The following is a 111,857-nucleotide window of genomic DNA, read 5'->3' on the forward strand; positions in this document are numbered from 1 at the left end:
ACCCGTCCGCCGCTCGACGCCTGGAAGCAAGCTTCCATCGTTTCCGCTCGACTTGCATGTGTTAGGCCTGCCGCCAGCGTTCAATCTGAGCCATGATCAAACTCTTCAGTTCAAATCATCGTGATCCTTGCCCTTCCGAAGAAGGAAGCGGATCAATCTTGGCTCAAGGGTCAAACGTCTCGTTGACGAGTCGCTTGCCTTGATGATCAGTGACTGCTCACTGCCTCATCGACAAGCGCCCACATGAATTACCTGATCGATTGTTAAAGAGCGGCTCCGGGCTCTTGTAAAGAGGGGAGCGTCCCGCTGCTGCCGTCGACCGTGCCGTCAGCGCCTAGCGAGGAAGGCGTATTCTACGTGATCGGCGCCGGCTGTCAAGAGCGTTCGCCTCGCTCAGCGGCCCATCCACGTCAGTGACGAACGCCGCGCCATGCCGGCAAAAAACTCCGCCGCATCAAGCGCTTCCGTCACTCTCCACCGCTGGCAACGTGACCCGTCGCCGGCAGCGGATGCGTACTTTACGGGCAACCCGCGCATGACGCAAGAGGTGTGTGTAGAAAAAGTTCAGGAGCTAGGGCCTTCAAGGAGCCGGAGGCATGCGCTTAAGCTTGCGCGTCACCGCCAGCACGGGACCGGAGGTGACATAGGTACCAAACAGTGCCAGCAACATCACCGAAGGCTGCACCGAGATAACCACGAAAGCGAGCACGATCGCCAGCAGGACCACGAACGGCACAGGGCCCTTCAGGTCCAGATCTTTGAAGCTGTAGTAGCGGATGTTGCTGACCATCAGCACGCCAGCCGCACCCACGATGAGCAGCATCAACAGCTTGAAGCCCAGCGCTTCGGCATCGAAGCTGTGGAATGTCCAGACGCAAGCCGCAACCAGCGCTGCAGCCGAGGGACTCGGCAAACCGATGAACCAGCGCTTGTCGACGCTGCCGATCTGCACGTTGAAGCGCGCCAGGCGCAAGGCCGCACAGGCCACGTACAGGAAGGCCACCACCCAACCGGTCTTGCCGATGTCTTGCAATATCCAGGTGAAGGCCACCAGAGCCGGCGCCACCCCGAAGGAGAGCATGTCCGACAGACTGTCGTACTCGGCACCAAAAGCACTCTGGGTGTTGGTCAAGCGCGCCACACGGCCATCCAGGCCATCGAGCACCATGGCGATGAAGATGGCGACGGCAGCGGCGGTAAAGTCGCCGTTGATGCCCGCTACTACGGCAAAGAAGCCGGCAAAAAGCGCCGAGGTGGTGAAGAGGTTGGGCAGCAGATAGATCCCTTTGCGTCGAACTTTGCGCCCATCTTCGATGGATTCTTCGATCACCTCCGTCTCACGCAGGAAGGCGGCCGCCAGATCCTCATCTTCATGTGGCGCCGACTCCCGCGACGCCCCGCCTTCGGGGCGCTGGCTCTCCTGTTCGGTATTGCGGGAATCCTGACTCATACTTGTCGCCCATAGCCGCGAATGAAGAATGTCATTCTTGCACGCTACCGTAGGTGCGAAAAGACATGGCGCCGTCACGGAAAACGCCGAGGGCGCGGAAAACCGCGCCCTCGGCAGCGAGCAGCTCCTGAAGAATCAGTTCTTGCTCTTGTCGACCAGCTGGTTGGCAGCGATCCATGGCATCATGCCGCGCAGCTTGGCACCGACCTGTTCGATCTCGTGCTCGGCGTTGAGGCGGCGGCGCGCTGTCATGGAAGGATAGTTGGTGTTGCCTTCCTGGATGAACATCTTGGCGTATTCGCCGGTCTGTATACGCTTCAGCGCATTGCGCATCGCCTCGCGAGACTGCTCATTGATCACCTCAGGGCCCGTGACGTACTCACCGTACTCCGCATTGTTGGAGATGGAGTAGTTCATGTTGGCAATGCCGCCTTCGTACATCAGGTCGACGATCAGCTTCAGCTCGTGCAGGCACTCGAAGTAGGCCATCTCGGGCGCATAGCCAGCTTCGGTCAGGGTCTCGAACCCAGCCTTGACCAGCTCCACGGCACCACCACAAAGCACGGTCTGTTCGCCGAAGAGATCGGTCTCGGTCTCGTCCTTGAAGGTGGTCTCGATGATACCACTACGCCCGCCACCGATGGCCGCTGCATAAGAGAGCGCAAGCTCCTTCGCCTTTCCGGAAGCGTCCTGCTGGATGGCGATCAGGTCAGGAATGCCACCGCCGCGAACGAACTCGGAGCGTACGGTATGACCCGGTGCCTTGGGAGCGACCATGATCACATCGAGGTCGGCGCGCGGTTCGACCTGGTTGTAGTGGATGTTGAAGCCGTGGGCGAAGGCCAGGGTCGCCCCCTGCTTGAGGTTGGGCTCGACCTGATTCTCGTAGATCGCCTTCTGGTTCTCGTCCGGCGCCAGGATCATCACCACGTCGGCACTCTGGCAGGCGGCTTCGACGGAAGCGACCTTGAGGCCGGCAGCCTCGGCCTTGGCGGCAGAGGAAGAGCCTTCGCGAAGGGCGACGGTAACGTCGACGCCCGATTCCTTGAGGTTGTTGGCATGGGCATGGCCCTGAGAGCCATAACCTACGATGGTGACCTGCTTGCCCTGAATGAGGGAGAGGTCGCAGTCCTTGTCATAGTAGACGCGCATGGGAGTGCTCCTGAAATCGAAGATGGAATATCGTGTCCGCGTTGATGGCCACCCGCACCGTCTATCGCAGTGCTGGGAGTCGGTCATCCGTTGCGAACAACCTTACGCCAGAGCCTCCGTTGCGTAAAACGCGATGTTTGCAACACCACATGTCAGATTATGCAATACTAGACGGCATGGACATGCGCCCCCTCAGGCACTTTCTGGCTCTCGCCGATGCGTTGCACTTCGGCCGTGCCAGCGAAACCTGTCACGTCAGCCCCTCAACGCTCTCTCGTTCGATTCGTCAGCTCGAGACCAGCGTCGGCGTCCCCCTCTTCGAGCGCGACAATCGCCACGTTTCGCTGACCCGCCACGGCGAGGCCTTCCAACGATTCGCCCGAGAGACCCTGGCTCAGTGGGAGGCACTGCGCCTGTCGCTCATGAGCGAGGCGCAACAGCTCGTCGGCGAAATAAGCATCTATTGCTCGGTGACCGCCAGCTATAGCTTCCTCTACGCGTTGCTCAGCGACTTCCGCGGTCGCCACCCGGGCATCGAACTCAAGCTGCACACCGGCGATCCGGCCGAGGCGATGAACCGCGTGCTGGCCGGCGACGAGGACATGGCGATCACGCCGCGCCCACGCCAGGCGCCTGAAGCGCTAGCGTTCAAGTCGCTGACCCGCTCGCCGCTGGTGTTCATCGCCCCTCATGAAGCTCACGACTGGATTCCCGCCACCCCGGAGATGCCACGTATCGAGCAGTGGCGCACGGTACCGATGATCCTCTCCGAGGCGGGGCTGTCGCGCGAGTATGCCGACACCTGGTTCCGCGCGCTAGGCATTGCGCCACGGATCTACGCCCAGGTCGCCGGCCACGAAGCCATCGTCAGCATGGTAGGGCTCGGCTTCGGCATCGGCGTGGTGCCAAAGATCGTGCTGGACAATAGCCCGCTGGTGGAACGGGTGCGGGTGTTGCCGGTCAAGCCCGAGCTGCCCCACTACGACGTCGGCCTGTGCGTGCAGGAGCGGCGCCTGAAAAGCCCACTGATACAGGCGCTGTGGGACGAAGTGGCAGAGCGTTGAGGTGCAAAAAAGCCGCCCCGAAGGGCGGCCTGTCAGGTCATATCAGACGTATCAATCACAGGGACAGCACTTTGTCTCCCCGCGCGATCCCCGACACCCCGGTACGCGCCACCTCGAGAATACCCACCGGCGCCATGGCCTGCAGGAAGGCATCGAGTTTGCCGGCATCCCCGGTGATCTGCACCGTGTAGAGACTCGGCGAGACGTCGACGATCTGCGCGCGGAAGATGTCCACCGTGCGTTTGACCTCGTCGCGGGCCGCCCCCAGGGCCTTGACCTTCACCAGCATCAGCTCTCGCTCGATGTGGTTGCCCTCGGTGAGATCGACCAGCTTGACCACGTCGATCAGCTTGTTGAGGTGCTTGGTGATCTGTTCGATCACCCGGTCGTCCCCCACCGTGGTCACGGTCAGGCGAGACAGGGTCTCGTCCTCGGTGGGCGCGACGTTCAGCGTCTCGATGTTGAAGTTGCGCTGCGAGAAGAGCCCCACCACGCGTGACAGGGCGCCCGGTTCGTTTTCCATCAGAATCGAGATGATATGGCGCATCAGGTCCGCTCCGTCTTGGAAAGCAGCATGTCACGCATGGAGCCCAGGGGCACCTGCATCGGATAGACGTGCTCGCGCGGATCGACGATGACATCCAGAAACACCAGCTCGTCCTTGTCGGCCAGGGTGCGCTCGAGCGCCTCCCCCAGTTGCTCCTTGGTCTCCACCCGCAGTGCCGTGAAACCGTAGGCCTCGATCAACTTGGCGAAATCGGGTAACGATTCCATGTAGGAGTGGGCGTGGCGAGACTTGTAGTTGAGATCCTGCCACTGGCGCACCATACCCAGCGAGGCGTTGTTGAGGTTGATGATCTTCACCCCGCCGCCGAACTGCTTACAGGTCGACAGCTCCTGCATCATCATCTGGAAGCTGCCCTCTCCGGTGATGCAGATCACCTGCTCCTCGGGGAAGTTCTGCTTGATGCCCATGGCCGCCGGGAAGCCGAAACCCATGGTGCCAAGCCCCCCGGAGGTAATGAAGCGGTTGGGCTTGTCGAACTTGTAGTACTGGGCTGCGAACATCTGATGCTGGCCCACGTCAGTGGTCACGTACGCCTCGCCGCGCGTTGCCTCGCACAGCGCCTCGACCACTTCTTGAGGCTTGAGCGCTTCGCCGGCCTTCGAGGGCTCGTAGAGCTTGCCGTGGCGCTCGTCACGCCAGCCGTCGATCGTCTGCCACCACTCGGCGAGCGCTTCGGGATGGGCGATCTCTTGTCCTTGGACCAAGCTGATCATCTCGCTGATCACACTGCCCGCCGGCCCCACGATGGGAACGTCGGCACGCACCGTCTTGGAGACGGAGCTGGGGTCGATGTCCACATGGATGATTTTCGCGGTGGGACAAAACTTGGAGGTATTGTTGGTGACCCGGTCGTCGAAGCGCGCGCCGATGGCCACGATCAGGTCGGCATGGTGCATGGCCATGTTCGACTCGAAGGAGCCGTGCATGCCCAGCCAGCCCAGGCACTGGCGGTCACTCTGCGGATAGGCGCCGATGCCCATCAGGGTGGTGGTAATGGGAAAGCCCAGCCGCTTGACCAGGTCGGTCAGCCCCTCGCTGGCCCGGCCGGTAACCACACCGCCGCCAGTGTAGAACACCGGCCGCTTGGCCTTGAGCATCAGCTCCACGGCCTTCTTGATCTGCCCGGTATGGCCCCGCGCCACCGGATTGTAGGAGCGCATCTTGACCTTTTTCGGGTAGACGTATTCGTAACGCTCGGTAGGAGCGGTCATGTCCTTGGGAATATCCACAACGACCGGGCCCGGACGTCCGGTTGCCGCCAGATAGTAGGCCTTCTTGAGGACATCGGGAATCTCGGACGGGTGGCGGATCGAGAAGCTGTGTTTCACGATGGGCCGGGTCACGCCGATGATGTCGGTTTCCTGGAAGGCGTCGTCACCGATCAGGTGGCTCATCACCTGACCGCACAGCACAACCATGGGAATCGAGTCCATGTAGGCAGTGGCGATGCCGGTGACGGCATTGGTAGCGCCCGGGCCGGACGTCACCAACACGGTGCCAGGCTTGCCTGAGGCACGCGCGTAGCCATCGGCGGCATGGGTGGCGGCCTGCTCGTGGCGTACCAGGATGTGTTTGACCTTGTCCTGGCGAAACAGCGCATCATAGATGTGCAGCGCCGCCCCACCGGGATAGCCATAGATGTATTCGACGCCCTCGTCCTGGAGGAATCGGGCGATCATGTCTGCGCCGGAAAGCAGTTCCACGGATGTTTCTCCCCTGGAGGTCTCGAGTGCGATCCGTGCTCCTTGTACGGAACACGGGGTCAAGTGCGGCGGTACGCCGCTGCCGGCCAAGCCGGCACCTGATGCCAAACCCTGGCTTGATGGGCCCTGTTGGGGCCTGCACTCTCATTCGGGAACGCCGATTCACAGCGACATTAATCGGCAGTTCCCTTTCACGGCGGATCGCCGCGTCGGGGCGTTGGCCGTCGCCGGTGGTTGACCGACGGCGGAAGTCCTTCGGCGGGTAGAGGCCAGCCGGCCTACCCTTCGCGCGGCAAGGGGGGATCGCCCGCTGGTGGCCGCGCCCGCGTATCAGGAAAGGTCAAGATTCCATTAGCGCGGCAAGAGTGTCAACCGTAGTGGGTCGTTCGCTAGACCAACACGCCTGCCACGACAAGGATGCGCCACGAAAAAAACCGCCGGCCGGGAACGGCTGGCGGGCAAGGGGGGTTACAGGACGCAACCTGATGATAAGTCTAGTCCGCATTCGGCGGCACGCCCGGCGATACACGTAACAGCTTGTGAACGACGGTGCGCCTCAGGCAGTCCGGAAGACCAGGCGCCCCTCCTCCGCGTCCACGCGAATGACATCGCCCGGCGAGAACTTGCCGGCCAGCAGATCCTGGGCCAGCGGATTCTCGATGCGACTCTGGATCGCCCGCTTGAGTGGACGGGCGCCGAACACCGGATCGAAGCCGACCACGGCGAGCTGCGCCAGCGCTTCGCTGGATACCTCGAGCGACAGCTCATGCTCGGCGAGCCGTGAGCGCAACCGGTCGAGCTGTATCTCGGCAATGGCCTGAATCTGCTCCTGATCCAGCGCATGGAAGACCACCACTTCGTCGATCCGGTTGATCAGCTCGGGGCGGAAGTGATTGCCCACCACCTCCATCACCGCGCTCTTCATCTGCTCGTAGTCGGCATCATCGCCGCCCAGGCGCTGGATGATGTCCGACCCCATGTTGGAAGTCATCACGATCACGGTGTTGCGGAAATCCACCGTGCGCCCCTGACCATCGGTGAGCCGGCCATCCTCGAGCACCTGCAGCAGAATGTTGAAAACGTCGGCATGGGCCTTCTCCACCTCGTCGAGCAGCAACACCGAATAGGGCTTGCGACGCACCGCCTCGGTCAGGTAGCCGCCCTCTTCGTAACCGACATAGCCGGGAGGCGCACCGATCAGGCGTGCCACGGAGTGCTTCTCCATGAACTCCGACATGTCGATGCGCACCATGGCTTCCTCAGTGTCGAAGAGGAAGTTCGCCAGCGATTTGCACAGTTCCGTCTTGCCCACCCCGGTCGGGCCGAGGAACAGGAAGGAGCCGTTGGGGCGATTGGGGTCGGCCAGCCCGGCCCGCGACCGGCGCACGGCGTTGGCCACCGCGGTCACCGCCTCGTCCTGGCCGATCACCCGCTCATGCAGCGCCTCCTCCATGCGCAACAGCTTGTCACGCTCGCCTTCGAGCATCTTCGCCACCGGGATGCCAGTCCAGCGCGACACCACCTCGGCAATTTCCTCTTCGGTGACGTTGGAGCGCAACAGCTTATGCTGCGACGTGTCCGCTTCGGCGGCACTGCTTTCGGCGATCTTCTTCTCGAGGTCGGGAATCACTCCGTATTGCAGCTCGGACATGCGCCCCAGGTCGCCCTGGCGACGGGCCTGCTCCAGCTCCACGCGAGCGCGGTCGAGCTCGTCCTTGAACTGAGCGGCACCCTGGATGCTTGCTTTCTCGGCTTTCCATATCTCGTCCAGGTCGGCATACTCGCGCTCGAGTTCCTCGATCTGCCCTTCCAGACTCTCGAGACGCTTCTTCGAGGCGTCGTCGGTCTCCTTCCTGAGGTGCTCGCGCTCCATCTTGAGCTGAATCAGCCGGCGATCGAGACGATCCATCGCCTCGGGCTTGGAATCGAGCTCCATGCGAATGCGCGAACACGCCTCATCGACCAGGTCGATAGCCTTGTCGGGCAGTTGGCGGTCGGTGATGTAACGATGGGACAGCTTGGCCGCAGCGATGATGGCACCATCGGTGATGTCGACGCCATGATGCACCTCGTAGCGCTCCTTGAGGCCGCGCAGGATCGCCACGGTGTCCTCCTCGGTGGGTTCGTCCACCAGGACCTTCTGGAAGCGCCGCTCCAGCGCTGCATCCTTCTCGATGTGCTGGCGATACTCGTCGAGGGTGGTGGCACCAACGCAGTGCAGCTCGCCACGAGCCAGTGCCGGTTTGAGCATGTTGCCGGCATCCATGGCGCCCTCGGCCTTACCGGCACCGACCATGGTATGCAGCTCATCGATGAACAGGATCACCCGGCCCTCCTCCTGGGCCAGCTCCTTCAGCACGGCCTTGAGGCGCTCCTCGAATTCACCACGGTACTTGGCGCCGGCCAGCAGCGCGCCCATATCCAGCGACAGCACGCGCTTGTCCTTGAGCCCCTCGGGTACCTCGCCGTCGACGATGCGGCTTGCCAGCCCCTCGACGATGGCGGTCTTGCCCACCCCGGGCTCACCGATCAGCACCGGGTTGTTCTTGGTACGCCGCTGCAACACCTGAATGGTGCGGCGGATCTCGTCGTCACGACCGATGACCGGATCCAGCTTGCCCTGCTCGGCACGCTCGGTGAGATCCAGGGTGTATTTTTCCAGCGCCTCGCGGGACTCCTCGGCGTTGGGATCATCGACCTTCTCGCCACCGCGTACGCTATCGATGGCGCCTTCCAGCGCCTGGCGAGTCACGCCGGCCTGCTTCAGCAGCTTGCTGACGGCATGACTCATTTCCAGCGCGGCGAGCAGCACCAGTTCGCTGGCGATATACTGATCGCCGCGCTTCTGAGCCTCACGGTCTGTGAGGTTGAACAACTTGCCCAGATCGCGGGACGGCTGCACTTCACCGTCGAACTGGCCCACCCGGGGCAGGTCGTCCAGGTGGCTCGCCAAGCCATCTCGCAAATGTGCAGCGTTGCCGCCGGCCTTCTGCACCAGCGCCTTCACACCGGTATCGCTGGCATCGAGTAACGCCAGCAGCAAATGGCCCGGCTCGAGCTGATTATGGCCGCGACCCACGGCCAGCGACTGAGCCTCGGCTATGGCGTTCTGCAGCTTGGCGGTGAACTTGTCGAATCGCATCAATCCTTCCTCCATACGGGGTAACGGCGCGGTCGGACGCGCCGCGTTGCCCTATCAAATCGCATTGCTCATTCAATGGAGTCGGATCGTGCGGCTTTCAAGTCGAAAGCCGGGAGGCGGGGTAGGACACGTTGACGCAGATCAAGGGCTGCGAGCTGCGGGCTGCGGGCTGCGGGCTGCGGGCTGCGGGCTGCGGGCTGCGGGCTGCGGGCAGTAGTTTGGCTAGACGCTCGAAGCCCGGTGCTAGCGCAGCCAGATCACGTTGGCCATGCGCCCGGTCTTGCCGTCGTCGCGGCGATGGGAATAGAAGCGCGACTCGCACGCCGTGCAGAAGTGGCCACCCGCGATGTGCGACACCCCCAGGCGCTCGAGGCGCAGGCGCGCCAACTTGTAAAGGTCGGCCATATAGTGGCCCAGCCGATAAGGGCTGGGGTCGAACGCCGCCGCCGCTTCGGGATGCACGCCGACGAAGGCCTGCTGTACCTCCGGCCCCACCTCGAACTGGGCATTGGAGATCGCCGGCCCCAGCCAGGCGAGCAGCTCCTCGGGCGGGGTGGCCAGCGCTGCTACCGTGGCTTCCATCACGCCACCGGCCAACCCCCGCCAGCCGGCGTGGGCCACCGCCACGCGCGAGCCGTCGCGGTCGCAGAAAAAGACCGGTAGACAATCGGCCGTGAGCACGACGCAGGCATGACCGCGGTCGAAAGCCACCGACGCGTCTGCCTCCGGCACGCCGTCGGTATAGCTCGGCTGCACCCGGGCACCGTGCACCTGCCTAAGCCACAACAGCGGCCGCTCGTCGTCGAGCTCGTTGCCGATCAGCCGCCGGCACAGCGCCACATGGGCCGGATTGTCACCCACCCCATCGGACGGGTTGAAGCAGGCAAACTCGCCCTGACTGGGCCCGGTCTCGCGAGTGGTGACGAAGGCGCCGACGCTGGCCGGTGCCGGCCAATCGGGGGTGATGAGAGTCGGCTCGAGATGGGGCGCATCGCTCATGTCATGGTCTCGGCATCGTCATGGAGAGCATCGATCAGCAGTAGCAGATCATCGGGCAGAGGGGTGCGCAGCGTCATGCGCCTGCCACTCACGGGATGATCGAAGGCCAGCTTCCGGGCATGCAATGCCTGGCGCGGGAATTCGCGAAGCAGGACCTTCAGGCTCTCATCGGCTCCAGCGGGGAGTTTCAGGCGCCCACCATAAACGGGGTCGCCCACGAGCGGAAAACGCTGGTGGGCCATGTGCACACGGATCTGATGAGTACGTCCCGTTTCCAGCCGGCAGCGTACGTGGGTGTGGCCGCGGAAGCGTTCCACCACGCGATAGTGCGTCACTGCCGGCTTGCCGGTGACGTGCACGGCCTGACGCTTGCGGTCACGCGGATGCCGACCGATGGGCGCATCCACGCTGCCTCCGGCCGTCATCACGCCAGTAACCACCGCATCATACTCCCGCGACACGCTGCGCGCCTGAAGCTGCTCGACCAGGGCGGTCTGGGCGGCGAGCGTCTTGGCCACCACCATCAGGCCGGTGGTGTCCTTGTCCAGGCGGTGCACGATACCCGCTCGCGGCACGCTACCCAGCGCCGGACAGTGGTGCAGCAGGGCATTGAGCAGGGTGCCGTCGGGATTGCCGGCAGCAGGATGCACCACCAGTCCCGCGGGCTTGTCGACCACCAACACGGCGTCATCCTCGAAGACCACCGACAGGGGAATCGCCTCCGGCTCGAAGCGGGCATCATCCTCTAGCTCCGCCACCAGTAGCAGCCACTCGCCGCCGGCCAGCTTTTCCTTGGGTTTGGCGAGGCGACCGTCGACGGTCAGCGCACCGCCCTTGATCCAGCCTTTGAGCCGCTCGCGGGAGTGGTCGGCGAACAACTCGGCCGCCGCCTGGTCCAGGCGACTCCCCGCCAGGGCATCGGGCACGCGGTGCTGGGCTTCCAGTGTCTGGGGCATGGCGAACAATCGTTGCAGCACCGAGGACTGCGTTTTCACGCAAGGTGCTTTATAGTGGATGGGTTCCGGTCGATTCTACCATGGCCGACACAGGATGTTTGACACGAGGATCACGATGCGCGCTTTCCCCATCGCCACCCGCCTTGCAGCTCTCCTGATGGCCTCTACTCTGCTGGCCGGCTGCGCCAGCAATGGCTCGTCGGAAGAGCAGAACGACGAGTTTGCCGGTGTTGCCGAACGCGAACTCTACGAAGAAGCCCGTGATGCCCTCGAAGATGGCCGTTACACCACGGCCATCTCTCGCCTCGAGGCCATCGACACGCGCTACCCCTTCGGGGCCCATGCCGAACAGGCACAGCTCGAGCTGATCTATGCCTACTACGAAACCGGCGACTGGGAAGCCACCCGCGCGGCGGCGAATCGCTTCATTCGCCTGCATCCCCGTCATGCACGGGCCGACTATGCCCTCTACCTGCGCGGCCTTGCCGCCTGGCAAGCCGGTCGCTTCAGCCTCGAACGCCTGCGCCTGATCGACATTTCCAAACGCGACCTGGGCGCCTCCCGTGACGCCTACTCCGATTTCCGCGAGCTGGTCAGCCGCTATCCAGACAGCGAATACGCGCCGGACGCCGAACAGCGCATCGTCTACCTGCGTAACGTGCTGGCCCGTCACGAGCTGCACGTCGCCGACTTCTACCTGCGCAAGGGCGCTTTCCTCGCCGCCGTGGAGCGCGGTCGCTGGGTGATCGAGAAATTCCCCGAGGCCGAAGCCACGCGCGATGCCCTGGCGGTGATGGTCGAAGGCTACCTGGGCCTCGACATGCGCGACCGAGCCCGCGAAGTACTCGACGTGTTGATCGACAACGCCCCTCGGCACGAACGGCTGCGCGGCCGCACCTTCGAGCCCAAACACGTCGACGGCGACTCGCTCTCGGCCTGACGCGGGCTGCGGGCTGCGGAAAAGCAGTCTTGGCTCTGGAAAGGCATACGCCACCCTCCTTCGGAGGGTGGCGTTTTCGTGCCCGAGTCACGCGGCTCGTCGCCCGCGGCTGGCGCGCAGCGCCTACTCCCCCGGCTGCCAGCCGTTGACGATGGGGTAGCGACGGTCGCGACCGAAACCGCGCGGAGTAACGCGCACCCCCACTGCCGCCTGACGGCGCTTGTACTCATTGCGATCGACCAGCCGGACCACACGATAGACGTCCTCGCGCTCGAAGCCGGCATCGATGATCGCCTCGGCGCTCATGTCGCCTTCGATATAGCGCACTAGGATGGCATCGAGCACCTCATAGTCGGGCAGCGAGTCGGTGTCTTTCTGATCCGGGGCGAGCTCGGCGGAAGGCGGACGCTCGATGACCCGCTCGGGAATGGCGAGCCCCTGGGTATTGCGCCAGCGCGCCAGCCGATAGACCCAAGTCTTGTAGACGTCCTTGATGGCATTATAACCGCCCACCATATCACCATAGAGGGTGGCATAGCCCACCGCCATCTCGCTCTTGTTGCCGGTGGAGAGCACCATCAATCCCTTCTTGTTGGAGATGGCCATCAGCAGCACCCCACGGCAGCGCGACTGCAGGTTCTCCTCGGTAGTATCGCGCGCGGTCCCGGCAAAAGTATCGGATAGGGTCTCCATGAACGCTTCGACCATCGGTTCGATGGGAAGAACCCGATAGTGCACGCCGAGCAGCTTCGCCTGCTCGGCGGCGTCCTGCCTGGAGATATCGGCGGTATAATGGTACGGCATCATCACCGCCTGAACTCGCTGGGGTCCCAGGGCATCCACGGCGATGGCCAACGACAGCGCCGAGTCGATACCGCCGGAAAGCCCCAGCACCACTCCCTCGAAGCCGCTCTTGTTGACGTAATCGCGCAGCCCGGTGACCAGCGCGCAGTAGAGGCTCTCCTCCGGGTCCACGGAAGGTTCGATCTCGCCTTCGCGGGGCACCCAGCGACCCGCTTCGCGCACGAACTGCACCGGCATCAGACCCGCCTGCCAGTAGGGGGCCAGCACGCGCAACTCGCCGCTGGCGTCTACGCAAGCCGAGCCGCCGTCGAAGACCAGCTCATCCTGACCGCCGATGGTGTTGACGTAGACCACCGGGCGCTCGACCTCAGCGGCTCGCTGCTCGAGCAGGCGCAGCCGCTCGGATGGCTTGTCCTGATGGTAGGGCGAAGCGTTGAGCGTTATCAGAACATCGGCTCCCGCCTCGCAGGCAGCGTGAACCGGCGTTCCGTCCCACAAGTCCTCGCAGATCAACAACCCGAGCTTCACGCCCTTATGCTCGAGTACCAGACTTCGAGCGCCGATGGCAAAATAGCGCCGCTCGTCGAAGACCTGATAGTTGGGCAGCGCCTGCTTGGCGTATTCATCCAGCCACTCGCCGTTGTACAGCGCCCCGGCTAGGTTGTACCCCTGACCTTCCCGGCGCCCCGGATAGCCGATGATGACCAGCACATCGCGCGCTACCTTGGCTGCCATGCGCGCCCGCGCCTCACGCAGGCGCGTCTCCATCGACGGACGCAGCAACAGATCTTCCGGCGGATAGCCGCTCAGGAACAGCTCCGGAAACACCACCACGTCGGCGCCATGCTCGATGCGCGCCTCACGCACCGCCTCGATGGCCCGTTCGGCATTGCCGGGAATGTCCCCCACCAGGGGATCCAGCTGTGCCATTACTAGCGTCAAGTCTTGCATGGGCGTAGAAATCTCTCGAGAATCCAGTGTACCGCCATTGTCCCGCAAGGGCGCCCGGCTGGCAAAGCCGCTCGCCCCTCCTTGGGAGTCGCAAAAGGATGAACCTGTTGCTCATTCGTTTGATCATCTTCGCTGTGCTGTTCCTGGCAGGCCTCAAGCTCTATCGGCTGTATCGCGAATGGAAGCTGGAGCAGGAACAGCACGATGACTTGCCGGAGGGCGGAAAAATGGTGCGCTGTGCCTGGTGCCAGGTGCATGTGCCAGAGGACGAAGCCCTGCGCGACAAACCGACGGCAGCATGGTTCTGCTGTAGCGCTCACCGCGACCGTTTCCTGCAGGAGCACGACCCAGAAGCCTGATTGCCGCCCATGACGGTCATCTCGCAACCTTCATGGCGTCGTTCGCTTACACAAGCCTGACCGAGCTCGACTAGAGTGACAGCCCAGTGACGAGGGACTGCACTCCAGGAGGGCTCGATGCGCCATGCCCCGCCACCCCAGGGCCATACGAGTACACGACGTCTGCCGTGCCACCGCACGGCACTCGGCTTCACGCTCATCGAACTGGTGGTCGCACTCGCCGTGATGGCGATTCTGGCCACCTGGGCAGTGCCCGGCTTCCAGGCCCAGGCAGCCCGTCAAGAGGTCACCTCCGACGTCATGCGCCTCAAGACGGCGCTGGCCATGGCGCGCAATGCGGCCATCACGCGGCGCACGCCTGTCGTGGTCTGCCCGCTGGATGGCAACACCTCCGCCACATGCAGCAACGGCAACGACTGGACCCGCCCCCTGCTGATCAAGCCATGGAACGATGCGGATGCACCCGCGCTGCGGATACTCGCCGATGGCGAGGTAGACTCGATCACCTACCGTGAGGACCGCCCCGTCCGCTTCACGGCACTGGGCCGTGCCAGCGGCTACAACGGCACCTTCCGCATCTGCGGCCGACGCGGCAACGCCGCACGCGTCATCGTCAGCAACTTCGGGCGTGTCCGAGTGGAAAGCGGCGCGGATTGCTGAAAGACTCTCCGGCGACACCCGTCTTCCATCGGAGCGTCTGCATGCAGCAACCCATCGTCGGCTATCACCGCGACGCAGAGAACCACTGGGTCGCCGAACTCGCCTGCGGCCACAACCAGCACGTGCGCCACCAGCCGCCCTGGGTCGAGCGGCCCTGGGTCACCACGCCTGCCGGAAGACGGCGCATGCTCGGTTTCGAACTCGCCTGCAAGAAGTGCGACGAGGGCGCCCCGCCCGACAACCCACCCCCCACCTGAACGCCGTCGCGGCTCGCTTCAGGTGCCTACCGGAAGACCGACGAACGCCACCCTCGCCTGCCTGCCTATCCCTTGGGGCCCAGCAGCAGCCAGACGATCAGCCCGACGACCGGGAAGATCAGCAGAATCAAGATCCACAGCAGCTTGCTGATCGGACCGGCGCCACTCTTGGCCACCTTGACGACGGCCCAGATGACGATGATCAGCCAGATCAGCCCCAGTAGTCCGCCCACTTCGAGTCCCATAGCAGTCATGCTCCTTGCGTGTCGGTCAGGGTACCCAAGCAGCATAGCCGTCTCTCAGGTCAGCGTCATGCCCACCTCGGGCCACCACCAGTCGGGCAGCCGCTCGCGCACGCCAGGCTGAGCGAAGCGGTCGTCCATCAGCACCACCACGCCCTCATCCGCCGGACCGCGAATCACCCGCCCCGCGGCCTGCACCACCTTGAGCAACCCAGGAATACGGTACGCATAATCGTCGCCGCAGCCGAAGCGGGTCGCCAGGCGCGCCTTGAGCGCCTCGTTGAAGGGATCGGCAGGCGGAAGCCCCAGGGTGGCGATGAAGGCGCCCACCAGCCGTTCGCCGGGCAGGTCGATGCCCTCGCCGAAGGCTCCGCCCAGTACGGCGAAGCCGATCCCCTCGCCGCCGAACCGAAAGCGCGACAAAAAGCCCTCGCGATCGCGCTCCGCCATGCCACGCGTCTGCGCCCAGGCAGGGATCGCGGGATGCTCGACGGTGAAGCGCTCATATACCATCGCCAAATAGGCGAAGCTGCTGAAGAAGGCCAGGTAGTTGCCGGGGCGACGTCGAAACTGGCCCACCATCTCGGCGACGATGGGGGCCACGGAGGCAGGCCGGTCGGCGATGCGTGTCGAGATATCGGCGCGAATGCGCACTTCGAGCTGTTCGGCCGTGAACGGTGTAGACACGGCCTGGCATACCGTGCCGTCCGGTAGCCCCAGCAGGTCACGGTGGTAGCCAGGCGGGCTCAACGTCGCGGAAAAAAGCACGCCAGCGTGGGCCGTGGCAAAACGCGGCGCCAGGAAATCGGCCGGCACCAGGTTGCGGATGCCGAGCACGGCGCGGCCACGTCCGTGGCGGGCAAGGTCGCACAGCGAGTGGGCGCCGAAAGTCTCGGCCAGGCGAGAGAAGGCCAGCGCCTCGAAGAGCAGCTCCTGCAGCTCGGCGCTGGCGTCTTCCGGGTGCTCGCCCAGATGGTCGGTGATGGCGGCCGCCATGCCCTGCAAGGCGCCAGCCATTCCCTCGGGAAGACCGTCCAGCACCCGGTAAGCGGCCCCTCCCGGCCCACCGGCGTCGCTCATCCCTGCGTCGCTTACCAGGGTCTGCCACTGCCGTGCCAGGCGCCCGAGTGGGCGTTTCAGAGCCGCCGGTGCGGCAGCTCGCAGGCGGCCGAGGCGTCGCTGATCGAGCTCGGCACTGTACATGCCGCGTCCGCGCGCCACCAGATTGTGCGCCTCGTCCACCAGCAAGCCGACCCGCCAGCCATTCTCGCGCGCCAGACCGTGCAGCAGAGCGCTGGCGTCGAACCAGTGGTTGACGTCGCCGACGACGACATCGCACCAGCGGGCCAGCTCCTGGCCAAGGTAGTAGGGACAGACCCGGTGTTCGAGCGCCACCTCACGCAGGTCGTCGCGGTTTAGCCACCCCCGCGCCACGGCCGCCGACCGCGCCGCCGGCAAACGGTCGTAGAAGCCGGCGGCCAGCGGACAGGCCTCGCCGTGGCAAGCCCTGTCGGGATGTTCGCAGGCCTTGTCGCGTGCAGTCAGCTCCAGCACGCGCAGCGGCACGCTGCGAGAGGCTGGCTGGGCTGCCGGCCCCGCCCCCAGAGTCTCCAGCGCCTCCAGCGCCAGGCGACGGCCCGGCGTCTTCATGGTGAGAAAGGCCAGGCAGTCGAGACTCTGGCGCGGCATCGCAGCGAGCAGAGGGAAGAGCGTGCCCAGCGTCTTGCCGATACCGGTGGGCGCCTGGGCCAGCAGGCAGCGCCCGGTGGCGGCGGCCTTGTAGACGGCCTCGGCGAGATCGCGCTGCCCGGGGCGGAACTCCCCATGGGGAAAGTCCAGCTCGCGCAACGAGGCATCGCGCTCCTGTCGGTGCGCGGCCTCCTGCTCGGCCCAGGCCAGGAAGCGCTCGCACTGGTCCACGAAGAACGCCTGCAGCTCACTCGCCCGGGCCGCCTCGCTGAGCCACGTCTCGCGGCCGCTCGCCACGTCGAGATAGACCAGCACCAGCTCCACCGTATCCAGACCGCGCTCGGCGCATAGCAATGCCCCGTAGACCTTTAGCTGTGCCCAGTGCAGGGCACGCTGATTGTCGGCCATTCGTTCTGGGCTCCCACGGTGCGTCTTGATCTCTTCCAGCCGATTGGCCGTGGCATCGTAGCCGTCGGCGCGACCGCTCACCACCAACCCCCGGTGGCAACCGGCGAGCGGTACTTCGCTCCGGTAACCGGCCCCGCGCCGTGCCGCCACTCGCGCATGCCCCGCGATGCCCTCGCGCGCACTGGGTGCCGGCGTGAAACGATGATCGAGATCGCCCGTGCGGGCCGTGAAAGCGCACAGGGAGCGCACCGCCACGCGATAGAGAGCCTCGCTCACGACGCCTCCCGCCAGCGCACGTGGCAAACGGCTGCCGGGATGCCCTGGGTGCAGAAGAAGCTCAGCCAGCGTCTTTGATTGTCCTGCAGGCGGTCGCCAGGGCCTTTCACTTCGATCAGCCGATAGCGCGGCTCACCCGCCGCTGCCGCGGGATGGAACTGGATCAGGTCGGGAAGACCGGCGCGATTGGCCTTGAGGTCGCCGAGCAGGCGCTCGAAGCAGGCGCGCAGGTGAGCGGCGGGCAGACAGGCCAGGGCGAGGTCGATGAGCGCCTCGTCGAGCGTTTCCCAGTGCACGAAGGGCGAGGCGAGGCCCTGCTTCTCGCGCCAGGTAGCGCGAATCGACGCCGCATGACTGCCGTCGTCGAGCCGCGCCAGGCAGGCCGCGAAGCGCTCGCGGCGTCGAGTCACGAAATCCTCCCGATAGAGATCCGCCGGGGCGACGTGAAAAGGATGGAAGAAGGCTCCGGGCAGGGGCGTGAACAGCGCCTCCCAGCACAGCAGCCCGAACAGGCCGGTGATCAGCGCATTCTCCACGTAATACACCGGGGCAGCGTCGCGATGCAGGTGGGCCGCCGCTGCCCATTCCACGCCCAGCGGTGCCGCCTCGGGGTCGAGCTCCAGCGTGAAGCGCTCGGTCACCGGCTCGGGCGGGCGGGGCGCCACGGGAGCGCCAAGCCGGCGTGCCAGCCGCGGCAACAGTCGGTCGAGGGCCTGGGTTTCCGCTTCTCCGCGTCCCTGTCTGTCCTGCGCCAGCGGCCGAGCCAGCGCCAGCGCCTCGGCATGGCGTCCTTCGCGCTCCAGAAGGCGCAGCCGACGAATGCGCGCCTCGCTGCTCGCCCCCTTCTCCCAGCCGGCCTCTGCATAGAGCGATAGTGCCAGCTCGGCTTCGCCGTCACGCTCGGCCTGACGCCCCAGCGCCAGACGCAAGCGATCGCGACGCGCCGCCAGCCAGGCGTTGTCCGCCGGCACCCCAGGCAGCTCTGCCCTCAGCTCGGCGACGGACTCATCGGCATCGAGCCGTTCGCGCAGACCGTGCAGGGCCAGGTAGGCGTCCACCTCCTGGCGGCAGCGGAAGGCCCGGGAGTCGTCCGTGAACGGCACCGACTCGAAGCGCTGCACGCCCAGCTCGGCCAGCACGAACTCCGCCCAGTCCTGGCGCAGATTGCCGAAGAACATCAGGCGTAGTCGATCACAGGTCGGCCTGACCTTGAGACGCACGATGCCATCCGGCGCTTCAGGCCACCAGTCGGCAAGGCGCCGAGAGTCATCGAGCCGCGGTGCCAGTGCCGCATGCAGTGCCGATTTGGAAGCCCCACGCACCAACCCAGCCGCGGCGATCTCGCCGGCCAGGGCCCGGCGCAGCTCGGGCAGACGCAGTTGGGCGAAGAGGGTGGCAACATCCAGAGCAGGGTCGGCGTCGACGAAGTCGGCCTCGACCAGCGGCGCCAGCGCCGCCTCGGTGTCGCCAAGCTCGGCATAGACGAGCCGCGAGGTCCGAAAGTGCTCGCCTCGGCGCATCACCATGCGCACCAGCAGCGCCTGTGACGCCTCGGGCAGCGCCGCGAAGGCATCGAGAAACGCGCGTTCCGGGACGGCGAGCAGGTCCGAATGGCGCTCGGCCACCCACTCGAGCACGAAGCGGAAGTTCGCCAGGTAGTAGCGCGGGTCATCCAGTGGCGCGGTCACCGCCCTGGCAGAGATACTGGCCATGCATCCATGGTATCAGGCACCAACGGCAGACGGCAGTGGCAATGCCTAGAAGAGACAGCTTCGGCCTCAAGGGGACTCGGCGGGACGCAGCACCATGCGCGAGTTGCGGATCTCGATATCGAAACGGTTCAGGAAGCTCATGCCCATGAGGGCGACGTCGCCCTCCATGCCCGGGCTGATGGAGCCGCGCACGTCATTGGCGGAAAAACCGCCCAGACTCACCTCGTCGAGGGTGGTCAGCTCACCGCGCACTCGCCCGTTGGCGGTGTTGAACCAGGCCGAACCGGACGCCTCCAGTCCCAGCCGCTCGGCCAACTTGGCCGGCACCGCCACATAGGTGGCACCGGTATCGAGCAGAAACTCCACCGGCTCGCCGTTGATCCGCCCGGTCGCCATGAAGTGCCCGGAATGGCTGCGCTCCAGGGTGATCGGCGTATCGTTCCCCTCCACCGCATCGACGAGATGGGCGTTGGGGTTGCGCTGCGCCGCCAGAAAGCCATGAAACCACCAGGAGCCCACGGCGATGAACAGCAGCCAGAACAGCAGCATCATGCCCAACCCGGCGCGACGCACGGATTTCTCGTCATCCATGGAAACCTCCCGGCCATAGCCGCCTGTCGCTTCCGGTCAGTATGGACCAGATCGTCCCGGTTCCGCTGCCCTGTCGCCGTTGCGTGCCTGCCAGTCGCGCGCCGCCTGCTGACCACGCGCCTGATCCACGCAAAGACACACCAGGATGGCGACGATGAACAGCCCGGCGCATAGCAGGATGGACGCCTGCAGCCCCACCAGCGACTGCAGCAACCCCAGCCCGATGATGCCGATCACCCCGGCGAGCTTGTTGGCCAGGCCCCAGAAACCGAAGAATTCGGCAGCCTTGCGGCTCGGCGAGAACAGCCCCACCAGGGCGCGGCTGGCCGACTGGCTGGAACCCAGCGACAACCCCGCCAGGCAACCCACCACCAGAAACAGGTGCTGGGCCTGCCAGTCGAGGCCGAGGCTGGCATTGAGCCAGGCGGTCAGTTCCGGGGTCGCCCAGATGGCCAGGATCGCCACCACCCAGAGCGAGAGTGTGATGAGGTACGTGAACTTGGTGCCGATGCGGTCCTGGATGAAGCCGAAACCCAGGGCGCCGGCCGCTGCGGTGATCTGCACGATGATGAACATGATATTGCGGACCGACTCGTCCCAGCCGATCACCTGGGCGCCATAGATGAAAGCGAAGGCGATGATGATGTAGACCCCGGCCATGGAGAACAGCAGCGAGACCAGGAAGATGCCGAGGTCGCGGAAGCGCCGCAGCTCATGCAGGGTCGTCGCGACGCGTTCCAGGGCGATCTCGCGATAGGGCTTGCCGGGCGGCTGGGGCGTGCCGCGCTCCTTCACCCACAGGAAGGTGGGAATGGCGGTGATCAGAAAGAAGCCCGCCGCGAAGGGGCCCACCCAACGGATGCGCTCGAAGTTATCGGCGGTCGCCTCGCCCAGCACCACCAAGGTGAAGCCTGCGGCGAAGAGCCCGCCAACGTAGCCCAGCGCCCAGCCGAAGCCGGAGATCTTGCCCAGGTCTTCCGGTGGGCCGAGATCCGGCAGGAAGGCGGCGATGAAGGACTCACCCATGGAGTAGGCGTAGTTGGAAACCACGATCAACAGGAGACCCAGCATCACGTAGCCCGGTGCCACGAAGTAGAGCATGGCGGTGGTGGCCACCGTGGCCAGATAGCTGACGAACAGGAAGCGCTTCTTGGCGGCCTGATAATCCATCACCGCCCCGCACAGGGGGCCGGTCACCACCACCAGCAGATAGCTGACCGCCAACGCCAGGCTCCACAGGAAGTTGGCCAAGCGGTAGCCGTCTCCGCGATCGCCGACGATCACCGTGGTGAAGAGCTCACCGAACACCACGGTGATGATCAGCAGGGTATACGCCTGGTTGGCGAAGTCGAACATCGCCCAGCCGAGAATCTCCCTGCGCGAAGCGCGGGGTGTCGTCGGCACGGCAGCGGGGATCGAGTTCATGCGGGACGTCCCTGTGATCGTGACGCCGTCAGACTAGCACCTTCGGCGTACCCGCCACTATCACCGGCCGCTCGAGACGCAAGCCGCCATCTAGCGTTGGCCACCGGGGATGACTTTCCCCATGCCTTCGGCTAGGTTGCTCTCGAGGCCATGTCGCTGACGATAACCGCCATATCCGCAACCCAAGGGGACGCCTTCAGGACGCTCCGCCATAACAATAACGAGATGGACGACAGTGAAGACGAGGGATCTCATGCGCAGAGGACTACTGTGGGTGGCTTGCCTGATGCTGCCCATGACGGCAGCCGCCGAGCTGTCCAGCCTGACGTTCATCACGGAAGAGTACCCTCCCTACAATTATCAGCGCGACGGGCAGCCGGAAGGCATCGCCGTCGAGCTCCTGGAGCGCATCCTCACTCGCACCGATACCCCGCGGGATCGCCACGACATCCAGTTCTACCCATGGGCGCGCGGCTATGATATGGCACTCACCGAGCCCAGCACGGTACTCTTCTCGACGACCCGTACCGAACAGCGCGAACCCCTGTTCCAGTGGGTCGGCCCCATCGCCACCGACCGCGTCTCGTTGATCGCCCGGCGAGATGCCGACATTCAACTCGACGACCTCGAGGCACTGATCGATAGCGACTACCGCGTGGCGGTGATTCGCGAAGACATCGGTGCCCAGCGCCTGCACGAGGCGGGCGTTCCCGATTCGCGCATCCAGGTCGCCATGTCCAATGACAGCGCCCTGCACATGCTCGAACGTGGCCGTGTCGACCTCTGGGCCTATGGCGAGGACGTCGCCTTCTGGATGATGGAGCAAAAAGGGCTGTCCCAGAGCGACTTCGAGGCGATCCTGCCGATCAGCGAATCCGACCTCTACTTCGCGCTGCACCGGGATACCGATCCCTCCCTGGTGGCCACCCTGCAGAACGCCCTGGACCGGCTGCGTGCCGACAGTCGCCCGGCCACGTCCAGTGAGCGTCGGGTGACGTTCAACACCGAAGAGTACCCTCCCTTCAACTTTCTCAATGCGGATGGAGAGATCGACGGCACCGCCACCCGGCTACTGCAAACGGCGCTCGACGAAGCCGGTCTCACGGCCAATTTCCGCCTGCTGCCTTGGGCCCGTGCCTATACCGAAGCGCGCCTGCGTGACAATCACTGCGTCTACGCCACCACGCGCACCCCGAGCCGCGAAGCGCACTTCACCTGGACCGGCCCGCTGGCCATCAACGAGTGGGCCGCCTTCGCCCTGGCCGACAGCGACCTCGAGGCCCGCGAACTCGGGGATCTGGCCGACCGGCGGGTCGGCAGCTTCCGCGAGGATGCCGTTGGCCAGTACGCCGAGGAGCAAGGCATCCCCGTGCTGCTCACTGCAACGGAGCGCGACAACATCGCTCGCCTGCAGGCCGGCGTGATCGACGCCTGGGTCACCGGGTCGCAAACCGCACGACAACTGGCTCGAGAGGCCGGCGTGGAGCTGAAACGACTCTTCTCGTTTCGCCAGGAAGCCCTCTACCTTGCCTGCCACCCCTCCCTGCCGGACGGCTACCTATCCAAGCTGCAAGCCGCACTGGAGCAGTTGACTGAAAGTGGACGCGCCGACGCTTTGCGCCACCGGGTGCTCGAACGGCTGGAGGGCGACACATGAAATCCGCGCCGCCCGTGCCGAGACGTCGCAGTCTCAACGGCAAGCAGGCCATCCTGACGTTGCTCATCGCCGGCTTGCTGAGTCTGGTCGCCGGCAGCATCGAGCTGGCCCGTGACGCCGCCACGATGCGCGACGAAGTGCAGAGCCGGACCGACCACCTGCTGGCACTGATCGACGGCACCGCCGCCGAGGCAGCGTTCCAGCTCAACCCCGACCTGGCCAGGCAGGTGGCCGATGGCCTCTTCGTCGGCGACCGCGTGGCGCAAGTATCGCTGCGTGACGACTTCGGGCGTACCATGGCCAGTCGCCAACGCATTGGCGACGATTCGGCCAACTGGCTGGTCACGCTGCTATTCGATGACATCCTGCACTATCGCCGCACGCTCGTTTACGAACCCGGCCAGGGGGCACCGACAACCCAGGTCGGCGAGATCGAACTCACCCTGGCCCTCGACAGCCTGGGCCGCGACTTCATGAACCGCAGCCTGCTGGTCTTCTCGCTCAGCGTGGTCAAGGCGTTGGCGATTGCTGCGCTGATGGTCGTGGCATTCCATGCGTTCATCACCCGCCCGTTGCTGCGCGTACATGCCGCCATCATCGACACCGACCCGCGTCGTCCCGGCGCCTGGCCCAAGCCGCGCCTGGGGCACCACGCCGACGACGAGCTGGGCCACCTGGTAGTGGGCCTCGACCGGCTGCTCAGGGCCTTCCAGAATGGCCTCGACCAGCGTGATCAACTACACCAGATTTCCACCCTGGATGGCTTGACCGGCATCGCCAACCGTCGACGCTTCGACGAATTCCTGCCGGATGCCTGGCAGCGCGCCCGGCGCTCGCGCCAGCCGCTGTCGCTGATCTTCATCGACATCGACAATTTCAAGCAATTCAACGATCACTACGGGCACGTGATCGGCGACGATACGCTGCGCGCGGTGGCCAGCGCCCTTTCGAATACCGTGACCCGCGCGACCGACCTGGTGGCACGCTACGGCGGCGAAGAGTTCGTCTGCGTGCTCGCCGACACGGATAGGGAAGGCGCGCGTGCCGTGGCCGGCCGTCTACGCGATGCCATTCTCGAGCTGGCCATCCCGCACGCCGGTTCGCCGCATGCCGAACGCGTCACGGCCAGTTTCGGGATCGCCTCGGCACATCCCGGCAAGGAGGACGACGTCGGTTTCGAGGCCCTGCTCGAGCGGGCCGACAGTCAGCTATACCGTGCCAAGCACCAGGGCCGCGACCAGATCGTCTGGGAGCCGTGATGGTCTGTCATACCAGGTCGCGCGGGACCGTCTCGTCCCAGGTCCGCGCGTAGATGCGGGTATCGCCCTCCCAGGCATCCAGGGTGGCCCGGATGCGGAAGTTCTCCGCATCGCTGGTCAGCAGGGTTCGGGTCAGGGTGTGCACCACCCAATCGCCGCGCTGGAAGCTGCGCTGCCACTCGGTCCAGCCGCTGACGCTGTCGTAGCTGCCATAGGCATAACGGTAGCGCTCGGTCACCTTGGCGGCGATGGTCAGGTCAATGTCGTCGATGCAGTAGCTCCCCTCGTCGTGGATCACCTCCAGCAGCGTCTCGTCATGGGCCAGGTCGCGGATCACCCGCCAGGTCTCCTGGGTCGGCTGCAACAGCGTCTTGGCCAACGGCGGCGCACCCTCCGGTTCGGCGAAGGCCGCCAGCCTTGCCTCTTCCTCGGGCCGCGGCGGCCGGCACGGCAGTACCAGGCGGCTTGCCGCCGGCCACAGTGTCAATCGCACCGGATGCGGCGCCGGCCAGGCCAGCGGCCAGTAACTGGTGGAGAGCGACAGGCGAAACGCATGCCCAACGGGAAACTGCTGGGCAATGTGCTTGAGCGGAACCCGCACCCGATAGCGCTTGCCCGGCTCCAGCGGTTCGGGGTGTTCATCGCTATCGCGGTGGGTCAGGTTGAGAAGACCGTAGGACACCCGCGTGGCCTTGTCGTCTGCGCCGATATCGACGAGTCGCAGCGCCACCATGGCCACCGGCTGGTCGGCGGCGAGCTCGAGCTCCACCACCGGTGCTCCGCAAATCTCCAACGGTGCATCGAGCCGCTCGCTCTGGAAGATCAGCGAGCCGCCATCCTCGTCGCGCTGGTCATGGGGCAGGTCCGGCGGGGCATTGTAGGAGCACCACTTGCCGGCATAGAGCCCCACCGAGAGCGGCGAACGAATGTCCAGGGTGGCATCGCCGTCGCCCACCTCGGTTTCGGCATCGCCCGCAGCCTCCGGCAGCAGGTCGTGGCCGGCGGTGAGGCGAAAGGCACGGCTCTCGATGTTCGAAGAAGGCCACTCGGGTTCGGTCACCCAGCGTCCCGGTCGCTCCGCATAGCGGGCCGAGGGCGGCACCGACTCCTGCATCCACAGCCGCAGCATGGGTTCGTCCATGATTCCGGTATCGCTGCCCTTGAGCCACTGGTCCCACCAGCGAAGCGACTCCTGCAGGAAGCCGATGGCCGGCCCCGGCTCGCCCAGGTGGGGGTACTTGTGGGCCCAGGGGCCGACCAGCCCCTTGCGCGGCACCTCGAGCCCCGCCAGCAGGCGGAACACCGCATTGCAGTAGCCGTCGGCCCAGCCGCTGATGGCATAGACCGGGCACTGGATGCGCGAGTAGTCCTCGCACACCGAACCGTGCTGCCAGTAGGCGTCGCGGCGCTGGTGAGCCAACCACTGGGCCAGCCACAGGCCGCTGCCATCGAGGCGCTCCAGCCACATGTCGCGCCAGCGCTCCCCCACCAGCTCGGGATCGGGCGGGCAGGCGTTGCCATCGAACATGGTCGAGGCCCAGGAGAGGTTGTCGGCCAGCAGGCAGCCGCCCATGTGGTGGATGTCGTCGGCATAGCGGTCATCGGTGAAGCACAGGGCGATCACCGCCTTGAGCTGGGGCGGACGCAGCGCGGCGATCTGCAGCCCGTTGAAGCCGCCCCAGGAGATGCCCACCATGCCGACGTCGCCGGTGCACCAGGGCTGGGCCTCCAGCCAGGCGAGAACGGCCAGGCCATCCTCGAGCTCGCTGGGCAGGTATTCGTCGGTGAGCAGGCCGTCGGACTCGCCGGTGCCGCGAATGTCGACCCGAACTCCGGCATAGCCGTGGCCCGCCCAGTAAGGGTGCATCTGTACGTCGCGCTCGGCGGTAAGATCGCGCTTGCGGTAGGGCAGGTACTCGAGGATCGCCGGCACGGGATGTATCTCGGCATCCACCGGGCGCCATATCCGTGCGGCCAGTCGGGTACCGTCGGGCAGGGCAATCCAGGTTTCCTCTTCCATGATGCGACGCGGAAAATCCGTGACGATGCGCATGCTCTCTCCTCATCCCTCGATGTCGGTGAACTCGAACGAGAGCCGCGCCGCCAGGCTCTCGTAGTGGGCGTGCAGTTGCTCCACGTCCTCGGCGCCCAGCCACACATAGGCCAGCGCATAGCTGTAGCTGTCCTGCTCGGGCAGCTCGGAGAGGCGCTGTCCGACCGTCACCTGGACATCGATCATGGTGCGCGGGAACTCCGCCTCCAGCACGGCAATCTCTGATGCCGTGGGCACCCGCGTCACCACCGCATCGCGGAAGAAAACCCGATGGAAGAACTTGGCCGCCAGCAGAAAGTCCCCCTCGCGATGCGGCATGTCGGGCCGCTGGCCGAGCGCCAGGTCGACGGTCACCTGCTGGTGGCTCACGCCGTCCACCTTCTCGAAGAGATCACAGTGCGACTGTGAGATGCGGGTATTGATCTCCAGCAGCCAGATATGGTCCAGCACCTCATCCCAGAAGAACTCGACGTTGAAGGCAGCGTCGTCGTAGCCGATATGCGCCATGATCCGCTCGGTGAGCTCGATCATCTTGGCCTGCACCGCCTCGGGCAGACCCGACGGATAGCGGTAGTGATAGAAGCTCAGCACGCCGGGATAGCGCAGCGAATCGACGATGCCATAGCTGACCACCTCGCCCTCGAAGACGTAGCCCTCGACCGTGCACTGCCAGCCGCCGATGATCGCCTCGGCCATGCAGAAATGGCCGTCCACCTCGGCCACCTCGGGGGGCAGTCGAGCATGCTCGAGCACCGTATTGAAGGGGTCGGCGATCAGACCGATCTCGCCACGCAGCTGCTCGATGGCTCGATAGAAGGTTTCCGGACTGTCGATGAGAAAGCCCAGCCGCGAACCAGAGGACTTGATCGGCTTGACGAAGAACGGGAAGTAGAGCCCCGCTTCACTGATGTGGGTCAATGCCTCGTCATCGAAGGGATCGAAAGCGGTGAAGGCGGGGATATGCCCGGCGATCACCTCGCGCTGCACGCGGCGGCTCCAGTACTTATGCTCGCACTTGAGCAGGCTGTCGAGGCTCGTCGAGCGCGTGCCGAAGCGCTCGCAGAGGATCGGCAGCATGGTCGAGACGGGGAAGTCCATGTAGCCGACGATGGCATCGATATGGCCGTCGAACGCCTCGAGCACCCGACTCGCCTCCGCGAGCATGGCGGCGATATCGAACGCTTCAGTATCGTAGACCGCCTCAGGAGCGATCAAGCCATGGAACCGCCAGTGCTCGGTACCGCGCAACCGTGCCAGCCGCTCGCGATTGAAGTCATCCAGCCCCACCACGAAAACGTTCTTGTACTCGCCCATGACTGCCCCCCTTGCGCTGCGCGCACTGCATCGCGCGCTTTACGCAGCATAGTCCAGGGTCAGCGCAGCGATGGTTCAGCGTGGAGGACGATCATCGTCAGCATCGCCCTCGCGTTCGGCCCGGCCATCGTTACCGCGCTGCAAGCGCTCTATCGCCTCGCCACCCTGATGGGCCAGCCCGGCCAGGCGCTCGATCTGGGCATCCAGCTTGGGCAACGCCTCCTGACGATAGCGCGAGAGGTCGTCGATGGCCCCCATGACGTCGCCGAAGGCCTGCTCCAGCACCTCCAGGTCGAGCTGCGCCGAACCGGCGCGGGTCTGTATCTCCACGCCCTGCTGGCGCAGCGAGCGGGCGGTGCCGGCGATCAGCTCCGAGGTGGTCGAGTTGAGCGACTCGACGCGGTCCAACACCAGCCGCTGGTTGGCCAGGGCCAGGGCCACGGCGACCGCCACGGTGAGCGCCGAGACGGTGACGTGGATGGCGCGGTCGACGCCGCGCATGAGTTCGCGGTTGTTGCGGATGATCACTTCCAGGGCCAGCACGCCCTGCTGGCTCACCGCCTGCTGCTGCTGCAGATCGAGGATGCGCTGCCGCAGCGGGAAGAGCAGTTCCTCTTCGAGGAAGGTACGCTGCGCATCGCCCTCGTCACGGCGCTCGATCACCGCAACCAGGCGCCGGTCGATCAGCCGCCCCAGCGCCACCTGGCGCTCTAGCTGGCCGAGGATATCGCGCAGCGCCTGCTGATCGTCGCCCAGCGTGAGGTTGTCGCGATACAGCATGTCACGCCCCGTTTCCAGGTCGGCGATGATCGCATCCAGTGCCTGCTGGGCGTTCTCGAACTTGCGGAAGTAACGCTGCAGGCGACTGCCGGCACCGGGTAGGCGCTCCAGCACGCGATCGAGGCGCCCTTTCTCGAGGCGATGGTGGCGAGGATCGAGCGACTGCATGCGCCCGCGCAGGTCGATCAACGCTTTGGCCACCGGGCCGCCGTCATCGCCCTGATGCGCGAGTTTGCGCAGCGGCGTCTGCAGCATGGCGCTATGGTGGGCGGCCTGCTGCTGCAGTTCGAGGCCCATTTCGTCAACGGCGCGGCGCTGGCGGGCGAGCGTTTCGGCATCCTGCGTATCGGCCAGCACATCCTCGACGAAGCTGTCAGCCAGTGCCGCCAGCTCCGGGTCTTCGCTCTGCGCCGATTCGTCGTCACCCGGCGTCGGTGCCACATCCTCCAGTTCGCTCTCGATCTCCTCCACCGTCGGCAGTGAGAGTGGCGAGCCATTGTCGGATGGCGATTTCATGATGGGCCCCCCTGTCGTCCCGTCCCTCGGTAACCTTTACTTCAAGGACAAGGCATTTACTGGCTGGTTCGCCCGTAGCGCTCGGCGCGGCCAATGAAGCGGCGCAGCTCCTCCAGCGCCCGGTCGGTGGCGACCGACGCCTGGGGGCGCCCCGTCTCGATGCGTGCCAGCGCTACGGCGGTATCGTCGAGCAGCGTCAACGCCGACTCGTTGCGCGCCGCCAGGTGGCGCAGCCGGCTCTCGGTGCCGTCGATCAGCTCCAGGCGGCGCTTGAGGGCGATGCGTTCCTCCACCGTGAGCGACTTGCGCTCCAGGCGCCGGCGCACGAAATCGGCGTCGAGCCCCACCACGCCGCGTGCCTGGGAGGCCATGGCGGTGAAATTGTCCACGACCCCCAGACACACCTCGCGAACCAACTGCTGGGCACGCTGGTAGGCGAGCTCGCTGCGATCGAAGCGGGCCGCCAGAATATCCAGCACCTGAGCGTAGCGGCTGTAGACACGATCGGCCTGAATCGCCAGGTCGGGACGGCGTACGTCGAGCAGCCCCTGCTTGGCACCGCATAGCGCTTGCACCACCTCGTCCGCCCTGGCCGGCGGATGGGCTGGGTCGAGCACCGCCACGCCACGCTCGCGTGCCTCACGCTCTCCCTCGGCCCGGCGCCGCTCGGCCTCGGCGGCCAGCCGCGTCTCGAGGCGCTGGCGACGCTGGCGCGCGCGCCAGCGTCGCCAGGCGCGCTCCAGCGGCACTTCCACGGCGATCGCCACCAGCCCCGCCAGCCAGCCGCCCAGGCTCGGCCCGAAGCCGCCCCACAGCGAGGTCAGCCACAACAGAAAGCTCAGGAAGGGCGCGAAGAGCGCATAGCGAAAGACCACCTGCAGGCGGCTGGACGACTCGGTGGGCAGCGCAAGCCTGGGGTTCACCAGCCCGACCAGACACCATGGCAGGCAGGTGAGAAAGAGTCCGTAGGCAAATCCCTGCAGGAATCCCAGCATGGGCCTCGTGTCCAGCGACCATGGGCGATGTCCTGAGTGTACGGGTGGCCAGCGTTGGGCGCACGTCTCATTACATCAGCCGCGTCAACACCAGGGCGCTGCCGCTGACCAGCAGAGCAGTGATGACGGCAACGTCTACCGCCCGGTCGAGCCAGCGATCGACCGCGCCAACACCCCGATGGCGCGACGAACGGCGATGCGAGGCACCGCGGCGGGGCGGTGTACGGCGGAAGCCGAGCAGCGACATGACAGACCTCCGTCGTTGTCGTTTCCTTGAGCTTATGACCTGGCCATGAAGCGCGCCACTGCGAAGGGTCGGGATTGCAAGGCGGCAGCATGACCCCGATGATGCAACGAGAAATGCAGCAGGCTAACCAATTACTGGGTACCGACATGCCGCGACTCACCGATACACCTCTCTCCGTTCTCGACCTCGCCCCGATTCGGCAAGGCGGTACTGCCGCCGACAGTTTCCGTGAGAGCGTCGACCTGGCCAAGCTCACCGAACGGCTGGGTTTCACTCGCTACTGGTTGGCCGAACACCACGGCATCGACGGCATCGCCAGCGCTGCCACGGCGGTGCTAATCGGCCACATTGCCGGCGCCACCTCGCGCCTTCGCGTCGGTAGCGGCGGGGTCATGCTGCCCAACCACCCACCGCTGATCGTCGCCGAACAGTTCGGCACCCTGGAGGCGCTCTATCCGGGGCGCATCGACCTGGGGCTCGGTCGTGCCCCAGGGGCGGATGCCGCCACCATGGCGGCGCTGCGCCGCGATCCTTACGCGGGTGCCGAAGACTTTCCGGAACGACTCACCGAACTGCAGGGCTTTCTCGGCGAACCGCAGCCAGGCCAGCGCGTGCGCGCCATTCCCGGCCAGGGCACCGAGGTCCCACTGTGGCTGCTGGGCTCCAGCGGCTACAGTGCCCAGCTTGCAGCCCGTGAAGGACTTCCTTTCGCCTTCGCCGCCCAGTTCGCACCGCGCTATCTGCACGAGGCACTGCGCCTCTACCGAGAAAACTTTCGCCCCTCTGCGATGCTCAAACGCCCCTATGCCATGGTCGGCCTCCCAGTGATCGCCGCCGAAAGCGATGCGCGAGCCGACTATCTTGCCAGCACGACCCGACAAAAGTTTCTCAACCTGATTCGCGGTGCCCCGACTCGCTCGCTGCCGCCGGTGGAAACGCTGGACTGGACCCCGGTGGAGCGCACCCAGGTCGAGCAGTTCCTGGGGGCAGCGGTCATCGGCGGTCCGGAAACCGTGCGCCACGGCCTCGAAACCTTCCTTGAACGCACCGGTGCCGACGAGCTGATGCTGGCAACCGATGTCTTCGCCGAAGCGGATCGACTGGCCAGCTATGCGATCGTGGCCGAGGCATGGCAAGCGTGATGGCATCGGCCTGCTGCACGGCTCGAGCCGGCCGAGATCGGCATTCAGCACCCTGGCGTTCGCGGTAACGGAACCGTCCGGAACGATTCCGCCTCCCCGGCCTCAAAGGGGCAGTCATGTCGCGACCCCCGACCGGGGTGTCGCCCCCATTTGGAGAGAGTGATGCCCGATCCCCACGACCCCCGCCGCAACCCGGCCTGGCATGCCGCCCAACAGTGGCAACGGCGTGCCCAACAGTCGCAGGGCAGCGGCCTGCTCGGCAGCCTGAAGATGCTGCTCGCTTGGCTGCTGTTCGGCACCCTGATGATCGTCGCCATGGTGCTTGGCCTGGTTTTCCTGCTGCTCGGCTGGGCCCTGATGCCGCTGCTGCGCCACCGACTCAAGAAACGCATGGAGCAGATGCACGCCGACCAAGCGCAAGACGTGGGCGGAAGCGTCCACTATCGCGAAACCCGCTATCGGGAAAGCCGCTCTGCATCCGGCACGCGGCGCGATCAACAGGTACTGGAAGGGGATTACGAGGTAAAGGACGACCAGCGGCGCTGACCCGCCACATTCGGGCCACCGGTTCAGGCGCCGCCTTCGTAAGCTGCCTTCAGTCGATAGAACTCGGTGACGACCTCGTCCATGGCAGCCGGGTCGTAATCGCAAAGCCCGCTCACCACCAGCTTCTTGGTTCCGCTACCCACCACCTCACCGGCATCGGTGATGCAGAACTGCAGCCGCACATCGCCCCGCTTGCCGTTCACTTCCAGCGCCGAATCGACGAGCTCCAATGCCGGCTGATCGAGGTCCAGTCGCTCCAGGGAAAAGCCCATGCTGTCGTAGACCACCAAGGGACGGCGGGGATTGAACATCACGCCTTCGGCTTCCATCAGCGGCTTGAGTACATGGGGAAAGTTCTTGCCGGAGAAGGCCACGTAGCGCTTGGTAAAGGCCTCTATCACCCCGGCCTCATGGGTGCACTCGCCACGGCGCGCCACTTCCAGGTAGCGTTTGCCCTCGTCGTCGCTGATCTCGATGTGGGTGTCGTCGGGCGCCTCGAAGTGCAGTGGCACATCGCCTCCCACCATGCTACGAAAGCGAAAATCCATGTGCCGGGAGAGGCCGAAACGGGTCAGCACCAAGGCAAAGAGCAGGTCGCCCGGCACGCAGAAGCGTCGCGCATCGGGATCGTGAATGGGGTTGAAGTCGCCGGCGATCCGCTTGGCGAAGTCGCTGGCCTGCTGTGCGGTGATGCTAACCCGCGACGCCATCCGCGTATGGTAGGGATCGAGAAACATGCCTGGTCGAGCCTGCTCTAAAATGAGGTGATGCCGGCTGTCGGGCGCCGGTGTCGAATCCGATGATGCCACAAGTCGCCGCTGTACGTCGCCATGACCCGAACGGTAAAAGGGGATGTTGCGCTGCAATGCGACTGATATAATTAGGTCGCTTACAATCCCCTCCACTCTCTGACGGAAACCGCGAACCATGGTGACTTGTCCACGCTCCTCGGACCATCGGCGCTCTGCCCGGTGGTCTTTTTGGTTCTGTACCCCGCTTCTCCTCCTGGGGCTCTCCACCCCCCTGCATGCCGCCGCCGGTCCACTGGACCTGACGCCTTCGGCCGTCGGCATGGCCGCTTTGGCACTCTTCGTCCTCGCCTATGCCCTGGTCATGGCCGAGGAGAAGATCCACATGCGCAAGTCCAAACCGGTGCTGGTCGCGGCCGGCATCATCTGGGCAATGATCGGCTGGGTCTACGTCAATGCCGGCCTCTCGGCGGAGTCCGAGCACGCCTTCCGCGAGACCCTGCTCGAGTTCTCCGAGCTGATGCTCTTCTTGCTGGTGGCGATGACCTACATCAACGCCATGGAGGAACGCCGCGTGTTCGACGCCCTGCGCTCCTGGATGATCCGCAAGGGCTTCAGCTACAAGCAGCTGTTCTGGCTGACCGGCGGGCTCGCCTTCGTCATCTCGCCGGTGGCCGACAACCTCACCACCGCCCTGCTGATGTGCGCGGTGGTCACCAAGGTGGCCGAAGGCGACAAGCGTTTCATCAATCTGTGCTGCATCAACATCGTGGTGGCCGCCAATGCCGGCGGTGCCTTCAGCCCCTTCGGCGACATCACCACCCTCATGGTCTGGCAGGCCGGCATGGTCGAGTTCTATGAATTCCTGTCGCTGTTCATTCCTTCGCTGGTCAACTTCCTGATTCCCGCGGTGGTGATGAGCCTGTTCATCAACAACCGCAAGCCGGAAGGCGTCTATGAGGACGTCTGGCTCAAGCGTGGAGCCCGCCGCATCATCGTCCTGTTCCTGCTCACCGTGGCCACCGCGGTGGCCGGCCACACGCTGCTTCACCTGCCGCCAGTGCTGGGCATGATGACCGGCCTGGGCTACCTGCAATTCTTCGGCTACTACCTGCGCCGGACCCTGCCGCGCTCGCTGGAGCGCAAACGCAAGCGCTACACCCGTCGCGGCGACTATCGCAAGCTCGAGCAGTTGGGCAGCGTGGTGCCTTTCGACGTCTTCAACCGCGTGGCCCGCGCCGAGTGGGACACCCTGCTGTTCTTCTACGGCGTGGTGATGTGCGTGGGCGGCCTGGGCTTCATGGGCTACCTCGCCATGGTGTCGGAACTGCTCTACGCCCAGTGGGATGCCACCTGGGCCAACGTCGTTCTGGGGCTGATCTCCGCCGTGGTCGATAACATCCCGGTGATGTTCGCGGTGCTGACCATGGAGCCCGAGATGTCCCACGGCCACTGGCTGCTGGTGACCCTCACCGCAGGCGTCGGTGGCAGCCTGTTGTCGGTGGGCTCGGCCGCCGGCGTGGCGGTGATGGGCCAGTCACGTGGCGCCTATACCTTCATGGGCCACCTGCGCTGGGCACCGGTGATCATGCTCGGCTATATCGCCAGCATCGCCGTCCACCTGTGGCTCAATGCCGAGAGCTTCGCGATCATGCACTGACACGCACCTCGTCAAGGGTCGAGCCACGGCCCTTGATGAAGCCGTCCTGGCCAGCACAGCACCATGATGGCCAGGACGTTGCGGTGCTCACCGCCGGCCAGTTCGCTGCTGCCCGCGGGTGACGGAATGATGCCGCTTGTCGGGTCGACGGCCGCGACCAGCACTTCGCGCAGGCGAGCTACCGCCGGATGCGCCTCGCGACCGGCCAGCAGGAAACTGAGCGCCACCTCGGCCTGGATGTCCTCGGTGGCGCGCTCCCGGATCGTCTCGAGCTCGCGCTCGAAGCGGCCCAGTATCCAGGCGAATTCGTCGGGATCCACGCGTTGCTGGTAATAGCGGCTCGCTGCGATCACGAAATGGGTCATGCCGTAGAGGTAATTGCGATATTCGAGTGCATCGAGCCCGGCGATACTGCTCGGCGGATACTGGGCACGAAAGGCGGAGACCACTGACTCGCGCAAATCGGCAACGCCGAGCTGATACAGGAAGTACGTATAATTGCCCACCTGGGCCGCATAGGTACGCAGGACTTGCGGGTCGGTCACAAAGCGCTTCCAGTCGACCTCGGCGAGGTAGTCTAGGGCTCGCTCGTACCCGTCGATATCCCCCTGCAGGCCGTGGTGCTCGGCTTGGATCAGCCGGGCGAGAAGACGCCGCGCGAAGGGAATCTCTTCCCACTCGGCGAGCATCGCCCGCCGAACTCTCTGCTTCTCGGTGCGCTGCGGATAGGTCGCGACGATCTCACGACTGCGGCTGGCGGCATACCCCGGCGCTTCGAGACCGGCGATATCGGCCTCGAGCTTGGCCACCAGGCGGCGGCCGTAGGCGCGACTGAAGGGCACGTAGCGCTCCTCACCGGTGAGGCGGTAGAGACGCTGGGCATAGTGACGCTGTTTGGCCGGCGGCAGCTCGGACAGCGCCGCGTCGTACACGGCCTGGATAGCCAGACCCGCCTCGCGCTGGCGCTCGCTGATGTCTTCACGCGGCTCGTGGCTGGCACAACCCACGAGCAGCGCCAGCCACGCCAGCAGTAACCACCCGCTCGCTCGTCGCCAGCCGTTACCACGCGCCGGCAAGCTCGTATGACGACCTGTTTCATCCGCGACCATCCTTGCCTCCCCGTCGACGACCGGGACGGATCAACCTGACCCGAGCCTTGGGGCGCACCGGGGTTTCGCCCCCACCGTCCCGTGCGGCCGGACGGATCGTCACCCAGGCGAAAACGGGCAGCGCGAGCCGCCACTGGATCGCCGCCAGGCGCAGGCTCAGCGTCGTCGCCACACCGACCATGATCGGCACCAGTGCCGGTAGTCCCAGCGCCTCAAGCGCCACGAAGACGATGCCGCCGGCGATCGAGGCGGTCGCGTACACCTCCTGACGCAGCACCATGGGCACACGACGCGCCAACACGTCGCGTACCATGCCGCCGGCCACCCCAGTGAGCAGGCCCATCAACACCGCCACGATGCCGGGCGCCTCCAGCAGCAGCGCCTTGTGGGCCCCGATCACCGTGAACAGGGCCAGGCCGAAGGCATCCGCCACCGGCAAAAAGACCCGCGAGAGGCGATGAATGTAGTGGAAACCCAGGATCGACAGCCCCACGGTGGCCAGGATCACCCACAGGTAAGTGGGGTCGCTGACCCAGAACACCGGCCGCACGCCCAGTACCAGGTCGCGCAGGGTACCGCCGCCGATGCCGGTCACCGCCGCCAGTACCAGCATGCCGAAGGGGTCCATACGCGAGCGGCAGGCCAGTATCACCCCCGACAGCGCGAAGACGATCACCCCTGCCATGTCCAGCCAGTAGACCAGTTCCGTCACCTGCTCGCTCCTCGATTCCTTACTGGTAGGTCACCACCAGGAATCCCACCAGCTCGGCATCGCCGACGTTCGCGATGGCGTGTTCGAGGTCGGCATGATAGTGAGCGGAATCGCCGGGGCCCAGCTCGCAGCGATTGTCGCCGGCCTCCACGACCGCCCGCCCTTGGGTAACGGTGAGCAGCTCGCGGGTACCTTCGAAATGGGCAGCGCTGTGCAGCCGAGCGTTCGGGGCGAGGCGCACCTCGTAGAACTCCACGCTCTTCTCCAGGTGCAGCGGCGAGAGCGTGCGGATGCGGCAGTCGCGGTCGTCACGAAACAGCTGGCTGGCGTCGTCGCTGCGCACCACCTCGATGCGCGATGCCGTCCACGGCTGGTCGACCAGCTCGCCGATGTTGAGTCCGAAAGCCTGGGCGATGCGCAGCGTCACCGCCAGGGTGGGGTTGGCCCGCCCGCGCTCGATCTGGCTCAGCATGGAACGGCTGACTCCCGAAGCCGCGGCCAACTGCTCCAGCGTGAGACCACGCTTCTTGCGCAACTCCACGACTCGGCTCGCCAGCCCCTGACTGCCGATATCCCCCGTGGTGGATGACGCTGCCACCGTTGTGTCGTTCACGCCGTCACTCCTCTATACCAATAGCAACAGTCACCGAATCCCGGGCCTGTGCCATAGCGAAAAATCCAAAATACAAGAATTAATTCTTGAATAATGGAATGTTTCTGCAATACTGGAAACCGTTCCTTTATCGTAAACGTTTCGGAGCGCATTGCCAGGACCCAGCGCTCCCGACGTCACACCGATTCCCCATCACAAGGTAGAGTCATGAAAGCACTGGTCAAGAAGGAAGCCGCGCCGGGACTGTGGCTGCAGGAGGTTCCAAAGCCGGAGATCGGCATCAACGACGTGCTGATCCGCGTCAAGCGCACCGCCATCTGCGGCACTGATCTGCACATCTACAAGTGGGACAGCTGGGCGCAGAAGACCATCCCCACGCCCATGGTGGTGGGTCACGAATTCGTCGGCGAGATCGTCGAGGTCGGCTCCAACGTCAATGATTTCCACCCCGGCCAGATCGTCTCCGGCGAGGGCCACGTGGTGTGCGGGCGCTGCCGCAACTGCCTGGCGGGGCGCCGCCACCTGTGCGCCCACACCAGTGGCGTGGGCGTCAATCGCCCGGGCGCCTTCGCCGAGTACGTGGCGCTTCCCATGTCCAACGTCTGGGAGCACAAGCCGGGCATCGACCTCGATGTGGCCGCCCTGTTCGATCCGCTGGGCAACGCCGTGCATACCGCACTGCAGTTCGATCTGCTCGGCGAGGACGTGCTGATCACCGGCGCCGGGCCGATCGGCGCCATGGCCGCGGCGGTGTGCCGACATGCCGGGGCGCGCCACGTGGTGGTCACCGACCTGAACCCGTCACGCCTGGCCCTGGCCGAACGCCTCGGCGCCACCCGCACGGTAGACGTGCGCCATGAAACGCTGGCCGACGTGCAGCGCGACCTGGGGCTGGCCGAAGGCTTCGACGTGGGCCTGGAGATGTCCGGCAGCCCCGCCGCATTCCGGGAGATGCTGGCCAATCTCTGCCACGGCGGCAAGGTGGCGATGCTCGGCATTCCCACCGAGGAGATGGCCATCGACTGGAACACCGTGATCTTCAACATGCTGACGATCAAGGGCATCTACGGTCGCGAGATGTACGAAACCTGGTACAAGATGTCGGTGATGATCGACTCCGGGCTCGACATCTCGCCGGTGATCACCCACCGGCTGCCCTACACCGATTTTCAACAGGGCTTCGAAGCCATGCTGGCTGGCGACGCCAGCAAGATCGTCCTCGACTGGGAGTAATGCCATGTACGGAGCCTTTCGACAGCACCTGCAGCGCGAGCTCGATGCCATCGAATCCGCCGGGCTGACCAAGCACGAACGCCTGCTGGCCACGCCACAGGGTACCCATGTCGGCCTGCCCCCCTCTGCCGGGATGGAAGTAGACCGCGAGGTGCTCAACCTGTGCGCCAACAATTACCTGGGCCTGGCCCAGCACCCCGAGGTCAACGCCGCCGCCAGGGTCGGGCTCGACGAGTGGGGTTACGGCCTGGCCTCGGTGCGCTTCATCTGCGGTACCCAGACCCAGCACAAGGATCTCGAGCAAGCGCTCAGCGACTTTCTCGGCACCGAGGACACCATCCTCTACCCTTCCTGCTTCGACGCCAACGGCGGGCTTTTCGAGACGCTGCTCGGGCCCGAGGACGCGGTGATCTCCGATGCGCTCAATCACGCCAGCATCATCGACGGCATCCGGCTCAGCAAGGCCAAGCGCTACCGCTATCGCAACTGCGACCTGGCCGACCTCGAAGCGCAGCTGCAGGCCGCCGAACGCGATGGCGCGCGCTTCAAGCTAATCTCCACCGACGGCGTCTTCTCCATGGACGGCACCATCGCCCCGCTGGATGCCATCTGCGACCTGGCGGAGCGCTACGGGGCGCTGGTGCACTTCGACGACTGCCACGCCACCGGCTTTCTCGGCAAGGGCGGTCGCGGCACCCACGAGTACCGCGACTGCATGGATCGCATCGACATCACCACCGGCACCCTGGGCAAGGCGCTGGGCGGTGCCAGCGGCGGTTATACCAGCGGCAGAGGCGAGATCGTCGCCCTGCTGCGTCAGCGCTCACGGCCGTATCTGTTCTCCAACACCGTGGCCCCGCCGGTGGTGGCCGGCGCCCTGAAGGCCCTGGAACTGGCCGCCGAGTCCCGCGAGCTGCGCGACCGGCTCGAGGAGAACACCGCTTTCTTCCGCACGGGACTCGAGCGCCTGGGCTTCGAGCTACTGCCCGGCGAGCACCCCATCGTGCCGGTGATGCTGCACGATGCGGCCCTGGCCAGCCGCTTCGCCGACGCCATGCTCGAAGAAGGCATCTACGTGATCGCCTTCTCCTACCCGGTGGTGCCCAAGGGCCAGGCACGCATCCGCACCCAGATGTCCGCCGCCTTCACCCGCGACGACCTGGAGGCAGCGCTGGCCGCCTTCGCCCGGGTCAAGGCGAAGCTCGGGGTGTGACCCTCGCTTCGCCTTGTCCCCGGCGCCTGTGTGCAGTGTTTCCTCAGCCGATGGTGCCGCCGCCGCGCCGGGTAATCGCCACTATGGATGGGCGCGGCGGCATGCCATCCGCGAAGTCAGGCCAGCGAGTCGCCGGATTCTCGAAGGTCGAGGGGGCGTCGCGTCCCGGAAAGGCCTCGGTTCCATCGGCCGCCGGATGCTGCACCGCCACGAACAGAGTGGTGTCATCCGGGGTGAAGCAGGGGCCGCACATCTCAGCACCGACCGGCACGCGAAAGAACATCTTGCCGGTGCCGCGCCGCTCGCCCTCGGTTTCCAGCGCCCAGACCCCATCGGCCGTGCCCGACTTCGCCCAGTTGCTGCCCTGGTCGGTGGTCACCCAGAGTCGCCCCCGCGCATCCACGGCGCAATTGTCGGGAGCCGCGAACCAGCCGTTGTCGCTGGTGGCGGGGTTCCACAGCGCCCCCACCTCGCCCTTGGCGGGATCGCCGCAACGCACCAGCACCTCCCAGTGGTTGCGCTCGGCCGTGTGACGCCCCTCGGTGACGATCTCGAGGATGTGCCCGAAGGTGTTGTCGGCTCGCGGGTTGACCGCATCCACCTGCTCTTCGGTCCGCTGCGTATTGTTGGTGAGCATCACATAGACGTCGCCGGTGGCCGGGTTGGCCTCGACGTCCTCGGGGCGGTCCATGGGCGTGGCGCCCAAGGCGTCGGCGGCCAGCCGAGTATCGATCAGCACGTCGGCCTGGCTGGCGAACCCCTTCTCTTCGGTCAGCGGTCCTTCGCCATGCACCAGCGGCAGCCAGGTCACGCTGCCATCTTCGTCGAAGCGCGCCACGTAGAGGGTACCGTGATCGAGCAGGTCGCGGTTGGCCGCCGGGTCGACACGCTCGACGACGTCGCGACTGACGAACTTGTAGACGTAGTCGAATCGCTGGTCGTCGCCCATGTAGACCACCAGGCGGCCGTCCTCGGCAATCACTGACTCGGCCCCCTCGTGCTTGAAGCGCCCAAGTGCGGTGCGCTTGACCGGCACGCTCTCGGGGTCGCGCGGGTCGATCTCCACCACCCAGCCGAAGCGGTTGGGCTCGTTGGGCTCCTGGGAGACATCGAAGCGGGCGTCGAACCGGCCCCAAGCGTAAGCGTTGCCCGGCACGCCGTAGCGCTGGAGCTTGGCCTTCTCTGGGTGGTCGTCGACATCGCCCAGGAAGTAACCGTGGAAGTTCTCTTCGCAGGTGAGAATGGTACCCCAGGGCGTGGTACCACCGGCGCAGTTGTTGAGAGTGCCGATCACCGTCGTGCCCTCGGAGTCGGCCGTGGTGCGCATCCGCTCGTGGCCAGCCGCGGGGCCGCCAATACGCATCTCGGTGCGGCGCGGAGACAGGCGTCGGTTGTAGCGGCTGTCGCGCCGGTAGCGCCAGCGGCCACCCTCGCGCAGGATCTCGACCACCGAGAGCCCGTGTGCGGCCTTCTCGATCTCCACCATCTCGGCGGTGACGCCGGAGAAGTCGTGCTCATCCTGTGGCCCCGGCAAGCCCGGGAACATCAGCTCCTCGTTGGTGTACTCGTGGTTGACCACCAGCAGGCCATGGTCGAAGCGCCCCTCCAGCGGCACGAAGCCCACGTAGTCGTTGTTGTAGCCGAACTGGCACTCCTGGGCATCGGCGCTCTGGCGGCGCGGATCGAACTCCGGTGCATCGGCGAACAACGGATCGCCCCAGCGGATCAATACCTCGGCATCGTGGCCGGCCGCCACGTGATGGGTCGTATCGACGCCGTGCACGATCTCCTCGAAGGCGAAGCGATCGTGCGCTTCGGCAGCGATGGCGGCGCTCAGCGGGTGCAGTGCCCCGATGGCCGCTACGCCCAGGCCGACACTGCCGGCGCCCTTGAGAAACCCGCGACGCGAGAAACGTCGCTCGATGATCTCACCGATGGGGCGGTGCACGTGGGGGTTGCTCGGTTCGTTCTCGGCTTCCTCGAAATGGGCTCGACGATTGAAAACCATGGCTTCTTCTCCTTACGGGACGCGGTATCGCCGCGACTCAGTCACGGGATTCCTTGATAACGCCGCAAGGTGTCGCTCTGATGACGATGTCATGGCAGTGTGGGGTCATGCATTGCAAGGACGAAGCAGACATCACTTGGGGTATGCTGTGTGCGCCAGACACTGAAGCCTCGCAGGCAGAAATCCAGGGCCGCGCCCAAGAACACAGGAGACACCCCATGGAATGGAGTTCCGCGCTGATCTGGCTGACTCTCGCCCTTTTGCTGGGGCTGGCCGAACTCACCTCCGGCGCTCTGCTGCTGCTGGCACTGGCCATCGCCGCCACTCTCACCGCAGCCGTGGCGACCCTAGAGCCGTCGCTGGCCGTGCAACTGCTGGCCATGGGAGCCTTCTCCGGCGTGCTGGTCCCGCTCGCCGTGTGGAAGATCCGCCCCTGGTTCTCGCCCCGCGGCGTGGCCTATGGCACCACCGGCAGCGGAGTCGAGAAGGGTCGGCGCTACACCACCCTCGAGCGCGAGTTCGACGGCGCCACGGGCATCAAGATCAACGGCGACTTCTACCGCCTGCGGGTGGCCGCCGACGCTGATGAAAAAAGCGGCGAAACCGTGCTGCCGGCGGGCACGTCCGTCATCTTCGAACGCTTCGACGGCACCACCGCCGTCGTGCATCTCGCCCCACACGCTTCACACGACAAGGAACAGTGACCATGAATGCGAACCTTCCCATCAGCCCCGGGCTGATTCTCGCCCTGATCGTCGTCGTCATCGGCATCCTGATCGTCGCCAAGGGCCTGGTGATCGTACGCCAGTCGGAGGTGATGGTGATCGAGCGCCTAGGCTCCTTCCACCGCGTGCTGGAGAGCGGCATCAACATCATCATTCCCTTCATCGAGCAGCCCCGTGCCATCACCATGATCCGCTACAAGAAGCTCGGCGAGGAGTACCAGCCGCTCACCAGCGACGACGTGCGTATCGACCGCCGCGAAACGGTGATGGACTTTCCCGGCCAGCCAGTGGTGACCACCGACAACGTCACGGTGACCATCAACGGTGCGCTCTACTACCAGATCATCGATCCCAAGCGGGCCGTCTACGAGGTGGAGAACATGAGCCAGGCGGTGGAAGTGCTGGCCAAGACCACCTTGCGCTCGGTGGTCGGCAAGATGGAGCTCGACAAGCTGTTCGAGTCGCGGGCCGAGGTCAACAACGAGATCCAGGCCGCCATGGAAGAGCCGGCCTCCAAATGGGGCGTGAAGATCTCGCGGGTCGAGGTGCAAGACATCGCCATGCCCGGCGAGGTGGAAGAAGCCATGCGCCTGCAGATGGCCGCCGAACGCAAGCGCCGCGCGACGGTGACCGAGGCCGAGGGCGAGAAGTCCGCGGCCATCGCCAAGGCTCAGGGGCAGCGCGAATCGGCGATCCTCAACGCCGAGGGTGACAAGGAGTCCGCCATCCTGCGCGCCCAGGGCGAGCAGGAATCGATCAAGCTGGTGCTGGGTGCCATCGGCGAGAACGAAGAGAACAAGCGCACCGTCGTGGGCTACCTGCTCGGCCAGAGCTACATCAAGGCATTGCCGACGATGGCCCAGGAGGGCGAACGGGTATTCGTACCCTACGAATCCTCGGCGCTGCTCGGCTCGATGGGCATGTTCCGCGAGCTGGCCGGCTCGCCGGAGGACGCCGTGGCCAACCACCTGCGTGCCAACGACCGGCAAAGCGGGCTGCGCAGCGGCGTGGTGGGCGGTGCCGCCAGCGGCAGCGCTTGACAGGGCCTAGCCGCCGGAGGATGGCAGGGTCGGGGCTGCCACCCTGCCGTTCCGGCGTGACGTCTCGGCATTTCCGGTCAGCACGGTTATTGCCGAACGCTCACTCCCTGGCCAGCATGCGCAGCGCATCGGCGATCCGTTCCAGGGCTATCTTCAGCGCTCCCCGGCTGCGTGCCGCCGAGAGACTGACGCGTATCGCCGGCATATCCTCCTGCTTGACGGCGAATACCCCGGCAGGCACCACATCGACTCCCCTGTCCCGACAGGCCTTCACCATCGCTTCGGACGAGCCGCTCCCCTGTACCCAGACATGGGGCGACGGATCGCTTACCGCGCCCAGGCCGGCTCCCAGTATCTTCTTGGCCAGCCGCCAGCGCCACGCCACCTCCTCGCGCTGCATCGCCTGGCGCCGCTGGGCGGTCCCATCTTCCATCCATTGGCAGAAGAGGGAAAGGCACAGCGGGGACACCGCCCAGTGGGTCAACTGCATCTCGGGGTCTATCCGCCGCAATCGCTCGCGATCGCCGGCAATGAAACCAATGCGCAACCCCGGCGCGACCGTCTTCGACAGGCTGGTGACCAGCAGCCCCTGCTCGCCCAGCAGCCGCGTCAGCGGCGGCGAGGCCCCCAGGCCGCCATAGACGTCATCCTCGACGACGAGCAGTCCATGATGGTGGACCACCTCGGCGATCCGGGCCTGGCGCTCGGCGCTCATGCTCACCCCGGTGGGATTGTGCAGGGTGGGAGCCAGTACGATCACTCGGGCGTGGGTGGCCCTCGCCATGCGGTCGAGGTCGTCCGGCACGACACCCTGACGATCCAGCGCCACTCCGTGCAGCGGCAGGCGCAGTTGACGGCAGGCAGCCTTGATGCCCGGCGCTGCCAAGGCCTCCACCAGCACCGCGTCACCAGGCTGGCAGAGTGACGACAGGGTGGCAAAGAGGCCTTGCTGCGCGCCGGCACAGAGCATGACACCGTCCGTGTTCAAGTGCAGGCCACGCTGCTGCAGCCAGCCAACGGCATAGCTCTTGCCGAGCATCAGCGCGTCGGCGCTCAGGTAGCACTGGAAGCGTTCGGCGCTGCCCGCCTGCAGCAGTTGCCGCAAGGCCGCCTCGACATCGTGATGGAGCGTCTCCGCCACGGGCACATTGGTGGAAAGATCGAAACGGGTCAGGGCGTCGTCCGGCTGCTTGAGCCGAAACAGGGTCGCCTCCTTGCTGTCGGCGAGTACGTAGGTACCACGCCCCACCTCGCCGGAGACCAGATGTCGTCGCGTCGCTTCGCGATATGCCTGCATCGTGGTGCTGGGATTGAGTCCCAGCCGCCAGGCCAGGCGTCGCTGTGGCGGTAGGCGGTCGCCGGCCTTGAGCTCGCCTCGCTCGATGGCCCGGGCAATGGCCTCCACCAGGGCGAGGTACTTGGGCCGGGCATCGTCTTCGAGTTGGGGTATCCACATGTTTATTGTTGCCCATGCAATATAAGTTTTTACCCACACAATCGCTCGCTTCTATGATCAGGTCAAACCACCGATGGAGACGTTGCCGTGTTCGATCTGGAATCCCTGCGTGATGCCACTCGCCATGTTCATGGCCTGATGTCGCCCACCCCGCAATATGCCTGGCCATGTCTCTCCGGCCGCCTGCACTGCGAGGTGTGGGTCAAGCACGAGAACCATGCCCCCACGGGTGCCTTCAAGGTCAGGGGCGGCATGCTCTACGTCCGGGCGTTGCAGGAGCGCTTTCCCCAGGTATCCGGGCTGGTCACCGCGACGCGGGGCAATCACGGCCAGAGCCTGGCACTCGCCGCGCGCCGCGCCGGCCTCGAGGCCATCATCGTCGTTCCGCGAGGCAATTCGACGGAGAAGAATGCCGCGATGAGGGCCTTGGGGGGCGAGGTAATCGAGTATGGGGCGGACTTCGACCAGGCGCGCCGCGAGGCCGAGCGGCTGGCAGGTGAGCATGGCTTCGTGCTGGTGCCCGCTTTTCACCCTGAGCTGATCCGCGGCGTCGCGACGTATGCCCTCGAGTTCTTCGAGGCGGTCAAGGCGTTGCACAGCGTTTATGTCCCGATCGGCATGGGGTCGGGGATCTGCGGACTGATCCAGACCCGTGATCTGCTTGGACTCGACACCAAGATCATCGGCGTGGTCTCCGACCGGGCCGATGCGTTCGCGCAGAGCTTCGCGCGTGGCAGGATCGTGACGACGGAGACCGCCGATACCTTCGCCGACGGCATTGCCTGCCGCATGCCCGACGCCGAGGCCTTCGCCATCGTGCAGCGCGGTGCGTCACGGGTCGTACGGGTGAGCGACGATGACATCGCCCAGGCGATTCGCATCTTGCACGAAGACACCCACAATACCGCCGAGGGCGCGGGTGCCGCCGCCCTCGCGGCACTGGTCAAGGAGCGCGAGGCTCAGCGCGACCGCCGGGTCGGCGTTATCCTCACCGGCGCGAACATCGATCGGCAGCGCTATGGCGAGCTGCTCGCCGCGCCGCAGCCGACCAGGGGATGAGGCGTTCGCCTGCCAAGCGATCCCTGGTGCCACACCTCATAGCAGGTCGTTGCCGAAGCGCGCCAGCTGCATCTCGCGCAGCCGGCTCAGCGTGCGACGGAACGGAAAGGCCAGGTAGCCATCGCCGTAGAGGTCGTCCATGGCCACCGCGGCTTCCAGGTAGAGCGGCACGCGCCGGTCGTAGCACTCATCGACCAGCGCGATGAAGCGACGCACGCCGTCATCCCGCCGGGACAGCGGTGGCAGCTCCCGCTCCCCAGCCTCGACGCGCGCGACCCCGTCCTCCGTGCCGCGCGCAATGCCGCCAGCGAAGCGCGTGTCGCTCAGGCACGGCACCTCGCTGAGCAGGATGTGGTCGAAACCGTCGACCAGGGCGATGAAATCCAGCGCGGCCAGCGGCTGCTCGCACAGGTCGGCGTAGCGACACCAGACCACCCGCGCGCTGCGACGCTGCACCGCAATGCGGCGATGGCCCAGCTCGATGGGCTGATCCACGGCCGGCTCTCCCCGACTCAAGCACTCGAATGACGCTGCCAACTCGCTTGGCTGACCGGGCGCGGCGACCCAGTAGCGCTGACACTGCTGGCCGGGATGCAACCGGTGATCCCGCCCGCCATCGAGCGCCACCACCTGCATGCTGCGCTCGATGGCGGCGATGGCGGGCAGGAAGCGTTCCCGATTGAAGCCATCGGCATACAGCTGGGTGGGGCCCTGATTGGACGTGCACACCAGCACCAGCCCCTGCGCGAACAGCGCTTGAAACAACCTCCCGAGCAGCATCGCATCGGCGATGTCGCTGACGAACAGCTCGTCGAGGCACAGCACCCGCACGTCCTCGGCGAGCTCACGGGCCAGCGCCGCCAGCGGATCGGCGGTGCCGGTCAGTTGGAACTGGCGCCGGTGCACCCAGCGCATGAAGTGGTGGAAGTGCAGGCGCCGTGACGGCACCGCGAGATGGCGGTGAAAGGCGTCCATCAGCCAGGTCTTGCCGCGCCCCACCGGCCCCCACAGGTAGACGCCGGGAACCGCAACGGCGCCGCCGTGCAGGGCGTGGAAGCAACGCTCGAGGCGCTCGGCCGCCGCGTGCTGGGCCGCGTCCGCCACGAAACCGTGATGCTCGACCGCCTGCCGATAGACCGCCAGGGGTGACGCCGTTGTCATACGCCGTCCAGCCGACGATCCATGATGGTCACCGTCTCGCCACGGTAGGTCCGTGTCTCCCGCTCCCGCCAACCCAGCCGACGATAGAGCGCCTGCTGATCCGGCGTGTAGAGATGGAAAAGCGCGATACCGCTGTCGCGCGCTTCGGCCTCGACCCGCCGCACCAGCGACGAGGCGATGCCCTGGCCGCGCCACTCGGGCAGCACGAATACCGAGGCCAACCAAGGCGACAGATCGGGGCGGTCGCGCATATCGTCGGCCACCAGGCTCGCCGTGCCCACCGCCACGCCATCGCGCATGGCGACGAACACCGAGGGCACGCCCCCCGCGCCGCACTCGCCACGCAAACGCTCGATGGCGTCGTCGAGGGTCATGCCGGGATTGAGGTGCCCCCAGGTGGCATGGGTCCAGCCCGCCAGCGTAGCGACATGCGGCGAACCGGCGCTCAGCCGTTCGATCCTTGCTACTTCCGTCATCTCGGCGCTCCTCAGGCCTTCCATTGCATGAGAGCCTTACGGTAACCACAAAGGCCCCAGCCCGCCAGCAGACGGACCGGGGCCGCATGGTCATGCCGGGGTCAACTCAGCTGATACGGATACACCGAGCCGATCTTCAGGATTCGGGTCAGTTCGTCCAGCGCGGCGAGGCTCTCGGCGGCGAGCTGCGGGTCGGCGAGGTCCGCCGGTGCCAGGCGGTCGCGGTAGTGGCACCGCACCCAGGCGACGAGCTCGGCATGCAGGGCTTCGTCGAGCAGCACGCGGCCGGAAAGCGCAGCGCGTTCCTCGGCGGAAAGCACCACGCGCAAACGCAGACAGGCCGGCCCACCGCCGTTGCGCATGCTCTGCTTGACGTCCTTGACCACGACTTCGGCGATGGGGTTGGCCCCCGCCAGCAGGTGATCCTGAAGGGTGCGCCAGACGCGCTCGTTCTCCTGGCACTCGCCCGGCACCACCAGCGTCATGCTGCCATCGGGATTGGAGAGCAGTTGGGAATTGAAGAGATAGGAACCCACGGCGTCCTCGAGGCTCACCGCCTCGGCGGGCACGCGCAGCGGGATCAGCGGCGTGACCAGCTTGCCGCGCAGCTCGTCGAGCACGGCCTGCTCGTCGAGAAAGGCCATCTCGTGGTAAAGCAGTACCGGGCCGTTGCCCACGCTGATGACATCGTTGTGGAAGACCCCGGCGTCGATGGCATTCGGATGCTGCTGGGCGAAGACCGTCTGCGATTCGCTCAGCCCGTGCTGGCGCGCCACCGCCTGACTGGCTTCGAGTGTCTGGCGAGCCGGGAAACGCTGCGGCGCCGGGCGCTCCTCGGTCCCCCAGCCGAAAGCCTGGCGACCATAGACGTAGAGATGCACCCCGGCCTCGCCGTGCTCGCCGGCAAGACGCGTGTGATTGGCCGCGCCCTCGTCGGAAAACGCCGGCGTGGCGGGCAGTGCCGGATGGTGGGCGAAGTGCGCTGGATCGCTGAAGATCGCCGCCAGCACGCGCCCCGTGGTGCCCGGCTCCAGGAAGCGGTGGAAGCTCGACTGCAGGTTGGCCGGCGTGAAGTGCACGCGGCCGTCCGGGGCGTCGCGGCTCGGCGTCAGCGTGGCGGCGTTGGCCGTCCACATGCTCGAGGCGGAACACACCGCGCGCAGCAGCTGCGGCGCCTCGCCGGCGGCGCGCGCCAGCACTCGCTCGTCGCTACCGGTGAAGCCCAAGGCTCGCAGGGTACCCAGGTCCGGCCGCTGCTGCGGCGGCAGTACGCCCTGGAGGTAGCCCGCCTCCATCAGCGCCTTCATCTTGGCCAGCCCCTGCAACGCCGCCTCCCGTGGATTGGCGACGAGACCGCCGTGGCTCATCGAAGCGACGTTGCCCAGCGCCAGGCCGGCGTAGTTATGGGTGGGGCCGACCAGGCCGTCGAAATTGACCTCGCGATAGTCGCTCTTCACGGTCTCGTTCACAGGCTGACTCCCGGTGGCAACTGGTCGGGCAACGTCAAACTCTCGCTCTCCATGGAGGCTACCGGATAGGCGCAGTAGTCCGCCGCGTAATAGGCACTGGGGCGGTGGTTACCGCTCTCGCCCACCCCGCCGAAGGGGGCGTCGCCGGAAGCGCCGGTGGTCTGGCGATTCCAGTTATTGATCCCGGCGCGGATGCGCAGCAGGAAATCGTCCCAGTCGACACGTTCCCCCCCGATCAGGCCGGCAGAGAGGCCGTAGCGGGTGTCGTTGGCCAACCGAATCGCCTCGTCCCAGTCGCGGTAGCGGTACACCTTGAGCAGCGGGCCGAAGTGTTCCTCGTCGGGCACCGCCAGCCCGGTGACGTCGATCAGCCCCGGCGAGAGCAGGCTGGTGCCCTCTTCGAGGCGCTCCAGGCGCGCCAGCACCGTACCGCCCAGGGCCTCGAGGTCATCCTGAGCGGCGAGCAGACCGTCCGCTGCCGGGCAGCTCACCAGGCCCGCGTAGAAGGGTGCCGGCTCGCTGAACTGCCCGGCCACCCGCAGCCGCGAGATGGCATCCGCCAGGGCATCGAGCAGGTGATCGCCCACCTGACCCTCGGGCACGATCAACCGCCGGGCGCAGGTACAGCGCTGCCCGCCGGAGAGAAACGCCGACTGCAGGATGGTCAGCACGGCGGCGTCCTGGTCCGGCACGTCCTTCACTACCAGCGGATTGTTGCCGCCCAGCTCCAGGGCCAGGATCTTGTCCAGCTGGCCGGCGAACTGGCGGTGGAGAATCCCTCCCACCTTGGCGCTGCCGGTGAACAGCAAGCCGTCGATGCCCGGATCGGCAGCCAGCGCCTGGCCAACCGGAGCGGCACCCTGAACCAGGTTGATCGCCCCGGCGGGCAACCCCGCCTCCTGCCAGCACTGCAAGGTCAAGTCGGCGGTCAGCGGCGTCTGTTCGCTGGGCTTGAACACCACCGTGTTGCCGGCCAGCAGCGCCGGAACGATATGCCCGTTGGGCAGATGGCCGGGGAAATTGTAGGGACCGAACACCGCCATCACGCCATGCGGACGATGACGCAGCACGGCCCGCGCCTCGCCGGCGTCGCGCTCCCGCTCGCCGGTGCGCTCCTGGTAGGCGCGGATGGAGATCGCCACCTTGCCGATCATGGCACCCACCTCGGTACGCGCCTCCCACAGCGGCTTGCCGGTCTCGTGGGCGATGGCACGAGCCAGGTCGTCACGATGGGCTTCCAGCCCCTCACGGAAGCGCTCCACCAGCGCCTGGCGCTCGGCGAAGGAGCGGCGCGCCCAGGCGGCAAAGGCATGGCGGGCTGCCGCCACCGCCGCCCCGACCTCGGCCTCGCCAGCGGCGGCGCCCTGCCACAGCGCCTCCCCGGAAACCGGATCGTGCTTGGTGAAGGTCGCCCCGTCGCCCGGCTGCCAGGCGCCGTCGATGAACAGCTGCTGCATGGCCTTCATGGTGTCTCCTCGGTATCCAGGATGCGCAGGGTATCGCCGGCGCTGACCTCCAGCCGGTACGCCTCTGCTTCGCTCAAGGTAACCACGCCCTCGGCATCGGGGCCACGGCTCACCCAGGCGGCACGAAAGCGCGCCATGTCGGTGGTGGCCGCCAGCCAGCGCGGTCGCTCGGCCGACGTCTCGCCTGCGGCGATCGCCACTCGCGCTCGCCGCGAGGCGCGCACGGCACGCACGTCGTCGACGTAGGCTTCCACGGTGGGGCCGCCGTCGAAGATGTCGATGTAGCCCTCCCAGCGCAGCCCCTCTTTCTTGAGCATGGCCAGCGCCGGACGAGTCTGCTCGTGCACCTGGCCGATGCAGGCCCTCGCTGCCTCGGAAAGGAAAGGCGTGTAGATGGGGAACTTGGGCATCAGCTCGCCGATGAAGCTCTTCTGGCCCAACCCGGTGAGCCGGTCGGCTTCATCGAAGTCCAGCGGAAAGAAGTGACTGCCCAAGCACTCCCAGAACGGACTCTTGCCGCGCTCGTCGAACCGCCCGCGCATCTCGGCAATCACCTTGTCGGGGAAGCGATCGCGGAATTCGGCCATGAACAGCCAGCGGACCTGCGAAAGCAGTACGCCGTTACGCTCGCGGCCGCGGTATTCGGGCCGCAGGAACAGTGAAGCCACCTCGGCATCGCCGGTGTGGTCGGAGCTCAAGAAAAGGGTGTCGATGGTGCGGTGCAGGTCGAGCTGCACCGAAGAGTGGGCGAGCGTGCCCAGGCGGTAGTGGTAGAAGGGCACTTCGCGCCCCACCTGGCCCTCGATGGCGCAGCAGCCGGCCAGCGCTCCGGTATCCTCGTCCTCGAGCACGAAGAAGTAATTGCGCTGGTCCACCGGCCGGCGTTCGGCGAAGGCGGCCTCCGTGGCAGCGATCTTGTCGGCCAGAAAATCGCTGTTGTCGGGCAGCGAGGTGAAGCCCACGCCCGTCTCCCGAGCCAGGGCCTGCAGCTCGGCCAGATCGCCTTCGGCAATCGGTCGGATGCGCATCACAACTCTCCCTCGTCGTAGCCCGGGTCGAACTCGTCGCTGCTCGGCAGCGCCAGCGGTGCGGCGAGCACCGCACGCCCCTCCTCCACGCCGAGCACGTCGGCATGTTCCGGCGACAGGATGAGCTGTCCGGTGGGCGACAGGGCATAGCGGGCCACCACGCAGCGAAAGTCGCCCAGCTGCTGGTTGGCGACCATCGCCGGCTCGGCATCGGGCAGGGCATGGGCAGGACGGATGCGTACCGGGTGCCAGGCAGCGCGGCGGAAGGTCGCCAGCCGCTCGAGCTCTGCCTTGATCACCGGGCCGGCATCGAAGAGGTCGACGTGCCGCGAACGCAGGAACCCCTCGGCGAGCATCTCCGCCAGCGCCGCTTCGTGGTCGGGATGCTCGCGGCCGATGGCAGCACGGGCCTGGGGCGTGAGCAGCGCCAGATAAAGCGGAAACTGCGGCATCACCTCGGCGATGAAGCTCTTCGAGCGCACGCCGGCCAAGTAGTTGATCTCATGGTAGTCGCGCACGAAGAAGTGGCGTCCCACGCTGTTCCAGAACGGCGACTCGCCGTCGGCATCCAAGTACCCGGGGAACGCCATGGCGAGCAGCTCGGCGAAGCGCTCGGGATACTGGGCAATGAACATCAACCGCGCTCGGCGCAGCAGGCTCTCGGCACTGGTGCCCTTGTAGCGGGCATCCAGCGACAGCGCGCACAGCAGGCTGGCCTCGGACACCTCGTGGGAGAGCGCCAGGGTCTGTACCTCGCGACGCACGTTGAGCTGCTGCGAGGCGTGAATCAGCGTTTCCTGACGATAGGTGTAGTAGGCTTCCCGGGCGCCGGCCTGGGCACGCACCGTGGCGGTGCCCACGACCTCGCCGCGCTCACGGTCCTCGAGCACGAAGGTGTAGTGCTCGTCGCCGGGGAAGTCGACCTCACCGGCGAACGCCTGTCGCGAGCGGGCGATGCGCTCCTCCAGGCGGTCACGGTGCGCCGGCAGGTTGGTGAGCCGTGGCGTGGCGCTGCCCGCCAGTCGTTCCAGGGCCGGCAGGTCGGCCGGCCGCACGGGGCGTACCACCAGCATGGCAGGGTCTCCGCTCGTCATGGGCGCGTGCATCATGGCGCGGCGTGCCCTCACTGCCCGGCCACCAGCCGTGCCACGGCGCGCTCCAGACGCACCATGCCCTCGTCGATGTCGGCCTCGGGAATCACCAGCGAAGGCGCCAAGCGCAGCACGTTGGGCCCGGCGATCAGCGCCATCACCCCCTCCTCGATGGCCAGTGGCAGGATGTCCTTGGCCCGACCTTCGAAGGCAGGTGCCATCTCCGCACCGATCAACAGCCCCATGCCACGGATCTCGCGGAACACGCCATGCTTGGCATCGATCGCCTCCAGGTGCTCGCGGAATCGCTCATGGCGACGTTTGACCCCCTCCAGCACCTCGGGGGTGTCGATGTGCTCGACGGCAGCCAGCGCCACCGCGGAAGCCAGCGCATTGCCACCGTAGGTGGACCCGTGGGTACCGAAGGCGAAGGCCGACGCCACGCGGTCGGTGGTGAGCATGGCCCCCACCGGGAAGCCGCCGCCCAACGCCTTGGCACTGGTGAGGATGTCGGGGGTCACCCCGTACTGCTCATGGGCGAACAGCGTGCCGGTTCGCCCCACGCCGGTCTGCACCTCGTCGAAGATCAGCAGGGCATCGAGAGCATCGCACAGCGCCCGCAAGCCCTGGAGGAACTCCGGCGTGGCCGGCACGATGCCGCCCTCGCCCTGCATGGGCTCCACCACCACCGCACAGGTATCGTCGTCGATCAGGTCGCGCACGCTGTCCAGGTCGTTGAACTCGCCGTGGACGATGCCGCCGGGCACCGGTCCGAAGCCCTGGGCGTACTTGGGCTGACCGCCAACGCTGACGGTGAACAGGGTACGGCCGTGGAACGATTGCGAAAAGGAAACGATACGGTGCTTGTGCTCGCTGACGTTGTCGTGGGCCCAGCGCCGCGCCAGCTTGAGGGCTGCCTCGTTGGCTTCGCCGCCGGAACTGCACAGATACACCTTGTCGGCGAAGGTCCGCTCGACCAGACTCCGGGCCAGCTGGAGTGCCGGCTCATTGGTGTAGACGTTGGAAAGATGCCACAGCTTGTTCGCCTGGGCGGTGAGCGCCTCGACCAGCACCGGATGGCAATGACCCAGCGAGTTGACCGCGATCCCCCCGGCGAAGTCGACGTACTCGCGTCCTTCCTGATCCCACAGGCGGCTGCCCTCGCCGCGCACCGGTATGGCCTGCTGGGGCGCATAGTTGGGCACCATGTAGCGGTCGAAATCGGCGCGGGTCGGGGTCTGGCTCATGTCGGTCTCCACTCCATCGGGCAGAATTCAGGGTCGAAACTCGAGTATAGGGAGCTTCCGCCCCGAGGGCTTTCAGCAATGGGACGACGACTTGTAGAAAAGGCTATCGACGCGCTCCGTGTGTGCCAATCAAGGAATCGGCTACGCTGAGAGGTCGCCACCAGGAGAGCTCGCATGTTCAACACCACGGCCTGGAACCGCCTGCGCTACAGTCTCTACGCCCCCGTCTACGACGGCGTGGCCGAGCGCGTTTTCCGTCGCGCTCGCCAGCGCTCACTGGAAGCGGTCGATTTCACGCCCGGCTGCCGAGTGCTGCTGGTGGGCGCCGGCACGGGGCTCGATCTGCCGTTGCTGCCTCGAGAGATGGAGGTTCACGCCACTGACCTCTCGCCCGCCATGGTCCGACGCCTGGCGCGCCGCGCCGACCGGCTGACCAGGGACGTGCAGTGCCACGTCATGGATGCCGAGGCGCTCGACTACCCGCCGGCACACTTCGACGTGGTGGTGATGCACCTGATCCTGGCGGTGATGCCGAACCCCGAGCGCGGGCTTGCCGAGGCCCGTCGCGTGCTGCGCGACGACGGACAGCTATGCGTGATGGACAAGTTCCAGCCAGACGACCGCCCTGCCGCCTGGCCGCGGCGAACGCTCAACGCCCTCACTTCGGCCATCGCCACCGACATCACCCGCCAGGCGCGCCCACTGCTGGAGAGCGCCGGCTTCGTCATCGAACACGACCGGCCCGTGCTCGCCGGCTCGCTGTTCCGCGCCCTGCTCGCCCGCAAGGACATCACTCTAGAACGCGACTGACCGGCCAGCTCACTGCACCGCGAGCCGACGCCGCCATGCCCGTGGCGAGCCCACCTCGAGTCGCTTCCAGGCGCGGCGCAGCTGGCGGTCGTCACCCAGCCCGACCTCCTCGGCAATGCGCGCCAGGCTCCAGGGCGTCTCCTCCATCAACTGGCGCGCCAGCTGCAGGCGCAGCCGCGTCAGGTAATCGCCGGGCGACATGCCCGCCACGACGGCGAAGCGACGACGCAGATGGCGTTCGCTCAGCGCCGTGAGCTCGGCCATCCCCGCCAGAGTCCAGCGCTCCTTGAGTCCGGCACAGAGTGCATCCTGCAAGCGATGGATACGCTCATCGACGTGATTGCGCCCCGCGAGCCAGCCGGCCAGCTGAGGCTCGTGTCCGCTGCGCCGCAGGTAGAGCACCATCTCCCGGGCCACGGATAACGCCAGGCGATGCCCCAGCCGCCGGGTCAGCCAGTGCAGCATGGTGTCGATGCCGGTGGAGATACCAGCGCTGGTCAGGCAGGGCCCGTCCTCGATGAAGATGCAGTCACCCTGCACCCTAGCCTCGGGCGCCAGCCCCTGGAGCCGTTCCAACAGGGTGTGGTGGGTGGTGCAACGCCGCCCATTCAGCAGCCCCGCCTCGGCCATCAGCAGCGACCCCGAGCAGATCCCCATCAGGGTCGAGGCCTGTCCAGCCTGGCGACGCAGCCAATCGACACAGCCCGGCTGCAGTTCGGGGTCGATGCCGCGGCGGTACTGGCCGGGTACCAGCAGCAGATCCAGCGGTTCGAGCGCCTGCGGCAGCGGCTCGATGCCGCCGAGGGTCAGCGGCCCCAGCCAGTCCAGCGACGCGCGGGGGCCGAAGTAGCAGATCGCGATGCCGTCATCTTGCTGCTGGGCGGCATGCAGCACTTGCAGCGGCCCGACCAAGTCCAGCGGCACCTGGCCAGGGAGCATCAGCACCCCGACCGTCAGTCCCGCGCCCTCAGGCGACGGCACCGCACCACTCCTCTCTCAGGGTCGCCACGTCGGCGATGCGTGCGAAGCGCCCCTCCAGCACCAGCTCGGTCCGCGCGCGGATCTCCTCGGCGCTCCAGGTGCGGCCATGGCGCGTCATGGGGAAGGTCAGAGTCGCCTCGGCGACGAAATCCACCGCGAAGCCCAGATCGGACGCGACCCGCGTGGTAATCTCGCAGCACTGCTCGGTGCGGATGCCGCTGATCGCGAGCCGCTGAATGCCGCGCTCGCGCAGCCAGACCTCGAGACCGGTGTCGGTGAAGGCGTTGTGGGCGCGCTTGTGGAAGGTCGCCGCGGCGGCATCCTCGAAGCCGTCGAGCGGACGAATCAGGCCACGCTCGGGATCGAAGGGCGTACCGCTGTCCGGTGCCTCGTGGAAGATGCGCACTACCGGAAGACCGGCTTCACGGGCGAGGTCCAGCAGTTCGCGCTGGCGCTCGCGCCAGGGGTCGGCCAGGGCCTCGTTCCAGTAATCACGAACGGGAAAGGAAGCCTGGACATCGATCAGCAGAAGGGCGGTAGTCATGGGGCGAGTTTCTCATGGGACATGGAGCCCTCACCATAGCGCCGGACGATACGACACGGACGGCCGTCACCGGACGGAGAGCGGACATTTCCGGCCATCATCGACCCGCCGTCGGGAAGCCCTCAGCCCAGCCGCTCTTCCCGGGGCGTGACCCCGAAATGGTTGCGATAGGCGGTGGAAAAGTGGGCCGGCGAGGAGAAGCCGGTTTTCATGGCGATCTCTCCGGCCGGCCAGTCGCTGTCATGCAGCAGGCGGCGCGCCTCCTGCAAGCGCAGATCGAGATAGTAGCGCCCCGGCACCGCCTGAAGGTGTTTCTTGAACAGCCGCTCCAACTGACGGCGCGAAATGCCCAGGTGCGCGGCCAGCTCGTGGGTGGTCAACGGCTCCTCGATGTTGGCTTCCATCAGTTGCACGGCATCGTGCAGCGCCGGCGGAGCGTTGCCCAGCCGCGAGCGCAGGGGCCCCGGTGCCGGTTCATCGGCCATGCGGATGCGCTCGAGCACGAAATGCTGGGAAACGCGCTCGGCCAGCGCGCTGCCATGGTGGGCGGCGATCAGCGTCATCATCATGTCCATGGCCGCCGTGCCGCCACCACAGGTGAGCCGCTCGCCATCGATCTCGAACAGCTGCCGCGACAAGCGTACCCGCGGGAAATCGCGCGCCACGTCGGCGAAGCACTGCCAGGGCAGCGTCGCCCGATAGCCGTCCAGCACGCCGGCGCGGGCCAGCAACTCCCCGCCACCGCTCACCCCCACCAGCGTCACACCGCGCGCGGCCAGGCGTCGCAGGCACGCCGACAGTCGGGCCCATGGCCCCGTCGGCAACGGCGTGGGCGCGCACACAATAAGCAGATCGAGCGTCTCGGGCAGCGACTCTAGCGTGCCGTCCACCGCCAGGCTGAGGGCAGCCTGACTGGCCACCCGGTCACCGCCAGCGCTGAACGCATCGACCCGATAGAGCGGCTGCCCAGCCAGTTGGTTGGCCACCATCAGCGGCTCGATCGCGCCTGCTTGCGCCAGCAGAGAGAACCCCGGCAGTACCAGGGTGCCGACCCGACGGGGCGGCGTGGCAGCATCGGTGGAGGGAATTTCGGGCATTCGGCACGACGCCTGGCACAACGAGCCTGTGATGTTACTCGATCGTCTCGACGCCGCCGAGTGGCCCAGGCGCCATGTCGGCCAACCCGTGCCTCAAGGCCAGACCAGCGTGAACAGCAGGATGGCTCCGGCGAGCAGCGCCGAGATCAGCAGTATCCAGTGCAACCCCTGAGGCGACTGGCGCGCCTCGGGCTGACCCTCGTCCGGCTCGGGATGCTCGAAATCCTCCGGCTGACGCACTTCCTTGAGGTGCTGAAGCTCCTCTTCGGGAGTCTTGCTTTCACGGGTGTCCATTGCCTACCTCCGTTGCCTGCTTCCCCCGGCGACGGAAGGCTTGCTCTCCGGGGTCATACCGTGACGACATCGAAGTCGATCCGTGGGTTCACGTCGGCGTCGTAATCGACGTCGTCCCGCTCGAATCCGAACAGCTTCAGAAAGTCGTGCTTGTACCCAGCATAGTCGGTAATCTCGAAGAGATTCTCGGTGGTCACCCGAGGCCACAGGTCCTTGCACGCCTGCTGCACGTCATCGCGCAGCTCCCAGTCGTCGAGACGCAGGCGACCGGCGTCGTCGGTGGTGAACTCGCCGGCACAGAGGCGTTCGCCGAACAAACGGTTGAGCTGGTCGATGGGCTCCTCGTGCAGCCCCTTCTCCTTCATCACCTTGTAGACCATGGAGATGTAGAGCGGCATCACCGGGATGGCGGCGCTGGCCTGGGTCACCACCGACTTGAGCACTGCCACGTTGGCACCGCCGCCGCTGGCCGCCAGCTTGGCGTCGATTTCACCGGCAGCGCGGTCGAGGTCCTCCTTGGCCTTGCCCAGGGCACCGTGCCAGTAGATCGGCCAGGTGATCTCGGTGCCGATGTAGCTGAAAGCGACGCTGCGCGCCCCGGGTGCCAGCACGCCGGCGCGGTCCAGCGCCTCGATCCACAGCTCCCAGTCCTCGCCGCCCATCACCGCGATGGTGTCCTCGATTTCCCGTTCGGTGGCAGGCTCCACCTCGGCCTCGGTGACGACGTCCTTGTTGGTATCGATGGCTGTGGCGCGGTAGGGCTCGCCGATGGGCTTGAGCGCCGAGCGCTTGACCTCGCCGGAATCGGGCAGCTTGCGCACCGGGGAGGCCAGCGAATAGACCACCAGGTCCACCTGTCCAAGGTCCTCGCGAATCAGTTCGATGGCCTTCTCGCGCACCTCGTGGGAAAAGGCATCGCCGTTGATCGACTTGCTGTAGCGCCCCGCTTGCTTGGCGAACTTGTCGAAAGCGGCGCTGTTGTACCAGCCGGCCGTACCCGGTTTCTTCTCGCTGCCCGGCTTCTCGAAGAACACCCCCAGGGTATCGGCACCGTAGCCGAAGGCCGCCGTGATGCGCGCCGCCATGCCATAGCCGCTGGATGCGCCGATCACCAGCACCTTCTTCGGCCCCTGCGAGGCGTCGAGACCGCGCTGGCGGGTCGCCTCGATCTGCTCGAGCACGTTCTTCTCGCAGCCGACGGGATGGGTGGTAGTGCAGATGAAACCGCGAACCTTGGGTTTGATGATCACGTCATACCTCTACTATCAATGACCGGGAACCTCGTGCGTCGCCCGGGCGGATGAGCTGTCGCACCCTGGCCGAGCCAGGGACGTCGTCGCGAACCGTGGCGACATTCTAGCGGCCGTGCCCGGCGCTGTCCGCCCTTGAGCGCATGGCCCGGCTGGGGCACGATGCCGGTCTCGAGCATAATGCAGGCAGGAGGGAAGGATGGATGCGCAGACGCTGGTCGATGAACGCGGTGACCTGTGGCTGGCGCTGGCACCGCTGTGGCTGGACCGCGAGCCGAGCGAACGCGACTATCGCCACATGGTGGAGGTGATACAGAGCCACGACCTGACCCTCGAAGAGCTGGAGTGGATCTTCCGTCTCGAGCTGGCTCCGGTCCTGTCACGCCACCAGCTCTCGGTGGCGGGTGCCTGGCAGCGCTTCGACGATTACCAGCTGATGAAGCAACTGGTGGCCCACAACCTTCGCCTGAGCGGCTGGCGCCGCCGCGTCTGGGCCTTGTTCTCGGGACTCACCACGCTGATGACGCGCCACCGCTGGACCGAGCTGGTCGAGCGCGTGGCGGTGGCCAGAGGTCAACTGCCCCAGTGACCTCATGCCTCGTCCAGGGCTCTCTCGAGTTCGCGTTCTAGCTCGGGGCCGGACGCGTTGGGCGCGAAGCGCCGGATCACCCGCCCGTCTCGCGCCACCAGGAACTTGGTGAAGTTCCATTTGATCGAAGTGGTACCCAATACGCCCGGTGCCTGACGCTTGAGCTCCACGAACAGCGGATGCGCCCCCGGGCCGTTGACCTTGACCTTCTGCATCAGCGGAAAGGTCACTCCGTATTCACGGCCGCCCAGCGCACAGAAATCCAGCGCCGACTCCGGCGCCTGGCGGGCGAACTGGTTGCAGGGAAAACCCAGCACCGTGAAACCCCGTTCGCGATGGCGACGATAGAGTCGTTCCAGGTCGCGCAGCTGCGGCGTGAAGCCGCAACGGCTCGCCACGTTGACGATCAGCAGCACCTGACCCTGCAGGGCCAGAAGATTGAAGGGTTCACCACTGTGGGTATGACAATCGTGCTCGTGAATGGCCATGGGTCATCTGCCTTGCTGTCATGCTCCACGATGCCATGTCAGTCGTGCCGACACCACCCTGTCGCCGAGTCATTGACCGCCGCCTCGCGGCTGTCCATGCTGCGAGTCAGCCCTTGCCGCCGGAGTTCCCCATGACCGACCGGGCACCACGCACGCAGCTCGCTACCCATCGGGTCACCAACCAACCCGCGCCTCCCGGCAACCGCGACTTCCTCGCCGACGACCCGGCCCTGGGCGAGGCTCTGGCCCGCGAAGCGCCGGCATGGGTGAGCGAGCGCCTGGCGCCCCTGGGACGCGCCGTGGGCAGCGAGCGCATCCAGGCCCTGGGCGAAGCCGCCAATGTCCATCCCCCGACGCTCCGCCTGTTCGACCGACACGGCCGGCGCCTCGACGAAGTCGCCTACCACCCGGCCTACCATGAGCTGATGGCGCTGGCCTGCGAGGGCGGCTGGCATGCCGTGGCCTGGCAGCAGGAAGGCCAGGGCGGACACCAGGCCCACGTGGCCGCCCTCTACCTGCTGACCCAGGCGGAGCCGGGCTTCTGCTGCCCGGTGACCATGACCCACGCCGCCATGCCGGCGCTGCGCCACGCGCCGGCCGTGGCGGCCGAATGGGCGCCGGGATTGCTGGCTCACGCCTATGACGCTCGCCCGCTGCCTTCGACGGACAAGCGCGGCCTGACCTGCGGCATGGCCATGACCGAGAAGCAGGGCGGCAGCGACGTGCGCAGCAACGACACGCGTGCCGAGTGCGACGGCGACGTCTGGCGACTCACCGGCCACAAATGGTTCTGCAGCGCCCCCATGTCGGATGCCTTCCTGACCCTCGCCCAGACCGATGACGGCCTGAGCTGCTTCCTGGTACCGCGCTTCACTGCGGATGGCCAGCGCAACGCCATCGAACTGCAGCGCCTCAAGGACAAGTGCGGCAACCGCGCCAACGCCTCGGCAGAAATCGAATACCGCGACGCCTGGGCCCATCCCGTCGGCGAACCGGGACGCGGCGTGGCGACCATCCTCGACATGGTCCAGCAGACCCGCCTCGATGCCGCCACCGCGCCGGTAGGCATGATGCGCCAGGCACTGCGCGAGGCCTGGTTGCACGTCCGCGAGCGCCATGCCTTCGGCCGGGCGCTCGCCGAGCAACCGCTGATGCGTGCCGTGATCGCCGATCTGACGCTGGAAGTGGAAGCCGGCATCGCACTGGCCCTGCGCACCGCCCGCGCCTTCGATGGCGCAGCCCGCGGAGACGCCCACGAAACGGCGCTGGCACGCCTGCTGCCGGCGCTGGCCAAGTACTGGCACAACAAGCGCGGCCCCGCCTTCCAGGCCGAAGCCATGGAGTGTCTGGGGGGCATCGGCTACGTGGAAGAGTCGCCGCTGGCACGGCTCTACCGCGAAGCCCCGGTGAACTCGATCTGGGAGGGTTCGGGCAACGTGATCTGCCTGGACGTGCTGCGCGTGCTGGCCAGACACCCCGAGGCCTTCACCGCCCTGCAAGCCGAACTGGTCGCCGTCCGTGGCCAGCAGCCCGACTTCGACAGCACGCTGGCCGGCCTGGAGCGGGAACTGACGCAGCCCGCCGAGACCCTCGAGCCACGCGGCCGCTGGCTGACGCAGCGGCTGGCACAGTGTCTGCAGGCCGCTCTGCTGTTGCAACACGCCCCGCCCGAGATCGGCGAAACGTTCTGCCGCACGCGTCTCGGTGCCGATGCCAGCGCCGTCTACGGGGTCATGCCCACCGGCGCACCGCTGGCAGCGATTCTTTCGCGCACCGTGGCCTGAGCCCGCGCCAGCATCGGGATGGCTTCGGCGGGGACCGGTCGCGACAGCCCGAAGCCCTGCACATGGGTACAGCCGAAGCGCTCCAAGGCGGCAACGCTGTCCGCTGCCTCGAGTCCTTCGGCCACCACCCTCAGCCCCAGGCGGCGCCCCAGCAGCGCCACCGCCTCGACGATGGCGGCGTCTTGAGGATCGGCATGCAAATGGCGCACGAAACTGCGATCCACCTTGAGTTCGCTGATCGGCAGCATCTGCAGCCGCGACAGCGACGAGAAGCCCACGCCGAAGTCGTCCACCGAGATCTCCAGACCGTTGAGGTGCAGCCGTGCGGCAATTTCGGAACCCAGCAGTTCGTCGTCCATGGCTGCCGTCTCGGTAACCTCAAACACCAGCAGTGGTGGCTCGCCTGGCCCCCGATGGCGCGTCAACGCCAGCAGGTCGGGGGACATGAGGTCAGCTGCGGTCACGTTCACCGACACCGAAAGGGACAGCCCCTGATACCGCCACCGCTGGGCATCGGCCAGTGTCCGCTCCAGTACGTAGGCGGTCAGGCGTCGGCTCTGTCCGGCGCTGAGCAACGGCAGGAAATTGGCCGGACCGATCAGGCCGATCTCCGGATGGGCCCAGCGCACCAGCGCCTCGACACCGCTCAGCCGCCCGCTGGCCAACTCGAACTGCGGCTGGTAGTGCACCGTCAGCTCGTGACGCGCCAGGGCCGACTCCAGCTCGGTGGCGGAAAAGAACGGCGTATGCGTCGGCACCCCGGGAGGTTGGCTACCCAGACGCACATCGCTGAGCCGTTCGCGCAATTCGGCCAGCCGCATGGACTTGTCCAGCGAACCGAGCATCTGCAGCCCGAGGGTGTGCCCCACGCGCTCGGCGATGCGCGAGATCTTCGGTTCGACCCCACCCAGCAGCAGCACCCAGCCGCGGTACTCCCGCTCGGCAAGCAACCGCAGCAGAGCGATGCCATCAGGGTCGGCGACGCCCAGCCCCATCACCACCAGTTGCGGCCGGCTGGACGCCACCTCATCGAGCATGGCAGCGGCACAGCGGTGGTAGCGACTCTGCATGCCCAGCACATCCAGTTGGTGGGAAAGGATCGCCGCCGCGTCGGGGTCCTCATCCAGCACAACGGCGAGCGCTCGAGCCTCGCTGGTAAAGTCATCCATCGTCAGGGGTTCCGGTTACAGAATCATACTGAGGCTAGCAGCGTCGATTGCCGGTTACCGCCACCGATTCGCGATTGCAGTCAACGCTGGCGCGTCAACCCAGGGGGCCGAGCGCCACGCGCAACGCCAGCCCCAGCAGCATCACGCCGGTCAGGCGGTGTATCCAGTGAGCACGTGCCTGCAGCCAGGGCAGTACCCGCGAATGCGACAGCGACATCGCCACCAGCACGTACCAGCCGCCATCGATGAGCATGGCAGTGGCCACGATGACCGCCTTGCCCGCCAGGCTCGTCTCCGGAGTGACGAACTGACTCAGCAAGGCAACGAAGAAGAGAATCAGCTTGGGGTTGCCCAGCGCCACCAGAAAACCTTCGCTCACGGCCTGAACGCGAGTGGTTTCGGCGGCGGACGCAGCCAGCATGGCGCCGCGTCCCGCCCGTAGCGACTTGATGCCCAGCCAAGCGAGATAGCCGGCCCCCGCCCAAATGATGCCCTGAAAGAGCGTAGGAAAGCGTACGATCAGCGCCCCGAGGCCCCACACCGTCAACAAGGCATAGAACCCCACTCCCAGCGCATGGGAGAGCGCCGCCGCCATGCCCGGCACCCTGCCGCCACCCAAGGTATGGCGCAGCACCAACGCCAGGCTGGGCCCCGGCGACATGGCCCCCATGGCACACACGGCAGCGAGTGACATCCACAGCGATAACGGCATGACGACTTCCTGAGTGGTAGCGAACGGCGCGCTCAGCGGTGAAACTGCCCTTCACGCTCCGGCTGCCACAGGATGGCATCGATTCGCAGTTGCGCTTCGCCGCCACCGGGCAACGGCCAGTCGATGACATCGCCGACGCGCAGCCCGATCAGCGCCGCCCCGATGGGCGCCATCACCGAGATGCCATCCTCCGTGGCGGCCAGCGCATGCGGATAGACGAGGGTGCGAATCATCTGCCGGTCGCGAGTCAGATCGGTGAACTGTACCTGACTGTTCATGCTCACGGTATCCGCAGGGATCTCCTCGGGATCGATCACCTCGCCCCGTGCCAGTTCTTCCTCCAGCAGCTCGGCGACTGCCAGGCTCTCTCCGCTGACCACGTCGATGAGACGCTGCAGCCGTTCGGCATCGAGCCGATTGATGATGATGGGGGGACGGGACGTCATACGCCCTCCTTGATCCGTTCCAATCAACGCTTTGTGGACGCAAAACCGGCCATCCAACGAAAACAGCCCTCCGCCCGCCATGCGGGAGAAGGACTGTATACTCACCACCATACGCCATCCATACCCAAGGCGACAGCCCCCTGAACTCCTGCGCTCAATGACGCTACACTGACGGCACATCCAGCCAGGAAGTGCACAATGACCGTACGCACCTTCGCCATTGCGCTCATGGTTCTCGGCCCCGTGTTGATGATCGTCGGCTGGCAGACGACCAGCCCGGGCGGCTTCGTAGGTATCGTCCTAGTCGTGCTGGGCGCCATTCTGCTGTGGACCCGCCGGACCTCCCGCCATGGGCGCTGAACAGCCCAATGCCGCCGAGATGCCGGAAGAGCGTCTCACCGGACTGGTGAGCCTGATCGACAGGCTCAAGCACGCCGGCCGATACGACGACAGCGTCAGTCTCGAAGCCATTCTGGACTGCGTGGGGCGACGAACCTTCGCCCCCTTCCTGCTGATCGCCGGCCTGATCACCCTCGCCCCGCTGATCGGCGATATCCCTGGCGTTCCCACGCTGATGGCCAGCCTGGTGGCGCTCACGGCCGCTCAGTTGCTGCTGGGCCGCGAACACCTGTGGCTGCCGCGCTGGCTGCTCGCCCGCCGGGCATCGCGCCAACGCTACCGCCAGGCACTGGAGTGGCTGGAGCGGCCGGCCGGCTGGGTCGACCGTTTCCTAAAGCCGCGGCTACGTCGGCTCACGCGTCCCCCTGCCCACCTGGCGGTCGCCCTCACCTGCCTGCTGATCGCCCTGGCCATGCCGCCCATGGAGCTGATCCCCTTCACCGCCAACGGCGCCGGGCTGGCGCTGACGCTGTTCGGCCTGGCGCTGTTTGCCGACGACGGCCTGATGGCGTTGTTGGGATACCTGCTGACGGGAACCACCCTGGCGCTGGTGGTGATGGGACTCAGCTGAGGTGCACTGGGGCGATACCGGAGATCACTACCTGCCACGCTTGCCGGCCACTTGACGCCATCAAGTACGCGCCGAAGATCGGTTGACACAATGTAGACACATTAGAAAAAACCGAAGGAATCAACCGGGGAGAGAAGAGCCAAGAGGTTGATTTGATGGTACCGGCGGTCGGACTCGAACCGACAAGGGCTTGCACCCGGCGGATTTTGAATCCGCTGCGTCTACCAATTCCGCCACGCCGGCAACGCGCGTTGCATTATACGTGGGCACCCGAAGAGGTCAATCGAAGCGACTGACTTCGCAGCCAGGAGCCGGTATCCTTGGCGGCTTGTCCAGACGGTCCAGCCGTCACGGTTCCCTCCACATCCGTGATTTTCGAGCCTCATAACGCATGCAGCGCGCCGATTTCCATTACGAACTCCCCGAAGCACTGATCGCCCGCTACCCCTCCGAACAACGCAGCGACTGCCGGCTGCTGTGCGTCGACGGTGCCAGTGGCGCCCTCGAACACCGTCGTTTTCCCGAGCTCATCGAGCTGCTCGAGCCCGGCGACTTGTTGGTGTTCAACGACACCCGGGTGATTCCCGCCCGTCTGCACGGCCACAAGGCCAGCGGCGGGCGCATCCAGCTGCTGCTCGAGCGCCCGCTCGACGCCAACCGCGGCCTCGCCCACCTGCGTTCGAGCAAATCGCCCAAACCGGGCACCGAGCTCGTCTTCGAGGGTGGTATTCGCGCCGTGGTGGAGGGCCGCGAGGGGGCGCTGTTCGCGGTGCGCTTCCCGGGCGAGACGCCGCTGATCAAACTGCTGGAGCAGCACGGCCACATGCCGCTACCGCCCTACATCGACCGCGAAGACGAGCTCGCCGACCGCGAGCGCTACCAGACCGTCTATGCGCGACGTGACGGTGCCGTGGCCGCCCCCACCGCCGGCCTGCATTTCGACGAGCCGCTGCTCGAGGCGCTGGCGACCAAGGGCGTGGAAAGCGCTTTCGTCACCCTACACGTGGGTGCCGGCACCTTCCAACCGGTGCGCGTCGACGACATCCGTGACCATACGATGCACAGCGAGTGGGTCGAAGTGTCGCCCGGTGTCTGCGAGCAGATACGCGCCGCCCAAGCGCGCGGCAACCGCGTAGTGGCGGTGGGCACTACCAGCGTGCGCTGCCTGGAGAGCGCCTGCGCGGCGAGCCCCGACGGTGCGATTGCCTCGTTGACCGGCGAGACCGATATTTTCATTTACCCGGGGTACGAGTGGCGCTGCGTCGATGCTCTGATCACCAACTTCCACCTGCCGGAATCGACCCTGCTCATGCTGGTATCATCCTTCGCCGGATACGAGACGACCATGGCGGCCTATCGCGAAGCGGTGGCCGAACGCTACGCCTTCTTCAGCTACGGCGATGCCATGTTTCTGACGCGCACGCCAATGCCTGCCTGATTCCAGAGAGCCCCATGCGCAACGACTGTTTCATGACCTTCGAACACCTGGCCAGCGACGGCCGGGCACGCCGTGGCCGCCTGAGCTTCCCGCGCGGCACGGTGGAGACGCCCGCTTTCATGCCGGTGGGCACCTACGGCACCGTCAAGGGCATGACGCCCGCCATGGTCGAGGAGATAGGCGCCGAGATCATCCTCGGCAACACCTTCCACCTGTGGCTGCGCCCCGGCACCGAGGTGATCGAGGCCCATGGCGACCTGCACGACTTCGCCCAGTGGCAGGGGCCCATCCTCACCGATTCCGGTGGCTTCCAGGTCTTCTCGCTGGGCGACATCCGCAAGATCACCGAGCAAGGCGTGCACTTCCGCTCGCCAGTGGACGGCGCCAAGGTCTTCATGGGACCCGAGGAGTCTATGGCCGTGCAACGCGCCCTGGGGTCCGACGTGGTGATGATCTTCGATGAGTGCACCCCCTATCCGGCCGACTTCGAGACGGCCGAGGCCTCCATGGAGCTGTCGCTGCGCTGGGCGAAGCGTTCGCGCGAGGCTCACGGCGACTCGCCCTCGGCCCTGTTCGGCATCATCCAGGGCGGCATGCATCCCGAGCTGCGCGAGCGCTCGCTGAAGGGGCTGCTCGACATCGGCTTCGACGGCCTGGCCATCGGCGGGCTCTCGGTGGGCGAGCCCAAGGAGGAGATGATGCGTGCCCTCGACTACCTGCCGACCTGGATGCCGCCCGAGCATCCGCGCTATCTGATGGGCGTCGGCAAGCCGGAAGATCTGGTGGAAGGGGTGCGTCGCGGCATCGACATGTTCGACTGCGTGATGCCCACCCGCAATGCGCGCAACGGCCACCTGTTCACGGCCGAGGGCACGGTGAAGATCCGCAACGCCAAACACCGCCACGCTACCGGTCCGCTGGAAGCCGACTGCGACTGCTACACCTGCCGGCACTTTTCACGCGCGTATCTTCACCACCTGGACCGCTGCAACGAGATGCTCGGCGCCATGCTCAACACCATCCACAACCTGCGCTACTACCAGCGCCTGATGGCCGGTTTGCGCGGTGCCATCGAAGCGGGTACATTGGCGAACTTCGTGGAAGGCTTCTATGCGCAGCGCGACCTGCCGGTTCCTCCCGCACCGAATTGACCGATCCCCAGCCGGCAGCACCCAAAGGAATGCGGGCGCCGGCTGACGCCATTTTTCACCCGTCTTGTCACACACTCAGGAGACCCATTCATCATGCTGGACTTCTTCATCTCGCCGGCCCTTGCCCAGGATGCCGGCGCCGCCGGCGGCGGCATCGCCCAGATCGTCATGCTGGTCGGCTTCGTACTGATCTTCTACTTCCTGCTGTGGCGCCCCCAGGCCAAGCGCGCCAAGCAGCACAAAGAGCTGGTCGGCGGCCTCTCCAAGGGCGACGAGGTGGTCATCGGCGGTGGTTTGGTAGGACGCATCACCAAGGTCAGCGACGAGTTCATCAGCATGGAAATCGCCGACAACACCGAGGTCAACGTGCAGAAGAGCGCCGTGGCGGCGGTGCTGCCCAAGGGCACCATCAAGTCCATCTGACCCGGAAAACACTGCACACCACACGATGCCCCGCCGTGCCCGCCACCCGGGGCATCGTGCCGTGGCGACACCCTCCGGTCTCCCTTTCTGCAACCTAGGGCAGGGTTCCCATGCTCAATCGTTACCCCCTGTGGAAGTATCTGCTGATACTCGTCGTGCTGCTGCTCGGGCTGATCTACTCGCTGCCCAACCTCTTTCCCGAGGATCCGGCAATCCAAATCAGTACCGAGCGTGGTGACAGCACCGTCGGCGGCAGTCAGCTCGAGCGTATCGAGCAGGAGCTGCGCGACGCCGGCATGGCCATCAAGGCCGTGGAACAGGATGACAGCCGCGTCCTGATCCGCTTCGACGACGCCGACGACCAGCTGCCCGCCCGCGACCTGATCGCCGAACGGCTCGGCGACGACTACGTGGTGGCGCTCAACCTCGCCGAGTCCACCCCCGGGTGGCTGCAGTCGCTGTCCGCTTCGCCCATGACGCTGGGGCTCGATCTGCGTGGTGGCGTTCACTTCCTGCTGGAAGTGGACATGGACGCCGCTCTGGAGCAGCGGCTGGAAGTCAACGCCAGCGCCATCCGCGAACAGCTACGCAGCGAGCGCATCCGCTATCGCGATACCCAGATCGAGGAACGGTCCCTCACCTTCACCTTCGCCAACGAAGAGGATCGCGACACCGCCCGCAGCCTGATCGCCCGCGAGTTTCCGGATTTCGACTATACCAGCGAAGAGGATGGACGAGCCGCGCTGCTGGAGATGACCCTCACCGACCAGGCGGTCACCGAGATCCAGGACTACGCCATCGAGCAGAACCTGACTACGCTGCGCAACCGCGTCGACGAACTCGGCGTGGCCGAGCCCATGGTGCAACGCCAGGGGCCGGATCGCATCGTGGTCGAGCTGCCCGGCGTGCAGGACACCGTGGCCGCCAAGCGCGTGGTGGGTGCTACCGCCAACCTGGAGTTCCGTCTCGAGGCGCGCCCGGACACCCCGGACAACGAAACCCAGAGTTTCGCGTTCCGCAACGACGAGAACCGCAGCGCCGACCTGATGCGTGACGTCATCATCACCGGCGACAGCGTATCGAGCGCCAACCGCAGCTTCGACGAGAATGGCCGCCCCCAGGTCAACATCGACCTGGACGGCACCGGCGGCACACTGATGAACCGCGCCACGCGTACCAACATAGGGCGCAACATGGCGGTACTGTTCATCGAGCACAAGACTCGCGAACGCACGGTGATGGAAGACGGCGAGGAAGTCACCGTGCGCGAGCCCTACACCGAGCGCGGCATCATCAGCCTGGCCACCATCCAGAGCGCCCTGGGCAACAGCTTCCGCATCACCGGACTCGACTCGCCCACCGAAGCAGCGGAGCTCGCGCTGCTGCTGCGTTCCGGCTCGCTGGCCGCGCCGATCTACTTCGTGCAGGAGCGCACCATCGGCCCGAGCCTGGGCGCCGAGAACATCGAGCGCGGCATCATGTCGGTGCAGATCGGCCTGCTGCTGGTGGTGGCCTTCATGCTGGTGCGCTACAAGGTGTTCGGGGTTTTCGCCAACATCGCTCTGGCGCTCAACCTGACCCTGCTGGTAGCCGCCATGTCGCTGCTCGGCGCTACCCTGACGCTGCCCGGCATCGCCGGCATCGTGCTCACTCTGGGCATGGCAGTGGATGCCAACGTGCTGATCTTCGAACGAATACGCGAGGAGCTACGTACCGGCCTGTCGGTACAGCAGGCCATCCACGCCGGTTACGAGCGTGCCTTCAGCTCGATCATCGACGCCAACATCACCACCCTGCTGGTAGCGGTGATCCTGTTCTCGATCGGCACCGGGCCGGTCAAGGGCTTCGCCGTGACCCTGTCGCTGGGGATACTGACTTCGCTGTTCACCGCTCTGCTGGTGACTCGCGCGATGGTCAACCTCACCTACGGCGGCAAGCCGGTCAAGCAGCTCTGGATCTAAGAGGTGACCATGAAGACCCTCATCAACCGACAGTTCGATTTCATGGGCAAGCGGCGGATCGCTTTCGCAGCCTCCGCTGTCATGCTCCTGGTAGCGATCGTCTCGCTGCTGTTCCAGGGGCTCAGCCTGGGACTGGACTTCACCGGTGGCACTCTGGTGGAGGTGCGCTACTCGGCGGCGCCGTCGCTGGATGCCATACGCCAAATCCTCGAGGCTGCCGAGTTCCGCGATGTCTCGGTGCAGACCTTCGGCGCTTCCACCGAAGTGTTGATTCGTCTGCAGCAGGCCTTCGACCCCGACGTGGGCGAGCGCGTGGTGGAGCTGCTGCGCCAGTCGGGCGACAGCGTGGAGCTGGTGCGCGCGGAGTTCGTCGGCGCCCAGGTGGGTGACCAGCTACGTGACCAGAGCGGCATGGGGCTGCTCGTGGCACTGGGCATCGTGATGCTCTACGTGGCCTTCCGCTTCCAATACAAGTTCGCCATCGGCGCCCTGTTGGCCCTGATTCACGACGTGATCATCGTGGTCGGCATTTTCTCGCTGTTCCAGTTCGAGTTCGATCTCACCGTACTGGCCGCCCTGCTGGCAGTGATCGGCTACTCGCTCAACGACACCATCGTGGTCTACGACCGCATCCGCGAGAACATCCGCACCTCGCGCATCGACGACATGCCGACCATCTTCAACGAGGCGCTCAACGCCACCCTGTCGCGCACTCTGGCCACTTCCGGCACCACCCTGCTGGTCTTGCTGGCGCTGCTGATACTCGGCGGCGACATGATCCACTACTTTTCGGTAGCCCTGCTCATCGGCATCGTGGTCGGCACCTTCTCCTCCATCTACGTCGCTGCGGCACTGCTGCTGGTCGTGCACCTGGAGCGCAAGGATCTGATTCCACCGCCGAAAGAGGCGGACGAGGAGGAAGAGCAACTGCCCTGACAGCTCGAAGCTCGAAGCTCGAAGCTCGAAGCTCGAAGCTCGAAGCTCGAAGCTCGAAGCTCGAAGCTCGAAGCTCGAAGCTCGAAGCTCGAAGCTCGAAGCTCGAAGCTCGAAAGCAGCATGATGCGACTCCCCCAGACGCAGAACACCCCCGCAGCCATGGCTGTGGGGGTGTTTGTCTTCTAGCTTCAGGCTTCAGGCTTAAAGCTCATGGCTTTAGAAATGCGGCTTGAGCTGCTGCACCAGTGCCTTGTAGAGCCGCGGGCCGGCGGCCATCAATTGCCCATCCACCGTTACGGCCGGCTGGCCGTCCGGGGTGCCCATCAGCGCTCCGGCTTCCTTGAGCAGCAAGCTGCCGACATGCATGTCCTGCTCATCCAGCCCCAGCACGAACGCCACATCGACGTGACCGGCGGCGAGCTCGGCGAGGTCCAGCAGTCCGCTGCCCGAGGCGCGCAGCAACTCCACCTGGGGACCCAGTTGCTGGGCCAGGGTCAGGTAGTTGGGCAGGTAGCGGTTACGCAGCGGGGTTTCGGGCAAACTCAAGGCAACGCGGGCCCCACCGACCGACTTGGTCTTGGGTACGCGAATGCGTTTGCCATTGAGCTGAGCACCGCGCCCGCGGCTGGCCAGGTATTCGTCACCGCTGAAAGGGCAGATCACCACGGCGTGTTCCGCTCGCCCCTTGACCAGACAAACGACGGAAAGCGCGAAACCGGAAGCGGCCACGCTAAGATTGGAGTAGCCGTGGAAGGGTTCGATGCGCCACAGCACGTCGCGCCCTTCGCCCTCTCCCTCGCGATAGGGGGTGAACCGGCCGACTACCCCATGCTGGGGGTAGCCACGGGAGAGCTGGCGAGTGATCAACGTCTCGGCGTTGCGGGCAGCTTCCTGCAGCGTGCGCTGCAGATTGTGCTCTTCATGGGCATTCTCGATACGTTCGCGAATGCGCACGAACTGTTCGGCCGCGCTGCGCGAGGCACGCAGTGCGAATTGGACCATCGGATGCATGATCGGGCCTTGGGAACTCGGTGGTGTTAAAGAACGGAGCGTTCGCTCGTGACGATGGCGCGAATCCTAGCAGAAGCGAGCGGGGCACGCCATCGGACTCGAAGCCCGAAGCCCGAAGCCCGAAGCCCGAAGCCCGAAGCCCGAAGCCCGAAGCCCGAAGCCCGAAGCCCGAAGCCCGAAGCCCGAAGCCAGCATGCTAGACTCTAGGCCTTCCGTATCATCCGCTCCAAGGAAGCCTGCCATGCTCGAGCGCATCCGCATCGTTCTGATCGGCACCAGCCATCCCGGCAACATCGGAGCCACGGCCCGGGCCATGCACAACATGGGGCTATCCGATCTGGCGCTGGTGGCACCGCGTTGCGAGCCGCTCACCGCCGACAGCATCGCCCGCGCCTCGGGAGCCGACCATCTGCTCCATGCCGCCCAAATCCATGCCAGCCTGGAGGCCGCCGTCGGCGACTGCACCCTGGCCGTGGGCGCCAGCGCCCGCTCGCGCACCCTGCCATGGCCGATGCTCACGCCACGCGAGCTCGGCGCGCGCCTGCCCGAAGAACTGGCCGGCAGCGACACCCGGGTGGCCCTGGTGTTCGGTCGCGAGGACAGCGGCCTGACCAACGCCGAACTGCAACGCTGCCACGCCCACGTGCACATCCCCACTAACGCCGACTTCGCCTCCCTGAACCTGGCCACGGCAGTGCAGGTGCTGGCCTACGAGTGCCGCCTGGCGTGGCTTGCCGGCGAAGGTGCCAACGCACCATCCGATGAAGAACCACCCTCCCTGGCCAGTCACGCCGAACTCGAGCGCTACTTCGAGCATCTCGAGCGTACCTTGATCGCCATCGGCTTCCATGACCCGGCGACACCGCGCCAGCTGATGGCCCGGCTGCGCCGCTTCACCCTGCGCGCCCGCCCCGAGCGCCTGGAGATCAACATCCTGCGCGGCATTCTCTCTGCCACCGAGCAGCAGGCCGAAGCCCACCGCGACGATGACGCGGGGAAGTGATTCCCGCCGGCCGCTTGCAGCGGCCTGGCCCCACCCCCAATAATGGGAGAACGTCCCCGGTGGCGTCTGCCCAGCGCCCCGCCACCCCAGCCCTACAGGACCACCGCATGTTTCAACGCCTTCGCGAGGACATCAACAGCGTATTCGCCCGCGACCCGGCGGCACGCAACTTCCTGGAAGTGCTGACCAACTACCCAGGTCTGCATGCGCTGCTGATCCATCGCCTGAGCCACTGGCTATGGCACAAGAATCTCAAGTGGCTGGCACGCACGCTTTCCACCCTCGCTCGCTGGCTCACCGGCATCGAGATCCACCCCGGTGCGACAATCGGCCGCCGCTTCTTCATCGACCATGGAATGGGCGTGGTGATCGGCGAGACCGCCAGGGTAGGTGACGATGTCACCCTCTATCAGAGCGTCACACTGGGCGGCACCAGCTGGAACAAGGGCAAGCGCCATCCGACCCTGGGGGACGGCGTCATCGTGGGTGCCGGCGCCAAGATTCTCGGCCCCTTCACGGTTGGCGCCGGGGCCAAGATCGGCTCCAACGCCGTGATCACCAAGGAGGTCCCCCCTGGCGCCACGGTGGTGGGCATTCCCGGCAAGATCGTCAAACGCGACGAGCCCGATGCCACCGAGGTGCTGGCCGTCGACCCCGAGCGGCGCGAGGCCATGCGCCGCAAGTTCGGCTTCGACGCCTACGGTGTCAGCGAGGACATGCCCGACCCGGTGGCGCGCTCGATCCAGGCCATGCTCGATCACATGCACGCTGTGGATGAGCGCATCGAACGCATGTGCCGGACCCTGCGCAAGCTCGACGCCGGCTACCGCGACGGCCGTCTGCCCGAACTGCGCGACGAGGACTTCGCCGAGATACTGGCCGACGTGGAAAGCTGCTGCGGACCGACTCATCCCGATGGCGGCAACGACGACACCTCAGCCGAGCGCGGCAAGACGTCGCAGCATGGCCCGCAGGAGAATGGTTGACCGCCACGCTGGGTCTTTACCATAATGATCGTTCGACTCCCGTGGCCCTGCCGTCGGTGGTGGCTCGAACGCCAACCGGGCGACGGCCTGCCCGCCGCCGAGGTAAGCCAGCTATGCATTCGACGAGCTCGCCATGCGTTTGACCACCAAGGGACGCTACGCCGTCACTGCCATGCTCGACCTGGCCCTGCATGCCGACCGGGGGCCCATCAGTCTGGCCGACATTTCCCGGCGCCAGGAGATATCCCTGCCCTACCTGGAGCAACTCTTCGCCCGCCTGCGCCGCGCGAAACTGGTCAAGAGCGTACGCGGCCCCGGTGGCGGCTACCTGCTCGACGCATCGCCCGACGCTATCTCCGTGTCGCAGGTCATCGATGCCGTCGACGAGTCGGTAGACGCCACGCGCTGCCAGGGGCTGTCCGACTGCCAACAGGGCGACACCTGCCTGACTCACCATCTGTGGTGCGATCTCTCCGAGCAGATTCGCGGCTTCCTCGACGGCATTACCCTGGGCCAACTGGTCGCCAACGGTGAGGTACAACGCATCGCCGCCCGCCAACGCAGCGCCCGTACCGCCGACACCATCGCCACCAGCTCGCCCTGACCCCGGCCCTGACATTCAGCATGGAGACGTCCGCGAGCCCATGAGCGCCCTCGTCTATCTCGATTATGCCGCCACCACCCCGGTCGACCCGCGCGTCGCCGAGGCGATGAGCCGCCACCTCACCCTGGATGGCATCTTCGCCAATCCCGCCTCGCGCAGCCATATGCTCGGCTGGCAGGCGGAGCAGGCAGTGGAAGGCGCACGCCGCCAGGTCGCCGATGCCATCGGCGCCGACCCCCGCGAGATCGTCTGGACGAGCGGCGCCACCGAGGCCGACAACCTGGCGCTGACCGGCTTGTTGCGCGGCTGCCGGGCACGCGGCCGCCACCTGGTGACCTCCATCGTCGAACACAAGGCGGTGGTCGACACCGCCACGGCGCTGGAGGCCGAGGGCTTCGAGGTCACCTGGCTCACCCCGGGCCGCGACGGCCGGGTCACGCCCGAACAGTTGCGCGAAGCGCTACGCCCCGACACCGTGCTGGTCTCGCTGATGGCGGTGAACAACGAGCTGGGCTGCATGCACGACCTGGCGGCACTCGCCGAAGTCGCCCACGCCGGCGGCGCCGCCTTCCACGTCGATGCCGCCCAGGCGGTGGGGCGCATCCCGCTCGACGTCGAGCGGCTCGGCATCGACCTGCTGTCGCTTTCCGGACACAAGGCCTACGGCCCCAAGGGCATCGGCGCGCTCTACGTCAGGCGTCATCCCGACATCCGCGTGGAGGCCCTGATCCACGGCGGCGGGCACGAGCGCGGCATGCGCTCCGGCACCCTGCCCACCCACCAGATCGTGGGCATGGGCGAGGCCATTGCCCTGACCACCGCCGAAGGCGAGGCCGACCAGGCACGCATCACCGGCCTGCGCGACCGCTTGCTAGCCGGCCTCGCCGACCTCGACGGCATCCATCGCAATACCGACCTCGCCGTATCGGTACCCAACATCCTCAACCTGGCCTTCGAGGGCGTCGACGGCGAGTCGCTGCTCATGGCGCTGCGCGACATCGCGCTTTCCACCGGCTCGGCCTGCAACTCAGCGAGCGTCGAGCCGTCCTACGTGTTGAAGGGCATCGGCGTACCGCGCTCGTTGGCACTGGCTTCGTTGCGCTTCAGCTTCGGCCGGTTCACCACCGAGGCGGACATCGACCAGGCGCTGGCCTCGCTGCATCATGCCCTCACCGGCCTGCGGCGCTAGCCGCTCCATCCACCCTTGCAGGAGAACCACCATGGCACACCTTTCGATCACCGATGCCGCTGCCGAGCAGATCCGCCAGGTGCTCGAGGAGCGCGGCCACGGCTTGGGCCTGCGGGTCTCGGTCAAGCCCAGCGGCTGCTCCGGCTACAGCTACGTGCTCGACTTCGCCGACCAGGCAGCCGATGACGACATCGCCTTCCAGGAACGCGGCGTGACCGTGTATGTCGCCCCCGACGCCCTGGAGATGCTCGACGGCAGCGAAGTCGACTACGTCAACGAGGGGCTCAACCGCTTCTTCCGCTTCAACAACCCCAACGTCAAGGATCAGTGTGGGTGCGGCGAGAGCTTCAGCGTCTGACTCGCGTGCCACTGGAGCAACGATTGTTCAACGTCCGTCAGGAGCGTTATACTCTGCGCCCACTGCATTTGCGCTGAACCGTCTGCGCCGAGCTGACGGCCGACGCATCTTCTTTCGAAGCGCCGCGCCTGCCGACTCCACCGCGAGTTTCGGTAAGGCGTGGCGCTATCCTCATCTGCACCGCCCACGGAGAGTACGCCCATGGCAACCGAACGCACCCTGTCCATCATCAAGCCCGACGCCGTCGCCAAGAACGTCATCGGCGAGATCGAGAGCCGTTTCGAGAAGGGCGGTCTGGCCATCGTCGCCGCCAAGATGCTGCACCTGTCTCGCGAGCAGGCAGAAGGCTTCTACGCCGAGCACAAGGAACGCCCCTTCTTCAACGACCTCGTCGGCTTCATGACCTCAGGGCCGGTGGTCGTGCAGGTGCTGGAAGGCGATGACGCCATCGCCGCCAACCGCGACTTGATGGGCGCCACCAACCCCAAGGAAGCCGCGCCGGGTACCATCCGCGCCGACTTCGCCGAAACCATCGACGCCAACGCCGTGCACGGCTCCGATTCTCCCGAGTCCGCGGCACGCGAGATCGCTTATTTCTTCGAAGCGAACGAAATCTGTTCTCGCGGCTGAATGCATGCCTTGCGGGGGCCATCATGGTCCCCGCCTCCAGCCCATCCCCATAGCGTGATGCCATGACCGCTGATACCGCTCCTCAGAAAACCAACCTGCTCGGCCTGTCCCGGGAGGCGATGGAAGACTTCTTCCTCGCACTCGGCGAGAAGAAATTCCGCGCTGCCCAGGTGATGAAGTGGATCCACCACGAGGGGTGCGACGACTTCGCGGCCATGACCAACCTCTCCAAGACACTGCGCGAACGCCTGACCGAGGTGGCCGAGATCCGCGGCCCCGGCGTCGTCTACGAAGGCACCTCCAGTGACGGTACGCGCAAGTGGGTGCTGGAGGTAGAAGACGGCAGCTACGTCGAGACGGTGCTGATCCCTGCCGACGACGGCAAGCGCCGCACCCTGTGCGTTTCCTCTCAGGTGGGCTGTTCGCTCGACTGCAGCTTCTGCTCCACCGGCAAGCAGGGTTTCCAGCGCAACCTCACGGCCGCCGAGATCATCGGCCAGGTGTGGGTCGCCCAGCGCAGCGTCGGACCGCGCAAGGACACCGCCAACCGCCCGGTGACCAACGTGGTGATGATGGGCATGGGCGAGCCGCTGATGAACTACGACAACGTCGTGCCGGCGATGAAGCTGATGCTCGACGACAACGGCTACGGACTCTCCAAGCGTCGTGTCACGCTTTCCACCTCTGGGGTGGTGCCGATGCTCGACAAGCTCGGCGACGAACTCGACGTGAGCCTGGCCATCTCGCTGCACGCCGCCAACGACGAGCTGCGCAACGAGCTGGTGCCGCTCAACCGCAAGTACGACATCCGCACGCTGCTCGATGCCTGCCAGCGCTATCTCGCCAAGTGCGACGACACGCGCATGGTCACCATCGAGTACACCCTGATCAAGGACGTCAACGATCAGCAGGTGCACGCCCGGGAGCTGGCCGAGCTGCTGCACGAGCTGCCGTGCAAGATCAACCTCATTCCCTTCAATCCGTTCCCCCACTCGGGGTACGAGAAACCGTCGCGCAACCAGGCGATGCGCTTTCAGCAGTGGCTGTATGAGCTCGGCTACACGGCACCGATCCGTACCACCCGCGGCGACGACATCGACGCCGCCTGCGGCCAGTTGGTAGGGCGGGTGAAGGACCGCACTCGCCGCCACGAACGCTACATCCGCTCGATCCAGATCGACGCCGACTGAGCCGTGCCTGCCTTGACTTCAGTCCGGCACGGCGCTTTGATGGACAGGCTTTTCGCCATGGTCGGCCTGCATGCCTGTGTCAGCGCCACCGGTCCAATGCACTCCGTGAAGAGGATGCCATGACGCGTCATCCCTCGCTGCCACCTCGCTCCTTGCCCCTGCCACTCGCGGCAGTCCTGGCCGGGTCGCTGTGGCTGGGCGGCTGTGCGGGCACGCTGGAGCGAGTCGACGACGCTGACGGCGGCGCCGCCGAAGCCTACACGCGGCTGGGGGTCGCTTACCTAGAGCGCAACAACCTGCCACGCGCCATGTCGGCCCTGGATCGCGCTCTGGAGCATGACCCTGCCGCGCCGGAAGCACTGCAAGCCATGGCCGTGGTCTACCAGCGACAGGGCGAGGACGAGCTCGCCGACGAAGCCTTTCAACGCGCCTTGAAAAGCGATCCCGAGCTAACGCGAGCGCGCAACAACTATGCCGCCTTTCTGTATGACCGGGGCCGTACCGCAGAAGCCTGCGAGCAGCTCGAGCGCGCCACCCAGGATACCCAGTACCGCCGTCGCGCTCAGCTGTTCGCCAATCTCGGGCGTTGCCGTCGCGAGCAGGGCGAGTTCGACGCTGCCCGCACGAGCCTGGAACGGGCCGTCAGTCTCGACCCCCGCTATGCCGCGGCCTATCTGCGCCTGGCCGACCTGGCACTGGCCGAGGGCGAACCCGCCCAGGCTCGGCGCCAACTGGAACGCTACATCAGCCTGGCCGGCGAAACGGCCGAGGCCCGCGCGCTGGCCGACGAAATCGCCACTGCCCGCAGCACCGACGACACAGTGCGCGGTGACCCAGACGCTCCCTGAACAACGCTTATCATGAAGGATGCTCAGCCATGAGCGACACCCACGACACCGATGCCGCCGATCTCGTGTCACAGAGTTCCTCTCCCGGAGAGCTGCTGCGACGCGAACGCGAGACGCAGGGCCTCAGCCGAGGCGAGGTCGCCACGGCCCTCAACCTGCGTCCTGCCGTGGTGGTGGGCCTGGAGGAGGACACCTACGACCAGGTGCCCATCGCGACTTACCGCCGCGGCTACCTACGTGCCTACGCCCGCCTGCTGGGCATCGAGGAACGCCCCATCCTCGACGCCTACACGCGCCGTTTCGGCCATGAGGAACCGCCGCAGCACACCACGCCGGTCCAGGTCACCAAGCCACCGTCGCGGCTCGGCGCCTGGCTGTTCAAGCTGGTCACCCTGCTGGTCATCGCCGGCCTCATCGGACTGACTCTGGTATGGTGGCAGAGCCGCGGCGGCGGCGAACCGCCCGACCTGAGCGACAGCAGTCCGGTCTCCGTGGACGGCCTCGACGGCACCTCGTCGGTGGTCGAAAGCCCAGAGCAGCCAACCGATGACGAAGGGCTGCCACCGCTACCGGAAGAAGGCGTCGACCCCCTGAGGGGCGAGCCCGAGGCTTCCTCCGTGCCCGACGACGCCCTCACCGCAGCCGATCGCGTCGACCCGAGCGCCAGCGAGACGCTTTCGGCCACCACGCCGGCCGAGCCCGAGGCAGCGGATGCCGAGACGGCCGGCGAGACCGCCACCGGCTCGGCCTCCGCCGAGGCGCCGACAACCGCCGACGCCGACGACCGGGACGTCGCTGACATCGGCGACGCAGCCTCCATCGCCGACGCCGAAGCGGCATCCCCGACACCCGACTCGGCAAACGCCAGCGATGCCGCTACCGAGTCGGACGCCGGCAGCGCGGAAGCCGCCGCCAACGTGCTGACGTTCACCTTCAACCAGCAATCGTGGACCGAAGTGTTCGACGCCAACGACGAGCGCATCTTCGTGGGACTGCAGGAACCCGGCACCACTGCCCGCGTCGAAGGCGAACCGCCGTTTCGACTGACCGTGGGCAACGCCACCGGCGTCGAGCTCGAATGGCGCGGCGAGGTCGTGGACATCCCCGGCCGCGCTGGCGCCAACAACGTCGCTCGCTTCACTCTGGGAGAATGATCCGCCGCCATGCATGCACCATCCCCCATCGTTCGTCGCCCGTCACGCCAGATCCATGTCGGCAAGGTTGCCGTCGGAGGCGATGCGCCCATCTCCGTGCAGAGCATGACCAATACCGACACCCTGGACGTGGCTGCCACCGTGGCGCAGATCCGTCAGCTCGAGGCCGCTGGCGCCGACATCGTGCGCGTCTCGGTACCGACCATGGACGCCGCCGAGGCGTTCGGGCGCATCAAGCGTGAAGTGGCGGTACCCCTGGTCGCCGACATCCACTTCGACTACAAGATCGCCCTGCGCGTCGCCGAACTGGGCGTCGACTGCCTGCGCATCAACCCCGGCAACATCGGCCGCGAGGATCGCGTCCAGGCCGTGGTCAGCGCCGCTCGCGACAACGGCATCCCCATTCGCATCGGCGTCAACGCCGGCTCGTTGGAGAAGGATCTGCAGAAGAAGTATGGCGAACCCACCCCTGCCGCACTGGTGGAATCGGCCATGCGCCACATCGATCACCTCGACCGCCTCGACTTTCCCGACTTCAAGGTCAGCGTCAAGGCTTCCGATGTCTTCATGGCGGTAGCCGCCTACCGCGAGCTGGCCTCGCGCATCGAGCAGCCGCTGCACCTGGGGATCACCGAAGCCGGTGGGCTGCGCTCGGGCACCGTGAAGTCCTCCATCGGCCTGGGCATGCTGCTCATGGACGGCATCGGCGACACCATCCGCGTATCGCTGGCCGCCGACCCCGTCGAGGAGATCAAGGTCGGCTACGACATGCTCAAGAGCCTGCGTCTGCGCAGCAAGGGCATCAACTTCATCGCCTGTCCCAGCTGCTCGCGCCAGAACTTCGACGTCATCGGCACCATGAATGCACTCGAGGAGCGTCTCGAGGACGTCATGACCCCGCTGGACGTCTCGGTGATCGGCTGCGTGGTCAACGGCCCCGGCGAAGCCAAGGAGAGCGACATCGGGCTCACCGGCGGCAGCCCCGCCAACCTCGTTTACCTCGACGGCAAGCCCGCCTCCAAGCTGCGCAACGACCACCTGGTCGATGACCTCGAGCGCCTGATCCGCGAAAAGGTGCGCGAGAAGGAGCAGGCAGAACGGGACGTGATCGCTCGCGGCGACTGAGCCGAGCGACGACAAGGAGCCAGCATTGAGCAAGTCCGCAAACAGTCAGAAGAAGATCCAGGCCATTCGTGGCATGAACGACCTGCTACCGGATCAGTCGGCCCGGTGGCAGTACGTCGAGGGCGTCGTAGCGACATTGATGCGCCGCTACGGCTACGCGGAGATTCGCACGCCCATCGTCGAGCAGACGGCATTGTTCGCCCGCTCCATCGGCGAGGTCACCGACATCGTCGAGAAGGAGATGTACACCTTCGAGGATCGCAACGGTGACAGTCTGACCCTACGCCCCGAAGGCACGGCTAGCTGCGTACGCGCCGCCATGGAGCACGGCCTGCTGCACAACCAGACTCAGCGCCTGTGGTACCAGGGGCCGATGTTCCGTCACGAACGGCCGCAGAAGGGGCGCTATCGGCAGTTCCACCAGTTCGGCGTGGAAGCTTTCGGCCTGGACGGCCCCGACATCGACGCCGAGGTGATCCTGCTCTCGGCTCGCCTGTGGCAGGAGCTGGGCCTGGCCGAGCACGTCACCCTGGAGCTCAACTCCTTGGGTTCCCACGAGGCTCGGGCGGCCTACCGCGAGCGTCTGGTGGCCTATTTCGAAGCACACCTCGAGGTGCTCGACGAGGACTCGCGGCGCCGACTCACCACCAACCCCTTGCGCATCCTCGATTCCAAGAACCCGGACATGGCCGCCATGCTGGCCGACGCACCGCGGCTGATGGACCACCTCGACGCCGAATCCCGCGCCCACTTCGAGGGGCTCACCGCCCGCCTCGAGGCGACCGGCATCGACTATGTGATCAATCCGCGCCTGGTTCGCGGGCTGGACTACTACGGTCGCACCGTCTTCGAATGGACCACCACGGCACTCGGCAGCCAGGGCACGGTGTGCGCCGGCGGCCGCTACGACGGGCTGGTGGAACAGCTGGGCGGCAAGCCGACCCCGGCAGTGGGTTTTGCCCTGGGGGTCGAGCGACTGATCCTGTTGCTCGAAACGCTCGAACTGATTCCCGCCAGCATCGAAGACACCCTCGACGTCTACCTGATCCCTCTCGACGACAGTGCCGAGGGACCAGCACAGTTGCTGGCCGAGGAACTGCGCGGCGAACTGCCCGAACTGCGCCTGCAACTGCACTGCGGCGCCGGCAGTTTCAAGAGTCGCATCAAGAAAGCCGACAAGAGCGGCGCCCGCCTGGCGCTGCTGCTCGGCGAAGATGAACTCAGCCAGCAGCGGGTGACCGTCAAGTTCCTGCGCGAGGCACGCGACCAACAGCATCTCCCGCGTGAGACGCTGGCCGTGTGTCTGTCCGAATGGCTGGCCCAGGCGCCGGCCTGACGAAAGCCGCGCCGAGATACGCCGCAGCCAAGGCCGCAACCCAATTGCCGCAAGTCAAAGGAGACCGCCCGTGGCGGAGCTGAGAACCGAAGAAGAACAGGTAGAAGCGCTCAAGCGCTGGTGGAAGGAAAATGCCGTATCGCTGATTGCCGGCGTAGCCATCGCCGTTGCCGGCGTGGTGGGCTGGAACGCCTGGCAGAGCTATCAGGACAACCAGGCGACCGCCGCATCCATGCGCTACCAGCAGTTGGTCAACCTGGCCGGCACCGGCAACCTGGAACTCGCCAACCTGGAAGAGGCTCGCTCCCTTGCCCAGGAAATCGTCACCGAACATGACAGCAGCCTGTATGCCGACCTCGCACGCCTGCTCGAGGCACGCCTGGCGGTCCAGCAGGACGACCTCGACGGCGCCCGCAGCGCCCTGCAGGCAGTGATCGACGCCGATCGCCATGCCTATCTGCCCGGACTCGCACGGCTGCGCCTGGCACGCCTGATGCTCGCGTCCGGTGACGCGGAGGCGGCTCTGGACACCCTGGAGTCCGGCATTCCCGACGCGCTCGCTGCCCAGCGGGCCGACGTGCGCGGCGATGCCTATGCAGCCCTGGAGCGCCGCGACGAGGCACGCGATGCCTGGCGCGAAGCCCTGTCGCTGGCAGAGCAGCGCGACCAGCCGCTGTTCGGCGTGGAACTCAAGCTCGACAATCTCGGCATGGAAGAGGCCACCCTATGATTCGCAACAAGACCCCTCTCGTTCTCATCGCCACCCTGGCCGTGGTCCTGGCCGGCTGTGCCAGCAAACCGGAACCGCGCAACGCTCCCAAGGAACTTCGCGATTTCGACGCCACCACCGAACTCGACAGCGACTGGGGACGCAGCGTGGGCGATGGCCTGGGACGAGCGCGCAACCCCATTGCCCCGGCCCGGGATGGCGGCACCCTTTTCGCTGCCGATGCCAGCGGCCTGGTGAAAGCCATCGACGCCGACAGCGGCCGCCAGGTCTGGCAGACGCAACTCGATGTCGACGTTTCCAGCGGTCTCACCGCCGTTGCCCAGCGGGTCTACCTGGGCACTCGCAACGGCGAGGTGCTCTCCCTCGACCAGGAAAACGGCGAGATCGAATGGCGGGCGGACGTGCCTAGCGAGGTCCTCGCGGCTCCGCAAGCCACCAACCAGCTGCTCATCGTCCAGAGCGGAGACGGCACCGTAACGGCTCTGGATCGCCGCACCGGCGACGAGCGCTGGGCGCACACCAGCACCGAACCCGCATTGACGCTACGTGGCACCGGCACGCCACAGGCCATCGACCCGGTGACCTTCGTCGGCCTGGGGAGCGGTCGCCTGGTGACGCTGGACAATCGCAACGGACAACCCATCTGGGAGCGGCGCATTGCCGTACCCCGGGGGCGCAGCGAGATCGAGCGCCTCGTCGACCTGGACGGCCAGCCGGTACTGACTCCCGACGGCCGTCTGTTCGTCACCAGCTACAACGGTCGTGTTGTCGCTCTGGAGGCCACCAGCGGCGAGGTGCAGTGGCAGCGCGAACTCTCCAGTTACCTGACCCCAGTGCTGGTGGGCGACCGGCTGTACGTGGTCGATGCCACCAGCCATGTCGTCGCCCTGAACGCCGACACGGGCGACGAACTGTGGCGCAACGACACGCTCGAAGGACGTCGATTGACCGCTCCGGCCTTTGCCGACGGTCACCTGGTGGTGGGCGACTTCGCGGGGTACCTGCATTTGATCGATACTCAGAACGGCAACCTTGCGGCACGTACTCGGATCGACAGTTCCGGCATCAGCGTACGCCCGCTCACCGACTATCGCCGCATCTACGTACTGGCCAACGATGGCCACCTCGAGGCCCTGGAAATCCGCGAATGACACCCGTGATCGCCCTGGTCGGCCGCCCCAACGTGGGCAAGTCGACCCTCTTCAACCGCCTGACCCGCTCCCGGGACGCCCTGGTGGCCGACTTCGCGGGTCTGACCCGCGACCGCAAGTACGGTAATGGCCTGTTGGGCGACAAGGCCTACACGGTCATCGATACCGGCGGCATCAGCGGTGACGAAGAGGGCATCGACGCCGCCATGGCCGAGCAATCGCTGGCGGCCATCGACGAAGCCGACATCGTGCTGTTCATGGTCGACGCCCGAGCCGGCCTTCACGTGGCCGACGAGGCCATCGCCAACCACCTGCGCGTCAACCAGAAGAAAACCTGGCTAGTGGTCAACAAGACCGACGGGCTCGAAGAGCACGGCGCCATGGCCGAGTTCTGGGAGTTGGGCCTGGGCGAACCCCACCCCATCGCCGCGGCCCACGGGCGCAACGTCACCACACTGATCGAAACCGTACTCGCCCCCTTCCCCGAGCGCGACGAGAGCCTGCCCGCCGACACCGGCAGCAAGGGCATCCGCATCGGCGTGATCGGCCGCCCCAACGTGGGCAAATCGACCCTCGTCAACCGCCTGCTGGGCGAAGAGCGCGTGGTGGTGTTCGACGAAGCGGGCACCACTCGCGACGCCATCGAGATCCCTTTCGAGCGCCGCGGCAAGCCCTACGTGCTGGTGGATACCGCTGGCGTGCGGCGACGCAAGAACGTCCGCGAGGTGGCCGAGAAGTTCTCGATCATCAAGACCCTCGAGGCGATCAAGGCGTGCCATGTCGCCGTCATGGTGCTCGACGCGCGCTCGGGGCTCGTGGAACAGGATCTTCACCTGCTCGATTACGTGCTGACCACCGGCCGCGCCCTGGTGCTCGCCGTCAACAAGTGGGACGGCCTCGAACAGGAGGCCAAGGAAACGATGCGCGCCGAAATCAAGCGCCGCCTGGGCTTCGCCGACTATGCCGACCTGCACTTCATTTCGGCACTGCACGGCACTGGCGTGGGCGATCTCTACCCGTCCATCGAGCGCGCCTTCGCCTCGGCCAATGCTCACTGGTCGACCAACCGCCTCACCACCCTGCTGCAGGACGCCGTCGCCCAGCATCCGCCACCGCTGATCCACGGCCGGCGCATCAAGCTGCGCATGGCCCACCAGGGCGGCAGCAACCCGCCGATCATCGTCGTCCACGGCAACCAGACCGGCTCGCTGCCCGAAGCCTACAAGCGCTACCTGACCAACACCTTCCGCAAGGTGCTCAAGGTCAAGGGCACACCGATTCGCTTCGAATTCCGCTCGGGCAAGAACCCCTACGACCCCCTGGCCGGCGCCAGCGACCGCGAGAAGGCCAAGCAGCGCGAGCTGGGCCGCACCCGCGAGGCGCGCAGCCGCCGTCGTTGACCTCCGACCGCCCGCACGGTCATGAGGGGCATGCGTATCAACGCTGCCCCTCGTGCAGGCGACGCCGCCCCACCCACTCGCAGGCGAACTGCCAAGCACCGCGACCGCTGCGCCCGCCGCGCAGGGTAGCGAAGCGGATCGCTTCGGCGCGCGCTTCGGCGTTCCAGTCGTGGGCATGGCCGAGCCGGGTCACCCAGTGGCAGCAGGCTTCCAGGTAGGTATCCTGATTGAACGGATAGAAACCCAGCCATAGCCCGAAACGGTCGGAAAGCGAGATCTTCTCTTCCACGGCATCGCCGTGGTGCAGTTCGTCGCCAACCCGCTGCGAAGCCTGGTTGTCGTCCAGCGATTCGGGCAGCAGGTGACGGCGGTTGGAGGTGGCGTAGAGCAGCACGTTTTCCGGCGGTCCGGTCAGTGCACCGTCGAGCACGCTCTTCAACGCCTTGTAGGCATCGTCGTGCCCCTCGAAGGAGAGATCGTCGCAGTAGACCACGAAACGCCGCTCGTGGCGGCGCAGCTGAGACACCAGCAGCGGCAGGCTGCCCAAGTCATGACGATCGATCTGCACCAGACGCAGCCCCTCCGGTGCCAGGCTGTTGAGCAGGGCCCGGATCAGCGACGACTTGCCGCTGCCCCGCGAGCCCCACAACAGAGCGTGGTTGGCCGGAAACCCCTGCAAGAAGGCACGCGTATTGTCGACCAGGGCCAGTTTCTGGCGTTCGATACCCAGCAGATCGTCTAGGCTCAGGGCGTCCCGGGGCGGTACCGGCAGCAGGTGGCCGCCCAGCGAATGGCGCTGCCACAGCGCGGCTACGTCGCGCGACCAGTCGACCTCCTGGGGCGTCGGCGGCAGCCAGTGCTCCACGTGATCCAGCAGGCGGGTCAGGCGACGGCTCAGCTCGGCGTCCATGGCGTGCTCCTTTTCCGTATCGGGCGGTTGACCTGGCAGGCGTTCAGGGTATCTTGTGGCGAACCCGGTCGCCCCGTCCAGAGTCATAGAAATCTGGAACCGATAGGAGCCCCTACCATGCGCTGGATCCCCTGCCTCGTCGTTGGTGCCCTCGCCATCGCGCTCGCCGCCTGCACCACCTCGCCCACCGGCCGCTCGCAGCTCACTCTGATGTCTGACCAGCAACTCGATCAGATGGGGCAACAGGCTTTTGCCCAGTATCAGGAGGAGCTTCCCTCGGTGGGCGGCGCACCGCAACGCTATGCGGAGTGCATCGCCAGCGCCATCGTCGACGTGCTGCCCGAGCGCGAGCGCAATCAGAACTGGCAGATTCGCGTCTTCGAATCCGAGCAGGCCAACGCCTTCGCCATGCCCGGCGGCTATATGGGACTCAACACGGGGCTGCTGGAGATCGCCGAGACTCAGGACCAAGTGGCCTCGGTGGTCGCCCATGAGATCGGCCACGTGCTGGCCCGTCACGCCAACGAACGCGCCTCCAACCAGGCCGTCACCCAGATCGGCATCTCGGCGCTCGGCTCCGCCGCCGGCCTCGAAGGCCCCGGCGGCGAGCAGATGATGGCGGCGCTGGGCCTCGGCGCCCAATACGGCATCCTGCTGCCCTTCTCGCGGCGCCATGAGAGCGAGGCCGACGCGATCGGCCTGATGCTGATGGCCGATGCCGGCTTCGATCCGCGTGCGAGCATCGCGCTGTGGGAGAACATGAGCGCCCAGGGCGGCGGCCAGCCGCCGGCGTGGATGTCGACCCACCCCAGCCATGGCCAGCGCATCGCTGGGTTGGAAGCGCAGATGAGCGAGGCGACGTCGCGCTACGAGCGGGCGCGCAGCGCTGGGCGAACGCCCAATTGCCCTCGCCCCTGAACCACCAGCGCACGGCGGCAGGCCGGCGAGGAGGCGCTGTGAATCCCTCCCTGGACGCTACATTTGCCATCCCTGGCAAATGACCTCCTCTTCGGCCTGCCCCCGGCACTCCTCAGACGTTGGCTGCAAGATAGCCAAGCCCACAACCAACGGGAAGACGCATGCTGAAACTCGGACTGCTGCTGCTGATCGTGCCGCCCCTGGCGCTGATGGGCCTCTATTTTCACGAGCTGTCGGCGGTGCGCGAATGCACCCTGATCGACGGCGGGCACTGGGACTACCTGGAGGGGGTGTGCCGCGACACGCGCCAGCCCTTCGTGCCCTGGGTGGAGCGCGCGCCCTGGCTGGTCAACGGCGGCATGCTGCTGTCGGTGGTGGGGCTGGTGATGGTGATGGCGCGCTTCTACGTCAGGAAGCGCTGAGCGAGCGGCGTAGCGCTTCCCGCACCGGCGCCGTCTCGGGCCGCTTGCCCCGCCACTGGAAGAACGACTCCGCCGCCTGCTCCACCAGCATGCCCAGGCCGTCTCGGCAACGCGCGCCGCGCTCGGCGGCCCACTGCAGAAAGACCGTGGGTTCGGCGCCGTACATCATGTCATAGGCGGTGGCGCCCGCGGCGAACAGGGCGTCGGGCAGCGGCGGCAGATCGCCGGCGAGACTCGCGCTGGTACCGTTGATCACCACGTCGAAGGGGCCGGCCACGGCATCGAAGCCGCCACCGGCGATTTCGCCCAGGTCGGTGAAGTCCTCGGCCAGGGCCGCGGCCTTCTCGGCGGTACGGTTGGCGACGAACAGGCTCGCCGGCGCCTCCGCCAGCAGCGGCTCCAGCACGCCGCGTACCGCGCCCCCAGCGCCCAGTACCAGAACCCTCGCTCCCTTCAATGTGACGTCGTGATCGACCAGGTCACGCACCAGCCCCACGCCGTCGGTGGTATCGCCATAGGTCTCGCCGTTGCCACCGAGGATCAGGGTGTTCACCGCCCCGGCGCGCCGGGCACGATGGCTCAGGGTATCGCACAGGCGGAAGGCTTCTTCCTTGAAGGGCACGGTGACGTTGGCGCCGCGGCCTCCCGCGGCCACGAAGGCGCGCCAGGCGCCGGCGAAGTCGTCGAGCGGCGCTTCGATGGCGGTGTAGTCGATCGCTTCACCGATCTGCTCGGCGAAGGCGGCATGGATCGCCGGCGACTTGGAATGGGCCACCGGATGGCCGAAGACGCAGTAACGGTCGGGCATGGAAACTCCTCGTTCAGTCGCTCGACTCGGCCTCGCCGAGCCAGTCGCGGGGGCGCAGATAATCCCGATAGAGGCGCTCTTCCGGGCTGCCCGGCTCGGGCCGCCAATCGTAACGCCAGCTCACCAGCGGCGGCAGCGACATCAGTATCGATTCGCTGCGCCCGCCGCTCTGCAGGCCGAACAGGGTGCCGCGGTCCCACACTAGGTTGAACTCCACGTAGCGGCCGCGACGGTAGAGCTGGAAGTCACGCTCGCGCGCGCTCCAGGGGGTGGCTCGGCGGCGCTGCACGATGGGCAGGTAGGCGCCGAGGAAGGCATCGCCCACCGCCCGCTGGAAGGCGAAGCTGGTCGCGAAGCCCCAGTCGTTGAGATCGTCGAAAAAGAGCCCGCCGACCCCGCGCGGCTCGTCGCGGTGCTTGAGATAGAAGTAGTCGTCGCACCACGCCTTCAAACGCGGGTAGACGTCCGCACCGAAGGGTGCGCAGGCATCCCGGGCCACGCGATGCCAGTGCACCACGTCATCGTGAACCGGGTAGTAGGGGGTGAGATCGAAGCCCCCGCCGAACCACCAAACCGGCGCCTCTCCGTCCTTTTCGGCGATCAGGAAGCGCACGTTGCCATGGCTGGTCGGCACGTGGGGATTCTCGGGATGCAGCACCCAGGAGACGCCCACGGCGTGAAAACTGCGGCCAGCGAGCTGGGGGCGGGAGGCCGTGGCCGAGGGCGGCAGGCGCTCACCATAGACGTGGGAGAAGTTCACCCCGGCCTTCTCGAACAGCGCGCCGTTTTCGATCACCCGCGAGCGGCCACCGCCGCCTTCGAGGCGCTGCCAGACGTCCTCGCGAAAGCCGGCACCGCCATCCTCGGCGGCCAGAGCGTCGCACAGACGCTCCTGCAGGCCGAGCAGGTAGCGTTTGACGTCTTCCAGGTTGGCCTGGGACATGCACCCTCCCGAATGCCAAGTTTCAGCCGCGCAGCACCCGGCCGCTGATCAAATCGCGAATGGTGCTGGGCCGCTCGAGCCCGCCGAGCTCGCCGGGAACGATGGCATCGAGCGCATCGCCGAAGGCCTCGCGCACCGCCGCCGCGCTGGTGGCCGGCGCCTCGCCGGCACGGTTGGCGGAGGTGGAGACGATGGGGCCACCGAAGGCCTCGCATAGCGCGATCACCCCCGGATGGTCGCTAACGCGCAGCGCCACGCTGTCGTGGGCGCCGCGCACCAGGGCGTGGGTACGGCCGTTATCGGGCACCAGCCAGGTGTTGGGGCCCGGCCAGCTGGCCACCAGCGGCGCATGCAGCGCCGGCGGCAGGCGCTCGAGCCATGGGCCGAACTGGGCGATGCTGGCCGCTACCAGTATCAGCCCCTTGGCGGGGTCGCGCTCCTTGAGGCGCAGCAGCCGGGCCACCGCCGCGTCGTCGTCCGGATCGCAGCCCAGCCCCCACACGGCCTCGGTCGGATAGGCGATCACGCCGCCCCGGCGCAGGGCGACAACGGCATGCTCGATCTGGCTGGCCTGGCTCATGGACACTCCTCGGAAGTCGACGCGACGCCACGCGAACGGGCGAGGATTCTATCACGCTCGCGACAGACGCACCCAGCCGCCCGGCGACTGTGCCACGCAGCCTTCGAGCTCCAGCTCGAGCAGGCGGCGCTGGCACTCCGGCACGTCGAGTCCGGTCAATGCCACCAGCGAGTCCAGCGGCGCCGGGGTATCGCTGAGCCAGCGCAGCAACGGATCGCTCGTCGCCTCGTCAGCCGCTTGCACCGGCGGCGTGGGCACGTGCACCGCCGCCCATTGGGAGAGCTCTTCGAGGATGTCGCCGACTCCGCGCACCAACACCGCCCCCTGGCGGATCAGTTGCAGGCAGCCCCGGGCCTGGGGGTTGTGAATGGAGCCCGGCAAGGCGAACACCTCACGGTTCTGTTCGCTGGCCAGCCGAGCGCTCACCAGCGAGCCGCTCTTCTCGGCGGCCTCCACGACCAGTACGCCCAACGACAGCCCGGTGACGATGCGATTGCGGCGCGGAAAGAAGCCGGCCCTCGCTCGAGTGCCGGGCGGATGCTCGGCGAGCAACAGGCCGCCCTCGGCGAGCAGCCGGTGATAGAGGGTGGCATGACGCGGCGGGTAGATGACGTCGACGCCGCAGCCCAGCACGGCGACGGTGCGCCCGCCTGCATCGAGAGCGGCACTCTGGGCGGCCCCGTCGATGCCCAGCGCCATGCCGCTGACCACCGCCCAGTCGCGCCCGACGAGTTCCCGGGCGAAGGCGGCAGCATTGGTCAGGCCCTCCCGAGTGGGGCGTCGGGAGCCGACGATGGCCAGCGTCGGCGGTACCAGCGCCGCCAGGTCGCCCTCTGCCCACAGCAGCGGCGGGGGGTCGGCGATTTGGGTGAGCAGCCTCGGCCAGGCGGAATGTCCGGGATACAGCAGATGGCGCGACGGGGCACTCTCGCTCCACGCCAGATCGGCTTCGACCTGCGCCTTCATCGGACTGCGGGTCGGGTGATCCAGCCACAGGCGCAGCGCCGTTGCCGCTTCACGCGGCAGATGGACCAACCAACCCTCAGGCCAGGCCGGCGCCGCTTCACTCAGCTCGGCCAGGCGGGCACTGCCCAAACCGGGCAGGCGCACGAGGGCCAGCCAGTCGCGCAACGGGGGCAGTGATGCAGTCATGGCGCTCACTGCCCCGCACGTCCGACGAGCGAAGCCGGGTTGCGCACTCGGTCACCCACCTCCAGGCTGCGCGTGGCGCGCATGATCAGGGCGTAGCTCAGCTTGTCATAGACACGGAAGACCATGGCCAGGCCCGCTTCCGTACCGGGCAGCCTGAGCGCCTCGCCGGTACGTGGATCGGCGACCTGCTCGCCGAGCTGCTCGACGGCCAGCACGTGGCCTGGCGCCAGGCCGTCGCGCCGGCCGCGATCGAGCGTCACCACCTGCAGGCGGCCGGCAAAGCGGACACCGCCGGGCACGGCCAGGATCTGGCCATCGATCTCGCTGTCGGGCGCGCGCGGCAACAACTCGCGATCCAGTTCGCGGCTCTCCAAGGGCAGCACGATGTCGTCGTCGCGAATCTCGCGGCTGGCGGAGGTCACCTGAAGCACGGCGATATCCGCTTCCTGACGCTCGCGGCGCACCTGGCCGATACTCTCCAGCTCCAGCCCGAGCACCTCGCCGGTCGCTTCATCGACGTAGCGCTCACCGCGTCGATAGACTCCATAGAGGGAACCCGAGGCCAACTCGCCGCGGGCATAGAGGCGATCGCCGGCACCGCTGATGATACGCCGGTCGTCACCGGCCACCACGTAGGCCAGTTCCTCCAGATTCTCCGGGTCATCGACCACCCGATGATCGCGCAGGAAGTGGCGTATCGACTCCAGAGGAATCGGCGCGATCGCTTCGCGGGGCGGAATTCGCCGCACCTCCGGCGACAGGCGAACCACGTTCTGGCCCCGCTCCAGCCCCAGGCAGGGTCGGCCATTGCAATCGTAGAGAAAGATCGTGTCGCCAGGGTAGATCAGGTGGGGGTCGTCGATCTGGGGATTGACTCGCCACACCTCGGGCCACTGCCAGGGGTGATGCAGGAAGCGCCCGGCAATGTCCCACAGGGTATCGCCGCGCACCACGGTGTAGCGCTCGGGCGCCTCGTCACGCAGCCCGCGATCCCAACTGGGTGCTTGAGCCCACGCCATCGCCCCCCACAGTGCGACGATCACCGCCAGAGTCGCCCGCATGCCTCTCCAACTTGCGCTCCCCTTCATCCCTGCCGTCCCCCTGCTCGTCGCGGTCGAGTCTCCCGGGCCCTGGCGACCGGGAACCGCACCCGCATGATCGGGTCGGTATGCTATAGTCGCACGCTATGGCCCACATGCGGGGCACAGTGGTTTCCCCGCTGGCCCCGACCACCTAGAATAAGGCCATCCCCTGAATCAAGCATAACGGTGATACCAACGCCATGGCCAAACTACCCATCCTCGAATTTCCCGACGAGCGGCTGCGCACCCAAGCCGCTCCGGTCGAGGCGGTCGATGACGCGGTACGTCAGCTGGTCGACGACATGCTCGAAACCATGTACGACGCCAACGGTATCGGCTTGGCCGCCACCCAGGTGGACGTGCATCGGCGGGTGATCGTCATGGACGTCAGCGACGACCGCGCCCGACCGCTGGTGCTGATCAACCCCGAAGTCACGCCGCTCGGCGACGAGCGCGAGCCCATGTCCGAAGGGTGCCTGTCGATTCCCGAATACTATGCCGAGGTGCCGCGCGCGCTCCGGGTTCACCTCAAGGCACTGGACCGCGATGGCTCGCCCTACGAGCTCGAGGCCGACGGCCTGCTCGCCCACTGCATCCAGCACGAACACGATCACCTGGAAGGCGTGCTGTTCGTCGACTACCTCTCGCCGCTCAAACGCGACCGGGTGCGCAAGAAAATGGAAAAGCGCCACAAGCAGATGCAGCCCGCCTGAGAGGTGCATTCGCCATTCGCGAAGGCCGGGTTCACACCCCGGCCTTCGTCGTTGGGGCCGCCTCCGTTATCATGGACCTTCCGCTCACCGGCAAGGCCCGAGACATGTCCCGATCCCTGCGCGTCATCTTCGCCGGCACGCCCGACTTCGCCGCAGCGAGCCTCACGGCACTGCTCGAGAGTCGTCACGCCGTCGCCGCCGTCTATACCCAGCCCGACCGCCCTGCCGGACGCGGCCGCCAGCTATCGGAAAGCCCGGTCAAGCGGCTGGCGGGCAGCCACGGCCTGCCCGTACTCCAGCCCGAGAGTCTCAAGACCAGCGCGGTACAGAACGAATTGGCCGCCCACGCCGCAGACGTCATGGTGGTGGTGGCCTACGGTCTGATCCTGCCGCAGGCGGTGCTGGAGATCCCCAGGCTGGGCTGCCTCAACGTCCACGCTTCGCTGCTGCCGCGCTGGCGAGGCGCAGCCCCCATTCAGCGCGCCATCGAGGCTGGCGACGCCGAGAGCGGCGTGACCATCATGCAGATGGACGAAGGGCTGGACACCGGCGACATGCTGCTCGTAAGGCGCACGCCGATCACCGCCACCACCACCGGCGGCGAGCTCCACGACACCCTGGCCCGGCTCGGCGGCGAAGCGCTGGTCGAGGCCCTGGACGCCCTGGCGGAGGGAGCGCTCTCCGCCACTCCGCAGCCCGCGGAGGGTGTTACCTACGCCGCCAAGCTCTCCAAGTCCGAGGCCGAACTGGATTTCCGCGAGCCCGCCGAGCGACTCGCGGCCAAGATTCGCGCCTTCAACCCCTGGCCGGTGGCCTGGTGTCCTCTGGGCACCGCCAGACTGCGCCTGCTGATGGCCGAAGCGAGCGCCCCCCGCGCTGGTGAGTCGGCGCAGCCCCCGGGAACCCTGCTAGCCCCCGATACCGATGCACTGCGCATCGCCTGCGGCACTACCGGTAGCGAGGTCCTGCGCGTCACTCGCGCCCAGCTACCCGGCGGCAAGCCGCTTCCTGCCCGCGACCTGCTCAACGCCCGTCACGCCAGCCTGGCTCCAGGCCAGCCGCTGGGCGCCACCAGCCAGGAAGACCAGCCATGACCCGCTCCACTCCACATTCACGCAATGGCACACGACACGGCGAGATGACCGATGGCGGCCAGGCCGTGCGAGCCAGCGCCGCCCGGGCCCTGGCACCGGTGATCGCCGGCAAGGGATCGCTCAACGACCTCGACGACCATCAGGTGGTGGCCCGCGACCGGGCGCTGTTCAAGGCGCTCTGCTACGGCACCTGCCGCACCCTGCCACGCCTGGAAGCGCTCGCCGACCGGCTGCTCAAGAGCCCCTTCAAGGCCCGTGATGCCGATGTCCAGGCACTGCTGCTGCTGGGCATCCATCAGCTGCTCTACCTGCGCATCCCCGCTCATGCCGCCGTGGGCGAATCGGCCGGCGCCGCCCGCCTGCTCGGCAAGGAGTGGGCCACGCGCGTGATCAACGGCTGCCTGCGCCGCCTGCAGCGCGAATCCGCCGCTCTGCAAGCCGAAGTGGACCGCGACCCGGCCGTGGCGCTGCTGCATCCGCGCTGGCTACTCAAGACGCTGCGCCAAGCCTGGCCCGAGGACTGGCGTGCCATTGCCGAAGCCAACAACGTACCGGGGCCCATGACGCTGCGCGTCAACCGCCGCCGCGGGGATCGCGAAGCCTATCTGTCTCGCCTTGCCGATGCCGGTTTCGAGGCACGCTTGTGCGCCCATGCTCCCGACGGCCTGACACTGGAGACGCCCTGCGACGTCCAGGCACTACCGGGCTTCGCCGAGGGCGATGTCAGCGTGCAGGACGAAGCCGCGCAGCTCGCGGCGGAAATGCTCGGCCCGGTCCTGGCGCCGCGCCCCGGCGGCCGGGTGCTCGACGCCTGCTGCGCCCCCGGCGGCAAGACCGCCCACCTGCTGGAGCTCTTCGACATCGAGCTCGTTGCCCTGGACAGCGATGCCGTGCGCCTGGCCCGGGTCGAGGATACCCTGGCGCGCCTGGGGCTCTCGGCCATCCTGATGCATGCCGATGCCACCACTCGCGACTGGTGGGACGGCACCCCCTTCGACGCCATCCTGCTCGATGCGCCCTGCTCCGGCACCGGAGTCATTCGCCGCCACCCCGACATCAAGCGCCTGCGCCGCCCCTCGGACATCGCCAAGCTGGCCGACCTGCAGCGCCGACTGCTCGACAGCCTCTGGCCACTGCTGCGCCCGGGCGGCACCCTGGTCTATGCCACCTGCTCGATACTGCCCGAGGAGAACAGCGACCAGGTCGGGGACTTCCTGTCACGCACGCCCGACGCCCGGGACACGACGCCGACGGATCTGAGCTGGGGTCGTCCTGCCACCATCGGGCGCCAGCTGCTGCCGGTAGTGGACCATCACGACGGCTTCTTTTATGCCAGACTGAATAAAGCGGCCAGTTGAGCCGCCGCTATCGGTCACTCATCAACGGGGAGGCGCCATGAGCCACCACGTCTACAAGCACATCGAGCTCACCGGCTCCTCGGAGCTGGGCATCGAAGACGCCATCAACAACGCCATCGTCAAGGCTTCCGAGACGCTGCACGGCATGCGCTGGTTCGAGGTCACCGATACCCGCGGCCACATCGAGCATGGCCGCGTGGCTCACTGGCAAGTCACCCTGCGGATCGGCTTCACTCTCGACTGAAACCCGCTGCCTGGGCCGGATGAGGCAGTACAATCGCTGACGACGAGGTGCGCCGGGGACAGGTCAAAGAGGAGGTCTTTTGCCATGGATGGCAAAAGTAGCGCCCAGGGACGGGTTAACAGCGCCTCCTCGCAGACCTGTCGACGGATCAGCACCGAGTCAACTTGCTATCTGAGATAGCGCTAGCCGGAGAGGGCCTGTTCCCTAACAGGCGGCTGGTTTATGCTAGCCGCTACTGTATTGCGGCGCACAAGGTGCGCCGTCGTCGATTCCGGCGCCCCGGACAGCGGACAACGACCCAATGAAGATCATCATTCTCGGTGCCGGCCAAGTCGGCGGCACCCTGGCCGAACACCTGGCCCGCGAAGAGAACGACATCACCGTGGTGGACACCAACGGCGACAAGCTGCGCGAGCTGCACACCCGGCTCGACATCCGCACCGTCGTAGGGCCCGGCTCCTACCCGGTGGTGCTGCGCCAGGCCGGTTGCGAGGACGCCGACATGCTGATCGCGGTGACCAGCCGCGACGAAGTCAACATGATCGCCTGCCAGGTGGCCCACACCCTGTTTCGCACTCCCACCAAGATCGCCCGGGTCCGCGCCACCGCCTACCTCACCCGCAAGGGGCTGTTCGCCCACGAGGCGATCCCCATCGACGTGCTGATCAGCCCCGAGCAGGTGGTCACCGACCACATCCGCCGGCTGATCGAGCACCCCGGCGCCCTTCAGGTGCTCGAATTCGCCGGTGGCCTGGTGCAGTTGGTGGCGGTCAAGGCCTTCTACGGCGGCCCTCTGGTGGGCCAGGAACTGGGCTTTCTGCGTCGACACATGCCTAGCGTCGACACCCGAGTGGCGGCCATCTATCGCCGCAACCGACCGATCATCCCGCGTGGCGACACCACCATCGAGGCCGACGACGAGGTGTTCTTCATCGCCGCACGGCGCGACATTCGCGCGGTGATGAGCGAACTGCGCCGGGTCGACCGCGACTTCCGCCGCATCATGATCGCCGGCGGCGGCAACATCGGCGAGCGCCTCGCCGAACACCTCGAGCACAGCCACCAGGTGAAGATCATCGAGCACGGCATCGAGCGCTGCACGGTGCTCTCCGAACGCCTCGACCGTACCGTGGTGCTGCATGGCAGCGCCACCAGCAAGCGCCTGCTCGAGGAGGAGAACATCGAGGACTGCGACATCTTCTGCGCGCTGACCAACGACGACGAGGTCAACATCATGTCGTCGATGCTGGCCAAGCGCATGGGCGCCAAGAAAGTGCTCACGCTGATCAACAACGCCGCCTACGTCGATCTCGTCCAGGGCGGCGAGATCGACATCGCCATCTCGCCCCAGCAGGCCACGATCGGCAGCCTGCTGACCCACGTGCGGCGCGGCGACATCGTCAACGTCCACTCGCTGCGCCGCGGCGCCGCCGAGGCCATCGAGGCCATCGCCCACGGCGATACCCAGTCTTCCAAGGTGGTGGGGCGCTCCATCGGCGAGATCGATTTGCCCAACGGCACCACCATCGGTGCCATCGTACGCGGCAAGGAAGTACTGATCGCCCATGACGACGTGGTGGTGGAATCCGGCGACCACGTGATCCTCTTCGTCATCGACAAGCGACGCATCCGCGAAGTGGAGCGTCTCTTCCAGGTCGGGCTGACGTTCTTCTGATGCGGTTGCCGACCTTGCCTCCCCCCGTCGGCCCGGCGTCGCGGTTGGCGCCTGCGGCGCTGCCCGCCCTCGAGGGAACGCCATGAGCCTGCGCATGATCCTGCGCATCCTGGGCCTGCTGCTGATGATGTTCAGCCTGACCATGGTGCCGCCGATCCTCGTCTCCTGGCTGTTCGTCGACGGCATGTGGCAGGACTTCCTGATCGCCATCGGCATCACCGTGGCCACAGGGGCGGTGATGTATCTGCCCAATCGCCATGCACGCCGCGAGCTGCGCACCCGCGACGGCTTCCTGATCGCGGCACTGTTCTGGAGCGTCCTGGCGCTGTTCGGCTCGCTGCCGCTGATGCTCGCTGGCGATTCGGCCCTGTCGCTCACCGATGCCGTCTTCGAATCCTTCTCGGGGTTGACCACTACCGGGGCCACGGTGATCACCGGCATCGAGTACCTGCCGGAGTCGCTGCGCTACTATCGCCAGCAGCTGCAGTGGCTAGGCGGCATGGGGATCGTGGTGCTGGCCGTGGCAATCCTGCCGACCCTCGGCGTCGGCGGCATGGCACTCTATCGAACCGAGATCCCGGGGCCGCTGAAGGACTCCAAGCTCACCCCGCGCATCACCGAAACGGCCAAGGCGCTGTGGTACATCTACGCCTCCCTCACGCTGACCTGCATGCTGGCCTACATGGCGGCCGGCATGCATTGGTTCGATGCCCTGGGCCACAGTTTCTCCACCGTGGCCATCGGGGGCTTCTCCACCTACGACGCCAGCATCGGCCATTTCGACAGTGCCGCCATCGAGTTGATCTGTGCCACCTTCCTGATCGTCTCCGCCATGAGTTTCAGCCTGCACTTCCTGGCCTGGCGCGGCCGCCAGCTCAAGCACTACGTGCAGGATCCCGAAGCCCGCTTCCTGCTGCTGTTCCTGATCGGGCTGACGGTGATCACCGTGGTGTCGCTGTGGCTCACCGAACAATACGGCGTCGAACGCGGCCTGCGTCACGGCTTCTTCGAAGTGGTTTCGGTCGCCACCACGGCGGGGTTCGCGGTGGCGGACTTCTCCGCCTGGCCGGGCGCACTGCCCTTCCTGCTCTTCGTCACCGCCTTCGTGGGCGGCTGCTCCGGCTCCACCGGCGGCGGCATGAAGGTGATCCGCATCATCCTCATCCTCAAGCAGGGCATGCGCGAGGTGATGCGCCTGATCCATCCCAGCGCGGTGATATCGGTCAAGGTGGGCAAAGTCAGCGTGCCGGACGGCATCGCCCAGGCGGTGTGGGGCTTCTTCTCGGTCTACCTGCTGCTGTTCTTCCTGATGCTGGTCGGCGTGATGGCCACCGGCGTCGATCAGGTCACCGCCTGGTCGACGGTGGGCTCGGCGCTCAACAACCTGGGCCCGGCACTGGGTGAGGCAAGCGCCCATTACGGCGACCTGCCCACCGTCACCAAGTGGATTCTGATCGTGGCCATGCTGCTCGGCCGCTTGGAGATATTCACCGTGCTGGTGCTGTTCACGCCGGCCTTCTGGCGCAAGTAGCCAAGGTTTGGTCCCCCGCCAGGCTTCATGGATAATCGACTCTTCAGCCCTCAGTCTCGAGCCGTCATGACCGACTCCCAGGAACCCACCGCCGCCTCCCAGCCCATCATCAGCGGCCCCCACCGCGTCATCGAGATGGGGGGCAGCCGCTATACCCTGCTGGGCACCGCCCACGTCTCGGCCGAGAGCGCCGCGGACGTGCGCAGCCTGATTCGCTCGGGTGAATTCGACGCCGTGGCCATCGAGCTGTGCGATTCGCGCCACCAGAATCTCAGCAACCCCGATGCGCTGGGCGAGCAGGACCTGTTCGCCATCTTCCGACAGGGCAAGGCCGGCATGGTGGCCGCCAGCCTGGCGCTGGGCGCCTTCCAGCAGCGGGTGGCCGAACAATCGGGCATCGAGCCCGGCGCCGAGATGCGCGCCGCCCTGGAGGAGACGCGCCGCGACGGCCTCCCGCTACTGCTGATCGACCGCGACGTGGGCATCACCTTGAAGCGCATCTACCACAACGTGCCCTGGTGGCAGCGCTTCTCGCTGTTTTCGGGTCTGCTGGGCAGCGTGCTGTCGCGCCAGGAGGTATCGAGCGACGAGATCGAGCGGCTCAAGGAGGGCGATGTCCTGGAATCCACCTTCAGCGAGTTCGCCGCCCAGTCCGAAGCACTGTTCACGCCGCTGATCAGCGAGCGCGACCGCTACATGGTCCTGCGCCTGGCCGAGCAGGCACCGCCCGGGCGCTATCGCCACGTGCTGGTGGTGATCGGTGCCGGCCACCTCAAGGGCATGGCCGAGCAGCTCGAGGCGCCGCAGTCCGAGTCACCCACTGCCGAGCGCGAAGCGCTGGAGAGCACCCCGCCCCCATCGCGCCTGTGGCGTGCACTGCCCTGGGTGGTGACGGCCCTGGTGCTGACCGGCTTCGCCATCGGCTTCTCGCGCAACACCGAACTCGGCTGGCAGCTGATCGGCGAGTGGTTCGTGATCAACGGCGTGCTCTCGGGCGTGGCGACGCTGTTCGCCCTCGCCCATCCGCTGACGGTGGCCGCCACCGTCGTCGCCGCCCCGCTCACCTCGCTCAATCCCACCATTGGCGCCGGTTTCGTCGCCGCCGGTGTCGAGCTTTTCCTGCGCAAGCCCAAGGTGCGCGACTTCTCGACCCTGCGCCACGATGTCACCGCACTCAAGGGCTGGTGGCGCAACCGCGTCTCGCGCACGCTGCTGGTATTCCTGTTCGCCACGCTGGGTTCCGCCGCCGGCACCTGGATCGCCGGCTTCCGCATTGCCGACGCCCTGCTGCGCCTGCCGGGCTAGTTATCGCCCATCCAGTCGTCATCGTCCGCCGCTTGCCGGGCGCGGTAAAAAGCGTCGATGACCTCGGCCACCACCTTGCGTTCGGCAACCGGTAGCGCCAGATATTTCTCCAACACCTGGCGCTCTTCGGCACTGATGGTGGATTTCCAGCGCCCCTTCGCCTCGCGAATCCGATTCACGGCGCGCTTTCCATAACGCAGCTCCTGCGGCTCGACGTTCAACCACGCTGCCAGCACTTCGAGCTTCTCCTGCTGGGGCAGGGTTTCGCCCCGCAACCAGCGGCGTACGCCCTGAAGCGTCACGGGCTTGCCCCAGAAACGCAGATTGAACTCGCGTTCCAGTACGGCCGGGCGTGGCTCGTAACCGGCCGCGCGCATGGCATTGGCCAGTCGATCGGCAAAGGCAGACTCGTCGCTCATCGAGGCAACGTGCCGCCTGTGTTACACGCTAGGATAAACTCCGGTTGAATCATAAGGTGAACCAATGGTTAAATTAATGAAGTTGGATGTTATACTCGCCCAGACACCTAGCGCAGGCGACGGCAGCCCCGGGGGCCTCGACCGGGGCGGGGCCCCGCCAAGGACACCGCCATGGACTCGCTGGAAACGGATCTCGTAGCGAGCGACTACCGTGCCGCATTGGCGTACGACCCACGGGCCATTCAACCGTGCGGCTGCCTCATGGCCGTCGACCGGCAATGGCGACGAATCCGGCTTGCCAGCACCAACCTGGCGGACTTTCTCGATCTGCCCCAGACGGATGTCCTGTCGCTTTCTCCCCATCAGTTGCTCGGTGCATCGCTCATCGAGGCATTGCAGCATCAGTTGTCACGGCCATCGACGCCACGCGCTTCGCGCCGTCTGACCGGTCGGCGGCGGTCTCTGCTGGTCACCGCGCACGGCTCGGCCGTCACGGCGACACTCGAGATCGAGCCCCTGGAGAATCTCGACGACGACCTGACCGGTCGTGGCGTCGCCTGGGGACGCCGATTCGATGCCTGCCATGACCCGCAGCAGCTCGAAAGCGTGTTGCTCCAGGCAGTGCAGGAGATCACCGGCCATGCCCATGCCTGCATACGCTACTGCACTCCCGGCGCCGGAGGTCTCGAAGCGGGCACGGGGCTACGCATGGTCGCGGACACCCAAGCGAAGCCGGTACCGCTCATCGGCGACACCACGGTGGATGCCTCCCTGGCTTTTCACGCGCTTCCCGACCGACAGGCGCGACAGTTGCGCCGACGTGCCGTTCGCTCCGTACTGGCCTTCCCTCTGCATGACGAGACGCCCGCTTCCGGTGGTCTGCTGATCGGATACAGTGCCATACCCCGCTACCTGGCACCTCCCGTTCGTCAGCTGCTTCAGCTGGTGGCGCAAGCCGCCTGGCAGCGCCACCAATTGCTCGAGGAGCGCAGCAACCTGCGGCGCCGCCAGCGCTTGCTGGACGCCTACGAGTGCCTCGGCAGCGAAGGCATGCAGCATCTGTCGATCCGCAGCCTGCGGGAGGCCGGCCAGACCTGGCTCGAGATATTCCAGGCCAGCGGCATGCTGTTGACCCAGGGCGACCAGATCAACGGCATCGGTACCCACCCCGAGAAATCGACCCTCGGCGCCATCCTTCGCTTCCTGGACGCCAACGGCCGCCGGCGCCCGTGGAGCCATGACGACCTGGCCAACACCCCGCTTGCAAACGACCTGACGGCCGACGCTGCGTTTGCCGGCCTGCTCGCCGTTCCGCTGCGAACGGGAAACGACGCCACCGGCTGGCTGCTGCTCTTCCGTCGGGCAACCCCAAGCGGCACCAGCCTGCCCTGGCAACCCGCCGACCTGCACCAGGCACAAGAGCTCGCCCGCCTGCTATCGGCCGACATGACCTTGTGCCAGGCCCGCCAGCTCGCCAAGCGACTGCAGGAGCACAATACGACGCTGGCGCGACTCGCCCACACCGATCCCGTCACCCAGGTCGCCAACCGGCACCGCATCGAGCAGGTGCTGGATGCCGAACTGCTCGCTTGTGAGCACAGCCATGAGCCCTGCTCGCTGCTGCTCTTCGACGTCGACCACTTCAAGCGCATCAACGACACGCATGGACACGATGCCGGCGATCGGGTGCTGTACCACCTGGCGCAGGAAACCCTGGCCCGCCTGCGCACCAGTGACCATCTCGGTCGCTGGGGTGGTGAAGAGTTCCTGATCATCGCACCGAACTGCACCTTGCATGCCGCCGCCGACCTTGCCCGGCGGCTGTGCGACGAGATAGCCGAGCTCCCAATGCCATTCGCCGGCCCTATCTCGGCCAGCTTCGGCGTCACCCAGTGGTCAGCGGGCGACACGCCCAAGAGCATCGTCCGGCGCGCCGACCTGGCGATGTATCAAGCCAAGCAGGCGGGAAGGAGCCGCGTGCGAACGGCCTGAGCATGACATGCTCATGCGCCGCGGCGCGCCATCAGGCGCTGCATCGCCGGCGTCGGCGCAGCGATTTTCTCGAAGCGCCGGCTCGCGGCATAGCTGTCGTTGAACGCATCGAAATAATCGTCGAGCACCCGGCCGGCATCCGCGTCGCCGCCCTGACTCAACAGCTCGGCGGCCACTTCGGCAGTGCACAGATGCTCCCTCGAGGCGGGCTTGCGCAGCCGATATCGGGTCTCCCGCTGGGTATGCAGGGGCAACACCGGCAAAGCGTCGAGGTAAGAGCTCCTGCGGAAGATGCGCCGCACCTGCCGCCAGGTGCCATCGAGCAGAATGAACACCGGAACTTTCCCCGAGCGCTTGCTGCTCTCGACGCGCTCCATCCCCACCACCCGTTCGGCATAGTCCGGCTGGTCATCGGGGAAGATCACGAAGGGGGCGTAGCGCGGATCATCGAGCAAGGCCAGCAGGTCCGGATCCGGCGCCGTGCGGTACCAGGTGAACACCTGGGTATCGGGTAGCACGTCACGAATCAACCGCCCGGTATTGGTGGGCTTGTGGTGCTCCAGGGGATGGGTGAGCAACCATACCCGCGCCACACTCCGGGCCTCGACCCGATAAGGACAGAGGCAGTTGAGTTCGGGCAGATTGCAGCCCGCACAGCGCCTGACGAAGCTGCCACGGGCCTTGAACTCCCGCCGCGGCGGACGCGGATGACCGGTGGCAGGGTCGCGAGAAAGACCAGTGGCGGGGTCGTTGGCGACGGCACCGCTCTCGGGCGTGTCCGAGACGGAAGGCTGATCCGACATGATGCTGGGCGACTCTCGACAGGGGGCCAGGCATTCTAGCAATGCTGCACACTGCGGTCACCCGCTCAGCAGGTCCGGTCAGGGCTATCGCGTTAGCAAGTTCACTCGGTGCTGATCCGTCACCAGAGCCACCCCTCGCGCCGACGGCGGTTCCCCCTGCCATTGGCCTCATCGCCTCTGGCTGACGAATGGTGTCGACACTCGCCTCGCGGTTATATCGACGCCATAATGAGGGTCCCACGAGACCGAGCCTCTCGATTCGGACCCCATGCTGTTTTGTGAACCTCGAGCAAGGATGCTGCCATGCCCAAATCCATCACCCTCCTCCTCGCTGCGCTGGGCGGCCTGGCCGTCGGCGCTTTCACCACCCACCAGCTCGCCACTTCGGAGCCCACCGCATCCGAGAACGACGCCATTCCCCAGCTCCAGCTCGGCGACCGCCATCATGGCGAGATCACCTCGGACAACGAGCTGAACGGTAACGACGGCAGTCGCTACCGACGCCACCACCTCTCCCTGGAGGAAGGCGAGCTGGTGGAGATCTCGCTCGGCGGCGCCCTGCATGGTCGACTGGCCCTCTTCGATCCTCACGGGCAACTGGTCGGCGGGGCCGGGCCAAGCGCAACGTTGCGTCGGCGCATCGACGAAAGTGGCAACTACCTACTGGTGGTCAGTGGCGACGACGCCCGCAGCTATGGGCCCTTCGACCTGTCCAGCCGTGCCCTCGATCTCGCCCTGAGCGATACCGACCAACTGACGGGGTCGTCCCAGTTGGAGGGCTGGCTACAGGGCGAGTCCAACGAACACTCCCTGACCATAGAGGAAGCGGGCCTCTACGAAATCGAGCTGCGCTCCGACGACTTCGACGCCTTCCTGGTACTGGAGGGGGACAACGGGCTGCACCGCGAGGACGACGACGGCGCCGACGACCTGAACGCCCGCATCACCACCTTTCTCGAGCCCGGCGACTATCGGCTCATCAGCCGTCGCTTCGATGGGAGCTCGGGAACGGAAGGGCTCTACCAGCTGGAGGTGGCATCCAAGACGTTGTCTCAGCCGTTGCAGCGCGACGGTGAGCTGCCCATCGGCGACGGCATCAACGGCTGGTACGACGGCAGCCCTCTGCAGTACCAGCTAATTCTGGAGGAAGATGCCATCGTCACGCTGGAGATGCGTTCCGACGACTTCGATACCTACCTGGAGCTGGAGGGTCAGGGACGTCATCTTCACGACGACGACGGCGGCCAAGGCACCCACTCCCGACTCATGCAGCGCCTGTCGGCCGGAGAGTACACCGTCACGCCCAGCGGCTACGGCGACGGCAATTCCGGCCTCTTCGAACTCGACGTCAACCTCGCCCCCGCGAGCGAGCCGGCCGATGACGAGCCCCTGCCCTTCGACGCCCCGATCCAGGCTTGGCTCGATCCCGGCGCCATGGACGAGTACGTCATCGAGATCGAGGAAGCCGGCCGCTATCGTCTGGACATGACTTCCGAGGCGCTGGACGCCTATCTCGAGCTGGAGGGAGAGGGCCTCTCCCTTCAGGACGACGATGGCGGCAACGGCTTCGACGCACGTATCCAGGTCCATCTGGAGCCCGGCGTCTATCGAGCCATCGCTCGCTCCTTCAACCGCGATGACACGGGCCCCTATCGCCTGAGCCTGGTTACGGAGTAGCCGACCGACAGGCGGGCCCGTCGCCCCGTTCCTGCTCGCCGGAGCGGCGCGCCGCATCAACGCCTAGCGACTGGGGGCCGCCAACAGCGTGTCCGGCACCCAGAGCCGGCCCTCACGCCGCCAGTGGCGGGCAAGCGACGGCACGCCCTTGCCGGCCGGCTGGCTGAGACGCGTAACCCCCGGCGGCGCCAGCGCATGCGCCTCGGGGTCGACCAGCACGCAGGGTACATCCATTCCCACCTGGTCGAGCAGCGAAGCCGCCGGCATCACGGCCAGCGAGGTACCCACCACCAGCAGCAGGTCGGCCGCGGCGGCAATTTCGCACGCCTCGCCGAAGCGCGGCACGCTCTCGCCGAACCACACCACGTCGGGGCGCAGTTGGCTGCCCTTGTCGCACACGTCACCCAGGCGGATGCCGCCGCGCCGCAGCGGGTAGCGCAACCGCGGATCCACCGAGGAGCGCGCCTGAAGGATCTCCCCGTGCAGATGGAGTACATCGCGCGAGCCGGCGCGCTCGTGCAGGTCATCGATGTTCTGAGTGATGATGCTGACCCGGAAGCCCTGCGCCTCGAGGGCTGCCAGCGCCCGGTGGGCGGCGTTGGGACGGGCGCGGCGCACCTGTTCCCGGCGGGCGTCGTAGAAGCGCAGCACGCGCTCGGGATCGCGATGCCACGCCTCGGGGGTCGCCACCGTCTCGACGGGGTGGTCGGCCCACAGCCCATCGCTGGCACGAAAGGTCTGGATACCGCTCTCGGCACTGATCCCCGCGCCGGTCAGCACGACCAGATGGGGACGCTGCGACTCGCCCAAGATCCGCTCCTCGTCATGTCGCATCGACTCAATAGACCAGCCCGTTGCCGTCGTTTCCGGCAAAGCGCTGCTTGTTGCGATAGGGATAGACGTCGATCACCCGCCCGTCGCGGATGGCCTGCTGCAACCCCTGCCAGTAGTCGGCATCGAAGAGTTCCGGATGCAGCGTGTAGAAGAGCTTGCGCAAGCGCAGATTGGCGAACAGGAAGGGACCGAACTCTTCGGGAAAAATATCATTCGGCCCCACCGAGTACCAGGGTTCGTCGGCCAGCTCCTGCTCGGGATACAGGGGCTCGGGAATGTGACGGAAGTTGCACTCGGTGAGATAGCAGATCTCGTCGTAGTCGTAAAAGATCACCCGGCCATGGCGGGTCACGCCGAAGTTCTTGAGCAGCATGTCGCCGGGGAAGATGTTGGCGGCAGCCAGTTGCTTGATGGCATTGCCGTAGTCCTTGAGCACGGCCCGCATCTCGGCTTCGTCGCACTGCTCCAGGTAGAGGTTGAGCGGCGTCATCATGCGCTCGGTGTAGCAGTGCTCGATGATCACTTTGTCGCCCTTGAGATACACGATGGAGGGCGCCACGCGCAGCAGCTCATCCAGGCACTCGGGGTCGAAGTGATCGCGGCGGGCGATGAAGTGCGAGAACTCCTGAGTGTCGGCCATGCGCCCCACGCGGTCGTGGCGCTTGACCAGGCGATACTTGTCGCGAACGTCCTCGTGACTCATCTCCTTGGTGGGATCGAAGCGATCCTTGATGATCTTGAACACGGTGCGAAACGACGGCAGCACGAACACGGCCATCACCATGCCGCGCACCCCCGGCGCGATGATGAAGCGATCCTCGCGCTTGGCCACCTGCTGGTTGAGAGCGCGAAAGAATTCGGTCTTGCCGTGCTTGAAGAAGCCGATGGCGGCATAGAGCTCGCCGGCGGGCTTGTCGGGCATCAGTTCGCGCAGGTAGTCGACGAACTCCCCGGGCACCGGCACCTCGACCTGGAAGTAGGCGCGCGTGAAGGAGAAGATGATCGACACCTCGTCGGGCTCGATGAGCACCGTGTCCAGGTGCAGCCCCTCGCCCTCGTCATGCAATACCGGCAGCACCAGCGGCACCTGCTCGCCACCGCCACGAATGCGCCCCACCAGGTAGGCGCCCTTGTTGCGATAGAACACGCTTTCGAGCAGCTCCACCTCGGCATCCGCGGCATCGTGCAGCGCCGCCGGCAGATGGCCGTGCAGGAAGTCGGCACCCAGGCGGGCATCCCGCCCCAGGTCGTCGAAGGGCGTCTCGAAGGGTGCCTCCGCCAGCGCCCAGCGAATGGCCGCCTGCCAGTCGCCATTCACCGCGAGACGCCGGCAAAGCTCGATGCCCGAGCGGTGTGCCGCAGCGTCGCGCGAACTGTAGACGAACATCCAGTCGTTGCGAATATGGCGATGATGGAAGACCGAACAGAACAGCGAGTTGAAGTAGGTCTCGGCCAGTTCGTAGTCGAGCCGCTGGCTGATCAGCTCGGCATAGTGGTTTCTCGCCTCGCGCCAGCACTCGCAGTGGGTCAGTTCCTCCTCGCTGAAGGTTCGTCGCAGTCGCTCCAGGGTATCGTCGACTTTCTCTGCATAGAGATTGATGCGCTCCGCCGAGGCCTGCTGCGCTTCGCGCCAGGCAGCATCGCGAAAGCGTCGGCTGGCATCGGCGGTGATGGCCTTGAAGCGCGAACGATACTCGTCGAAGCCATGCAGGATGGTGGCGGCAAGGCGATAGGCAGGCGACAGCTTCATGGGGAACTCCAGGCGGCTTGAGCGCCCAGCATCGCGGATTTTGTGCCGCCGAGCGAGCCGACCATGGTGTATCGGTCTGTAGCGTGGCGACACGCCGCCCAGCGCCGCTGTCATCGTTTCATCATGCCGTTGTCGCCGCGGCGTCACGCGAAGCCGGCAGTCTCGCAGTGAGAAGATCACCCACGAGGTCGTCATGCGCATCTGTCTGGTCAGCGAAACCTGGGCACCCGACATCAATGGCGTCGCCCACACGCTCGGCCACCTGGCCGACGAGCTGCACGGCCGCGGTGTCGAGCTCCAGTTGGTGCGACCAGGACCATCGCAGGGCGTTCGGTTCCAGCGGGCGGCGGGCATGCAGGCGGAGCTTCACGTGCGCGGCGTGTCCCTGCCTGGCTATCGGGAAGTCCGAATCGGCCTGCCCGCGCCGCGGCGACTGCAAAGCCTGTGGCAACGGCAGCGACCCGACGCGGTCTATCTCGCCACCCAGGGCCCGCTGGGCTGGTCGGCCCGCCGAATCGCCCGCCGCCACGACATCCCCGTCGTCGCCGGCTGGCACACCAACTTCGATCACTACTGTCACGATTACGGCCTACCGTGGCTGGAACCGGTCCTGCTAAGCGCGCTTCGCCGCTTTCACAACGGCTGTGCGGCCACCCTGGTGCCGACCCATGCCCAAGTGCAGAGCCTGCACGGTCAAGGCTTCCAGCGCCTGGCCGTGATGGGCCGCGGCATCGACGGCGAACGCTTCTCGCCAGCCCACCGCGACTCTCGGCTGCGCACCCAGTGGGGCGTCGACGACCATACCCCGGTCGCCCTCTACGTCGGTCGGCTGGCCTGGGAGAAGAACCTGACGCTGCTCGAAGAGACCTTTCGCGCCCTGCTCGAGGCCCGGCCCGACATGGCGCTGGTGATCGTCGGCGACGGTCCGGCCCGGGCACGCCTCGAGACGGCGCTGCCCGATGCGCACTTCACCGGCTTCGTATCCCGCGAGGCGCTGCCGCGCTATTACGCCAGTGCCGACCTGTTCGTATTCCCCTCGCTGTCGGAGACCTGGGGCAACGTGGTCCTGGAAGCCATGGCCAGCGGCCTGGCGGTGATCGCCTATCGCCACGCCGCGGCCGCCGAGCTGATCGGCCACGATCACCATGGTCTGGCCATCATCCCCGGCGATGAGACGAGCTTTCGGGATGCGGCGGTGGCGCTCTCTCAGCAACCGGCCCGCTTCGCTCGTCTTGGCCGCGCCGCCCGGCAGCGTGCGCTGGAATATCGCTGGCCGGCCATCACCGATGCCTTCCTCGCCGTTATCGACCATGTCCGGGAGAGAGACCATGAAACCGCGCGCCCCTGCGGTGTTTGACCGCCTCGACCTGCTGGAGTGGCAGCTCTGCCAGCGCATTGCTCGCTTCAGTCTCTATCGCCCCTGGCTCGGCACGCTACGCCTGGCCAGCAAGCTCGGCGACTGGCCGGTCTGGGTGGCGCTGATCGCCGCCCAGCCGTGGCTTCACGGTTCCCAAGGCTACGCCCGTATGGCGCAGTACACGCTCACCGCCCTGTTGGCCATCGTCGTCTATCGAGCACTCAAGACGCGACTGTGCCGCGAACGCCCCTTCATCACCTTCGGCGCACGCATCACCTGCCGCGAACCGGCTCGCGACCGCTACAGCTTCCCCAGCGGCCACACCATGCACGCGGTGCTGTTCTGCGTGCTCACCGCGCACCACGCCCCGGCACTGCTGCCCTGGCTGGTGCCGCTGGCGCTGATGATTGCGGTATCGCGGGTGGGGTTGGGGCTGCACTACATGAGCGACGTACTCGCCGGCGCGGCCATCGGCTACGCCTTCGCCATGGCCAGCCTGGCGCTGGCCGGGTGAGGCAGTCCGGGACATTCCACCGACATCGCTTCGTCACCCCATCGTCATGTCACCGACACGCCCCTGTCATCGATGCCGACCAGCATCGAGGGTGTCATTCACCCCCACAATCACAGGTGACAGCATGCGTTGCGTTTTCCCCAACCGTACTCTGTTCGGCGCCGCTTTCGCCGCCAGCGCCGTCGTCATGGGCCTCTCCTCGGCCCACGCCGACTTCGCGCTGAGCGAACGCTACAACGATGCCGACGGTGACTTGGTGGCCGACGTCCCCGAGGACGAATCGCAGTGGCTCGACCCGGACACCCTGGTGTTCGCCTACACCCCGGTGGAAGATCCGGCCGTCTACGCCGAAGTCTGGGCCGGCTTCCTCGAGCACATGGAGGAGGTGACCGGCAAGGAGGTGCAGTTCTTCCCGGTGCAGTCCAACGCCGCCCAGATCGAGGCGATGCGTGCCGGACGCCTGCACGTGGCCGGCTTCAATACCGGCTCCAACCCTCTTGCCGTGGCTTGTGCCGGCTTCCGCCCCTTCGCCATGATGGCCGCCGAGGATGGCAGCTTCGGCTACGAGATGGAGGTCATCACCTACCCGGGCTCCGGTATCGATGAGGTGGAAAACATCCGCGGCCGTACCCTCACCCACACCTCGGAAACCTCCAATTCCGGCTTCAAGGCGCCCACCGCGTTGATGGCCTCGGAATTCGGCATGACCTCCGGCGAAGACTACGAGGTCGACTTCTCCGGCAAGCACGACAACTCCGTGCTCGGCGTAGCCAATGAGGACTATGAAGTCGCCACCGTCGCCAATTCGGTGAAGAACCGCATGATCGACCGCGGCGTGATCGAGGCCGACCAGGTGGAAGTGCTTTATCAGTCCGATACCTTCCCCACCACTGGCTACGGCACCGTCTACAACCTGGCGCCGGAACTTCAGGAAGCGATCCAGGAAGCCTTCTTCAGCTTCGACTGGGAAGGCAGTGCACTGGCCGAGGAGTTCGGTCGCAACGGCGAGGAGCAGTTCATCCCCATCTCCTTCCAGGAGCACTGGGCGGTGATCCGTCAGATCGACGAGGCCAACGGCGTCGAATACGACTGCAATTGAGCCCTCTCTCCACGTGAGACCGCGGGCGGCTCGGCCGCCCGCCTTTTGCGTTCATTGCGGAGCCTCCCGTGCTAGACATTCAACGACTTTCCAAGACCTATGGTTCCCGAGGCGGGGCCACCGGCGACAAGGCCCTGCGCGACGTGTCTTTCCGCGTGCCGCGGGGTCAGGCGCTGGGCCTCATCGGCCCCTCCGGGGCGGGCAAGTCGACGCTGATCCGCTGCATCAACCGCCTGGTGGAACCCTCGAGCGGCGAAATCCGGCTCGGCGAGACCGACCTCATTGCCCTGGGTAGCCGCGATCTGCGTCGCGCGCGCCGACGTATCGGCATGATCTTCCAGGAGTACGCCCTGGTGGAACGCCTCACCGTGATGGAGAACGTGCTCTCCGGCCGGCTGGGCTACGTGCCCTTCTGGCGCAGTTTCACACGGCGCTTTCCCGGCCGCGACATCGAGAACGCCTACCGCCTGCTCGACCGGGTGGGCCTGCTCGACCATGCCGACAAGCGCGCCGATGCTCTCTCCGGCGGTCAGCGCCAGCGCGTGGGCATCGCCCGTGCCCTGGCCCAGGAGCCGGAGCTGCTACTGGTGGATGAGCCTACGGCCAGCCTCGACCCCAAGACCAGCCGCCAGATCATGCGCTTGATCACCGCGATCGGCGCGGAGCGCAACCTGCCGACCATCGTCAATATCCATGACGTGCCCCTGGCGCAGCAGTTCATGGACCGTATCGTCGGTCTGCGCGGCGGCGAACTGGTATTCGACGGCAGCCCCGAAGCGCTGACGGAAAGCCAGCTCACCACCATCTACGGCGCCGAGGACTGGACCGCCATGCGCCAGAACCATGAAGAGGACGAGGCCGCCGAACGGGCCAATCGTCTGACGCTGGCGGGAGGTGCCGGATGACTGGAGCCGGCCACTACCCACGTCACTGGCGCCGCCCCCCGCAAATCCTCACCCATCGCGGCTGGCGCCTGGCGCTGCAGTTGGCCATCCTGGCCTATCTGGTGCTGGCTTTCGGCACGGTGGAAGTCAACGGCTCGCGAGTCGTCGAGGGGCTGGAGCGTGGGGCACGTTTCGTGCAGGGCTTCCTGCAGCCGGACTTCACCAGCCGCTGGAGCGACATCCGCCAGGGTCTGATCGAGAGCCTGACCATGACGCTGACCGCCACCGTGGTGGGCATTCTGGTCTCGGTGCCCATCGGCATCGGTGCGTCCCGCAACCTGGTACCGCCACCCGTCTACCTGGTGTGCCGCTCGATCATTGCGGTGAGCCGTTCGCTGCAGGAGATCATCATCGCCATCTTCCTGGTGGCCATGTTCGGCTTCGGACCCTTCGCCGGCTTCGTCACCCTGGCCTTCGCCTCCATCGGTTTTCTCGCCAAGCTGCTCGCCGACGACATCGAGGAGATCGATGCCAGCCAAGCCGAAGCGATCCGCGCCACCGGCGCCAGCTGGTGGCAGCTGATCCACTACGCCGTGCAGCCCCAGGTGATGCCGCGACTGATCGGCCTGTCACTCTATCGCCTGGACATCAACTTCCGCGAGA

106 protein-coding genes, 1 tRNA gene and 1 rRNA gene (1 of these 108 running past the window's edge) are annotated in these 111,857 nt (G+C 66.4%); 55 read left to right on the top strand and 53 right to left on the bottom strand.

Going from position 1 to position 111,857, the window contains the following annotated elements; genetic code table 11:
- From GFD32_RS15825 to ilvC, 3 genes are all read right to left on the bottom strand, one after another.
- Nucleotides 1-112: ribosomal RNA gene (locus GFD32_RS15825) — 16S ribosomal RNA — on the bottom strand; the annotation flags it as partial.
- A 468-nt stretch (nucleotides 113-580) separates the two neighbouring features.
- Complete coding sequence (gene pssA / locus GFD32_RS15830) at nucleotides 581-1,450, bottom strand: CDP-diacylglycerol--serine O-phosphatidyltransferase (RefSeq protein WP_163577573.1); 870 nt, start codon at nucleotides 1,448-1,450, stop codon at nucleotides 581-583.
- A 135-nt stretch (nucleotides 1,451-1,585) separates the two neighbouring features.
- Nucleotides 1,586-2,602 carry a ketol-acid reductoisomerase gene (gene ilvC, locus GFD32_RS15835; RefSeq protein WP_163577574.1) on the bottom strand — a complete coding sequence of 339 codons (1,017 nt, stop codon included), beginning with the start codon at nucleotides 2,600-2,602 and terminating at the stop codon, nucleotides 1,586-1,588.
- 176 nt (nucleotides 2,603-2,778) lie between these two features.
- Between ilvC and ilvY the strand changes: the two genes are divergently transcribed.
- Nucleotides 2,779-3,666, top strand: a complete 888-nt coding sequence (gene ilvY, locus GFD32_RS15840; RefSeq protein ID WP_163577575.1) for an HTH-type transcriptional activator IlvY — start codon at nucleotides 2,779-2,781, stop codon at nucleotides 3,664-3,666.
- 55 nt (nucleotides 3,667-3,721) lie between these two features.
- Here ilvY and ilvN read toward each other — a convergent pair whose 3' ends face one another.
- From ilvN to rluD, 5 genes are all read right to left on the bottom strand, one after another.
- Nucleotides 3,722-4,213: an acetolactate synthase small subunit gene (gene ilvN, locus GFD32_RS15845; RefSeq protein ID WP_089687343.1), complete on the bottom strand. Its 492-nt coding sequence runs from the start codon at nucleotides 4,211-4,213 to the stop codon at nucleotides 3,722-3,724.
- Complete coding sequence (locus GFD32_RS15850; RefSeq protein ID WP_163577576.1) at nucleotides 4,213-5,937, bottom strand: acetolactate synthase 3 large subunit; 1,725 nt, start codon at nucleotides 5,935-5,937, stop codon at nucleotides 4,213-4,215. Before GFD32_RS15850 ends, ilvN begins: the two co-directional genes overlap by 1 nt.
- 556 nt (nucleotides 5,938-6,493) lie before the next feature.
- Nucleotides 6,494-9,079 (bottom strand): ATP-dependent chaperone ClpB, encoded by a 2,586-nt coding sequence (gene clpB, locus GFD32_RS15855; RefSeq protein ID WP_163577577.1) that lies wholly within the window; start codon nucleotides 9,077-9,079, stop codon nucleotides 6,494-6,496.
- A 243-nt stretch (nucleotides 9,080-9,322) separates the two neighbouring features.
- The gene (gene pgeF, locus GFD32_RS15860) at nucleotides 9,323-10,078 is read right to left on the bottom strand and encodes a peptidoglycan editing factor PgeF (protein WP_163577578.1); all 756 of its coding nucleotides are present in this window, start codon (nucleotides 10,076-10,078) and stop codon (nucleotides 9,323-9,325) included.
- On the bottom strand, nucleotides 10,075-11,034 hold the full coding sequence (rluD, locus tag GFD32_RS15865) for a 23S rRNA pseudouridine(1911/1915/1917) synthase RluD (protein ID WP_163577579.1): 960 nt from the start codon (nucleotides 11,032-11,034) through the stop codon (nucleotides 10,075-10,077). The genes pgeF and rluD overlap by 4 nt, the downstream gene beginning before the upstream one ends.
- A gap of 115 nt (nucleotides 11,035-11,149) precedes the next feature.
- Here rluD and GFD32_RS15870 point away from each other — a divergent pair, with 115 nt between their 5' ends.
- A complete protein-coding gene (locus tag GFD32_RS15870) occupies nucleotides 11,150-11,974 on the top strand; it encodes an outer membrane protein assembly factor BamD (protein ID WP_163577580.1) in 825 nt (274 codons plus the stop codon).
- 123 nt (nucleotides 11,975-12,097) lie between these two features.
- Here GFD32_RS15870 and GFD32_RS15875 read toward each other — a convergent pair whose 3' ends face one another.
- Entirely contained in the window at nucleotides 12,098-13,729 is a 1,632-nt protein-coding gene (locus GFD32_RS15875) for an NAD+ synthase (RefSeq protein ID WP_163577581.1), read from the bottom strand.
- Nucleotides 13,730-13,827: 98 nt separating this feature from the next.
- Here GFD32_RS15875 and GFD32_RS15880 point away from each other — a divergent pair, with 98 nt between their 5' ends.
- The 3 genes from GFD32_RS15880 to GFD32_RS15890 all read left to right on the top strand — a co-directional run bounded on the left by GFD32_RS15880 (nucleotide 13,828) and on the right by GFD32_RS15890 (nucleotide 15,005).
- Nucleotides 13,828-14,088, top strand: a complete 261-nt coding sequence (locus GFD32_RS15880) for a PP0621 family protein (RefSeq protein WP_163577582.1) — start codon at nucleotides 13,828-13,830, stop codon at nucleotides 14,086-14,088.
- A 117-nt stretch (nucleotides 14,089-14,205) separates the two neighbouring features.
- Nucleotides 14,206-14,748: a GspH/FimT family pseudopilin gene (locus GFD32_RS15885; protein ID WP_163577583.1), complete on the top strand. Its 543-nt coding sequence runs from the start codon at nucleotides 14,206-14,208 to the stop codon at nucleotides 14,746-14,748.
- Between the two features lie 41 nt (nucleotides 14,749-14,789).
- A complete protein-coding gene (locus GFD32_RS15890) occupies nucleotides 14,790-15,005 on the top strand; it encodes a DUF3565 domain-containing protein (protein ID WP_163577584.1) in 216 nt (71 codons plus the stop codon).
- Nucleotides 15,006-15,070: 65 nt separating this feature from the next.
- On the opposite strand, the gene GFD32_RS15895 is transcribed toward GFD32_RS15890, so the two are convergent.
- The 5 genes from GFD32_RS15895 to GFD32_RS15915 form a co-directional block, all read right to left on the bottom strand.
- The gene (locus GFD32_RS15895; RefSeq protein WP_163577759.1) at nucleotides 15,071-15,250 is read right to left on the bottom strand and encodes a PLDc N-terminal domain-containing protein; all 180 of its coding nucleotides are present in this window, start codon (nucleotides 15,248-15,250) and stop codon (nucleotides 15,071-15,073) included.
- A 54-nt stretch (nucleotides 15,251-15,304) separates the two neighbouring features.
- Nucleotides 15,305-17,620, bottom strand: a complete 2,316-nt coding sequence (locus tag GFD32_RS15900) for an ATP-dependent DNA helicase (protein ID WP_163577585.1) — start codon at nucleotides 17,618-17,620, stop codon at nucleotides 15,305-15,307.
- Nucleotides 17,617-19,332, bottom strand: a complete 1,716-nt coding sequence (locus tag GFD32_RS15905; RefSeq protein ID WP_163577586.1) for a VRR-NUC domain-containing protein — start codon at nucleotides 19,330-19,332, stop codon at nucleotides 17,617-17,619. Before GFD32_RS15905 ends, GFD32_RS15900 begins: the two co-directional genes overlap by 4 nt.
- A 66-nt stretch (nucleotides 19,333-19,398) precedes the next feature.
- Entirely contained in the window at nucleotides 19,399-19,923 is a 525-nt protein-coding gene (locus GFD32_RS15910) for a retropepsin-like aspartic protease family protein (RefSeq protein WP_163577587.1), read from the bottom strand.
- A gap of 36 nt (nucleotides 19,924-19,959) precedes the next feature.
- On the bottom strand, nucleotides 19,960-21,348 hold the full coding sequence (locus tag GFD32_RS15915) for an MFS transporter (RefSeq protein ID WP_163577588.1): 1,389 nt from the start codon (nucleotides 21,346-21,348) through the stop codon (nucleotides 19,960-19,962).
- Nucleotides 21,349-21,601: 253 nt separating this feature from the next.
- On the opposite strand from GFD32_RS15915, the gene GFD32_RS19995 reads away from it, so the two are divergent.
- Together GFD32_RS19995 and GFD32_RS15925 are read left to right on the top strand one after the other, a co-directional pair.
- Nucleotides 21,602-23,005 carry a substrate-binding periplasmic protein gene (locus tag GFD32_RS19995; RefSeq protein WP_240455681.1) on the top strand — a complete coding sequence of 468 codons (1,404 nt, stop codon included), beginning with the start codon at nucleotides 21,602-21,604 and terminating at the stop codon, nucleotides 23,003-23,005.
- The gene (locus GFD32_RS15925; protein ID WP_163577589.1) at nucleotides 23,002-24,264 is read left to right on the top strand and encodes a GGDEF domain-containing protein; all 1,263 of its coding nucleotides are present in this window, start codon (nucleotides 23,002-23,004) and stop codon (nucleotides 24,262-24,264) included. Before GFD32_RS19995 ends, GFD32_RS15925 begins: the two co-directional genes overlap by 4 nt.
- 7 nt (nucleotides 24,265-24,271) lie before the next feature.
- Here GFD32_RS15925 and GFD32_RS15930 read toward each other — a convergent pair whose 3' ends face one another.
- The 5 genes from GFD32_RS15930 to GFD32_RS15950 form a co-directional block, all read right to left on the bottom strand.
- A complete protein-coding gene (locus GFD32_RS15930; protein WP_163577590.1) occupies nucleotides 24,272-26,317 on the bottom strand; it encodes a CocE/NonD family hydrolase in 2,046 nt (681 codons plus the stop codon).
- Between the two features lie 9 nt (nucleotides 26,318-26,326).
- Nucleotides 26,327-27,631, bottom strand: coding sequence for an ATP-grasp domain-containing protein (locus tag GFD32_RS15935; RefSeq protein ID WP_163577591.1), 1,305 nt, complete (start codon nucleotides 27,629-27,631; stop codon nucleotides 26,327-26,329).
- 75 nt (nucleotides 27,632-27,706) lie between these two features.
- Nucleotides 27,707-28,927, bottom strand: coding sequence for a toxic anion resistance protein (locus GFD32_RS15940; protein ID WP_163577592.1), 1,221 nt, complete (start codon nucleotides 28,925-28,927; stop codon nucleotides 27,707-27,709).
- Nucleotides 28,928-28,983: 56 nt separating this feature from the next.
- Nucleotides 28,984-29,922: a cobyrinic acid a,c-diamide synthase gene (locus GFD32_RS15945; RefSeq protein ID WP_163577593.1), complete on the bottom strand. Its 939-nt coding sequence runs from the start codon at nucleotides 29,920-29,922 to the stop codon at nucleotides 28,984-28,986.
- A gap of 70 nt (nucleotides 29,923-29,992) precedes the next feature.
- The gene (locus tag GFD32_RS15950; protein ID WP_163577594.1) at nucleotides 29,993-30,169 is read right to left on the bottom strand and encodes a hypothetical protein; all 177 of its coding nucleotides are present in this window, start codon (nucleotides 30,167-30,169) and stop codon (nucleotides 29,993-29,995) included.
- Nucleotides 30,170-30,315: 146 nt separating this feature from the next.
- On the opposite strand from GFD32_RS15950, the gene GFD32_RS15955 reads away from it, so the two are divergent.
- A complete protein-coding gene (locus GFD32_RS15955) occupies nucleotides 30,316-31,311 on the top strand; it encodes an LLM class flavin-dependent oxidoreductase (RefSeq protein ID WP_163577761.1) in 996 nt (331 codons plus the stop codon).
- A 162-nt stretch (nucleotides 31,312-31,473) separates the two neighbouring features.
- Nucleotides 31,474-31,857: a hypothetical protein gene (locus tag GFD32_RS15960; RefSeq protein ID WP_163577595.1), complete on the top strand. Its 384-nt coding sequence runs from the start codon at nucleotides 31,474-31,476 to the stop codon at nucleotides 31,855-31,857.
- Between the two features lie 23 nt (nucleotides 31,858-31,880).
- On the opposite strand, the gene GFD32_RS15965 is transcribed toward GFD32_RS15960, so the two are convergent.
- Nucleotides 31,881-32,594, bottom strand: a complete 714-nt coding sequence (locus GFD32_RS15965; protein ID WP_163577596.1) for a DUF3581 domain-containing protein — start codon at nucleotides 32,592-32,594, stop codon at nucleotides 31,881-31,883.
- A gap of 190 nt (nucleotides 32,595-32,784) precedes the next feature.
- Between GFD32_RS15965 and nhaD the strand changes: the two genes are divergently transcribed.
- Nucleotides 32,785-34,266: a sodium:proton antiporter NhaD gene (gene nhaD / locus GFD32_RS15970; RefSeq protein WP_163577597.1), complete on the top strand. Its 1,482-nt coding sequence runs from the start codon at nucleotides 32,785-32,787 to the stop codon at nucleotides 34,264-34,266.
- Nucleotides 34,267-34,277: 11 nt separating this feature from the next.
- On the opposite strand, the gene GFD32_RS15975 is transcribed toward nhaD, so the two are convergent.
- The 3 genes from GFD32_RS15975 to GFD32_RS15985 are packed head-to-tail and all read right to left on the bottom strand — an operon-like array spanning nucleotide 34,278 to nucleotide 36,700.
- Nucleotides 34,278-35,375, bottom strand: a complete 1,098-nt coding sequence (locus GFD32_RS15975) for a DUF3541 domain-containing protein (RefSeq protein WP_163577598.1) — start codon at nucleotides 35,373-35,375, stop codon at nucleotides 34,278-34,280.
- The gene (locus GFD32_RS15980; RefSeq protein ID WP_163577599.1) at nucleotides 35,362-36,087 is read right to left on the bottom strand and encodes a trimeric intracellular cation channel family protein; all 726 of its coding nucleotides are present in this window, start codon (nucleotides 36,085-36,087) and stop codon (nucleotides 35,362-35,364) included. Before GFD32_RS15980 ends, GFD32_RS15975 begins: the two co-directional genes overlap by 14 nt.
- Before the next feature lie 19 nt (nucleotides 36,088-36,106).
- Entirely contained in the window at nucleotides 36,107-36,700 is a 594-nt protein-coding gene (locus GFD32_RS15985) for a helix-turn-helix domain-containing protein (protein WP_240455682.1), read from the bottom strand.
- Nucleotides 36,701-36,907: 207 nt separating this feature from the next.
- On the opposite strand from GFD32_RS15985, the gene tdh reads away from it, so the two are divergent.
- Both tdh and kbl read left to right on the top strand, forming a co-directional pair.
- The gene (gene tdh, locus GFD32_RS15990; protein ID WP_163577600.1) at nucleotides 36,908-37,933 is read left to right on the top strand and encodes an L-threonine 3-dehydrogenase; all 1,026 of its coding nucleotides are present in this window, start codon (nucleotides 36,908-36,910) and stop codon (nucleotides 37,931-37,933) included.
- 4 nt (nucleotides 37,934-37,937) lie between these two features.
- Complete coding sequence (gene kbl, locus GFD32_RS15995) at nucleotides 37,938-39,146, top strand: glycine C-acetyltransferase (RefSeq protein WP_163577601.1); 1,209 nt, start codon at nucleotides 37,938-37,940, stop codon at nucleotides 39,144-39,146.
- A gap of 43 nt (nucleotides 39,147-39,189) precedes the next feature.
- Here the strand turns inward: kbl and GFD32_RS16000 are convergent, their stop codons facing one another.
- A complete protein-coding gene (locus tag GFD32_RS16000) occupies nucleotides 39,190-41,154 on the bottom strand; it encodes a PhoX family protein (protein WP_163577602.1) in 1,965 nt (654 codons plus the stop codon).
- Nucleotides 41,155-41,372: 218 nt separating this feature from the next.
- Between GFD32_RS16000 and GFD32_RS16005 the strand changes: the two genes are divergently transcribed.
- Together GFD32_RS16005 and GFD32_RS16010 are read left to right on the top strand one after the other, a co-directional pair.
- Entirely contained in the window at nucleotides 41,373-41,858 is a 486-nt protein-coding gene (locus GFD32_RS16005; protein WP_163577603.1) for an NfeD family protein, read from the top strand.
- 2 nt (nucleotides 41,859-41,860) lie between these two features.
- Nucleotides 41,861-42,919, top strand: coding sequence for an SPFH domain-containing protein (locus GFD32_RS16010; protein ID WP_163577604.1), 1,059 nt, complete (start codon nucleotides 41,861-41,863; stop codon nucleotides 42,917-42,919).
- Between the two features lie 100 nt (nucleotides 42,920-43,019).
- Here GFD32_RS16010 and GFD32_RS16015 read toward each other — a convergent pair whose 3' ends face one another.
- A complete protein-coding gene (locus GFD32_RS16015; RefSeq protein ID WP_163577605.1) occupies nucleotides 43,020-44,375 on the bottom strand; it encodes an aminotransferase-like domain-containing protein in 1,356 nt (451 codons plus the stop codon).
- A gap of 87 nt (nucleotides 44,376-44,462) precedes the next feature.
- Here GFD32_RS16015 and GFD32_RS16020 point away from each other — a divergent pair, with 87 nt between their 5' ends.
- A complete protein-coding gene (locus GFD32_RS16020) occupies nucleotides 44,463-45,434 on the top strand; it encodes a threonine dehydratase (RefSeq protein WP_163577606.1) in 972 nt (323 codons plus the stop codon).
- 36 nt (nucleotides 45,435-45,470) lie between these two features.
- Here the strand turns inward: GFD32_RS16020 and zapE are convergent, their stop codons facing one another.
- From zapE to GFD32_RS16055, 7 genes are all read right to left on the bottom strand, one after another.
- Nucleotides 45,471-46,595 (bottom strand): cell division protein ZapE, encoded by a 1,125-nt coding sequence (gene zapE, locus GFD32_RS16025; protein WP_163577607.1) that lies wholly within the window; start codon nucleotides 46,593-46,595, stop codon nucleotides 45,471-45,473.
- Nucleotides 46,592-47,071, bottom strand: a complete 480-nt coding sequence (locus GFD32_RS16030) for a GNAT family N-acetyltransferase (RefSeq protein WP_163577608.1) — start codon at nucleotides 47,069-47,071, stop codon at nucleotides 46,592-46,594. Before GFD32_RS16030 ends, zapE begins: the two co-directional genes overlap by 4 nt.
- 101 nt (nucleotides 47,072-47,172) lie before the next feature.
- The gene (gene astB, locus GFD32_RS16035) at nucleotides 47,173-48,540 is read right to left on the bottom strand and encodes an N-succinylarginine dihydrolase (protein WP_240455683.1); all 1,368 of its coding nucleotides are present in this window, start codon (nucleotides 48,538-48,540) and stop codon (nucleotides 47,173-47,175) included.
- Nucleotides 48,537-50,006: a succinylglutamate-semialdehyde dehydrogenase gene (gene astD, locus GFD32_RS16040; RefSeq protein ID WP_163577609.1), complete on the bottom strand. Its 1,470-nt coding sequence runs from the start codon at nucleotides 50,004-50,006 to the stop codon at nucleotides 48,537-48,539. Before astD ends, astB begins: the two co-directional genes overlap by 4 nt.
- Nucleotides 50,003-51,034, bottom strand: coding sequence for an arginine N-succinyltransferase (astA, locus tag GFD32_RS16045; RefSeq protein WP_163577610.1), 1,032 nt, complete (start codon nucleotides 51,032-51,034; stop codon nucleotides 50,003-50,005). Before astA ends, astD begins: the two co-directional genes overlap by 4 nt.
- Nucleotides 51,034-52,107 (bottom strand): arginine N-succinyltransferase, encoded by a 1,074-nt coding sequence (locus tag GFD32_RS16050; RefSeq protein ID WP_163577611.1) that lies wholly within the window; start codon nucleotides 52,105-52,107, stop codon nucleotides 51,034-51,036. Before GFD32_RS16050 ends, astA begins: the two co-directional genes overlap by 1 nt.
- Before the next feature lie 50 nt (nucleotides 52,108-52,157).
- Nucleotides 52,158-53,372 carry an aspartate aminotransferase family protein gene (locus GFD32_RS16055; RefSeq protein WP_163577612.1) on the bottom strand — a complete coding sequence of 405 codons (1,215 nt, stop codon included), beginning with the start codon at nucleotides 53,370-53,372 and terminating at the stop codon, nucleotides 52,158-52,160.
- Nucleotides 53,373-53,546: 174 nt separating this feature from the next.
- On the opposite strand from GFD32_RS16055, the gene GFD32_RS16060 reads away from it, so the two are divergent.
- Nucleotides 53,547-54,182: a class I SAM-dependent methyltransferase gene (locus GFD32_RS16060; protein WP_163577613.1), complete on the top strand. Its 636-nt coding sequence runs from the start codon at nucleotides 53,547-53,549 to the stop codon at nucleotides 54,180-54,182.
- Between the two features lie 9 nt (nucleotides 54,183-54,191).
- On the opposite strand, the gene GFD32_RS16065 is transcribed toward GFD32_RS16060, so the two are convergent.
- From GFD32_RS16065 to fabV, 5 genes are all read right to left on the bottom strand, one after another.
- Nucleotides 54,192-55,163, bottom strand: a complete 972-nt coding sequence (locus GFD32_RS16065; protein ID WP_240455684.1) for a GlxA family transcriptional regulator — start codon at nucleotides 55,161-55,163, stop codon at nucleotides 54,192-54,194.
- Entirely contained in the window at nucleotides 55,150-55,707 is a 558-nt protein-coding gene (locus GFD32_RS16070) for an isochorismatase family protein (RefSeq protein WP_163577614.1), read from the bottom strand. The genes GFD32_RS16065 and GFD32_RS16070 overlap by 14 nt, the downstream gene beginning before the upstream one ends.
- A 122-nt stretch (nucleotides 55,708-55,829) precedes the next feature.
- Nucleotides 55,830-56,804 carry a GlxA family transcriptional regulator gene (locus tag GFD32_RS16075; protein WP_205599154.1) on the bottom strand — a complete coding sequence of 325 codons (975 nt, stop codon included), beginning with the start codon at nucleotides 56,802-56,804 and terminating at the stop codon, nucleotides 55,830-55,832.
- Nucleotides 56,805-56,897: 93 nt separating this feature from the next.
- Nucleotides 56,898-57,098, bottom strand: a complete 201-nt coding sequence (locus GFD32_RS16080; protein ID WP_163577615.1) for a hypothetical protein — start codon at nucleotides 57,096-57,098, stop codon at nucleotides 56,898-56,900.
- A 53-nt stretch (nucleotides 57,099-57,151) separates the two neighbouring features.
- Complete coding sequence (gene fabV / locus GFD32_RS16085; protein WP_163577616.1) at nucleotides 57,152-58,348, bottom strand: enoyl-ACP reductase FabV; 1,197 nt, start codon at nucleotides 58,346-58,348, stop codon at nucleotides 57,152-57,154.
- Between the two features lie 199 nt (nucleotides 58,349-58,547).
- Here fabV and GFD32_RS16090 point away from each other — a divergent pair, with 199 nt between their 5' ends.
- Nucleotides 58,548-58,937: a DUF7079 family protein gene (locus GFD32_RS16090; protein WP_163577617.1), complete on the top strand. Its 390-nt coding sequence runs from the start codon at nucleotides 58,548-58,550 to the stop codon at nucleotides 58,935-58,937.
- Nucleotides 58,938-58,939: 2 nt separating this feature from the next.
- Here the strand turns inward: GFD32_RS16090 and GFD32_RS16095 are convergent, their stop codons facing one another.
- Entirely contained in the window at nucleotides 58,940-59,425 is a 486-nt protein-coding gene (locus GFD32_RS16095) for a glutathione peroxidase (protein WP_163577618.1), read from the bottom strand.
- Between the two features lie 131 nt (nucleotides 59,426-59,556).
- Between GFD32_RS16095 and GFD32_RS16100 the strand changes: the two genes are divergently transcribed.
- A complete protein-coding gene (locus GFD32_RS16100; protein ID WP_163577619.1) occupies nucleotides 59,557-61,209 on the top strand; it encodes an isovaleryl-CoA dehydrogenase in 1,653 nt (550 codons plus the stop codon).
- Here GFD32_RS16100 and GFD32_RS16105 read toward each other — a convergent pair.
- The 3 genes from GFD32_RS16105 to rnk form a co-directional block, all read right to left on the bottom strand.
- Complete coding sequence (locus GFD32_RS16105; RefSeq protein WP_163577620.1) at nucleotides 61,149-62,378, bottom strand: EAL domain-containing response regulator; 1,230 nt, start codon at nucleotides 62,376-62,378, stop codon at nucleotides 61,149-61,151. The two genes, GFD32_RS16100 and GFD32_RS16105, sit on opposite strands and share 61 nt — an antisense overlap.
- A gap of 94 nt (nucleotides 62,379-62,472) precedes the next feature.
- The gene (locus GFD32_RS16110) at nucleotides 62,473-63,090 is read right to left on the bottom strand and encodes a LysE family translocator (RefSeq protein WP_163577621.1); all 618 of its coding nucleotides are present in this window, start codon (nucleotides 63,088-63,090) and stop codon (nucleotides 62,473-62,475) included.
- A gap of 32 nt (nucleotides 63,091-63,122) precedes the next feature.
- Nucleotides 63,123-63,536, bottom strand: coding sequence for a nucleoside diphosphate kinase regulator (rnk, locus tag GFD32_RS16115; protein ID WP_163577622.1), 414 nt, complete (start codon nucleotides 63,534-63,536; stop codon nucleotides 63,123-63,125).
- 198 nt (nucleotides 63,537-63,734) lie between these two features.
- Here rnk and GFD32_RS16120 point away from each other — a divergent pair, with 198 nt between their 5' ends.
- Nucleotides 63,735-63,896 carry a hypothetical protein gene (locus tag GFD32_RS16120; RefSeq protein ID WP_163577623.1) on the top strand — a complete coding sequence of 54 codons (162 nt, stop codon included), beginning with the start codon at nucleotides 63,735-63,737 and terminating at the stop codon, nucleotides 63,894-63,896.
- On the top strand, nucleotides 63,886-64,506 hold the full coding sequence (locus tag GFD32_RS16125; RefSeq protein WP_240455685.1) for an exopolysaccharide biosynthesis protein: 621 nt from the start codon (nucleotides 63,886-63,888) through the stop codon (nucleotides 64,504-64,506). Before GFD32_RS16120 ends, GFD32_RS16125 begins: the two co-directional genes overlap by 11 nt.
- A gap of 156 nt (nucleotides 64,507-64,662) precedes the next feature.
- On the opposite strand, the gene GFD32_RS16130 is transcribed toward GFD32_RS16125, so the two are convergent.
- Nucleotides 64,663-64,749 (bottom strand) — tRNA-Leu (locus GFD32_RS16130).
- 148 nt (nucleotides 64,750-64,897) lie between these two features.
- Between GFD32_RS16130 and queA the strand changes: the two genes are divergently transcribed.
- The 5 genes from queA (at nucleotide 64,898) to secF (ending at nucleotide 70,415) form a co-directional block, all read left to right on the top strand.
- Nucleotides 64,898-65,944 (top strand): tRNA preQ1(34) S-adenosylmethionine ribosyltransferase-isomerase QueA, encoded by a 1,047-nt coding sequence (gene queA / locus GFD32_RS16135; protein ID WP_163577624.1) that lies wholly within the window; start codon nucleotides 64,898-64,900, stop codon nucleotides 65,942-65,944.
- Between the two features lie 32 nt (nucleotides 65,945-65,976).
- Nucleotides 65,977-67,095: a tRNA guanosine(34) transglycosylase Tgt gene (gene tgt / locus GFD32_RS16140; protein ID WP_205599157.1), complete on the top strand. Its 1,119-nt coding sequence runs from the start codon at nucleotides 65,977-65,979 to the stop codon at nucleotides 67,093-67,095.
- A gap of 93 nt (nucleotides 67,096-67,188) precedes the next feature.
- The gene (gene yajC, locus GFD32_RS16145; protein ID WP_163577626.1) at nucleotides 67,189-67,518 is read left to right on the top strand and encodes a preprotein translocase subunit YajC; all 330 of its coding nucleotides are present in this window, start codon (nucleotides 67,189-67,191) and stop codon (nucleotides 67,516-67,518) included.
- Between the two features lie 110 nt (nucleotides 67,519-67,628).
- Nucleotides 67,629-69,479: a protein translocase subunit SecD gene (gene secD / locus GFD32_RS16150; RefSeq protein ID WP_163577627.1), complete on the top strand. Its 1,851-nt coding sequence runs from the start codon at nucleotides 67,629-67,631 to the stop codon at nucleotides 69,477-69,479.
- A 9-nt stretch (nucleotides 69,480-69,488) separates the two neighbouring features.
- Nucleotides 69,489-70,415 (top strand): protein translocase subunit SecF, encoded by a 927-nt coding sequence (gene secF / locus GFD32_RS16155; protein ID WP_163577628.1) that lies wholly within the window; start codon nucleotides 69,489-69,491, stop codon nucleotides 70,413-70,415.
- Nucleotides 70,416-70,631: 216 nt separating this feature from the next.
- On the opposite strand, the gene GFD32_RS16160 is transcribed toward secF, so the two are convergent.
- Complete coding sequence (locus tag GFD32_RS16160; RefSeq protein WP_163577629.1) at nucleotides 70,632-71,426, bottom strand: inositol monophosphatase family protein; 795 nt, start codon at nucleotides 71,424-71,426, stop codon at nucleotides 70,632-70,634.
- A 241-nt stretch (nucleotides 71,427-71,667) separates the two neighbouring features.
- Here GFD32_RS16160 and GFD32_RS16165 point away from each other — a divergent pair, with 241 nt between their 5' ends.
- From GFD32_RS16165 to der, 14 genes are all read left to right on the top strand, one after another.
- On the top strand, nucleotides 71,668-72,429 hold the full coding sequence (locus GFD32_RS16165) for an RNA methyltransferase (RefSeq protein WP_163577630.1): 762 nt from the start codon (nucleotides 71,668-71,670) through the stop codon (nucleotides 72,427-72,429).
- A gap of 107 nt (nucleotides 72,430-72,536) precedes the next feature.
- Nucleotides 72,537-73,415: a serine O-acetyltransferase gene (gene cysE / locus GFD32_RS16170; protein WP_163577631.1), complete on the top strand. Its 879-nt coding sequence runs from the start codon at nucleotides 72,537-72,539 to the stop codon at nucleotides 73,413-73,415.
- Nucleotides 73,416-73,548: 133 nt separating this feature from the next.
- Nucleotides 73,549-74,019: a Fe-S cluster assembly transcriptional regulator IscR gene (gene iscR, locus GFD32_RS16175; RefSeq protein WP_163577632.1), complete on the top strand. Its 471-nt coding sequence runs from the start codon at nucleotides 73,549-73,551 to the stop codon at nucleotides 74,017-74,019.
- A gap of 40 nt (nucleotides 74,020-74,059) precedes the next feature.
- Complete coding sequence (locus GFD32_RS16180) at nucleotides 74,060-75,208, top strand: aminotransferase class V-fold PLP-dependent enzyme (RefSeq protein ID WP_163577633.1); 1,149 nt, start codon at nucleotides 74,060-74,062, stop codon at nucleotides 75,206-75,208.
- A gap of 31 nt (nucleotides 75,209-75,239) precedes the next feature.
- Nucleotides 75,240-75,566: a HesB/IscA family protein gene (locus GFD32_RS16185; RefSeq protein ID WP_163577634.1), complete on the top strand. Its 327-nt coding sequence runs from the start codon at nucleotides 75,240-75,242 to the stop codon at nucleotides 75,564-75,566.
- Between the two features lie 201 nt (nucleotides 75,567-75,767).
- Nucleotides 75,768-76,196 carry a nucleoside-diphosphate kinase gene (gene ndk, locus GFD32_RS16190; RefSeq protein ID WP_163577635.1) on the top strand — a complete coding sequence of 143 codons (429 nt, stop codon included), beginning with the start codon at nucleotides 75,768-75,770 and terminating at the stop codon, nucleotides 76,194-76,196.
- A 62-nt stretch (nucleotides 76,197-76,258) separates the two neighbouring features.
- The gene (rlmN, locus tag GFD32_RS16195; protein WP_163577636.1) at nucleotides 76,259-77,386 is read left to right on the top strand and encodes a 23S rRNA (adenine(2503)-C(2))-methyltransferase RlmN; all 1,128 of its coding nucleotides are present in this window, start codon (nucleotides 76,259-76,261) and stop codon (nucleotides 77,384-77,386) included.
- A gap of 119 nt (nucleotides 77,387-77,505) precedes the next feature.
- Nucleotides 77,506-78,234 carry a type IV pilus biogenesis/stability protein PilW gene (gene pilW, locus GFD32_RS16200; protein WP_163577637.1) on the top strand — a complete coding sequence of 243 codons (729 nt, stop codon included), beginning with the start codon at nucleotides 77,506-77,508 and terminating at the stop codon, nucleotides 78,232-78,234.
- A 29-nt stretch (nucleotides 78,235-78,263) separates the two neighbouring features.
- Nucleotides 78,264-79,388 (top strand): RodZ domain-containing protein, encoded by a 1,125-nt coding sequence (locus GFD32_RS16205; protein ID WP_163577638.1) that lies wholly within the window; start codon nucleotides 78,264-78,266, stop codon nucleotides 79,386-79,388.
- 9 nt (nucleotides 79,389-79,397) lie between these two features.
- The gene (gene ispG, locus GFD32_RS16210; protein WP_163577639.1) at nucleotides 79,398-80,513 is read left to right on the top strand and encodes a flavodoxin-dependent (E)-4-hydroxy-3-methylbut-2-enyl-diphosphate synthase; all 1,116 of its coding nucleotides are present in this window, start codon (nucleotides 79,398-79,400) and stop codon (nucleotides 80,511-80,513) included.
- A gap of 25 nt (nucleotides 80,514-80,538) precedes the next feature.
- Nucleotides 80,539-81,849: a histidine--tRNA ligase gene (hisS, locus tag GFD32_RS16215; protein WP_163577640.1), complete on the top strand. Its 1,311-nt coding sequence runs from the start codon at nucleotides 80,539-80,541 to the stop codon at nucleotides 81,847-81,849.
- Between the two features lie 70 nt (nucleotides 81,850-81,919).
- Nucleotides 81,920-82,579 (top strand): YfgM family protein, encoded by a 660-nt coding sequence (locus tag GFD32_RS16220; RefSeq protein WP_163577641.1) that lies wholly within the window; start codon nucleotides 81,920-81,922, stop codon nucleotides 82,577-82,579.
- On the top strand, nucleotides 82,576-83,730 hold the full coding sequence (bamB, locus tag GFD32_RS16225) for an outer membrane protein assembly factor BamB (RefSeq protein ID WP_163577642.1): 1,155 nt from the start codon (nucleotides 82,576-82,578) through the stop codon (nucleotides 83,728-83,730). Before GFD32_RS16220 ends, bamB begins: the two co-directional genes overlap by 4 nt.
- Complete coding sequence (gene der, locus GFD32_RS16230) at nucleotides 83,727-85,130, top strand: ribosome biogenesis GTPase Der (RefSeq protein ID WP_163577643.1); 1,404 nt, start codon at nucleotides 83,727-83,729, stop codon at nucleotides 85,128-85,130. Before bamB ends, der begins: the two co-directional genes overlap by 4 nt.
- A 37-nt stretch (nucleotides 85,131-85,167) precedes the next feature.
- Here the strand turns inward: der and GFD32_RS16235 are convergent, their stop codons facing one another.
- Complete coding sequence (locus GFD32_RS16235) at nucleotides 85,168-86,040, bottom strand: ATP-binding protein (protein ID WP_163577644.1); 873 nt, start codon at nucleotides 86,038-86,040, stop codon at nucleotides 85,168-85,170.
- A 117-nt stretch (nucleotides 86,041-86,157) separates the two neighbouring features.
- On the opposite strand from GFD32_RS16235, the gene GFD32_RS16240 reads away from it, so the two are divergent.
- Both GFD32_RS16240 and GFD32_RS16245 read left to right on the top strand, forming a co-directional pair.
- Nucleotides 86,158-86,958 carry a M48 family metallopeptidase gene (locus GFD32_RS16240; protein ID WP_163577645.1) on the top strand — a complete coding sequence of 267 codons (801 nt, stop codon included), beginning with the start codon at nucleotides 86,158-86,160 and terminating at the stop codon, nucleotides 86,956-86,958.
- 161 nt (nucleotides 86,959-87,119) lie between these two features.
- Complete coding sequence (locus GFD32_RS16245; protein ID WP_163577646.1) at nucleotides 87,120-87,380, top strand: hypothetical protein; 261 nt, start codon at nucleotides 87,120-87,122, stop codon at nucleotides 87,378-87,380.
- Here the strand turns inward: GFD32_RS16245 and aroE are convergent.
- The 5 genes from aroE to GFD32_RS16270 are packed head-to-tail and all read right to left on the bottom strand — an operon-like array spanning nucleotide 87,367 to nucleotide 91,924.
- Entirely contained in the window at nucleotides 87,367-88,188 is an 822-nt protein-coding gene (aroE, locus tag GFD32_RS16250; RefSeq protein WP_163577647.1) for a shikimate dehydrogenase, read from the bottom strand. The genes GFD32_RS16245 and aroE overlap by 14 nt on opposite strands.
- Before the next feature lie 13 nt (nucleotides 88,189-88,201).
- Nucleotides 88,202-89,131, bottom strand: coding sequence for an oxygen-dependent coproporphyrinogen oxidase (gene hemF / locus GFD32_RS16255; protein ID WP_163577648.1), 930 nt, complete (start codon nucleotides 89,129-89,131; stop codon nucleotides 88,202-88,204).
- Between the two features lie 22 nt (nucleotides 89,132-89,153).
- Nucleotides 89,154-89,711, bottom strand: coding sequence for an L-threonylcarbamoyladenylate synthase (locus tag GFD32_RS16260; protein WP_163577649.1), 558 nt, complete (start codon nucleotides 89,709-89,711; stop codon nucleotides 89,154-89,156).
- A 51-nt stretch (nucleotides 89,712-89,762) separates the two neighbouring features.
- On the bottom strand, nucleotides 89,763-90,863 hold the full coding sequence (dprA, locus tag GFD32_RS16265) for a DNA-processing protein DprA (RefSeq protein ID WP_163577650.1): 1,101 nt from the start codon (nucleotides 90,861-90,863) through the stop codon (nucleotides 89,763-89,765).
- 5 nt (nucleotides 90,864-90,868) lie between these two features.
- Nucleotides 90,869-91,924, bottom strand: a complete 1,056-nt coding sequence (locus GFD32_RS16270; RefSeq protein ID WP_163577651.1) for a LysM peptidoglycan-binding domain-containing protein — start codon at nucleotides 91,922-91,924, stop codon at nucleotides 90,869-90,871.
- A gap of 221 nt (nucleotides 91,925-92,145) precedes the next feature.
- Between GFD32_RS16270 and def the strand changes: the two genes are divergently transcribed.
- The 7 genes from def to GFD32_RS16305 all read left to right on the top strand — a co-directional run bounded on the left by def (nucleotide 92,146) and on the right by GFD32_RS16305 (nucleotide 99,865).
- On the top strand, nucleotides 92,146-92,658 hold the full coding sequence (def, locus tag GFD32_RS16275; protein WP_163577652.1) for a peptide deformylase: 513 nt from the start codon (nucleotides 92,146-92,148) through the stop codon (nucleotides 92,656-92,658).
- Nucleotides 92,659-92,762: 104 nt separating this feature from the next.
- Nucleotides 92,763-93,752 (top strand): methionyl-tRNA formyltransferase, encoded by a 990-nt coding sequence (gene fmt, locus GFD32_RS16280; protein ID WP_163577653.1) that lies wholly within the window; start codon nucleotides 92,763-92,765, stop codon nucleotides 93,750-93,752.
- A complete protein-coding gene (gene rsmB / locus GFD32_RS16285) occupies nucleotides 93,749-95,110 on the top strand; it encodes a 16S rRNA (cytosine(967)-C(5))-methyltransferase RsmB (protein WP_205599155.1) in 1,362 nt (453 codons plus the stop codon). The genes fmt and rsmB overlap by 4 nt, the downstream gene beginning before the upstream one ends.
- A 37-nt stretch (nucleotides 95,111-95,147) precedes the next feature.
- Nucleotides 95,148-95,354: a dodecin gene (locus GFD32_RS16290; protein WP_089687513.1), complete on the top strand. Its 207-nt coding sequence runs from the start codon at nucleotides 95,148-95,150 to the stop codon at nucleotides 95,352-95,354.
- Between the two features lie 301 nt (nucleotides 95,355-95,655).
- Complete coding sequence (trkA, locus tag GFD32_RS16295) at nucleotides 95,656-97,029, top strand: Trk system potassium transporter TrkA (protein WP_163577654.1); 1,374 nt, start codon at nucleotides 95,656-95,658, stop codon at nucleotides 97,027-97,029.
- 82 nt (nucleotides 97,030-97,111) lie between these two features.
- On the top strand, nucleotides 97,112-98,560 hold the full coding sequence (locus tag GFD32_RS16300) for a TrkH family potassium uptake protein (RefSeq protein ID WP_163577655.1): 1,449 nt from the start codon (nucleotides 97,112-97,114) through the stop codon (nucleotides 98,558-98,560).
- Between the two features lie 66 nt (nucleotides 98,561-98,626).
- Nucleotides 98,627-99,865 carry a TraB/GumN family protein gene (locus tag GFD32_RS16305; RefSeq protein WP_163577656.1) on the top strand — a complete coding sequence of 413 codons (1,239 nt, stop codon included), beginning with the start codon at nucleotides 98,627-98,629 and terminating at the stop codon, nucleotides 99,863-99,865.
- Here GFD32_RS16305 and GFD32_RS16310 read toward each other — a convergent pair.
- Nucleotides 99,862-100,284 carry a transcriptional regulator gene (locus tag GFD32_RS16310; RefSeq protein ID WP_163577657.1) on the bottom strand — a complete coding sequence of 141 codons (423 nt, stop codon included), beginning with the start codon at nucleotides 100,282-100,284 and terminating at the stop codon, nucleotides 99,862-99,864. The genes GFD32_RS16305 and GFD32_RS16310 overlap by 4 nt on opposite strands.
- Before the next feature lie 171 nt (nucleotides 100,285-100,455).
- Here GFD32_RS16310 and GFD32_RS16315 point away from each other — a divergent pair, with 171 nt between their 5' ends.
- Entirely contained in the window at nucleotides 100,456-102,276 is a 1,821-nt protein-coding gene (locus GFD32_RS16315; protein ID WP_163577658.1) for a sensor domain-containing diguanylate cyclase, read from the top strand.
- Nucleotides 102,277-102,287: 11 nt separating this feature from the next.
- On the opposite strand, the gene GFD32_RS16320 is transcribed toward GFD32_RS16315, so the two are convergent.
- Complete coding sequence (locus GFD32_RS16320; protein WP_163577659.1) at nucleotides 102,288-103,079, bottom strand: tRNA-uridine aminocarboxypropyltransferase; 792 nt, start codon at nucleotides 103,077-103,079, stop codon at nucleotides 102,288-102,290.
- Between the two features lie 303 nt (nucleotides 103,080-103,382).
- Here GFD32_RS16320 and GFD32_RS16325 point away from each other — a divergent pair, with 303 nt between their 5' ends.
- The gene (locus tag GFD32_RS16325; protein ID WP_163577660.1) at nucleotides 103,383-104,756 is read left to right on the top strand and encodes a hypothetical protein; all 1,374 of its coding nucleotides are present in this window, start codon (nucleotides 103,383-103,385) and stop codon (nucleotides 104,754-104,756) included.
- A gap of 63 nt (nucleotides 104,757-104,819) precedes the next feature.
- On the opposite strand, the gene GFD32_RS16330 is transcribed toward GFD32_RS16325, so the two are convergent.
- Nucleotides 104,820-105,566, bottom strand: coding sequence for an SIR2 family NAD-dependent protein deacylase (locus GFD32_RS16330; RefSeq protein ID WP_240455686.1), 747 nt, complete (start codon nucleotides 105,564-105,566; stop codon nucleotides 104,820-104,822).
- 28 nt (nucleotides 105,567-105,594) lie between these two features.
- Complete coding sequence (gene aceK / locus GFD32_RS16335) at nucleotides 105,595-107,340, bottom strand: bifunctional isocitrate dehydrogenase kinase/phosphatase (RefSeq protein WP_163577662.1); 1,746 nt, start codon at nucleotides 107,338-107,340, stop codon at nucleotides 105,595-105,597.
- Nucleotides 107,341-107,533: 193 nt separating this feature from the next.
- Between aceK and GFD32_RS16340 the strand changes: the two genes are divergently transcribed.
- The 5 genes from GFD32_RS16340 to phnE all read left to right on the top strand — a co-directional run.
- Nucleotides 107,534-108,697: a glycosyltransferase family 4 protein gene (locus GFD32_RS16340; protein ID WP_163577663.1), complete on the top strand. Its 1,164-nt coding sequence runs from the start codon at nucleotides 107,534-107,536 to the stop codon at nucleotides 108,695-108,697.
- Nucleotides 108,669-109,211, top strand: a complete 543-nt coding sequence (locus GFD32_RS16345; protein WP_163577664.1) for a phosphatase PAP2 family protein — start codon at nucleotides 108,669-108,671, stop codon at nucleotides 109,209-109,211. The genes GFD32_RS16340 and GFD32_RS16345 overlap by 29 nt, the downstream gene beginning before the upstream one ends.
- Before the next feature lie 124 nt (nucleotides 109,212-109,335).
- Complete coding sequence (phnD, locus tag GFD32_RS16350) at nucleotides 109,336-110,310, top strand: phosphate/phosphite/phosphonate ABC transporter substrate-binding protein (RefSeq protein ID WP_163577665.1); 975 nt, start codon at nucleotides 109,336-109,338, stop codon at nucleotides 110,308-110,310.
- Nucleotides 110,311-110,378: 68 nt separating this feature from the next.
- Nucleotides 110,379-111,215, top strand: a complete 837-nt coding sequence (phnC, locus tag GFD32_RS16355) for a phosphonate ABC transporter ATP-binding protein (protein ID WP_163577666.1) — start codon at nucleotides 110,379-110,381, stop codon at nucleotides 111,213-111,215.
- Nucleotides 111,212-111,857, top strand: partial view of a phosphonate ABC transporter, permease protein PhnE gene (gene phnE, locus GFD32_RS16360; protein WP_163577667.1) — the 5' portion only. 164 nt of this gene lie beyond the right edge of the window; 646 of the gene's 810 nt are visible here — the first part of the coding sequence; it begins with the start codon at nucleotides 111,212-111,214; the stop codon falls past the right edge of the window. Before phnC ends, phnE begins: the two co-directional genes overlap by 4 nt.

Source organism: Halomonas faecis, from assembly GCF_010993975.1.
In the GTDB taxonomy this organism is placed as follows: domain Bacteria; phylum Pseudomonadota; class Gammaproteobacteria; order Pseudomonadales; family Halomonadaceae; genus Halomonas; species Halomonas faecis.

What these genes read in the sequence shown, in the direction of transcription:
- pssA (WP_163577573.1), bottom strand. Translation starts at nt 1,450, where the DNA reads ATGAGTCAGGATTCCCGCAATACCGAACAGGAGAGCCAGCGCCCCGAA.
- ilvC (WP_163577574.1), bottom strand. Translation starts at nt 2,602, where the DNA reads ATGCGCGTCTACTATGACAAGGACTGCGACCTCTCCCTCATTCAGGGC.
- ilvY (WP_163577575.1), top strand. Translation starts at nt 2,779, where the DNA reads ATGGACATGCGCCCCCTCAGGCACTTTCTGGCTCTCGCCGATGCGTTG.
- ilvN (WP_089687343.1), bottom strand. Translation starts at nt 4,213, where the DNA reads ATGCGCCATATCATCTCGATTCTGATGGAAAACGAACCGGGCGCCCTG.
- clpB (WP_163577577.1), bottom strand. Translation starts at nt 9,079, where the DNA reads ATGCGATTCGACAAGTTCACCGCCAAGCTGCAGAACGCCATAGCCGAG.
- pgeF (WP_163577578.1), bottom strand. Translation starts at nt 10,078, where the DNA reads ATGAGCGATGCGCCCCATCTCGAGCCGACTCTCATCACCCCCGATTGG.
- rluD (WP_163577579.1), bottom strand. Translation starts at nt 11,034, where the DNA reads ATGCCCCAGACACTGGAAGCCCAGCACCGCGTGCCCGATGCCCTGGCG.
- GFD32_RS15870 (WP_163577580.1), top strand. Translation starts at nt 11,150, where the DNA reads ATGCGCGCTTTCCCCATCGCCACCCGCCTTGCAGCTCTCCTGATGGCC.
- GFD32_RS15875 (WP_163577581.1), bottom strand. Translation starts at nt 13,729, where the DNA reads ATGCAAGACTTGACGCTAGTAATGGCACAGCTGGATCCCCTGGTGGGG.
- GFD32_RS15880 (WP_163577582.1), top strand. Translation starts at nt 13,828, where the DNA reads ATGAACCTGTTGCTCATTCGTTTGATCATCTTCGCTGTGCTGTTCCTG.
- GFD32_RS15885 (WP_163577583.1), top strand. Translation starts at nt 14,206, where the DNA reads ATGCGCCATGCCCCGCCACCCCAGGGCCATACGAGTACACGACGTCTG.
- GFD32_RS15890 (WP_163577584.1), top strand. Translation starts at nt 14,790, where the DNA reads ATGCAGCAACCCATCGTCGGCTATCACCGCGACGCAGAGAACCACTGG.
- GFD32_RS15895 (WP_163577759.1), bottom strand. Translation starts at nt 15,250, where the DNA reads ATGGGACTCGAAGTGGGCGGACTACTGGGGCTGATCTGGCTGATCATC.
- GFD32_RS15905 (WP_163577586.1), bottom strand. Translation starts at nt 19,332, where the DNA reads ATGGCCAGTATCTCTGCCAGGGCGGTGACCGCGCCACTGGATGACCCG.
- GFD32_RS15910 (WP_163577587.1), bottom strand. Translation starts at nt 19,923, where the DNA reads ATGGATGACGAGAAATCCGTGCGTCGCGCCGGGTTGGGCATGATGCTG.
- GFD32_RS15915 (WP_163577588.1), bottom strand. Translation starts at nt 21,348, where the DNA reads ATGAACTCGATCCCCGCTGCCGTGCCGACGACACCCCGCGCTTCGCGC.
- GFD32_RS19995 (WP_240455681.1), top strand. Translation starts at nt 21,602, where the DNA reads ATGCGCAGAGGACTACTGTGGGTGGCTTGCCTGATGCTGCCCATGACG.
- GFD32_RS15925 (WP_163577589.1), top strand. Translation starts at nt 23,002, where the DNA reads ATGAAATCCGCGCCGCCCGTGCCGAGACGTCGCAGTCTCAACGGCAAG.
- GFD32_RS15930 (WP_163577590.1), bottom strand. Translation starts at nt 26,317, where the DNA reads ATGCGCATCGTCACGGATTTTCCGCGTCGCATCATGGAAGAGGAAACC.
- GFD32_RS15935 (WP_163577591.1), bottom strand. Translation starts at nt 27,631, where the DNA reads ATGGGCGAGTACAAGAACGTTTTCGTGGTGGGGCTGGATGACTTCAAT.
- GFD32_RS15940 (WP_163577592.1), bottom strand. Translation starts at nt 28,927, where the DNA reads ATGAAATCGCCATCCGACAATGGCTCGCCACTCTCACTGCCGACGGTG.
- GFD32_RS15945 (WP_163577593.1), bottom strand. Translation starts at nt 29,922, where the DNA reads ATGCTGGGATTCCTGCAGGGATTTGCCTACGGACTCTTTCTCACCTGC.
- GFD32_RS15950 (WP_163577594.1), bottom strand. Translation starts at nt 30,169, where the DNA reads ATGTCGCTGCTCGGCTTCCGCCGTACACCGCCCCGCCGCGGTGCCTCG.
- GFD32_RS15955 (WP_163577761.1), top strand. Translation starts at nt 30,316, where the DNA reads ATGCCGCGACTCACCGATACACCTCTCTCCGTTCTCGACCTCGCCCCG.
- GFD32_RS15960 (WP_163577595.1), top strand. Translation starts at nt 31,474, where the DNA reads ATGCCCGATCCCCACGACCCCCGCCGCAACCCGGCCTGGCATGCCGCC.
- GFD32_RS15965 (WP_163577596.1), bottom strand. Translation starts at nt 32,594, where the DNA reads ATGTTTCTCGATCCCTACCATACGCGGATGGCGTCGCGGGTTAGCATC.
- nhaD (WP_163577597.1), top strand. Translation starts at nt 32,785, where the DNA reads ATGGTGACTTGTCCACGCTCCTCGGACCATCGGCGCTCTGCCCGGTGG.
- GFD32_RS15975 (WP_163577598.1), bottom strand. Translation starts at nt 35,375, where the DNA reads ATGGTCGCGGATGAAACAGGTCGTCATACGAGCTTGCCGGCGCGTGGT.
- tdh (WP_163577600.1), top strand. Translation starts at nt 36,908, where the DNA reads ATGAAAGCACTGGTCAAGAAGGAAGCCGCGCCGGGACTGTGGCTGCAG.
- kbl (WP_163577601.1), top strand. Translation starts at nt 37,938, where the DNA reads ATGTACGGAGCCTTTCGACAGCACCTGCAGCGCGAGCTCGATGCCATC.
- GFD32_RS16000 (WP_163577602.1), bottom strand. Translation starts at nt 41,154, where the DNA reads ATGGTTTTCAATCGTCGAGCCCATTTCGAGGAAGCCGAGAACGAACCG.
- GFD32_RS16005 (WP_163577603.1), top strand. Translation starts at nt 41,373, where the DNA reads ATGGAATGGAGTTCCGCGCTGATCTGGCTGACTCTCGCCCTTTTGCTG.
- GFD32_RS16010 (WP_163577604.1), top strand. Translation starts at nt 41,861, where the DNA reads ATGAATGCGAACCTTCCCATCAGCCCCGGGCTGATTCTCGCCCTGATC.
- GFD32_RS16015 (WP_163577605.1), bottom strand. Translation starts at nt 44,375, where the DNA reads ATGTGGATACCCCAACTCGAAGACGATGCCCGGCCCAAGTACCTCGCC.
- zapE (WP_163577607.1), bottom strand. Translation starts at nt 46,595, where the DNA reads ATGACAACGGCGTCACCCCTGGCGGTCTATCGGCAGGCGGTCGAGCAT.
- GFD32_RS16030 (WP_163577608.1), bottom strand. Translation starts at nt 47,071, where the DNA reads ATGACGGAAGTAGCAAGGATCGAACGGCTGAGCGCCGGTTCGCCGCAT.
- astD (WP_163577609.1), bottom strand. Translation starts at nt 50,006, where the DNA reads ATGAAGGCCATGCAGCAGCTGTTCATCGACGGCGCCTGGCAGCCGGGC.
- astA (WP_163577610.1), bottom strand. Translation starts at nt 51,034, where the DNA reads ATGCGCATCCGACCGATTGCCGAAGGCGATCTGGCCGAGCTGCAGGCC.
- GFD32_RS16050 (WP_163577611.1), bottom strand. Translation starts at nt 52,107, where the DNA reads ATGCTGGTGGTACGCCCCGTGCGGCCGGCCGACCTGCCGGCCCTGGAA.
- GFD32_RS16055 (WP_163577612.1), bottom strand. Translation starts at nt 53,372, where the DNA reads ATGAGCCAGACCCCGACCCGCGCCGATTTCGACCGCTACATGGTGCCC.
- GFD32_RS16060 (WP_163577613.1), top strand. Translation starts at nt 53,547, where the DNA reads ATGTTCAACACCACGGCCTGGAACCGCCTGCGCTACAGTCTCTACGCC.
- GFD32_RS16070 (WP_163577614.1), bottom strand. Translation starts at nt 55,707, where the DNA reads ATGACTACCGCCCTTCTGCTGATCGATGTCCAGGCTTCCTTTCCCGTT.
- GFD32_RS16075 (WP_205599154.1), bottom strand. Translation starts at nt 56,804, where the DNA reads ATGCCCGAAATTCCCTCCACCGATGCTGCCACGCCGCCCCGTCGGGTC.
- GFD32_RS16080 (WP_163577615.1), bottom strand. Translation starts at nt 57,098, where the DNA reads ATGGACACCCGTGAAAGCAAGACTCCCGAAGAGGAGCTTCAGCACCTC.
- GFD32_RS16090 (WP_163577617.1), top strand. Translation starts at nt 58,548, where the DNA reads ATGGATGCGCAGACGCTGGTCGATGAACGCGGTGACCTGTGGCTGGCG.
- GFD32_RS16095 (WP_163577618.1), bottom strand. Translation starts at nt 59,425, where the DNA reads ATGGCCATTCACGAGCACGATTGTCATACCCACAGTGGTGAACCCTTC.
- GFD32_RS16100 (WP_163577619.1), top strand. Translation starts at nt 59,557, where the DNA reads ATGACCGACCGGGCACCACGCACGCAGCTCGCTACCCATCGGGTCACC.
- GFD32_RS16105 (WP_163577620.1), bottom strand. Translation starts at nt 62,378, where the DNA reads ATGGATGACTTTACCAGCGAGGCTCGAGCGCTCGCCGTTGTGCTGGAT.
- GFD32_RS16110 (WP_163577621.1), bottom strand. Translation starts at nt 63,090, where the DNA reads ATGCCGTTATCGCTGTGGATGTCACTCGCTGCCGTGTGTGCCATGGGG.
- rnk (WP_163577622.1), bottom strand. Translation starts at nt 63,536, where the DNA reads ATGACGTCCCGTCCCCCCATCATCATCAATCGGCTCGATGCCGAACGG.
- GFD32_RS16120 (WP_163577623.1), top strand. Translation starts at nt 63,735, where the DNA reads ATGACCGTACGCACCTTCGCCATTGCGCTCATGGTTCTCGGCCCCGTG.
- GFD32_RS16125 (WP_240455685.1), top strand. Translation starts at nt 63,886, where the DNA reads ATGGGCGCTGAACAGCCCAATGCCGCCGAGATGCCGGAAGAGCGTCTC.
- queA (WP_163577624.1), top strand. Translation starts at nt 64,898, where the DNA reads ATGCAGCGCGCCGATTTCCATTACGAACTCCCCGAAGCACTGATCGCC.
- tgt (WP_205599157.1), top strand. Translation starts at nt 65,977, where the DNA reads ATGACCTTCGAACACCTGGCCAGCGACGGCCGGGCACGCCGTGGCCGC.
- yajC (WP_163577626.1), top strand. Translation starts at nt 67,189, where the DNA reads ATGCTGGACTTCTTCATCTCGCCGGCCCTTGCCCAGGATGCCGGCGCC.
- secD (WP_163577627.1), top strand. Translation starts at nt 67,629, where the DNA reads ATGCTCAATCGTTACCCCCTGTGGAAGTATCTGCTGATACTCGTCGTG.
- secF (WP_163577628.1), top strand. Translation starts at nt 69,489, where the DNA reads ATGAAGACCCTCATCAACCGACAGTTCGATTTCATGGGCAAGCGGCGG.
- GFD32_RS16160 (WP_163577629.1), bottom strand. Translation starts at nt 71,426, where the DNA reads ATGCATCCGATGGTCCAATTCGCACTGCGTGCCTCGCGCAGCGCGGCC.
- GFD32_RS16165 (WP_163577630.1), top strand. Translation starts at nt 71,668, where the DNA reads ATGCTCGAGCGCATCCGCATCGTTCTGATCGGCACCAGCCATCCCGGC.
- cysE (WP_163577631.1), top strand. Translation starts at nt 72,537, where the DNA reads ATGTTTCAACGCCTTCGCGAGGACATCAACAGCGTATTCGCCCGCGAC.
- iscR (WP_163577632.1), top strand. Translation starts at nt 73,549, where the DNA reads ATGCGTTTGACCACCAAGGGACGCTACGCCGTCACTGCCATGCTCGAC.
- GFD32_RS16180 (WP_163577633.1), top strand. Translation starts at nt 74,060, where the DNA reads ATGAGCGCCCTCGTCTATCTCGATTATGCCGCCACCACCCCGGTCGAC.
- GFD32_RS16185 (WP_163577634.1), top strand. Translation starts at nt 75,240, where the DNA reads ATGGCACACCTTTCGATCACCGATGCCGCTGCCGAGCAGATCCGCCAG.
- ndk (WP_163577635.1), top strand. Translation starts at nt 75,768, where the DNA reads ATGGCAACCGAACGCACCCTGTCCATCATCAAGCCCGACGCCGTCGCC.
- rlmN (WP_163577636.1), top strand. Translation starts at nt 76,259, where the DNA reads ATGACCGCTGATACCGCTCCTCAGAAAACCAACCTGCTCGGCCTGTCC.
- pilW (WP_163577637.1), top strand. Translation starts at nt 77,506, where the DNA reads ATGACGCGTCATCCCTCGCTGCCACCTCGCTCCTTGCCCCTGCCACTC.
- GFD32_RS16205 (WP_163577638.1), top strand. Translation starts at nt 78,264, where the DNA reads ATGAGCGACACCCACGACACCGATGCCGCCGATCTCGTGTCACAGAGT.
- ispG (WP_163577639.1), top strand. Translation starts at nt 79,398, where the DNA reads ATGCATGCACCATCCCCCATCGTTCGTCGCCCGTCACGCCAGATCCAT.
- bamB (WP_163577642.1), top strand. Translation starts at nt 82,576, where the DNA reads ATGATTCGCAACAAGACCCCTCTCGTTCTCATCGCCACCCTGGCCGTG.
- der (WP_163577643.1), top strand. Translation starts at nt 83,727, where the DNA reads ATGACACCCGTGATCGCCCTGGTCGGCCGCCCCAACGTGGGCAAGTCG.
- GFD32_RS16235 (WP_163577644.1), bottom strand. Translation starts at nt 86,040, where the DNA reads ATGGACGCCGAGCTGAGCCGTCGCCTGACCCGCCTGCTGGATCACGTG.
- GFD32_RS16240 (WP_163577645.1), top strand. Translation starts at nt 86,158, where the DNA reads ATGCGCTGGATCCCCTGCCTCGTCGTTGGTGCCCTCGCCATCGCGCTC.
- GFD32_RS16245 (WP_163577646.1), top strand. Translation starts at nt 87,120, where the DNA reads ATGCTGAAACTCGGACTGCTGCTGCTGATCGTGCCGCCCCTGGCGCTG.
- aroE (WP_163577647.1), bottom strand. Translation starts at nt 88,188, where the DNA reads ATGCCCGACCGTTACTGCGTCTTCGGCCATCCGGTGGCCCATTCCAAG.
- hemF (WP_163577648.1), bottom strand. Translation starts at nt 89,131, where the DNA reads ATGTCCCAGGCCAACCTGGAAGACGTCAAACGCTACCTGCTCGGCCTG.
- GFD32_RS16260 (WP_163577649.1), bottom strand. Translation starts at nt 89,711, where the DNA reads ATGAGCCAGGCCAGCCAGATCGAGCATGCCGTTGTCGCCCTGCGCCGG.
- dprA (WP_163577650.1), bottom strand. Translation starts at nt 90,863, where the DNA reads ATGACTGCATCACTGCCCCCGTTGCGCGACTGGCTGGCCCTCGTGCGC.
- GFD32_RS16270 (WP_163577651.1), bottom strand. Translation starts at nt 91,924, where the DNA reads ATGCGGGCGACTCTGGCGGTGATCGTCGCACTGTGGGGGGCGATGGCG.
- def (WP_163577652.1), top strand. Translation starts at nt 92,146, where the DNA reads ATGGCCAAACTACCCATCCTCGAATTTCCCGACGAGCGGCTGCGCACC.
- fmt (WP_163577653.1), top strand. Translation starts at nt 92,763, where the DNA reads ATGTCCCGATCCCTGCGCGTCATCTTCGCCGGCACGCCCGACTTCGCC.
- rsmB (WP_205599155.1), top strand. Translation starts at nt 93,749, where the DNA reads ATGACCCGCTCCACTCCACATTCACGCAATGGCACACGACACGGCGAG.
- GFD32_RS16290 (WP_089687513.1), top strand. Translation starts at nt 95,148, where the DNA reads ATGAGCCACCACGTCTACAAGCACATCGAGCTCACCGGCTCCTCGGAG.
- trkA (WP_163577654.1), top strand. Translation starts at nt 95,656, where the DNA reads ATGAAGATCATCATTCTCGGTGCCGGCCAAGTCGGCGGCACCCTGGCC.
- GFD32_RS16300 (WP_163577655.1), top strand. Translation starts at nt 97,112, where the DNA reads ATGAGCCTGCGCATGATCCTGCGCATCCTGGGCCTGCTGCTGATGATG.
- GFD32_RS16305 (WP_163577656.1), top strand. Translation starts at nt 98,627, where the DNA reads ATGACCGACTCCCAGGAACCCACCGCCGCCTCCCAGCCCATCATCAGC.
- GFD32_RS16310 (WP_163577657.1), bottom strand. Translation starts at nt 100,284, where the DNA reads ATGAGCGACGAGTCTGCCTTTGCCGATCGACTGGCCAATGCCATGCGC.
- GFD32_RS16315 (WP_163577658.1), top strand. Translation starts at nt 100,456, where the DNA reads ATGGACTCGCTGGAAACGGATCTCGTAGCGAGCGACTACCGTGCCGCA.
- GFD32_RS16320 (WP_163577659.1), bottom strand. Translation starts at nt 103,079, where the DNA reads ATGTCGGATCAGCCTTCCGTCTCGGACACGCCCGAGAGCGGTGCCGTC.
- GFD32_RS16325 (WP_163577660.1), top strand. Translation starts at nt 103,383, where the DNA reads ATGCCCAAATCCATCACCCTCCTCCTCGCTGCGCTGGGCGGCCTGGCC.
- aceK (WP_163577662.1), bottom strand. Translation starts at nt 107,340, where the DNA reads ATGAAGCTGTCGCCTGCCTATCGCCTTGCCGCCACCATCCTGCATGGC.
- GFD32_RS16340 (WP_163577663.1), top strand. Translation starts at nt 107,534, where the DNA reads ATGCGCATCTGTCTGGTCAGCGAAACCTGGGCACCCGACATCAATGGC.
- GFD32_RS16345 (WP_163577664.1), top strand. Translation starts at nt 108,669, where the DNA reads ATGAAACCGCGCGCCCCTGCGGTGTTTGACCGCCTCGACCTGCTGGAG.
- phnD (WP_163577665.1), top strand. Translation starts at nt 109,336, where the DNA reads ATGCGTTGCGTTTTCCCCAACCGTACTCTGTTCGGCGCCGCTTTCGCC.